Origin of the sequence: Actinocorallia sp. B10E7 (assembly GCF_039871655.1) — a bacterium.
GTDB lineage: Bacteria > Actinomycetota > Actinomycetes > Streptosporangiales > Streptosporangiaceae > Actinocorallia.
On record NZ_JBDPLZ010000013.1, the window covers coordinates 56,563 to 158,318 of the forward strand.

The 101,756-nt window shown below is 71.4% G+C and carries 90 protein-coding genes; 54 read left to right on the top strand and 36 right to left on the bottom strand.

Annotation, left to right across the window (positions count from 1 at the left end; genetic code table 11):
• The first annotated feature begins 11 nt into the window (after nucleotides 1-11).
• A complete protein-coding gene (gene galE, locus ABGB12_RS31245) occupies nucleotides 12-962 on the top strand; it encodes a UDP-glucose 4-epimerase GalE (RefSeq protein ID WP_347683477.1) in 951 nt (316 codons plus the stop codon).
• On the top strand, nucleotides 959-2,050 hold the full coding sequence (gene galK, locus ABGB12_RS31250) for a galactokinase (protein WP_347683479.1): 1,092 nt from the start codon (nucleotides 959-961) through the stop codon (nucleotides 2,048-2,050). Before galE ends, galK begins: the two co-directional genes overlap by 4 nt.
• 6 nt (nucleotides 2,051-2,056) lie before the next feature.
• Here the strand turns inward: galK and ABGB12_RS31255 are convergent, their stop codons facing one another.
• Nucleotides 2,057-3,001 carry a YhjD/YihY/BrkB family envelope integrity protein gene (locus ABGB12_RS31255; RefSeq protein WP_347683481.1) on the bottom strand — a complete coding sequence of 315 codons (945 nt, stop codon included), beginning with the start codon at nucleotides 2,999-3,001 and terminating at the stop codon, nucleotides 2,057-2,059.
• A 105-nt stretch (nucleotides 3,002-3,106) separates the two neighbouring features.
• Here ABGB12_RS31255 and ABGB12_RS31260 point away from each other — a divergent pair, with 105 nt between their 5' ends.
• On the top strand, nucleotides 3,107-4,390 hold the full coding sequence (locus ABGB12_RS31260) for a hypothetical protein (protein ID WP_347683483.1): 1,284 nt from the start codon (nucleotides 3,107-3,109) through the stop codon (nucleotides 4,388-4,390).
• Between the two features lie 81 nt (nucleotides 4,391-4,471).
• Nucleotides 4,472-4,948: a hypothetical protein gene (locus tag ABGB12_RS31265; protein ID WP_347683485.1), complete on the top strand. Its 477-nt coding sequence runs from the start codon at nucleotides 4,472-4,474 to the stop codon at nucleotides 4,946-4,948.
• 18 nt (nucleotides 4,949-4,966) lie between these two features.
• Here ABGB12_RS31265 and ABGB12_RS31270 read toward each other — a convergent pair whose 3' ends face one another.
• Nucleotides 4,967-6,067, bottom strand: coding sequence for a D-alanyl-D-alanine carboxypeptidase (locus tag ABGB12_RS31270; RefSeq protein WP_347683487.1), 1,101 nt, complete (start codon nucleotides 6,065-6,067; stop codon nucleotides 4,967-4,969).
• Between the two features lie 50 nt (nucleotides 6,068-6,117).
• On the opposite strand from ABGB12_RS31270, the gene ABGB12_RS31275 reads away from it, so the two are divergent.
• The 5 genes from ABGB12_RS31275 to ABGB12_RS31295 all read left to right on the top strand — a co-directional run bounded on the left by ABGB12_RS31275 (nucleotide 6,118) and on the right by ABGB12_RS31295 (nucleotide 12,538).
• Nucleotides 6,118-6,324 carry a hypothetical protein gene (locus ABGB12_RS31275; RefSeq protein ID WP_347683489.1) on the top strand — a complete coding sequence of 69 codons (207 nt, stop codon included), beginning with the start codon at nucleotides 6,118-6,120 and terminating at the stop codon, nucleotides 6,322-6,324.
• Between the two features lie 47 nt (nucleotides 6,325-6,371).
• A complete protein-coding gene (locus tag ABGB12_RS31280; RefSeq protein WP_347683491.1) occupies nucleotides 6,372-8,117 on the top strand; it encodes a methylmalonyl-CoA mutase family protein in 1,746 nt (581 codons plus the stop codon).
• The gene (gene scpA / locus ABGB12_RS31285; RefSeq protein WP_347683493.1) at nucleotides 8,114-10,291 is read left to right on the top strand and encodes a methylmalonyl-CoA mutase; all 2,178 of its coding nucleotides are present in this window, start codon (nucleotides 8,114-8,116) and stop codon (nucleotides 10,289-10,291) included. Before ABGB12_RS31280 ends, scpA begins: the two co-directional genes overlap by 4 nt.
• Nucleotides 10,284-11,255, top strand: coding sequence for a methylmalonyl Co-A mutase-associated GTPase MeaB (meaB, locus tag ABGB12_RS31290; RefSeq protein ID WP_347683645.1), 972 nt, complete (start codon nucleotides 10,284-10,286; stop codon nucleotides 11,253-11,255). The genes scpA and meaB overlap by 8 nt, the downstream gene beginning before the upstream one ends.
• A gap of 377 nt (nucleotides 11,256-11,632) precedes the next feature.
• Nucleotides 11,633-12,538, top strand: coding sequence for an alpha/beta hydrolase (locus ABGB12_RS31295; protein WP_347683495.1), 906 nt, complete (start codon nucleotides 11,633-11,635; stop codon nucleotides 12,536-12,538).
• Nucleotides 12,539-12,795: 257 nt separating this feature from the next.
• Here ABGB12_RS31295 and ABGB12_RS31300 read toward each other — a convergent pair whose 3' ends face one another.
• On the bottom strand, nucleotides 12,796-14,064 hold the full coding sequence (locus ABGB12_RS31300; RefSeq protein ID WP_347683497.1) for an MFS transporter: 1,269 nt from the start codon (nucleotides 14,062-14,064) through the stop codon (nucleotides 12,796-12,798).
• Nucleotides 14,065-14,198: 134 nt separating this feature from the next.
• On the opposite strand from ABGB12_RS31300, the gene ABGB12_RS31305 reads away from it, so the two are divergent.
• From ABGB12_RS31305 to ABGB12_RS31340, 8 genes are all read left to right on the top strand, one after another.
• Nucleotides 14,199-15,134 carry a LysR family transcriptional regulator gene (locus tag ABGB12_RS31305; RefSeq protein WP_347683499.1) on the top strand — a complete coding sequence of 312 codons (936 nt, stop codon included), beginning with the start codon at nucleotides 14,199-14,201 and terminating at the stop codon, nucleotides 15,132-15,134.
• A gap of 300 nt (nucleotides 15,135-15,434) precedes the next feature.
• On the top strand, nucleotides 15,435-15,566 hold the full coding sequence (locus ABGB12_RS31310) for a hypothetical protein (protein WP_347683501.1): 132 nt from the start codon (nucleotides 15,435-15,437) through the stop codon (nucleotides 15,564-15,566).
• A gap of 262 nt (nucleotides 15,567-15,828) precedes the next feature.
• Complete coding sequence (locus tag ABGB12_RS31315; RefSeq protein WP_347683503.1) at nucleotides 15,829-16,278, top strand: hypothetical protein; 450 nt, start codon at nucleotides 15,829-15,831, stop codon at nucleotides 16,276-16,278.
• Nucleotides 16,279-16,390: 112 nt separating this feature from the next.
• Nucleotides 16,391-17,632 carry an ABC transporter permease gene (locus tag ABGB12_RS31320; RefSeq protein ID WP_347683504.1) on the top strand — a complete coding sequence of 414 codons (1,242 nt, stop codon included), beginning with the start codon at nucleotides 16,391-16,393 and terminating at the stop codon, nucleotides 17,630-17,632.
• Nucleotides 17,633-17,641: 9 nt separating this feature from the next.
• On the top strand, nucleotides 17,642-18,598 hold the full coding sequence (locus tag ABGB12_RS31325; protein ID WP_347683505.1) for a hypothetical protein: 957 nt from the start codon (nucleotides 17,642-17,644) through the stop codon (nucleotides 18,596-18,598).
• On the top strand, nucleotides 18,595-19,335 hold the full coding sequence (locus ABGB12_RS31330; protein WP_347683506.1) for an ABC transporter ATP-binding protein: 741 nt from the start codon (nucleotides 18,595-18,597) through the stop codon (nucleotides 19,333-19,335). The genes ABGB12_RS31325 and ABGB12_RS31330 overlap by 4 nt, the downstream gene beginning before the upstream one ends.
• A gap of 272 nt (nucleotides 19,336-19,607) precedes the next feature.
• Complete coding sequence (locus tag ABGB12_RS31335) at nucleotides 19,608-20,774, top strand: glutamate--cysteine ligase (RefSeq protein ID WP_347683508.1); 1,167 nt, start codon at nucleotides 19,608-19,610, stop codon at nucleotides 20,772-20,774.
• Nucleotides 20,775-20,829: 55 nt separating this feature from the next.
• Nucleotides 20,830-22,110, top strand: coding sequence for an amidohydrolase (locus ABGB12_RS31340; RefSeq protein WP_347683509.1), 1,281 nt, complete (start codon nucleotides 20,830-20,832; stop codon nucleotides 22,108-22,110).
• 46 nt (nucleotides 22,111-22,156) lie between these two features.
• On the opposite strand, the gene ABGB12_RS31345 is transcribed toward ABGB12_RS31340, so the two are convergent.
• From ABGB12_RS31345 to ABGB12_RS31370, 6 genes are all read right to left on the bottom strand, one after another.
• The gene (locus tag ABGB12_RS31345) at nucleotides 22,157-24,052 is read right to left on the bottom strand and encodes a carbohydrate binding domain-containing protein (protein ID WP_347683510.1); all 1,896 of its coding nucleotides are present in this window, start codon (nucleotides 24,050-24,052) and stop codon (nucleotides 22,157-22,159) included.
• Between the two features lie 96 nt (nucleotides 24,053-24,148).
• Nucleotides 24,149-25,048 carry a glycoside hydrolase family 16 protein gene (locus ABGB12_RS31350; protein ID WP_347683512.1) on the bottom strand — a complete coding sequence of 300 codons (900 nt, stop codon included), beginning with the start codon at nucleotides 25,046-25,048 and terminating at the stop codon, nucleotides 24,149-24,151.
• Nucleotides 25,045-26,688 (bottom strand): glycosyltransferase, encoded by a 1,644-nt coding sequence (locus ABGB12_RS31355; protein ID WP_347683514.1) that lies wholly within the window; start codon nucleotides 26,686-26,688, stop codon nucleotides 25,045-25,047. Before ABGB12_RS31355 ends, ABGB12_RS31350 begins: the two co-directional genes overlap by 4 nt.
• 172 nt (nucleotides 26,689-26,860) lie before the next feature.
• Nucleotides 26,861-27,934, bottom strand: coding sequence for an adenosine deaminase (locus ABGB12_RS31360; protein ID WP_347683516.1), 1,074 nt, complete (start codon nucleotides 27,932-27,934; stop codon nucleotides 26,861-26,863).
• A complete protein-coding gene (locus ABGB12_RS31365; RefSeq protein WP_347683518.1) occupies nucleotides 27,934-29,211 on the bottom strand; it encodes a thymidine phosphorylase in 1,278 nt (425 codons plus the stop codon). The genes ABGB12_RS31360 and ABGB12_RS31365 overlap by 1 nt, the downstream gene beginning before the upstream one ends.
• A gap of 9 nt (nucleotides 29,212-29,220) precedes the next feature.
• Complete coding sequence (locus ABGB12_RS31370) at nucleotides 29,221-29,634, bottom strand: cytidine deaminase (protein WP_347683520.1); 414 nt, start codon at nucleotides 29,632-29,634, stop codon at nucleotides 29,221-29,223.
• Nucleotides 29,635-29,865: 231 nt separating this feature from the next.
• Between ABGB12_RS31370 and ABGB12_RS31375 the strand changes: the two genes are divergently transcribed.
• The 5 genes from ABGB12_RS31375 (at nucleotide 29,866) to ABGB12_RS31395 (ending at nucleotide 35,900) form a co-directional block, all read left to right on the top strand.
• Nucleotides 29,866-30,933: a BMP family ABC transporter substrate-binding protein gene (locus ABGB12_RS31375; protein ID WP_347683522.1), complete on the top strand. Its 1,068-nt coding sequence runs from the start codon at nucleotides 29,866-29,868 to the stop codon at nucleotides 30,931-30,933.
• Nucleotides 30,934-31,055: 122 nt separating this feature from the next.
• The gene (locus ABGB12_RS31380) at nucleotides 31,056-32,576 is read left to right on the top strand and encodes an ABC transporter ATP-binding protein (RefSeq protein WP_347683524.1); all 1,521 of its coding nucleotides are present in this window, start codon (nucleotides 31,056-31,058) and stop codon (nucleotides 32,574-32,576) included.
• Nucleotides 32,569-33,852, top strand: coding sequence for an ABC transporter permease (locus tag ABGB12_RS31385; protein ID WP_347683526.1), 1,284 nt, complete (start codon nucleotides 32,569-32,571; stop codon nucleotides 33,850-33,852). The genes ABGB12_RS31380 and ABGB12_RS31385 overlap by 8 nt, the downstream gene beginning before the upstream one ends.
• A complete protein-coding gene (locus ABGB12_RS31390; protein ID WP_347683528.1) occupies nucleotides 33,849-35,138 on the top strand; it encodes an ABC transporter permease in 1,290 nt (429 codons plus the stop codon). The genes ABGB12_RS31385 and ABGB12_RS31390 overlap by 4 nt, the downstream gene beginning before the upstream one ends.
• A gap of 108 nt (nucleotides 35,139-35,246) precedes the next feature.
• Nucleotides 35,247-35,900, top strand: coding sequence for a Uma2 family endonuclease (locus tag ABGB12_RS31395; protein WP_347683530.1), 654 nt, complete (start codon nucleotides 35,247-35,249; stop codon nucleotides 35,898-35,900).
• Between the two features lie 44 nt (nucleotides 35,901-35,944).
• Here ABGB12_RS31395 and ABGB12_RS31400 read toward each other — a convergent pair whose 3' ends face one another.
• The 4 genes from ABGB12_RS31400 to ABGB12_RS31415 form a co-directional block, all read right to left on the bottom strand.
• On the bottom strand, nucleotides 35,945-38,344 hold the full coding sequence (locus tag ABGB12_RS31400) for an excinuclease ABC subunit UvrA (protein WP_347683532.1): 2,400 nt from the start codon (nucleotides 38,342-38,344) through the stop codon (nucleotides 35,945-35,947).
• A 20-nt stretch (nucleotides 38,345-38,364) separates the two neighbouring features.
• Complete coding sequence (locus tag ABGB12_RS31405) at nucleotides 38,365-38,811, bottom strand: helix-turn-helix transcriptional regulator (RefSeq protein WP_347683534.1); 447 nt, start codon at nucleotides 38,809-38,811, stop codon at nucleotides 38,365-38,367.
• Between the two features lie 36 nt (nucleotides 38,812-38,847).
• The gene (locus tag ABGB12_RS31410) at nucleotides 38,848-40,281 is read right to left on the bottom strand and encodes an OmpA family protein (RefSeq protein WP_347683536.1); all 1,434 of its coding nucleotides are present in this window, start codon (nucleotides 40,279-40,281) and stop codon (nucleotides 38,848-38,850) included.
• A gap of 112 nt (nucleotides 40,282-40,393) precedes the next feature.
• On the bottom strand, nucleotides 40,394-41,755 hold the full coding sequence (locus tag ABGB12_RS31415; protein WP_347683538.1) for an FAD-binding protein: 1,362 nt from the start codon (nucleotides 41,753-41,755) through the stop codon (nucleotides 40,394-40,396).
• Nucleotides 41,756-41,853: 98 nt separating this feature from the next.
• Between ABGB12_RS31415 and ABGB12_RS31420 the strand changes: the two genes are divergently transcribed.
• Complete coding sequence (locus ABGB12_RS31420) at nucleotides 41,854-42,405, top strand: PH domain-containing protein (protein WP_347683540.1); 552 nt, start codon at nucleotides 41,854-41,856, stop codon at nucleotides 42,403-42,405.
• Nucleotides 42,406-42,409: 4 nt separating this feature from the next.
• Here ABGB12_RS31420 and ABGB12_RS31425 read toward each other — a convergent pair whose 3' ends face one another.
• Nucleotides 42,410-43,798, bottom strand: a complete 1,389-nt coding sequence (locus tag ABGB12_RS31425) for an NAD(P)H-quinone dehydrogenase (RefSeq protein ID WP_347683542.1) — start codon at nucleotides 43,796-43,798, stop codon at nucleotides 42,410-42,412.
• A gap of 54 nt (nucleotides 43,799-43,852) precedes the next feature.
• On the opposite strand from ABGB12_RS31425, the gene ABGB12_RS31430 reads away from it, so the two are divergent.
• The 3 genes from ABGB12_RS31430 (at nucleotide 43,853) to ABGB12_RS31440 (ending at nucleotide 46,883) form a co-directional block, all read left to right on the top strand.
• Complete coding sequence (locus tag ABGB12_RS31430; RefSeq protein ID WP_347683544.1) at nucleotides 43,853-44,311, top strand: gamma-glutamylcyclotransferase; 459 nt, start codon at nucleotides 43,853-43,855, stop codon at nucleotides 44,309-44,311.
• Between the two features lie 95 nt (nucleotides 44,312-44,406).
• Nucleotides 44,407-45,201 carry a purine-nucleoside phosphorylase gene (locus ABGB12_RS31435; RefSeq protein WP_347683546.1) on the top strand — a complete coding sequence of 265 codons (795 nt, stop codon included), beginning with the start codon at nucleotides 44,407-44,409 and terminating at the stop codon, nucleotides 45,199-45,201.
• A complete protein-coding gene (locus ABGB12_RS31440; RefSeq protein WP_347683548.1) occupies nucleotides 45,198-46,883 on the top strand; it encodes a phospho-sugar mutase in 1,686 nt (561 codons plus the stop codon). Before ABGB12_RS31435 ends, ABGB12_RS31440 begins: the two co-directional genes overlap by 4 nt.
• On the opposite strand, the gene ABGB12_RS31445 is transcribed toward ABGB12_RS31440, so the two are convergent.
• The 6 genes from ABGB12_RS31445 to ABGB12_RS31470 all read right to left on the bottom strand — a co-directional run bounded on the left by ABGB12_RS31445 (nucleotide 46,880) and on the right by ABGB12_RS31470 (nucleotide 54,009).
• Nucleotides 46,880-48,289: a DHA2 family efflux MFS transporter permease subunit gene (locus tag ABGB12_RS31445; protein WP_347683550.1), complete on the bottom strand. Its 1,410-nt coding sequence runs from the start codon at nucleotides 48,287-48,289 to the stop codon at nucleotides 46,880-46,882. The genes ABGB12_RS31440 and ABGB12_RS31445 overlap by 4 nt on opposite strands.
• 74 nt (nucleotides 48,290-48,363) lie before the next feature.
• On the bottom strand, nucleotides 48,364-48,918 hold the full coding sequence (locus ABGB12_RS31450) for a TetR/AcrR family transcriptional regulator (RefSeq protein WP_347683552.1): 555 nt from the start codon (nucleotides 48,916-48,918) through the stop codon (nucleotides 48,364-48,366).
• Nucleotides 48,919-48,961: 43 nt separating this feature from the next.
• On the bottom strand, nucleotides 48,962-50,278 hold the full coding sequence (locus ABGB12_RS31455) for a hypothetical protein (protein ID WP_347683554.1): 1,317 nt from the start codon (nucleotides 50,276-50,278) through the stop codon (nucleotides 48,962-48,964).
• Nucleotides 50,279-50,430: 152 nt separating this feature from the next.
• Nucleotides 50,431-51,681 (bottom strand): DUF6596 domain-containing protein, encoded by a 1,251-nt coding sequence (locus ABGB12_RS31460; protein WP_347683647.1) that lies wholly within the window; start codon nucleotides 51,679-51,681, stop codon nucleotides 50,431-50,433.
• 2 nt (nucleotides 51,682-51,683) lie between these two features.
• Complete coding sequence (locus ABGB12_RS31465) at nucleotides 51,684-52,046, bottom strand: YciI family protein (protein ID WP_347683556.1); 363 nt, start codon at nucleotides 52,044-52,046, stop codon at nucleotides 51,684-51,686.
• A gap of 217 nt (nucleotides 52,047-52,263) precedes the next feature.
• Nucleotides 52,264-54,009 carry a biotin carboxylase N-terminal domain-containing protein gene (locus tag ABGB12_RS31470; protein ID WP_347683558.1) on the bottom strand — a complete coding sequence of 582 codons (1,746 nt, stop codon included), beginning with the start codon at nucleotides 54,007-54,009 and terminating at the stop codon, nucleotides 52,264-52,266.
• Between the two features lie 246 nt (nucleotides 54,010-54,255).
• On the opposite strand from ABGB12_RS31470, the gene ABGB12_RS31475 reads away from it, so the two are divergent.
• Nucleotides 54,256-54,528, top strand: a complete 273-nt coding sequence (locus ABGB12_RS31475; RefSeq protein ID WP_347683560.1) for a WXG100 family type VII secretion target — start codon at nucleotides 54,256-54,258, stop codon at nucleotides 54,526-54,528.
• Between the two features lie 215 nt (nucleotides 54,529-54,743).
• Nucleotides 54,744-55,463, top strand: coding sequence for a phosphatase PAP2 family protein (locus ABGB12_RS31480; protein WP_347683562.1), 720 nt, complete (start codon nucleotides 54,744-54,746; stop codon nucleotides 55,461-55,463).
• A 54-nt stretch (nucleotides 55,464-55,517) separates the two neighbouring features.
• On the opposite strand, the gene ABGB12_RS31485 is transcribed toward ABGB12_RS31480, so the two are convergent.
• The 3 genes from ABGB12_RS31485 to ABGB12_RS31495 form a co-directional block, all read right to left on the bottom strand.
• A complete protein-coding gene (locus ABGB12_RS31485; RefSeq protein ID WP_347683564.1) occupies nucleotides 55,518-55,895 on the bottom strand; it encodes a hypothetical protein in 378 nt (125 codons plus the stop codon).
• Nucleotides 55,892-56,254: a hypothetical protein gene (locus ABGB12_RS31490; RefSeq protein ID WP_347683566.1), complete on the bottom strand. Its 363-nt coding sequence runs from the start codon at nucleotides 56,252-56,254 to the stop codon at nucleotides 55,892-55,894. Before ABGB12_RS31490 ends, ABGB12_RS31485 begins: the two co-directional genes overlap by 4 nt.
• Nucleotides 56,255-56,332: 78 nt before the next feature.
• Entirely contained in the window at nucleotides 56,333-60,799 is a 4,467-nt protein-coding gene (locus tag ABGB12_RS31495) for an FtsK/SpoIIIE domain-containing protein (protein WP_347683568.1), read from the bottom strand.
• Between the two features lie 430 nt (nucleotides 60,800-61,229).
• On the opposite strand from ABGB12_RS31495, the gene ABGB12_RS31500 reads away from it, so the two are divergent.
• The 10 genes from ABGB12_RS31500 to ABGB12_RS31545 all read left to right on the top strand — a co-directional run bounded on the left by ABGB12_RS31500 (nucleotide 61,230) and on the right by ABGB12_RS31545 (nucleotide 70,557).
• Nucleotides 61,230-62,036: a hypothetical protein gene (locus ABGB12_RS31500; protein WP_347683570.1), complete on the top strand. Its 807-nt coding sequence runs from the start codon at nucleotides 61,230-61,232 to the stop codon at nucleotides 62,034-62,036.
• 4 nt (nucleotides 62,037-62,040) lie between these two features.
• Nucleotides 62,041-62,952 carry a hypothetical protein gene (locus tag ABGB12_RS31505; RefSeq protein WP_347683572.1) on the top strand — a complete coding sequence of 304 codons (912 nt, stop codon included), beginning with the start codon at nucleotides 62,041-62,043 and terminating at the stop codon, nucleotides 62,950-62,952.
• Nucleotides 62,953-64,257: an ATPase, T2SS/T4P/T4SS family gene (locus ABGB12_RS31510; RefSeq protein WP_347683574.1), complete on the top strand. Its 1,305-nt coding sequence runs from the start codon at nucleotides 62,953-62,955 to the stop codon at nucleotides 64,255-64,257.
• The gene (locus tag ABGB12_RS31515) at nucleotides 64,254-65,177 is read left to right on the top strand and encodes a type II secretion system F family protein (protein ID WP_347683576.1); all 924 of its coding nucleotides are present in this window, start codon (nucleotides 64,254-64,256) and stop codon (nucleotides 65,175-65,177) included. The genes ABGB12_RS31510 and ABGB12_RS31515 overlap by 4 nt, the downstream gene beginning before the upstream one ends.
• Nucleotides 65,174-66,127 carry a type II secretion system F family protein gene (locus ABGB12_RS31520; RefSeq protein ID WP_347683578.1) on the top strand — a complete coding sequence of 318 codons (954 nt, stop codon included), beginning with the start codon at nucleotides 65,174-65,176 and terminating at the stop codon, nucleotides 66,125-66,127. Before ABGB12_RS31515 ends, ABGB12_RS31520 begins: the two co-directional genes overlap by 4 nt.
• Nucleotides 66,128-66,135: 8 nt before the next feature.
• A complete protein-coding gene (locus ABGB12_RS31525; RefSeq protein WP_347683580.1) occupies nucleotides 66,136-66,351 on the top strand; it encodes a hypothetical protein in 216 nt (71 codons plus the stop codon).
• A gap of 4 nt (nucleotides 66,352-66,355) precedes the next feature.
• Nucleotides 66,356-66,787: a TadE family protein gene (locus tag ABGB12_RS31530; RefSeq protein ID WP_347683582.1), complete on the top strand. Its 432-nt coding sequence runs from the start codon at nucleotides 66,356-66,358 to the stop codon at nucleotides 66,785-66,787.
• Nucleotides 66,784-67,233: a TadE/TadG family type IV pilus assembly protein gene (locus ABGB12_RS31535; RefSeq protein WP_347683584.1), complete on the top strand. Its 450-nt coding sequence runs from the start codon at nucleotides 66,784-66,786 to the stop codon at nucleotides 67,231-67,233. The genes ABGB12_RS31530 and ABGB12_RS31535 overlap by 4 nt, the downstream gene beginning before the upstream one ends.
• 77 nt (nucleotides 67,234-67,310) lie before the next feature.
• Nucleotides 67,311-67,688, top strand: a complete 378-nt coding sequence (locus ABGB12_RS31540) for a Tad domain-containing protein (RefSeq protein ID WP_347683586.1) — start codon at nucleotides 67,311-67,313, stop codon at nucleotides 67,686-67,688.
• 28 nt (nucleotides 67,689-67,716) lie between these two features.
• A complete protein-coding gene (locus tag ABGB12_RS31545) occupies nucleotides 67,717-70,557 on the top strand; it encodes a hypothetical protein (RefSeq protein ID WP_347683588.1) in 2,841 nt (946 codons plus the stop codon).
• 39 nt (nucleotides 70,558-70,596) lie between these two features.
• On the opposite strand, the gene ABGB12_RS31550 is transcribed toward ABGB12_RS31545, so the two are convergent.
• The 3 genes from ABGB12_RS31550 to ABGB12_RS31560 form a co-directional block, all read right to left on the bottom strand.
• Nucleotides 70,597-71,571 carry an NYN domain-containing protein gene (locus ABGB12_RS31550; RefSeq protein ID WP_347683590.1) on the bottom strand — a complete coding sequence of 325 codons (975 nt, stop codon included), beginning with the start codon at nucleotides 71,569-71,571 and terminating at the stop codon, nucleotides 70,597-70,599.
• A gap of 75 nt (nucleotides 71,572-71,646) precedes the next feature.
• Nucleotides 71,647-71,859, bottom strand: a complete 213-nt coding sequence (locus ABGB12_RS31555) for an acyl-CoA carboxylase subunit epsilon (protein WP_347683592.1) — start codon at nucleotides 71,857-71,859, stop codon at nucleotides 71,647-71,649.
• 37 nt (nucleotides 71,860-71,896) lie between these two features.
• Complete coding sequence (locus ABGB12_RS31560; protein WP_347683594.1) at nucleotides 71,897-73,489, bottom strand: acyl-CoA carboxylase subunit beta; 1,593 nt, start codon at nucleotides 73,487-73,489, stop codon at nucleotides 71,897-71,899.
• Nucleotides 73,490-73,581: 92 nt separating this feature from the next.
• Between ABGB12_RS31560 and ABGB12_RS31565 the strand changes: the two genes are divergently transcribed.
• The 5 genes from ABGB12_RS31565 (at nucleotide 73,582) to ABGB12_RS31585 (ending at nucleotide 81,214) form a co-directional block, all read left to right on the top strand.
• Nucleotides 73,582-76,197 carry a phosphoenolpyruvate carboxylase gene (locus ABGB12_RS31565; RefSeq protein ID WP_347683596.1) on the top strand — a complete coding sequence of 872 codons (2,616 nt, stop codon included), beginning with the start codon at nucleotides 73,582-73,584 and terminating at the stop codon, nucleotides 76,195-76,197.
• Nucleotides 76,198-76,231: 34 nt separating this feature from the next.
• On the top strand, nucleotides 76,232-77,131 hold the full coding sequence (locus ABGB12_RS31570) for a biotin--[acetyl-CoA-carboxylase] ligase (protein WP_347683598.1): 900 nt from the start codon (nucleotides 76,232-76,234) through the stop codon (nucleotides 77,129-77,131).
• Nucleotides 77,132-77,198: 67 nt separating this feature from the next.
• Nucleotides 77,199-78,152 carry an adenylate/guanylate cyclase domain-containing protein gene (locus tag ABGB12_RS31575; RefSeq protein ID WP_347683599.1) on the top strand — a complete coding sequence of 318 codons (954 nt, stop codon included), beginning with the start codon at nucleotides 77,199-77,201 and terminating at the stop codon, nucleotides 78,150-78,152.
• A 61-nt stretch (nucleotides 78,153-78,213) separates the two neighbouring features.
• A complete protein-coding gene (locus tag ABGB12_RS31580; protein WP_347683601.1) occupies nucleotides 78,214-80,298 on the top strand; it encodes an RNA degradosome polyphosphate kinase in 2,085 nt (694 codons plus the stop codon).
• Nucleotides 80,288-81,214 carry an NUDIX domain-containing protein gene (locus tag ABGB12_RS31585; protein ID WP_347683602.1) on the top strand — a complete coding sequence of 309 codons (927 nt, stop codon included), beginning with the start codon at nucleotides 80,288-80,290 and terminating at the stop codon, nucleotides 81,212-81,214. Before ABGB12_RS31580 ends, ABGB12_RS31585 begins: the two co-directional genes overlap by 11 nt.
• On the opposite strand, the gene ABGB12_RS31590 is transcribed toward ABGB12_RS31585, so the two are convergent.
• From ABGB12_RS31590 to ABGB12_RS31605, 4 genes are all read right to left on the bottom strand, one after another.
• Nucleotides 81,211-82,683, bottom strand: a complete 1,473-nt coding sequence (locus ABGB12_RS31590; protein WP_347683604.1) for a CYTH and CHAD domain-containing protein — start codon at nucleotides 82,681-82,683, stop codon at nucleotides 81,211-81,213. The two genes, ABGB12_RS31585 and ABGB12_RS31590, sit on opposite strands and share 4 nt — an antisense overlap.
• Nucleotides 82,684-82,757: 74 nt before the next feature.
• Nucleotides 82,758-83,231, bottom strand: coding sequence for a bacterioferritin (bfr, locus tag ABGB12_RS31595; protein ID WP_347683606.1), 474 nt, complete (start codon nucleotides 83,229-83,231; stop codon nucleotides 82,758-82,760).
• A gap of 105 nt (nucleotides 83,232-83,336) precedes the next feature.
• On the bottom strand, nucleotides 83,337-83,597 hold the full coding sequence (locus tag ABGB12_RS31600) for a (2Fe-2S)-binding protein (protein WP_347683608.1): 261 nt from the start codon (nucleotides 83,595-83,597) through the stop codon (nucleotides 83,337-83,339).
• Nucleotides 83,598-83,765: 168 nt separating this feature from the next.
• On the bottom strand, nucleotides 83,766-84,221 hold the full coding sequence (locus ABGB12_RS31605) for a hypothetical protein (protein WP_347683610.1): 456 nt from the start codon (nucleotides 84,219-84,221) through the stop codon (nucleotides 83,766-83,768).
• Nucleotides 84,222-84,343: 122 nt separating this feature from the next.
• On the opposite strand from ABGB12_RS31605, the gene ABGB12_RS31610 reads away from it, so the two are divergent.
• Both ABGB12_RS31610 and ABGB12_RS31615 read left to right on the top strand, forming a co-directional pair.
• A complete protein-coding gene (locus ABGB12_RS31610) occupies nucleotides 84,344-85,015 on the top strand; it encodes a response regulator transcription factor (protein ID WP_106403512.1) in 672 nt (223 codons plus the stop codon).
• 37 nt (nucleotides 85,016-85,052) lie between these two features.
• Complete coding sequence (locus tag ABGB12_RS31615) at nucleotides 85,053-86,324, top strand: ATP-binding protein (RefSeq protein ID WP_347683613.1); 1,272 nt, start codon at nucleotides 85,053-85,055, stop codon at nucleotides 86,322-86,324.
• Here ABGB12_RS31615 and ABGB12_RS31620 read toward each other — a convergent pair.
• From ABGB12_RS31620 to ABGB12_RS31630, 3 genes are all read right to left on the bottom strand, one after another.
• On the bottom strand, nucleotides 86,308-86,871 hold the full coding sequence (locus ABGB12_RS31620) for a GtrA family protein (RefSeq protein ID WP_347683615.1): 564 nt from the start codon (nucleotides 86,869-86,871) through the stop codon (nucleotides 86,308-86,310). The two genes, ABGB12_RS31615 and ABGB12_RS31620, sit on opposite strands and share 17 nt — an antisense overlap.
• A gap of 196 nt (nucleotides 86,872-87,067) precedes the next feature.
• Complete coding sequence (gene purE, locus ABGB12_RS31625; RefSeq protein ID WP_347683617.1) at nucleotides 87,068-87,559, bottom strand: 5-(carboxyamino)imidazole ribonucleotide mutase; 492 nt, start codon at nucleotides 87,557-87,559, stop codon at nucleotides 87,068-87,070.
• Nucleotides 87,559-88,719 (bottom strand): 5-(carboxyamino)imidazole ribonucleotide synthase, encoded by a 1,161-nt coding sequence (locus ABGB12_RS31630; protein WP_347683619.1) that lies wholly within the window; start codon nucleotides 88,717-88,719, stop codon nucleotides 87,559-87,561. Before ABGB12_RS31630 ends, purE begins: the two co-directional genes overlap by 1 nt.
• A 44-nt stretch (nucleotides 88,720-88,763) precedes the next feature.
• Between ABGB12_RS31630 and ABGB12_RS31635 the strand changes: the two genes are divergently transcribed.
• Nucleotides 88,764-89,471: a glycerophosphodiester phosphodiesterase gene (locus ABGB12_RS31635; protein WP_347683621.1), complete on the top strand. Its 708-nt coding sequence runs from the start codon at nucleotides 88,764-88,766 to the stop codon at nucleotides 89,469-89,471.
• 18 nt (nucleotides 89,472-89,489) lie between these two features.
• On the opposite strand, the gene ABGB12_RS31640 is transcribed toward ABGB12_RS31635, so the two are convergent.
• The gene (locus ABGB12_RS31640) at nucleotides 89,490-90,659 is read right to left on the bottom strand and encodes an acyl-CoA dehydrogenase (protein WP_347683623.1); all 1,170 of its coding nucleotides are present in this window, start codon (nucleotides 90,657-90,659) and stop codon (nucleotides 89,490-89,492) included.
• A gap of 41 nt (nucleotides 90,660-90,700) precedes the next feature.
• Between ABGB12_RS31640 and ABGB12_RS31645 the strand changes: the two genes are divergently transcribed.
• On the top strand, nucleotides 90,701-92,017 hold the full coding sequence (locus tag ABGB12_RS31645) for a UDP-glucose/GDP-mannose dehydrogenase family protein (protein ID WP_347683625.1): 1,317 nt from the start codon (nucleotides 90,701-90,703) through the stop codon (nucleotides 92,015-92,017).
• A gap of 16 nt (nucleotides 92,018-92,033) precedes the next feature.
• On the opposite strand, the gene ABGB12_RS31650 is transcribed toward ABGB12_RS31645, so the two are convergent.
• Nucleotides 92,034-93,053, bottom strand: a complete 1,020-nt coding sequence (locus ABGB12_RS31650) for a glycosyltransferase family 2 protein (RefSeq protein ID WP_347683627.1) — start codon at nucleotides 93,051-93,053, stop codon at nucleotides 92,034-92,036.
• 89 nt (nucleotides 93,054-93,142) lie between these two features.
• Here ABGB12_RS31650 and ABGB12_RS31655 point away from each other — a divergent pair, with 89 nt between their 5' ends.
• The gene (locus ABGB12_RS31655; RefSeq protein ID WP_347683629.1) at nucleotides 93,143-94,723 is read left to right on the top strand and encodes an LCP family protein; all 1,581 of its coding nucleotides are present in this window, start codon (nucleotides 93,143-93,145) and stop codon (nucleotides 94,721-94,723) included.
• On the opposite strand, the gene ispD is transcribed toward ABGB12_RS31655, so the two are convergent.
• Nucleotides 94,701-95,402, bottom strand: coding sequence for a 2-C-methyl-D-erythritol 4-phosphate cytidylyltransferase (ispD, locus tag ABGB12_RS31660; protein WP_347683631.1), 702 nt, complete (start codon nucleotides 95,400-95,402; stop codon nucleotides 94,701-94,703). The two genes, ABGB12_RS31655 and ispD, sit on opposite strands and share 23 nt — an antisense overlap.
• 80 nt (nucleotides 95,403-95,482) lie before the next feature.
• On the opposite strand from ispD, the gene ABGB12_RS31665 reads away from it, so the two are divergent.
• The 6 genes from ABGB12_RS31665 to ABGB12_RS31690 are packed head-to-tail and all read left to right on the top strand — an operon-like array spanning nucleotide 95,483 to nucleotide 101,255.
• Entirely contained in the window at nucleotides 95,483-97,066 is a 1,584-nt protein-coding gene (locus ABGB12_RS31665; protein ID WP_347683633.1) for a CDP-alcohol phosphatidyltransferase family protein, read from the top strand.
• Entirely contained in the window at nucleotides 97,063-97,704 is a 642-nt protein-coding gene (locus ABGB12_RS31670; protein WP_347683635.1) for a DUF5941 domain-containing protein, read from the top strand. Before ABGB12_RS31665 ends, ABGB12_RS31670 begins: the two co-directional genes overlap by 4 nt.
• Nucleotides 97,701-98,441 carry a phosphocholine cytidylyltransferase family protein gene (locus tag ABGB12_RS31675; protein WP_347683637.1) on the top strand — a complete coding sequence of 247 codons (741 nt, stop codon included), beginning with the start codon at nucleotides 97,701-97,703 and terminating at the stop codon, nucleotides 98,439-98,441. Before ABGB12_RS31670 ends, ABGB12_RS31675 begins: the two co-directional genes overlap by 4 nt.
• Before the next feature lie 5 nt (nucleotides 98,442-98,446).
• The gene (locus ABGB12_RS31680; RefSeq protein WP_347683649.1) at nucleotides 98,447-99,502 is read left to right on the top strand and encodes an iron-containing alcohol dehydrogenase family protein; all 1,056 of its coding nucleotides are present in this window, start codon (nucleotides 98,447-98,449) and stop codon (nucleotides 99,500-99,502) included.
• Between the two features lies 1 nt (nucleotide 99,503).
• Complete coding sequence (locus ABGB12_RS31685) at nucleotides 99,504-100,376, top strand: CDP-alcohol phosphatidyltransferase family protein (RefSeq protein ID WP_347683639.1); 873 nt, start codon at nucleotides 99,504-99,506, stop codon at nucleotides 100,374-100,376.
• Nucleotides 100,377-100,388: 12 nt separating this feature from the next.
• Nucleotides 100,389-101,255 (top strand): glycosyltransferase family 2 protein, encoded by an 867-nt coding sequence (locus ABGB12_RS31690; protein WP_347683641.1) that lies wholly within the window; start codon nucleotides 100,389-100,391, stop codon nucleotides 101,253-101,255.
• Nucleotides 101,256-101,756: the final 501 nt, after the last annotated feature.

Sequence of the window (101,756 nt, forward strand, 5' to 3'; positions counted from 1 at the left end):
GGGTCGGGAATGTGAAGCTGCTGGTCACCGGCGGAGCGGGATACGTCGGCAGCGTGGTCGCCGCGCTGCTGATCGAGGCGGGGCACGAGGTCGTCGTGCTGGACGACCTGTCGGTCGGGCACAGGGACGCGGTGCCGGACGGCGCCCGGTTCGTCCAGGGAAGTCTGCGGGAGGCGGCCCTGGAGACGCTGGGCGAGGGGGGCTTCGAGGCGGTGCTGCACTTCGCCGCCAAGTCCCAGGTGGGCGAGTCGGTCCGGCATCCGGAGCTGTACTGGGACCGCAACCTCGGGGAGTCCCTCGCGCTGTTCGACGCCATGCGCCGAAGCGGGGTGGGCAGGATCGTCTTCTCGTCCACGGCCGCCGTGTACGGGGAGCCGGAGTCCACGCCGATCCTGGAGACGGACCCCGCCCGGCCCACCAACCCGTACGGGGAGACGAAGCTCGCCATCGACGTGACGCTCACCGAGTACGCGCGGCTGTACGGGTTCGCCGGGGTGTCGCTGCGGTACTTCAACGTCGCGGGCTCCTACGGGCGTTACGGCGAGCGGCACCTGGTCGAGACGCACCTCGTCCCGAACGTGCTGAAGGTGCCGTCCGGGGAAGCCGAGCACGCCAGTGTCTTCGGCGAGGACTACCCCACGGCGGACGGCACCTGCGTCCGCGACTTCATCCACGTGGTCGACCTCGGCAAGGCGCACCTGCTGGCCCTGGAGGCCGCGACGCCCGGGGAGCACAAGATCTACAACCTGGGCAGCGGCAGCGGGTACTCCGTGCGGCAGGTCGTCGAGGTCTGCCGGGAGGTCACCGGCCACCCGATCCCCGCGGTGGCCGGACCGCGCCGGCCGGGCGACCCCGCGGTGCTCATCGCCTCCTCGGAGAAGATCCAGAAGGAGCTGGGCTGGCGGGTGGAGCGGGACCTCACCGAGATGGTCCGGGACGCATGGGAGTTCGCGCGGCGATGAACGGGACGACGCGGGGAACCTGGCACGCGCCCGGTCGGGTCAACCTGATCGGGGAGCACACCGACTACAACGAGGGCCTCGTCCTGCCCTTCGCGCTGGCCCAGGGCATCACGGTGGAGGGCGAGCGCAGGGACGACGGCCTGCTGGAGCTGCACTCGGGCGGGCAGCGGGAAGCGGTGGAGCTGGAAGGGCTGGCGCCGGGGAAGGTCAAGGGCTGGGCGGCCTACCCGGCGGGGGTCGCCGGCGCGCTGGCCGAGGCCGGGTACCTCGTCGGCGGCGCGACCCTGCGCTTCGCCTCCGACCTGCCGTCGGGCGCGGGCCTGTCGTCCTCGGCCGCGCTGGAGTGCGCGACGGCCCTGGCGCTGACCGACCTGTACGAGGTGAAGGCCGACCGCAGGGACCTCGTGCGGGTGGCGCAGCGGGCGGAGAACGCCTACGCGGGGGTGCCCTCGGGCATCCTCGACCAGTCGGCGTCCCTGCTGTGCGAGGCCGACCACGCGCTCTTGCTGGACTGCCGCTCCGGGATGTCCTCCCGGGTCCCGCTGAACCTGGGCGACCACCGCGTCCTCGTCATCGACACCGGCGTCCGGCACTCCCTGGACGACGGCCGCTACGCCGAACGCCGGGCGGAGTGCGAGGAGGCGGCGAGGCTGCTGGGCGTCCCGGCCCTGCGCGACGTCAAGGACCTGGCCGGTTCCCTGTCCCTGCTGGTCGATCCGGTGCTGCGCAGGCGCGTCCAGCACGTCGTCACCGAGAACCACCGGGTGGAGGCCACGGTCGGCCTGCTCAGGGCCGGCGCCGTCCCCGAGATGGGCGCGATGCTCACCGCCTCCCACCTGTCGCTGCGCGACCTCTACCAGGTCTCGTGGCCGCAGGCCGACGTGGCGGTGGAGGCCGCGGTCAAGGGCGGGGCGCGGGGCGGCCGGATGATCGGCGGTGGTTTCGGCGGCTCTGTCATCGTCCTGGCGCACCGGGAGCGGCTCCCCGCCGTCAGACAGGCCGTCGACGCCGCCTACGCCGCTCGTTCGTGGCGTCCGCCCGCCTACCTGGAGGCGGTGCCCTCGCCGGGGGCGTCCCGCCTGTCCTGAGCCCGCTCAGGCCGCGTCGGGCTCGGGGTTGAGGGGAGTGTCGGTGCGTTCGATGGGGCCGAGCGTGGCGGTCCAGGCCACGACGAGGAAGGTCATCCTGGACAGCAGGTTCATCCAGATGAGCACGCCGACGAGGACGGCGAACGAGGCGTAGATCGGGTTGCCGGCGACGTAGCCGAAGAGGAAGGCCGCAGCCGTCTTGAGGATCTCGAAGCCGACGGCGGCGACCAGGGCGCCCTTGCCGACGTGCTTGTGCGGGGCGTTGGTGCCCGACATGCGGGTGAACACCATCAGGAAGATCACCGTGTTGCACAGCAGGGCGACCGCCACGGAGGCGACGCGGAGGCTGAGCCAGGCCCAGACGGAGTCGGCCAGGCCCAGCTGCTCGACGGTGAAACTGGTCATGCGGACGGCGATCGTGGTGGCGGCGACCGAGACGATCAGCATGATGCCGAGGAAGCCCAGGACGGCCAGGTCGCGGAGCTTGAGCAGGAAGAAGTTGCCGGCGCTGCGCGGCGCGCGCCCCCACAGGACGCGGATCGACTCGCGCAGGTTGGCGGCCCAGCCCAGCCCGGCCCAGCTCAGGCCGATCAGGGCGATGACGCCCGCGCCGACCCTGGCCTTGGCGATCTGCTCGACGCCCAGCTGGGAGGCCAGGCCGGGCAGGTAGTCGTCCAGGGACTGGATCAGGTAGTCGCGGAAGGTCTCGCTGAAGTACACGACGTAGCCCAGGAGCGCGTAGCCGAGGGCGAGCATCGGGAAGAAGGCGAGGAACGCGTAGAAGGTCAGGGCCGCGGCGAGCTGATCCCCGTTCTCGCCGTCGTATCGCTGGACAGTCCGGACGAGATGGTCGAACCAAGGGCGTTTCGTGCGTAGGCTCCGTAGTCTGGTGGCGGTCTTCTGCTGGAGGGCCTCGAAACGCTGCACCACCGGTTCGGTCAGCCGGGTCACGAGTGGACTGTATCCGCCTGACCGGCCCGCCCGGTGACGTTCCGGGATCGGACACGGGACACGAAAGGGCGGTGGGGCATGGCGACGCCCTCCGGAGCGCCGGCCATGACGGCGCCCTCCGTCGTGCCCGCCCCCCTCCAGACGGTGCGGACGGGCACCGTGACGATGGCCGCGGGGCTGGTCCTGCTGGGACTGTCGGGCGGCGTCTACCTCGCCGTCTCCGCCCGGGCGGTGGGCCCGGTCGCCTTCGCCTCCCTCTCCACGCTCTGGACCCTGGTCTACACGTTCGGGATCGGCGCCTTCCTGCCGTTCGAGCAGGAGCTGGGACGGGCGTTCGCGGCCCGCTCGGCCCGGGGCGTCGGCACGGGTCCGCTGGTGGGCAAGGTCGCGCTGGCCTCCGCCGGGGTCCTGGCCGTGCTGCTGGCGGCGGGCCTCCTGCTGTCGCCCCTGCTGGTCTCCGGCCTCTTCTCCGGCGGCTGGACCCCGATGTGGGTGTTCGCCCTGGCCCTGGCCGTGATGGCCGCCGGGTACGTGACGCGCGGGGTCTACGCGGGCGCCTCGCGGTTCGGCTGGTACTCGGCGCAGATGGGCGTGGAAGGCGTCGTGCGCATGGCCGTCTGCGCCGCGCTGCTCGGGCTGGGCGTCCACGCCGCCGCGCCCTACCTGTGGCTGCTGGCGCTGGCCCCGCTGGCGGCGCTGCCGCTGACCCTGCCGGGACTGCGCGGGGCGCTGCGCCCCGGCCCGCCCGCCTCCTGGTCGGAGCTGTCGGCCAACCTCGGCTGGCTGCTGCTGGCCGGGGTGGCGGCCCAGGCGGTGGCCAACGCGGCGCTGGTCGTGCTCCAGCCTCTGTCCGGCCGCGACGGCACCGCCGGACGGTTCCTCGCCGCCTTCGTCATCGCCCGGATCCCGCTGTTCCTGTTCCAGGGGGTGCAGGCGGTGCTCCTTCCCGGCCTGGCGGGGGCGCTCGCCGCGGGTGACCACGAGGCGTTCCGCGCCAAGCTCCGCGGCGTGCTGGCCGCGACCGTCGCGGTCGCGTCCTGCGGGGTGCTGGCCGCGACCGTCGCCGGGCCACGGCTGGTGGGCCTGGCCTTCGGCGACGGGTTCGACCTGGGCCGCGGCCACCTGGTGGTGCTGGCCTCCGCGACCGGCCTCTACATGCTGGCCCAGGTCTTCCAAGCCGGGCTGGTCGCGCTGCGCAGGCACCGCGAGAACGCGTTGTGCTGGAGTGCCGCCTTCGGCGTCTTCGCGGCGGTGTGCCTGGTGCCGTTGCCCGCCCTCGTCCGGGTGGAGGCGGCGCTGACGCTCTCGTGCGCGGCGGCGGCCGTCCTGCTGGCGGCACGGCTGATGACGCACCGGATACGGGACCGCCTCGCCGACGGCGAGAGGTGAAGACGGATCCGGGATAAGGACCTCGCCTCCCTCCGGAACGCGCTAACGTCATGACGTAGCGAATCCGGGGGGATGCTCACAGTGACGAGGCCGCCGAAGGCGCCGAAGACGAAGAGGCAGGCGCTCCTACCGTTCGGAGCCGGAGTGGTGGCGGCGGCCGCGGTGTGTGCGCTGGTCGCGTCCCTGCCGGACCCGCGGCGGGAGGCGGTGCGCTCCGGCGTGTCCGAATCCCCGCGGAAGCCTTCGCCGGAGGCCTCCCCGGGCACGGCCGCGCGGCCCCCCGTCACCGACGTGCGCGTGACGGTCACCGGCCGCACCGTGCGCATCCACAACCGGGGCCCGCACGGCACCGGCCCCATCACCCTCGACCTGCGCCCCCGCGAAGGGCGCCTCCACGCCTCCTGCGACCGGACGGGCTGCTCCTGGCCCGACCTGCGGTCCGGCGAGAGCGTCGAGGTCAGGCTCCGGGGCAGGGGCCGGGGAAGGGTGGAGGTGCACACCACCGTCCCCGACCGCAGGCCCGGCGACAACGAGGTGCGGCTGCTGCTGCGCCGCTGACGGCGCGGGCCGTCCGCGTCACTCCGCGGGGGCGGGCCTGCGCCGGAACAGCAGCACCGCCACGCCCGCCAGGATGAAACCGCCGCCGATCGCGCCGAGCAGCAGGTCCTTGGAGTCCGACTCCTTCTCCTTCGAACCGGCCTGCGCGGCGCTCTGCGGGGAGGCCGACGGCTTCTGTGACGCGGAGGGGACGGGGGCCACGAGCGTTTCGACCGGCTCGACCTTCCCCGCGTTGGCGAAGCCCCAGTCGAAGAGCGTCTCGGCGTTGTCCCACAGGCTCTCGCCCTTCATCAGCGCGATGATCAGCCGCCGCCCGTCGCGTTCGGCCGCGCCCACGAACGTCTGCCGGGCCGCGTTGGTGTAGCCGTTCTTGCCGGCGATGAACCCCTTGTAGGGCCGTGACTCGCCGGGAAGCATCCGGATGTGGGAGTAGATCGGCATCATGTAGCGCTTGGCGGGGATCTTCTTCTTGGTCTTCTTGTCGACCTTCGCCGGACGCAGCGCCGGGAACTTCGCGTTGACCGTCGAGGCGTACTCGACGAACCCGGGGATCTTCAGCCCCTCCCTCAGGATCAGCGCCAGGTCGTAGGAGGTCGTGTACTGCGTCTTGACGTTCAGCCCCAGGTCGACGTCCAGGCCGTTGGGGGAGCCTGCGAGCGTGTCGGCCGCGCCGAGCCGCTCGGCCTCGGCGTTCATCAGCTTCAGGGTCGGCTCCATCCCGCCCTGCGGCAGGGTCAGGGTCATCGCCGCGTCGTTCGCCGAGACCATGAGCAGCGCCCGGAACAGGTCGCCCGAGCTGTAGGTCAGCTTCGGCGTCATGCCGACCTTGGTGCCCTCGGGCTCCACGCTCTCCCGGGTCGGCTGGATCATGGTCGTGTCGCCGAGCCGCGGGATGAGGGCGACCGCGGTGAGCACCTTCTGGGTGCTGGCGGGCAGGAGCCGCCGGTGCGGATTGTGCGCGGCCAGCACCTCACCGGTGTCGGCGTCCGCGATGATCCACGACCCCGCCTTGATCTTCTTCAACCGCGCGTCCGGCGCGGCGACGACGGTGCCGGGGGTGAGCGCGACGGTCAGCATGGCTGCGGCAGCCGCGGCGGCGGCTCTGTGCGGTGCTCCCATGAAGACGAGAGCCTAACCGTCCCGGTCCCGGTGCCGCCTACCCTGCAAGGATGACTTCTCGACGTTCCGCCGTGTTCCTGCTGGCCCTGGCCGCCTTCATGGCCTTTGAATGGATGATGCTCGCCAAGAACCTGGGCAGCGGTCCGCGGCGGGCGACGGCGTTCTACGTGATCCACTACATCCTGGCGGCAGTGAACGTGGTCTTCGCCGCGATCCTCGCGAGGATCGGGTGGAAGTCCTGGAAGAAGGCATCTTGACACCCCGGTCGCACTCCTCGAGTAAGGGCTCGCCTACCATCCCTTCCATGGAGTTGGCTGCTGCCTTCCCCCAAGCCGAGCGCGAGCGTTGGCGGGAGCTATTGAAGGGCGTACTCCGCAAGTCCGGAGCCGCCACCGAAGACACCCCTCTCGACGCCGTCGAGGAACTGCTCACAAGGCGGTCCTACGACGGGGTCCCTATCGCCCCCCTCTACACCGCGGACGAGGCACTCGCCTCCCGTCCGTTCGCCACCGCCCCGCGCGACGGTGACGAGAACCCGGCGGGCTGGGACGTGAGGCAGCGACACGCGGATCCGCTGCCGGAACGGACCAGAGAGGCGATCCTCACCGACCTGGAGAACGGCGCCACCTCGGTGTGGCTGACCCTCGGCAGCGCGGGCATCCCCGTCGCGGCGCTCGGCGAGGTGCTCAAGGGCGTGCACACCGAGCTCGCGCCGATCGTCCTGGACGCGGGCCCGCAGACCCGGCAGGCCGCCGAGGCGTTCCTCGCCCTGGCCGGGCCGGAGTCCCTGGGCAACCTGGGCGCCGACCCGCTGGGCCTGGCCGCGCGCACCGGCGTGACCATCCCGACCCCGGTCGACCTGGCGCAGCGCGTCGCCGCCGAGTTCCCCGGCATCCGCACCTTCGCGGTGGACGGCACCGCCTACCACGACGCGGGCGGCTCCGACGCCCAGGAGCTCGGCGCGGTCCTCGCCGCCGCCGTGGCCTACCTGCGGGAGCTGACCGAGGCCGGCCTGAGCGTCGAGGAGGCCGCCGGGCAGCTGGAGTTCCGCTACGCCGCGCACGCCGACCAGTTCCTCACCATCGCCAAGCTGCGCGCCGCGCGCCGCCTGTGGACGAGGGTGGCCTCGCTGTCGGGCGTGTCCGACACCACCGCGCGGATCCACGCGGTGACGTCCAGCGCGATGATGACCAGGCGCGACCCGTGGGTGAACATGCTGCGCACGACCGTCGCGTGCTTCGCCGCCGGAGTGGGCGGCGCGGACGCGGTGACCGTCCAGCCGTTCGACGCCCGGCTCGGACTGCCCGACGCCTTCTCGCGCCGCATCGCCCGCAACACCCAGACGCTGCTGCTGGAGGAGTCCTCCCTGGCCCGCGTCGTCGACCCGGCCGGCGGCTCCTGGTACGTCGAGCAGCTCACCGAGCAGCTCGCCCAGGCCGCCTGGACATGGTTCACCGACATCGAGAAGGCCGGCGGCCTGGCCGCGGCGCTGGAGTCCGGGCTGGTCGAGCGCGAACTCTCCGCCACCTGGGAGAAGCGCCGCAAGGACCTCGCCCGGCGCAAGGCGCCGCTGACGGGCGTCAGCGAGTTCCCGAACCTGAACGAGGAACTGCCCGAGCGCGAAGAGGCCCCGGCTCCGCTGAGCGGAGGGCTGCCGCAGCGCGCCTACGCGCAGGACTACGAGGCCCTGCGCGACCTGTCCGACGCCCAGCCCGTCCGGCCGAAGGTCTTCCTGGCCACGCTCGGCCCCATCGCCGTGCACACCGCGCGGGCGACGTTCGCCGCCAACCTGTTCCAGGCGGGCGGCATCGAGACGGTCACCGGCGCGCCCGAGGAGTTCGACGGCGGCGTGGCGGTCATCTGCTCCAGCGACAAGCTGTACGCCGAGCAGGCCGAGGCCGCCGCCGAGGCGCTGAAGGAGCGCGGCGCGGTCAAGGTCTGGCTGGCCGGTAAGGGCGAGTACACCGGGGTGGACGGCAACGTCTTCGCCGGGTGCAACGCGATCGAGATCCTGGAGGGGACCCTTCGGGACCTGGGAGTGACGGTATGAGCATCCCCGACTTCTCCGACGTCCCGCTGGGCGAGCCCGTAGCGCCGGACGTCCTCGAAAAGCAGTGGCGTGAGGCGGCCGGGGAGCGCCCGGCCTGGGACACGCCCGAAGGCATCGACGTCAAGCCGCTGTACGACGCCTCCGACCTGTCCGGGCTCGACTTCCTGGGCACGTTCCCGGGCATCAAGCCGTTCCTGCGCGGCCCGTACGCGCCGATGTACGCGACCCAGCCGTGGACGATCCGGCAGTACGCCGGGTTCTCCACCGCCGAGGAGTCCAACGCCTTCTACCGCCGCAACCTCGCGGCCGGGCAGAAGGGCCTGTCGGTCGCGTTCGACCTCGCCACCCACCGCGGCTACGACTCCGACCACCCGCGCGTGGCCGGCGACGTCGGCATGGCCGGTGTGGCGATCGACTCCATCTACGACATGCGGCAGCTGTTCGACGGGATCCCGCTGGACAAGATGTCGGTGTCGATGACCATGAACGGTGCCGTTCTGCCGATCCTGGCCCTGTACGTGGTGGCCGCCGAGGAGCAGGGGGTGGCGCCGGAGCAGCTCGCCGGGACCATCCAGAACGACATCCTCAAGGAGTTCATGGTCCGCAACACCTACATCTACCCGCCCACCCCCTCGATGCGGATCATCTCCGACATCTTCGCTTACACCTCGCAGAAGATGCCGAAGTACAACTCGATCTCCATCTCGGGCTACCACATCCAGGAGGCCGGAGCCACGGCCGACCTGGAGCTGGCGTACACCCTCGCCGACGGCGTGGAGTACATCCGGGCGGGACAGGCGGCGGGCCTGGACATCGACGCGTTCGCGCCGCGCCTGTCGTTCTTCTGGGCGATCGGCATGAACTTCTTCATGGAGGTCGCCAAGCTGCGGGCCGGACGCCTCCTGTGGGCCAAGCTCGTCAAGCAGTTCGACCCCAAGTCCGACAAGTCGCTGTCGCTGCGCACCCACTCCCAGACGTCCGGCTGGTCGCTGACCGCCCAGGACGTCTACAACAACGTGGCGCGCACCTGCATCGAGGCGATGGCCGCGACCCAGGGCCACACCCAGTCGCTGCACACCAACGCCCTCGACGAGGCCCTGGCGCTGCCGACGGACTTCTCCGCCCGCATCGCCCGCAACACCCAGCTGCTGCTCCAGCAGGAGTCCGGGACGACCCGCACCATCGACCCGTGGGGCGGCTCGTACTACCTGGAGAAGCTCACCCACGACCTCGCCGCCCGCGCCTGGGAGCACATCCAGGAGGTCGAGAAGTTCGGCGGCATGGCCAAGGCCATCGACGAGGGGCTGCCCAAGCTCCGCATCGAGGAGGCCGCGGCCCGCACCCAGGCCCGCATCGACTCCGGCCGCCAGCCGGTGATCGGCGTCAACAAGTACCGTCCCGACGTCGACGAGCTGATCGACGTCCTCAAGGTCGACAACGCCTCCGTCCGGGCCCAGCAGATCGCCAAGCTGGAGAGGCTGCGCGCCGAGCGCGACCCGCAGGCCGTCGCCCGCGCGCTGGACGCCCTCACGGCCGCCGCCGGGGCCGACCAGGTCGCCGACCTGGAGCACAACCTGCTCAAGCTCGCCATCGACGCCGCCCGCGCCAAGGCGACCGTCGGCGAGATCTCCGACGCGCTGGAGAAGGTCTACGGACGGCACTCCGCCACGATCCGTACCATCTCCGGTGTGTACCGGGAGGAGGCCGGAGCCGTGTCCACGATCGAGAACGCCCGTGAGGCCACCGACGAGTTCGCCGAGGCCGAGGGCCGCCGCCCCCGCATCCTGGTGGCCAAGATGGGCCAGGACGGCCACGACCGGGGCCAGAAGGTGATCGCCTCCGGCTTCGCCGACCTCGGTTTCGACGTCGACGTCGGCCCGCTGTTCCAGACCCCGGAGGAGGTGGCCCGCCAGGCCGTCGAGGCCGACGTGCACATCGTCGGCGTCAACTCCCTGGCCGCCGGTCACCTCACCCTGGTGCCCGCTCTGAAGGCCGCGCTGGCCGACCTCGGCCGCGACGACATCATGATCGTCGTGGGCGGCGTCATCCCGCCGCAGGACTTCGACGAGCTGCGCGCCGCCGGGGCGTCGGCCATCTTCCCGCCCGGCACGGTCCTCGCCGAGGCCGCCGTCGATCTGCTGAAGGAGCTGTCCGCCAGCCTTGGCCATGCCTGACGTCAAGGATTATGTGAAAGGGGTCCGGGAGGGCTCCCGAGCCTGGATCGCCCGCGCGATCACGCTCGTGGAGTCCACCCGGCCCGACCACCGGGAGCTCGCCCAGGCCGTCCTGGCCGAGCTCACCCCCTACGCCGGGAACGCCAGCCGTGTCGGCATCACGGGCGTCCCCGGCGTCGGCAAGTCGACGACGATCGACGCCCTCGGCACGTATCTGACGGGCAAGGGCCACAAGGTCGCCGTCCTGGCCGTCGACCCGTCGTCCACCCGGACCGGCGGCTCGATCCTGGGCGACAAGACCCGCATGGCCCGCCTGTCGGCCGACCCGAACGCGTTCATCCGCCCGTCCCCGACGGCCGGGACGCTCGGCGGCGTCGCCAAGGCCACCCGTGAGGCCATGGTCGTCATGGAGGCCGCCGGCTACGACGTGATCCTGGTGGAGACCGTCGGCGTGGGCCAGTCCGAGACCACGGTCGCCGAGATGACGGACTCCTTCCTGTTCCTGACGATCGCCCGCACCGGCGACCAGCTCCAGGGCATCAAGAAGGGCGTCCTGGAACTCGCCGACGTGATCGCGGTGAACAAGGCCGACGGCGACCACGCCCTGGAGGCCAAGAAGGCGGCCCGTGAACTCGCGGGCGCCCTCCGCCTCCTGCGCGGTTCCGGCCGGGCCGTCCCGGTCCTGACATGCAGTGCCCTGGAAGGCGCCGGCCTGGCCGACGTCTGGGACCACATCCTCGCCCACCAGGACGCCCTCCGGGAGTCCGGCGAACTGGAGCGCCGCCGCCGCGCCCAGCAGATCCGCTGGACCTGGGCGATGGTCGAAGACCGCCTCCTGCACGCCCTGCGCACCCACCCCGCCGTCCAGTCCCTGGCCCCGGAACTGGAACGCCGGGTCGCCGACGGCGAACTCCCCCCGTCCACCGCCGCCGACCAGATCCTCAAGGCCTTCTCCGGCGAGTGACCCTCACCGCAAGGAGCATGAGCCGCGCAGGCACCGGCCGAATGCGGCACACGCGGTACGCCGTGAGACGTCGCCCGGCCGTCGCGGTGGCCTCGTTCTCCGGGCATGCCCACCGCGGGCACGTAGATTTGGGTCCAGGTGCCACCGCTGCCGAGACCGCGAGGTGAGCTTCGATGACGGCGATGCCGGACGAGTCACCTGTCGTCCGTGACGATCTGCGTGCGGCGTTCGCAGCTCTTGAGGTGATGCCGGGCTTCCGCGCGGAGCTGGTGGATGGAGAGATCATCTTCCCGCCCCCCTCGAAGGCGCCCTGCCGACCCGCGAATTCTGACCCGTCCGGTCACGGCGTCTCCACGGGTTTCGGGCATGATCACGTTATGAGCGGTTTCAGTTCCGCCGACGGGACCCGGCTCGCCTATCACCTGGAAGGGGAGGGCGAACCGTTGGTGTGCCTGCCCGGCGGGCCGATGAGGGCGTCGGCCTATCTCGGTGACCTGGGAGGCCTGGCGGCCCACCGCCGCCTGGTGAAGCTCGACCTGCGGGGCACCGGAGGCTCCGCGGTCCCCGCCGACCGCACGACCTACCGCTGCGACCGGCAGGTCGACGACGTCGAGGGGCTCCGCCTGCATCTGGGCCTGGAGCGGATCGACCTGCTGGCGCACTCCGCAGCCGGGGACCTGGCGATCCTGTACGCGGCCCGCCACCCGGAGCGGGTCCGCAGCCTCGTCCTGCTGACGGCCCGAGGCAGGGCACTGGGCGTCGACTTCACCACCGGCCACCGGCTGGAAGCCGCCGGCCTCCGGACCGCCGAACCCTGGTACCCGCGGGCGCGGCCCGCGTTCGACGCCCTCTGGAGCGGAACGGCGGACGACGAGGACTTCGACGCGGCGGCCCCGTTCTTCTACGGCCGGTGGGACGACGCGGCCCGAGCGCACGCCGCCGTCGAAGCCGGGCAGACCAACGAGGAGGCCGCCGCCCTCTACGCCTCCCCGGCCGCCTTCGATCCCTCAGCGACCCGCGAGGCCATCGCCTCCCTCAACGCACCGGTCCTGGTCGTGGCGGGTGAACTCGACAGCGGCCCCCTGCCCCGGATCGCCGCCGAGATCGCCGCCCTCTTTCCCAACGCGAGACTCGACGTCGTCCCCGCCGCCGGCCACTTCCCCTGGCTCGACGCCCCGGCCCGTCTCCGCCGAAGCATCACCGACTTCCTGGCGCCCGCCGAGAGCGCGGTGCCGCCGCACGACCACGGGATCGCCCTCGATGGGCCTGGCGATGAGACGTAATACGTTGGTTCGGGTCAGCCGGCCTGGAGCAGGGTGCGCAGCCCGGCGGTGTCGATGATGCGGGCCCGTGAAGGGAAGACGCGATGGAGCAGGACGTCGTGGACTTCGGTGTCGGGGTCGGCGACGCCGTCGGACAGGACGTAGAGCCGGGCAGAAAGGCCAGGATCCCGGGCTGGTAGTCCATGACGAGAAGAGCGGTGTGCGCGGGGTCGAGCGCGGCGGCGGGGCTCATGCGGGTGTTCTCCTTGCTCGGTGTGTCATGTGCGGCTACGAGCCGGTTCCGGCTCGGGCTGTGGCGTGTGGTCTTGCCGGAGGAGCAGCAGCGGGGTCGCCAGCAGGAGCACGCCGGCCAGGCCGATGGCCGTACGCGGGCCGAGCAGGCTGCCCAGCACGCCCCAGACGGCTGTCAGGAGTGCGGTCGTGGCCTTGGTCGTCACCGACCACGCGGACAGGGTGCGGACGACCCGGTCGGTCGGGGTGCGCTCGAGGCGGCAGGTGGCGGAGACGGGGTTGAAGACCCCGCAGCAGAGGATGAGCCCGAACTCCACGCCCATCACCAGCAGCAGCCCTCCGGTGCCCGGGCCCAGGAAGGCCAGGCCGACGGGCCAGACGGCGCGCAGCGTCCCGGACACGACCAGGACCCGGTGCTGCCCGAACCGGGTGGCGAGCGGCCGGGCCAGCCGCGAACCGAGCAGGCCGCCGATCGCGGGCGCGGCGAAGGCGAGGCCGTACTGCCATGGTGCGAACCCGAGCGTGCCGAGCATCAGGACGGCCAGCAGCGGCTGGGTGGCCATCACCAGGCCGTTGAACAGGGCGGTGTTGAAGAACAGCGGGCGCAGCGTCGCGTCGGCGAGGATGTACCGCCAGCCGTCGAGCAGGTCCACGGCCCGCATGCGCGCGGCCTCCCGGCGCTCGGGCCGCGGCTCGTGCCCGCCCGTCGCGCGGATGCCCAGGGCTGAGAGCAGGTAGCTGACCGCGTCGGCCACCACCGTCGCCACCGGGCCCAAGAGCCCGATCGCCGCGCCGCCCAGCGGCGGTCCGATGATCGTGTTCGTCCAGGTCGTGGACTCGAATCGGGCGTTGGCGACGAGCAGGTCCTCGGCCGGCAGCAGCGTCTTCAGGTACGCGCCGGAGGCGGCGCGGAAGGTGATGTCGGCCGCCGCGACGACGACCGAGACCAGCAGGAGCTGGAGGAAGGTGAGCACGCCGAGCGCGAACGCGGCGGGGATCGTCAGCAGCGCCGCGAACCGCACCAGGTCCATCGCCATCAGCACCGGCCGCTTGCTGCGGAACTCCACCCACGGGCCGAGCGGCACCGCCACGGCCGCGCCCACCGCGGCCCCCGCGGAGGCGAGCGCGGCGACCTCGGCCGGGCCGGCGTGCAGCACCTGGACGGCGATCAGCGGGAACGCGCCGAAGGCGAGCCACGTGCCGAGCTCGCTGGTCCCGTACGCCGCCCAGAGCCACCCGAACCGCCGTCCCAGCCGCGGTCCGAGCAGACGTCCCGGCCAATGCCCGCTCTTCATGCCCGCCATCCCTCGTCACTCAGCTGTACAACCGATTCGCGATCAGAAGCATCAAAGCGAGCACTACTAACAGGGGTCAAACAACCACAGGGCCGCCCGGACACAACCAATGGTTGTGTCCATAGGGTGTCGGCATGGACCTCGACACCGTCCGGACCTTCGTCGCCGCAGCTGACGCGGGCCAGTTCCAGGAGGCCGCTGCCGAGCTGGCGGTCACCCAGCAGGCCGTCTCCAAGCGCATCGCCGCGCTGGAGCGCGACCTCGGCGTGCGGCTGTTCACCCGCACTGCGCGCGGCGCCCGGCTCACCATCGACGGGCAGGCGTTCCTGCCCCACGCGCGCGAGCTGCTGCGCGTCGCCGAGCGCGCGGTCGCGTCCGTACGCCCCGGCCGCCGTCCGCTGCGCGTCGACGTGCTCGCCTCACGCAGCGCGGCGTCGGGCCTGATGCGCGGTTTCCACCGCGCGTACCCCGAGATCGAGCTCGACGTGCTGATGCTGTTCGACATCGAGACGGCCGTCGCAGCCCTCCGGTCCGGTGCGATCGACGCGTCCTTCCGCGCCGTCGCCGTGCCCGGCCGTCCCCTTCCCGAGGACATCGAGACCGTCCGCGTACTCGACGAGCCGCTCCAGCTTCTCACCGGTCCCGCTCACGCGCTGGCGGGCGCCCGGTCGGTGACCGTCGCACAGCTCGCCGGGCACCGGATCTGGATGCCCGGCATCGTCCCCGGCACCGAGTGGGCCGCCTACTACGACGACCTCGTCGCCGAGTTCGGCCTCACCATCGAGGCGACCGGCCCCAACTTCGGCTCCGACGCGCTCCTCGACACCATCGCCGACACCCCGGCCCTGGCCACCTTCATGGGCGAGCACATGCGCCTCGTCTGGCCCGTCGGCCACGACCTGCGCCGCATCCCGGTGACCGACCCGACGCCCGTCTACCCGCACTCGCTCCTCTGGCACCGCGACAACCCCCACCCGGCGCTGGCCGCCCTCCGCGCCCACCTCGCCGCCGCAACGGCCGCCCACGACGCCGCCGGGACCTGGGCGCCGGACTGGGTGACCCCGCGCTGAACGGCTTCGCCTTAGAATTAGGCGTATACGTCTATATGTTGCGCCGGTGCCTTTGGACGCTTCACGGAACAGCCTGCTGCCGCTGCTCGGACTTCTGATCGAGCAGCCGTCGCACGCTTACGGACTCGCTTCGCATCTGCGCGAGGGGCAGGCCGCCTCCGCGGACTTCGTCATGGCCGTCGCCTATGCGGGGTCCTCCCGGCCGACCACGCCGCGTCCCTCCTGGAGAGCCGCGCCGACCGGCTCGACGGGGAACCGGCCGCCCTGCGGGACCGGCCCGACGGTGTGGCGGAGGCGCACATGCTCGAAACGGTCTACTGGCGCACCGTCGTCACCGCCGAGACCGCCTGGGTCAGGACGCTGGCCTCACGGATCCGATCACACGACATCGACTGGCCGGGCGCGCCGGCCGGCGGACGAGGAGAGGGGTGAACCTGAAGTCCGGCATTTATCCGGGCGGGCGCGCACCTGTCCGCCGGGCCGCGGCAGGATTTCGCCGGCCACGTCGGCCTGGGCCTGTGCCCCGACGCCGTTTGGACGGCGTTGAGCGCATGAACCACTCCGTTCCCTCCAGAATCACAGGGAGAACCGGGGCCTATCGGAAGGGGCGTTATGAGCCGATTCTGCGAGGCGTGCGTGAACCAGGCCGTCCGCCACGGAATCGCATAGAGAAAAGCGGCTCTGGGGGAATGTTATGCATCAGGGTGTTCTGCGGCGGAGGCGTCCGTGGACGGTGGTCGTCGCGGTGGTCACGGCGTTCGTTCATCTGCTGCTCGCGGGGTTCGGGGCCCTGGTGGCGAGCAGTCTGCTCGGGAACGTGTTCGTGTCCCTTGCGGCGTTGTTCGTGGCGGTAGCGGCCTTCTGGATGTTCGTCTCCTCGCTTCTCTTCAAGGCCGGTGAGGTCGGGACGCGCAGGAACGGGCTGGTCGGCACCGCGACGGCGCTCGGGCTGGAACTGCTGTGCCTCGGGGCGCTCTGGTACGGCACACTTTCCGCCGACTGCCCGCCCGAGGGGTGTACCCCGAGCAACGAGGAATGGGCTCTCGTCGAGCTGGTGTTCTTTTCGCCGCTGCTGTTCCTGGGATCGGTGACGTTCCTGCTCCTGTGCACGCCCTCGGCCACGGCCTATTTCCGTCAGCGGTGAGGGCGCGGTCTTTCATGAGACATCGGGTGTGATCTGCATCACCTGAGATTCTCCTTGTGGGGGGAATGGCCGATGGTCGATGATCTTTGGACTTCGACCTGAGGAGGCTGTGATGCCGATCAGGGGAATGTTCTTGTCCGCGCTCGCGGAGATCTGGGTCGGCAAGATCCGCGTCCTTCTCTCCGGATTCTGTGTGGCCTGCCTGGTGGCGACGGTGACGGTGGTCGCCGCGGTGGGCGGGGTCACCCAGCAGGTGGCGCGCGAGCTGTTCGAGCAGCAGATGGGACGCCCCGGCACGATGATGCTCTATCCCGGTTTCCGGGACATGGGGCCGGCCGGGGTGCCCGTGGAGTCGCTGCGGGAAATGCAGAAGTCGCTCCGGCGCTTCGGGATCGTGCACAGCCCCTACGTCGATCTTGGTGAGGCGCAGATCCGCGTCGGCGGGCGCAAGGTGCTCAAGTCGCAGCCGAGGAACGGCATGCCGGACTTCTTCCTGACCGGGACGGATTACCGGCTGCTGGAGATCCAGGACGTTCCGGTGGTGGCGGGACGGTGGTTCAACGCCGCGGACGACACGCGGCTGGAGCCGTCGATCGTGGTCAGCCGGGGGTTCGTGCGGCGGATCGGGATGAGCCCGGGGACGGCGATCGGCACGCGGATGGAGTTCGCGGTCGGTGACGTCTGGCAGAAGATCCGGATCGTGGGCGTCGTCGAGGGCGAGGACGGGGGAATGGGGGGAGGCGGGATGCCGCCGCGGATCTTCCTGCCCGCCGAGTCGGTGCTGCGGATGGGGCTCTCCTCCATGCAGCCGTCCTTCAAGGTGAGGGTGGCGCCGGAGCACAGCGCGGCCACCGCCGCGCGGCTCAAGAAGGAGGCGCCGAAGTGGGGCGCCGAGGGTGTCCACCTGGAGAAGAACTTCGGGAACTTCGTGGTGATCGGTGACAAGCTCAAGCTCCTGCTGCTGGGCGTCATGGCCGCGATGCTGATGCTCGGCTCCCTCCCGGTGGTGGTGCTCGGGATCTTCGCGGTCCGGCAGCGGCGCAGCGAGTTCGGCGTGCACCGCTGCTTCGGCGCGACCGGACCCGACCTCTTCCTGACCGTCCTGCTCGAAGGGCTGATCGTCTGCTTCGGCGCGGGGCTGGCCGGGGTGCTCGCCGGCTACCTCGTGCAGGGCAAGGCGCTGCACCTCCTGATGACGAGGTACTTCGGGGTGCAGCAGGGGATCGACACCTCCTTCCCCTGGGAGGCGGCCCTGCTGGGGCTGGGAGTGGCGGTCTGCGTGGGCGTCTTCACGGGGCTGATCCCGGCCTGGCGGGCGATGCAGCGATCCGTCATCCGGGCGATCCGGGCTTAAGGAGATCTGATGGCACTGGGAATCTGGGGAAACCGCGCGGGGAAGGCGACGATCCTGCTGTCGGTCGCCGCCGTGGTCTTCGGAACGGGCTACCTGGCGAACAACGGGGCCGCCGCGCCCGCACCGGCGGCCGAGCCGGTGCCGGTGCCGGACCTCGAGCCCAAGGTGATCAAGGTCGCGGAGGGGACGATCGTCTCGCGGCTGGTGCTCAAGGCGACCGTGGAGGCCGACCCGCCGACGCAGGCCCGGCCGGAGAAGCCGGGGACGGTCGTCCAGGTGCTGGCGAAGAACGGCCGGCGGGTGAACAAGGGCGAGACCGTCGTGGTGTTCGAGTACACGCCCGAGCCGAAGGCGCCGACGAAGCCGGACGCCGAGCCCAAGCCGGTCAAGCCCGTCAAGGTGTACCTGACGGCTCCCGCCGCGGGGAAGGTCAAGGACATGCAGGCGCATGTCGGCTCCCAGGTCAGCCCCGGCGAAGCGGCCTTCTCGGTGGACCGGGGCCGGTTCCGGGCGGTGGCGGCGGTCGAGACCAAGGACATCTACCGCCTCTACAACAAGCCGCGCGGCATCAAGCTGAAGATCGACCACGGCCCGGCTCCGTTCTCCTGCCCGCTCATCTCCTACGGCGCGGGAGGCGGTGAGAAGGCGGAGGTCCAGGTCGTCTGCCGGGTCCCCGAGTCCCGCAAGGTCTTCCCCGGCCTGCCCGCCGAGATGTCGGTCCTGACGGACCAGGCGAAGAACGTCCCGGTCGTCCCGCTCGCGGCGGTGCTCGGCCAGGCGGACTCCGGCTGGGTGACGGTCGTGGACGAGTCCGGCGCGCGCTCCCGCCGCGAGGTCGAGCTGGGCCTGAACGACGGCGAGAAGGTCGAGATCAAGTCCGGGCTGGAGGCGGGAGAGAAGATCCTCGACCTCGCTCCCGGGGACGAGGCCTTCTCCGGGCCCGAGAAGCCGAGGGAACGCCCGTGACGCCCGCCGTGGAACTGGCCGGGGTCACCAAGCGCTTCAAGCTCAGGGGAAGGAAGGAGCCGCTGACCGTCCTGGACGACATCTCGCTGACCGTCCCGAGCGGCGGCTCGATCGCGATCGTCGGCCTGTCGGGCGCGGGCAAGTCCACGCTGCTCAACGCCCTGGGCCTGCTGGAACGCCCGGATGAAGGGCGGATCTCCCTTTTCGGGAAGGAGACGACGACACTCCCGGAACGGGAGAGGGCCTCCCTGCGCGGGAAGGCGATCGGCTTCGTCTTCCAGCAGCTCAACCTGCTGACCGGCCGCTCCGCCCGCCAGCAGGTGGCCGTTCCGCTGCTCTACGAGGGAGGCCGGTCCCTGCGGCGCCGGTACGCGCTGGCCGACGCGGCCCTGCGCAGGGTCGGCCTGGCCGAGCGCCTGCACTCCAAGGTCTCGGAGCTGTCCGGCGGCGAGCAGCAGCGGGTGGCCATCGCCCGGGCCCTGATCCGCGACCCCCGCCTCATCCTCGCCGACGAGCCCACCGGCGCCCTGGACCCGGTGACCGCCGCCCAGGTCATGGACCTGCTGTTCGCCACCGCCCGCGAGGACGGAAGGGCCCTCATCCTGGTCACCCACGACCACGTCCTGGCCCGCCGCGCCGACCGGGTCTACACGCTGGACGCCGGCCGCCTGTACGCCGATCGCTCGGAGGCGGAAATAATCTCGCTTGACCAGCGCTTATACAGATATCTTGCGTGAACTTGGCTCTCCGCCGGTCGTCGACCGCGATTTCCTCCGGGGGACGGGGTCGATAGGCTGGGGAAGAGGTCGAAGCCGGTACGGGGGCGGCGCTGAGTGATCTCTGTCCTGCTGAGGACGGTGACCGAGTAGAAACCTCGTAGATCGGGCAGACAGTCTGGCGACGGTGCCGGGTGGGTCGGCTGGGTTCCGGGTCCGGGACCGCGGGCAGGCCGGCCGGATCGCGCCACGGGCTCCGCATCGACCTGCAAGGATTGTCTACGGAGGTTGCCGTGACCATTCGCTTCAACCCGTCTCGCGGCGCGACCCTGGGAGTGGAGTGGGAACTCCAGCTCATCGACACCGAGAGCAGGCTGCTCCGGCAGGACGCCGGGCAGGTGCTCGCCGACGTCCCTCAGCTCAGTGAGGGGAAGTTCACCAAGCTGCGGCACGAGCTGATGGAGTCGACCATCGAGGTCGTCACCGACCCCTGCTTCACGGTCTCGGAGATCGTCTCCGACCTGTCGGCCTCGGTCGCGCAGCTGCGCGAGGCCGCCTCGCCGCGCGGCATCCAGCTCGCCTGCACCGGCACCCACCCGGTCAGCGACTGGCGGGACGCGGTCATGGCCCCGATCCAGCGGTACGCCGAGCTCATCGAGGAGATGCAGTGGCTGGCCCGCCGGATCCAGACCTTCGGCGTGCACGTCCATGTGGGGGTCACCGACCAGGACAAGGCGATCCCGATCATCAACGCGCTCTCGGCCTACCTTCCGCACTTCCTGGCGCTGACCGCCTCCAGCCCGTTCTGGAAGGGGCATGACACCGGGCTGGCCTCCAGCCGCTCGATCGTGTTCGGCTCGCTGCCCACCGCGGGGCCCCCGCACTCCCTGGAGAACTGGGGCGAGTTCGAGGGTTACATGGACACTCTGCTGCGGGCCAAGACGATCCGGTCGATCAAGGAGGTCTGGTGGGACATCCGTCCGCATCCGGACTTCGGCACGGTTGAAGTGCGCATGTTCGACGGGATCCCGACAATACGGGAAGTCGGGATGGTTACTGCGTTGTGTCAGTCCCTCGTCACGCTTTTCGAGCAGCAAATCGATCGCGGATATGCGCTTCCGCGCCCGGCGACGTGGGTTGTCCGCGATAATAAATGGCGAGCGACCCGATACGGGCTCGACGCCATCATCATCACTGATGACTCCGGACGTACCGCGCCGCTCCGTGACGAGCTGTACGAACTCGCCTCCGAGCTCGCACCCGTGGCCGACCGCCTGGGGTGTGCCGAAGAGCTGAAGGTGATCGGCGAAGTCCTGGAACACGGCGCCCCTTACGAGCGCCAGCGCGCGATCCGCGCCGAGGGCGGCAGCCTGGAGGACGTCGTCTCCGCGACGATCATGGAGTTCGCGGAGAACAGGTTCGTCGGCCCACGGGAGGTGGTCCATGCAGGGACGACCTGAGGAGCCCCCCGAACAGACCGATACGACGAGAAGTGCCACGCCTGAGGGGGCGCACATGACGCAGACTCATCCAGGGGTGATGCCGTCCCTGGACCCACCGGTGGAAGAGGATCCAGACCTGCGCAAGCAACTGGCGGCCTTCCTCGACCAGCACACCGACGATTTGATCGGGTTCCGCCGTGATCTGCACATGCATCCCGAGCTCGGATTCACCGAGTTCCGTACCACGGAACGGCTGGTGGAGCGGCTGAAGGAGGCCGGCCTCGAACCGAGGGTGCTGCCCAAGGGGACCGGCGTCATCTGCGACATCGGGTCCGAGGGCGGCCCGACGGTGGCGCTGCGCGCCGACATCGACGCCCTGCCCCTGCCGGACGAGAAGGACGTGCCCTACGCCTCGACGATCCCCGGCCTGAGCCACGCCTGCGGGCACGACGTGCACACCACGGTCGTGCTGGGCGCCGGGCTGTTCCTGGCCCGCCAGGCGGCCCTCGGCCTGCTGCCGGGCCGGGTGCGGCTGCTGTTCCAGCCCGCGGAGGAGAACCCCGGCGGGGCGCTGGACATCCTGGCGGCGGGCGGCCTGGTCGGCGTGAACCGGATCTTCGGCCTGCACTGCGAGCCCAAGTTCGAGGTCGGCCAGCTCGGCGTGCGCACCGGTCCGATCACCGCGGCCTGCGACAAGGTCTACGTCAAGGTCAACGGGCCTGGCGGGCACACCGCCCGGCCGCATCTGACCGCGGACCTCGTCTACGCGCTGGCGAAGATCGTCACCGAGCTGCCCGCCGCGCTGTCCCGCCGGGTGGACCCCCGCTCCAGCCTCAGTCTGGTCTGGGGCCGGATGAACGCGGGCTCGGTCGCCAACGCCATCCCCGACCAGGGGCTGGCCGAGGGCACCGTGCGCTGCCTGGACGACGAGGCCTGGCACCGCGCCCCCGAGCTGATGCGGTCCCTGCTGCACTCCGTCGCGGGCGCCTACGACGTGGAGGCCTCCCTGGAGTACGTCCGGGGCGTGCCGCCGACCGTCAACGACCAGGTCAGCGTCCAGATGTTCAAGGACGCCGGGGACCTGGTGCTGGAGACCGACAAGGTGGTGACCGCGCCGCAGAGCCTCGGCGGCGACGACTTCGGCTACTACCTGGAGTCGATCCCCGGCGCCTACGGGCGGCTCGGCGTGCGCACCCCCGGCGGCCCCGAGTACGACCTGCACCGCGGTGACTTCGACGTGGACGAGTCCTGCATCCCGGTCGGAGTCAAGATCCTCGTCGCGACCGTGCTGACCGCGCTGTGCGAGCTGCCGGGATCGGGCGTCCCCACCGATCTGGAGGACTCCCGCGCCTGACGGGCGAGGAGGGCCCGGCGCCGAGGGCGCCGGGCTTCGTCCTTCCTCAGCGCCGGTAGAGGGCGAGGTCGTCGCAGGCGCCGGTGCCGGGCGTCTGCCGCCAGCAGTAGATGCGGGCGGTGGTGCTCTTGCCGGTCTTGAACTCGGCGCTCAGCCGGGTCCACTTCTTGGAGCCGGAACTGACGTATTTGGCGGCCGAGCCGAAGTCCTTGGCGCCGATGAAGGTGGCGCCGGCGTTGGAGGTCACCCAGCCGACCACCTGGTAGGTGGTGTTCGGCTTGAGGCCGGTCACCACGTACTCGACGGCCGAGTCGTAGCCGTTGCCGGGTTGCAGCAGGACCGCGTTCTTGCCCGAGTGGGCGTCCTTCGCGCCGAGGAGGGCCACCGCTCGGGGCAGCCACTTGCCGAATCCGCCCTCGAATCCGCCGTTGGCCAGCAGGTTCTGCGGCGGCTTGCGCTTCTTGGTCTTGGTGGGGCTCGGCGAGGGCTTCGGAGGCTTCGGTAGGGGGGAGCCGGCGTTCTTCTGCGACTTCACCGGGGCGGAGGGGGAGCCGGAGGGGGAACCGGAGGGCTGCTCGGTCGGGGGCGCCTGCTCAGTGGGGGGTACCTGCTCGGTGGGGGGCACCCCCGTCTTGGCGGCGACGGGCTGGGGGTCGCCCTCCCCGCCGCCCCTGGTCACCGCGAAGACGCCGACGAGCAGCAGGGCCACGGTCACCGAGGCGGCCACCACCAGCAGCGGGCGTTTGGCGCCGCGCCCGTCCGAGCCCTCTCCCGCCCACGGCGGGGGAGCGTCGAACGGGGAGCCGGCGGGAGGCGGCGGCATCGGCGGAGCCTCGGCGGCAGGGGAGCCCGGGGCGCCGGGCAGCTGCTCGACCCGGGTCTCCATCGCCCAGCCGGAGGCGGCGGGCGAGACGACGGGGTCGAGCATGGTCTGGTCGGCGGGCGCGGCGGGCTCCGCGACGAGGGGATTCGAGGTCTCTCCGCCCGCCGGAGAGCCGAGCGGGGAGTCGAAGGCGGTGACCATCAGCTCGATCTGAGGGGCCGGAGGCTCCTCCGGCTGCGGCGGGACGGTCTCGGCCCGCGGCTGCTCGGATTCCTGAGGGCCGGTTCCGAAGACGACCGGAGGTTCCTGAGGGCTGGTTCCGAAGACGGCCGGGGGCTCCTGCGGGCTGGTTCCGAAGACGACCGGAGGTTCCTGCGGGCCGGTCTCGGAGGTTTCCGGGGCCTCTTCCGCGGGGGCGGGCGCCGGGCGGCCGAAGGCCGCGGGCGGCGCGGCGAGTTCGGCGACGGTCACGCCCGGGTCGGAGGTGGGCGCGGTGAGCTGGCGCAGCAGTTCGGCGGCGGACGGCGGCACCGCGGACAGGCACGCCTCGGTGAGGGTGCGCAGCCGGGGCGGCAGTTCCTGTCCGCCCGCGGCGGCCTCGATGAGCCGCGCCCAGTCGGGGAGGTCGGCGGCGAGCGCCGACTCCCCGCCGGGGGCGATCCCGAAGTCGGTGAGGACGGCGCCCTGCGCGCTCATGATGACGTTGGACGGACGCAGCGCGCCGTGAGGGATCCCGACGGCGTGCAGCCCGGCCAGGGCGGTGGCGGTGCGCACCGCGAGCCGTTCGAGTTCAGCGGCGGAGAAGGGCTCGGGGATGTCGGGCAGGGGGATGCCCTCGACGTACTCCGACATGAGGAAGGGCCGGGCGCCGACCAGCCCGGTGGACAGGGCGCGGGCGGTGTGCGGGACGGAGAGGCGGGTGAGCGCCTCCATCGCCCGCTGGTAGGACTCCCAGACCGCGGGGTCCTCGGTCAGGTGGGCGTGCAGCAGCTTGACGGCGACCTTGGTCCCGTCGGTCTGCTGTCCGAGGAAGACCACGCCGAGCGGACCCTCTCCCAGCCGTCCGCTGAGCCAGAGCCCGCCGACGAGTCCGGGATCGCCGGGTTCGAAGGGTCGCATAGGGAGTCACCTCGGGGGTATGCGGAGACGATGAGCGTAACCAGCCGCGGCGTAATGCTAGCGACCCGAGGAGGTGCGGGTGGACGGAACCGGACGTTAAGGAAGTGAAGCCGCTTCCTTCTGCATATACACCCGTACCCAGTCCACGCTCATGACCGCGGGGAACACGGTGTTCCCGTCGGGCGGGCCCTGCCAGTCGCCGCCGATCTGGAGGTTGAGGATCATCTGCATCGGCTGGTCCAGCGACCAGTTCGGGTACTTCTTCATCTTCCCGAAGGTCTTCTGGTCATCGCCGGTCCACCAGCGGACGCCCTGCGGGGTCCAGTCGACGCCGACGGTGACGTACTGCTCGTGCAGCGGGGTGTCCAGGACGACCCGGGTGTCCTTCATCTTCTTCTTCTGGTGGGCGGCGCCGAGGATGTCGCGGTTGTGCAGGCCGTAGACCTCGGCGATGTCGATCTCGCCGTACCGCTCGCCGCCGTAGGAGGCGTTCATCGTCTGCAGCCAGAAGGCGGGGAAGACGCCCTTGCCGGTGGGGAACTTGACGCGGGCGGCGAACCGGCCGTAGGTGTGCGTGAACCGCCCGGACGTCTGCAGCCGTCCCGAACGGTACTGGCAGGGGCCGTACCAGCACTTCTGGCCGGAGCCGTCCTTGACGGCGGTGACGTCCAGCTGGCCCTGCCCGTTCATCTGGACCTGCTCGGGGTCGTAGTAGGCCAGGCCGCCGACGCCCCAGCCGTTGCGGTCGCCGGTCTGGACGAACCACTTGGAGGAGTGCGGCAGGCCCTTCCGGTTGAACTCGTCGGACCAGACGAGCTTCCAGTCGCCGTCCGCGGGCTGGACGGAGTCCGGGTCGACGGCCGGCTGCGGCTCGGCCTGCTGCCGCACGGTCTCCACGTCCCGCACGTGGACGACCGTGCCGGCGGCCAGCGCAGAACCGGCGAGGAGCGCCACGAGGAGCTGCGACTGCGAGCCCCGCTTCTTCTTCCTGCTCAACGGGACTCGCTCCAGGAACCGTTCCGCGGCTGCTCCGTGAGGCCTTCCGTCCTGGTCCTGAGCGGAGAGCCGGACGGCTGCGCGTACTGCGCGGGGGCGGCGGTGTACGGGGCCGGGGCCGGGACCGGGGGCCTGACGCTGGAGTCGGGCCGGGTGACCGTCGGTGAACCGGAGAGGGTCGCGGTGTGCTCCAGGGGCCGGCGCCGGTGGGAGTGGGGGCGGGGGGTCTGGCCGACCCGGACGTGCTGCTGCCTCTGGGGGAGCGGCGGGAGCGGCTGCTGCGGCTGTTGCGGCCGCGGACCGGGAATCGGGCCGGACGGTTCGGCGGCCACCTCGACAGTGGAGCGGGTGCCCCAGGAGGCGGTGCGCAGGGTGAGCAGGGAGAACACCCGGATGGGCAGCAGCAGCACGATGTGCATCAACCCGTACAGCGGGGCCATGAGGAAGATGCCGAGTTTCTCGAGGAAGCCGACGCCGGGCCGGGGCAGGTCCAGGTAGCGGACGGAGCGCAGGTAGCCGAAGCAGACGATCATCGCGCAGTACTCGGCGATCAGCAGTTCACCGGTCAGGATCGGGTGGAGGAGGAGCGAGTACAGCAGGGTGGCGGTGAACACCAGCCAGGTGGAGACCTCGATCCCCGACAGCAGGAAACCCATCGGGCGGCGGGTCGGGAAGGTCTTGAGGCACCAGAGGGTCTCGCGGAAGAACGAGCGGTTCCAGCGGGACTGCTGGCGCAGGTAGTGGTTCATCCGCTCGGGCACCGCGGTCTCGGCCAGGGCGCTGCTCTGCAGCAGGACCTCGCCCTCCAGGAGGCAGTAGTTGGTGAGCCTGCGGTCGTCTCCGACGACGGCGGGCTGGCCCAGGAACTTCTGGGTGCGGAAGTCGTCGAGGTACTTGTGCACGACCCAGCCCCGGTAGGCGGCGAGTGAGCCGCAGCAGCACAGGACCGTCTTGAGCATGGAGTACGCGGCCCGCTCGTACAGGAAGGCGTTGGCGTAACGCAGCTCGATCAGCCGGGTCAGGACGTTGGTCCTGTAGTTGGAGGCCAGCACCATGCCGGTCACCCCGGTCACCTTCTCGTCGGCCTCCATGGGGGCCAGGAGCTGGGCGAAGGCCTCCCGCTCCAGGACGGTGTCACTGTCGACGCCGATGTAGACGTCGGCCTGCGGCACGGTCTGGAAGCCGCGGGCGAGCGCCTCCCGCTTGCCCATGTTGCGGGGCTGGCGCAGCACCAGCAGCCGGATGCCGTGCCGTTGGAAGGGCTCGATCATCGACACGGCGACCCGGGCGGCGTCTTCGCTGGAGCTGCCGTCGTCGACGACCATCACGGTGCGCGCGGGCGCGGACTGGCGCATGAGGGTGTCGAGGCAGCGCCGGAGGATCTCGGGGTCCTCGTTGTAGATCGGCACGATCACGGCGGCGTCGAGCCGGGTCCGGTGGCCCTGGGGAAGCGGGACCGGGCGGTAGCACAGGGAGAGGACGAGCTTGAGGGAGAGCAGCCCGAGCAGGATGTAGCCGAGCACGGTGAGTTCCCGCGGCGTCGCGTACCGCAGGGCGGCGAACGCGAGCAGCAGGAAGGCCGCGAGGCTGATGAGCCGAGCGGGCACGGAGGGCGCGAGCTGGGGGCGGGGTGCGGTCAAGGGGAGACGGCTCTTCTGGTCCGGCGCGCCGGCGGCCGGGTAGGGACGGGTCCTAGCAGAAGAGCGTTCCAAAGGAGAGGCGTGTCACCGGTGGGAGCCGCCGACTCGAAGATCTTTGCCCGCTCACTGTCAGGGGTCTTTCCGGGGTAGCCGCACCCTACCCACGCTCATGTCATGGTCTGTCCGTTTCCAGGGAGGCGAAGCCCGGCTTGATCACGTCGTCGATGAGGGCCAGCCGCTCGTCGAAGTGCAGGAAGGCCGACTTCATGGCGTTGATGGTGAACCAGCGCAGGTCGTCCCATCCGTAGCCGAAGGCGTCGACGAGCCGGGCGAACTCCTCCGAGAGAGTGGTCCCGCTCATCAGCCGGTTGTCGGTGTTGACCGTCACCCGGAACCGCAGCCGGGTGAGCAGCCCGATCGGGTGGGCGGCGATGGACCGGGCCGCGCCCGTCTGCACGTTGGACGTGGGGCACATCTCCAGCGGGATGCGCTTGTCCCGGACGTAGTCGGCGAGCCTGCCCAGCTTCGCGCCGTCCTCGCTGATGTCGTCGATGATGCGGACGCCGTGGCCGAGCCGGTCGGCGCCGCACCACTGGATGGCCTGCCAGATGGAGGGAAGCCCGAACGCCTCGCCCGCGTGGATGGTGAAGTGCGCGTTCTCCCGCTGGAGGTACTCGAAGGCGTCGAGGTGGCGGGTCGGCGGGTTGCCCGCCTCGGCTCCGGCGATGTCGAACCCGGCCACCCCGTGGTCGCGGTAGCGGACGGCCAGTTCGGCGATCTCGCGGCTGCGGGCCTGGTGGCGCATGGCGGTCAGCAGGGAGCGGACGAGGACGCCGTGCTCGCGCCCGCCGTCGAGGAAGCCGGCGTTGACGGCCTCGACGACGGCCTCCAGGGACAGCCCCTCGGTCAGGTGCTGCTCGGGCGCGTACCGGACCTCCGCGTAGACGATGCCGTCGGCGGCGAGGTCCTCGGCGCACTCGTAGGCGACGCGGTAGAGCGCCTCGGCGGTCTGCATGACGGCCACCGTGTGGATGAACGTCTCCAGGTAGCGTTCCAGCGACCCGCTGTCGGAGGCGTCGCGGAACCACCGGCTCAGCGCTTCGGGCTCGGTCTGGGGGAGCCCGGTGTAGCCGTGGAGGTCGGCGAGCTCGGCGACCGTGGCGGGGCGCAGGCCGCCGTCCAGGTGGTCGTGGAGCAGGACCTTGGGCGCGCGCCGGATCTCCTCCGGCGTCGGTTTCCGGCTCATCACGCGTCGATCCTTTCGATGATGAGGGGCAGCAGGTCGGGCGTGCCGTTCTCCACCAGGTCGAAGGAGCCGTCCAGGGCGGCCAGGGCGCGCTCGAACCGGGCGGGGTCGTCGGCGTGCAGGGTGAACAGGGGCTGGCCGAAGGCGACGTGGTCGCCGGGCCTGGCGTGCCAGACGACGCCCGCGCCCGCGCTCACCGGGTCCTCCTTGCGGGCCCGTCCCGCGCCGAGTCGCCAGGCGGCGAGGCCGACGCGGTAGGCGTCGAGGCGGGTGAGCACTCCGGAGGCCGAGGCGGTGATGGTGTGGGTCTCGCGGGCGGTGGGGAGCGGGGCGTCCGGATCGCCGCCCTGGGCGCGGATCATCCGGCGCCAGCGGTCCATCGCCGAGCCGTCCCGCAGCGCGTCCGCCGGGTCCTTGCCGTTCAGGCCCGCGGCGTCGAGCATCTCCCGGGCGAGCGCGACCGTCAGCTCCACCACGTCACAGGGGCCGCCGCCCGCCAGGACCTCGACCGACTCGGCGACCTCCAGCGCGTTGCCGGCGGTGCTGCCGAGCGGGCGGTCCATCGCGGTGAGCAGGGCCACGGTGTTGACGCCGGCGTCCAGGCCGAGCTCGACCATGGTGCGGGCCAGCTCGTGGGCGTGGTCGGTGGTCTTCATGAACGCGCCCGAGCCGACCTTCACGTCCAGGACCAGCGCGGACGTCCCCTCGGCGATCTTCTTCGACATGATCGACGAGGCGATCAGCGGGATGGACTCCACGGTCCCGGTGACGTCCCGCAGCGCGTACAGCTTGCGGTCGGCGGGGGCCAGGCCCTCTCCGGCGGCGCAGATCACCGCGCCCGCCTCCTTCAGCACCTCCAGCATCTCCTCATTGGTGAGGTGTGCCCGCCAGCCGGGGATCGACTCCAGCTTGTCGAGGGTGCCGCCGGTGTGGCCGAGGCCGCGCCCCGACAACTGGGGCACCGCGCCGCCGCAGGCGGCGACCGTGGGCGCCAACGGGAGCGTGATCTTGTCGCCGACGCCGCCGGTGGAGTGCTTGTCGGTGGTGGGCCGGTCCAGCGCCGACCAGTCCATGCGCTCGCCGCTGCGGATCATCGCCCTGGTCCAGTCGACGATCTCGCGCCGGGACATGCCGTTGAGGAGGATGGCCATGTTCAGCGCGGCCATCTGCTCGTGCGCCACGGCTCCGGACGTGTAGTGCTCGATCACCCAGTCGATCTGGGGAGTGCTCAGCTCGGCGCCGTCACGCTTGGCGACGATCACCTCGATGGCGTCCATCGAACCTTCCTAGAGGTATTCGGGCCCGAACGCGTCGGGCAGGTAGTCGCGGAGTGGTCTGACTCCGGCGGACGTCTCGAGGAGCAGCGCGGGCCCGCCGTGCTCGTAGAGCAGCTGACGGCACCGGCCACAGGGGGTGAGAGGGGAGCCGTGGCGGTCGACCACCGAGACCGCGACGAGGCGCGGGGTCTCACCGAGAGCGGGTTCGCCGGGCGTCCCGGAGCCGTGGAGGGCCGAGACGAGACCGCATTCGGCGCACAGGGTGAGGCCGAACGAGGCGTTCTCGACGTTACAGCCGGTGACGATCCTGCCGTCGGAGGTCAGTCCGGCGGCACCCACGGGGAAGCGGGAGTAGGGGGCGTAGGCGCGCGTCATGGCGGCCTGGGCGGCGGCGCGGAGCGAAACCCAGTCGATCTCTTCCATGTGGTGAGCGTAATACGGCCTCCCAGGTCAGAGGGGGTCGCCTTTTCCGACGAACAGGGCGTAAGGTTATCGTCACACGTATGACGGTATCGATCGCCTAAACACGGCTATTGCGTAACGGTATGCCCACAACTTGATTCGGCGTATCGACGTTCGCGGCCACGGACGGTGAACCTGAATACCGCACTGGCTGGGCAAGAGTTGCCGTAGCTCGTCAAACATGGAGGCAAAGTGTCCAAGGGGATCCGGCTCGCTGCCGGGGTGGCCGGACTGGCGTTGCTGGTCGCCGCGTGCGGGGAGAAGCCGAGCGAAGAGAAGAACGCGACCGCGAACTCCGACTACTCGGCATGCATGGTCACCGACACCGGCGGCATCGACGACCGTTCCTTCAACGCCGCGTCCTGGGCCGGCGTGCAGGCGGGCATCAAGACGGTCGGAGGCAAGGAGGACTTCGTCGCCTCCGCCAGCGAGAACGACTACGTCCCCAACATCAACCAGCTGGTCAACAAGGGCTGCAAGCTCATCGTCACCGTCGGCGGCCTGATGGGCGAGGCCACCACCGCGGCGGCCGAGCAGCACCCGAACCAGCAGTTCGCGATCGTCGACTCCGCGTCCGTGGACGGCAAGAAGATCTACGGCATGGAGTTCAACACCGCCGAGAGCTCCTTCCTCGCCGGCTACCTCGCCGCGGGCATGAGCAAGAGCGGCAAGGTCGCCACCTTCGGCGGTCTGCCGATCGGCCCCGTCACCATCTTCATGGACGGCTTCTGGGAGGGCGTCCAGCACTACAACAAGACCAAGGGCAAGGACGTCCAGGTCCTCGGCTGGGACGAGACCAAGCCCAAGAGCGGCTCCATGGCCAACCACTTCAACGACCAGGCCAAGGGCAAGAGCATCACCAAGAACTTCATCGAGCAGGGCGCCGACGTCATCTTCCCGGTCGCGGGCGGCACCGGCCTGGGCGCCGCGGCCGCGGCCAAGGAGACCGGCGGCAAGGTCAGCGTGATCTGGGTGGACACCGACGGATGCGAGTCCGCCGACCAGTACTGCGACGTCTTCCTCACCTCGGTCCAGAAGAACATGAAGGGCGCCGTCGAGGAGGCCGTGGTCAAGGGCTCCAAGGGTGAGCTGACCGGCGGCTACCTGGGCGACCTGGAGAACGGCGGCACCGGCCTGGCCCCGTTCCACGAGTTCGACAGCAAGGTCCCGGCCGACCTGAAGTCCGAGCTGGAGAAGCTCAAGGCCGACATCATCGGCGGCACGATCAAGATCACCTCGCCTTCGCAGCCCAAGAGCTGACCCTCGGGGCGACGACGGGGCGGGAGCACGGGCTCCCGCCCCGTCCGTGAACGACACGGGCAAGGCAGGCCGGACCACCGGGCACGCCACTGCGCCCCACGGCTTTGCGGGGAGGACTCAGGGTGGCACTTGAACTTCGGGGCATCACCAAACGTTTCGGCTCACTGGTGGCCAACGACGCGATCGACCTGGAGATCGGTCCGGGGGAGATCCACTGCCTGGTCGGCGAGAACGGCGCGGGCAAATCGACGCTGATGAACATCCTCTACGGGCTCTACCAGCCCGACGAGGGCGAGATCCGGATCGACGGGAAGCCGCTGGTGCTCGACGGTCCGCGCTCGGCGATCAACGCCGGGATCGGGATGGTCCACCAGCACTTCATGCTCGTGCCCGTCTTCACCGTCGCCGAGAACGTCATGCTCGGCGACGAGCGGGTCAAGGGCCCCTTCCTGGACCACGCCGCGGCCCGCAGGCACGTCCGTGAGGTCTCCGAGCGGTACGGCCTGGCCGTCGACCCCGACGCGACGGTCGGTGAGCTGCCCGTCGGCGTGCAGCAGCGCGTCGAGATCGTCAAAGCGCTCACCCGGGACGCGAAGATCCTCATCCTGGACGAGCCCACCGCCGTCCTCACCCCGCAGGAGATCCAGGAGCTGTTCACCGTCATGCGCCGGCTGCGCGAGGCGGGGACGTCCATCGTCTTCATCACCCACAAGCTCAAGGAGGTCAAGGCGGTCGCCGACCGGATCACCGTGATCCGGCGCGGGGCGGTCGTCGGGACCGCGACCCCGGACGCCTCCGAGACCGAGCTGGCCTCGCTGATGGTCGGCCGCCAGGTCCGACTGCGGGTGGAGAAGACCCCCGCAGAGACCGCGGGTCTGGAGCCCGCCTTCTCCGTCCGCGACCTGACGGTGCGCAACCCGGCCGGGAAGGCCGTCGTGGACGGCATCGGCTTCGACATCATGCCCGGGGAGGTCCTGGGCGTCGCCGGCGTCCAGGGCAACGGGCAGACCGAGCTCGCCCAGGCGATCCTCGGACTCCTCACCCCCGAGAGCGGCTCGATCGTGCTGGACGGTGCCGAGCTGTCGGGCAGGAGCCCGCGGGAGCGGCTGCACGCCGGGCTCGGCTTCGTCCCCGAGGACCGCGGCAACGACGGGCTCATCGGCACCGAGAGCGTCGCCGAGAACCTCGTCCTCGACCTGTACGACCGGCCGCCGTTCGGGCGGCGGGGCACGATGGACGTCGAGGCGGTCCGGCGCAACGCCGCGCAGCGGGTCGAGGAGTTCGACATCCGCACCACCTCCATCGAGCAGCCCGTCGGCGAGCTCTCCGGCGGCAACCAGCAGAAGGTCGTGGTGGCCAGGGAGATGTCCCGGCCGCTGCGCATGCTGCTGATCTCCCAGCCGACCCGCGGCGTGGACGTCGGCGCGATGGAGTTCATCCACCAGCGGATCATCAGGGAACGGGACCAGGGCCGCCCGATCCTGCTGATCTCCACCGAACTCGACGAGGTCATGGCGATGTCCGACCGCGTCGCGGTGATGTACGGAGGCAGGATCGCGGCCATCGTGTCCGCGGACACCCCCACGGAGAAGATCGGTCTGCTCATGGCCGGAGCGAACCCCGAGGACGTCGTCGATGAGTGAACATCCCGAGAAGAAGCCGGCGCCCGAGGCGTCCGCGGACGAGAAGGCGCCGCGGCCCGGCGGCGCCAAGCGGGTGCTGGACGAGATCCTCGAGGGCTCCTGGCTGGTCACCGCGCTGGCCGTCGTCCTCGCGCTGTTCTTCGGCGCGATCCTCATCATCGTCTCGGACGAGGAGGTGCGCGGCACCTTCTCGTACTTCTTCGCCGCGCCGGGCGACGCGCTGTCCGCGTCGTGGACCGCGGTCAGCGAGGCCTACGGGGCCCTGTTCCGCGGCGCGATCTGGAACCCCGACAACTCCTGGAACGTGGCCACCGCGATCGGGCCGTTCAGCGAGACGCTCACCGAGGCCACCCCGCTGCTGCTCGGCGGCCTGGCCATCGGGCTGGCCTTCCGCGCCGGCCTGTTCAACATCGGCGGCCAGGGACAGCTGATCATGGGGGCGATCTGCGCGACCGTGGTCGGCTTCTCGCTGGAGGGACCGCCCGTCGTCGCGGCGGTGCTCGCGGTGCTGGCCGGCATCGCCGGCGGCGCCCTCTACGGCGCGCTGGTCGGGTTCCTCAAGGCCAGGACCGGCGCGCACGAGGTGATCGTCACGATCATGCTCAACTACACGGCCGTCTACTTCCTGGTCTGGCTGATCACCACGGACGCGGTCAAGAACCCCGACCGGTACGAGCCGCTGTCGAAGTCGGTGTCGGAGGCGGCCGAGCTGCCCAAGCTGCTCTCCTGGCTGCCGGAGGGCGGCGGGAGCCTGCGGCTCCACACGGGGCTGCTGATCGCGATCGCCGCCGTGTTCTTCTGCTGGTGGCTGCTGGGCCGCTCCACCCTGGGCTTCGAGTTGCGCGCGGTCGGCGCGAACCCGGCGGCCGCCCGCACCGCCGGCATGAGCGTGGGCAGGAGCCAGATCATGGCGATGCTCATCTCCGGCGGGCTGATGGGCATCGTCGGCGCGACCCAGGTGCTGGGCACCGCCAACGCCAACAACGCGCTCACCCCCTCCATCGACGCGGGCCTGGGCTTCACCGCCATCACCGTGGCGCTGCTGGGCCGCGCCTCTCCGGTCGGGACGGTCTTCGCCGCGATCCTGTTCGGCGCACTGCAGGCCGGAGGCCGCGCGATGCAGGCGTCGGCCGGGATCTCCATCGAGATCGTGACGGTCCTCCAGGCGCTCATCGTGCTGTTCGTGGCCGCGCCGCCGCTGGTCCGCGGCCTCTTCCGCCTCAAGGGCACCGGAGGGTCCCAGGCCGCACTCGCTTCGAAGGGATGGAACGGATGACGGCCACGGCTCTGCCGCAGGAGGGCCTCGCCCCGGCGGGGGCGGGAATGGCGCGCGGACGCCTCTACGGCGGCATCGCGATGATCGTCGTCGGGCTGTACGGGGCCTGGGCGTTCGGCCTGGGCAGCCGCACCGACGGGGTCGACACCCGGTTCGTGCTGAACCTCACCACGGCGACCGGCCTGACGCTGCCCGATCTGACGTTCCCCGCCGGTCCGGTCGCGCTGGCGCTGGCCGTCCTGGCCGTGCTGTGCGGGGCGGCGAAGCTGGCGGTCCCGTTGTCCGGGCGGCTCAACGCCACGGTGACGGGCGTGTTCCTGTTCTGCTACGTGCTGGCCTTCATGGTCTGGGCGGCGGCGGGCCGGAGCCTGAACCTCGCGGCGGTCATGGAGGCGACGCTCCTGGCGGCCGTGCCGCTGGTCCTGGGCGCGCTGGCGGGCGTCATGGGCGAACGCTCCGGCGTCATCAACGTGGGCATCGAAGGCCAGTTCCTCCTGGGGGCGTGCACCGCCGCCTTCACCGCGTCCGTGACGGACTCGCTGTGGGCGGCCTTGTTCGCGGGCAGCCTGGCCGGCGCCCTGTTCGGGCTGCTGCTGGCGGTCTTCGCCCAGCGCTACCTGGTGGAGCAGGTCGTCCTGGGCGTCGTCCTGACGATGCTGGCCACCGGCCTGACGGGCTTCTTCTACGAGCGCGTCATGCAGAGCGACACCGCCGCCTACAACGAGGCCCTGGCCTTCTCCAAGATCAGGATTCCGCTGCTGTCGGAGCTCCCGGTGATCGGCCCGGTGCTGTTCGCCCAGAACATCCTCGTCTACCTGACGATGGCGCTCCTGGTGGTCGTGCACGTCGCGCTGTTCCACACCCGCTGGGGCCTGCGCACCCGGGCCGTCGGCGAGCACCCCACCGCCGCCGACACCGTCGGCATCAACGTCATCCGCACCCGCTACGTGAACATGTTCCTGGGCGGCCTGATCGCGGGCCTGGGCGGTGTCTGGCTCACCATCGGCCTGAACATCAGCTTCAACAAGAACATGGCCGCGGGCCAGGGCTTCATCGCGCTGGCCGCCGTCATCTTCGGCCGCTGGTCTCCGGTGGGCGCCCTGTGGGCGGCACTCCTCTTCGGCTTCGCGGGAGGACTCTCCAACGCCGTCCAGCCGCTGCAGACCCCCGTCCCCACGTCCTTCCTGTCGATGCTCCCCTACCTGGCGACGATCTTCGCCGTGGCGGGCCTCGTCGGTTACGTCCGGGCCCCCGCCGCCGACGGCCAGCCCTACACCAAGGGCTGACCGCCGGGCGCGCCGCAACCCTTCTCTCGGATTCGGAGAACTGCGTACGCTGGCGGTGACGTTTCCCTACGATGCCGGGAGCAGAACGTGAACGAGGGGGCACCAAAGGTGATCACTGCTGTTCTCTCCCGCCTGATCGACCTCCCGGACACGCCACACGCCCTGTTCGTGCGCGGAGAGCTGGCCGACGCGGTCGGCGCGCGCGAAGGGGACCGCGTCGAGGTCATCGGGGGGGAGGTCGTCGTGTCGCCGGCACCGGCGGTGGATCATGGAGGGATCGTCGAAGACGTCTCCGAAGCGTTCGTCCTGGCCCGGCGGGAGGACGCCGACCATGTATGGAGATGCCAGCAGGGAGTGAACCTCACCCTGGTCTCCCCGGGGGAGGACTTCGACTTCATACCCGATCTGGTGGTGGGGGAGAGCACGACGATCAGGGCCGCGCGGCGGGCCCAAGTAGTCTGCCTCGCTTCGGACGAGGTCGAGCTGGTGCTGGAGGTGACGTCGCGGGGGAACGCCTGGCGGGACCGTCCGCCTCTGGACGGGCCCGCCACCAAGTGGACCGCTTACGCGCGCGCGGAGATCCCCTACTACCTGCTGGTCGACCGGGACCCGAAGGCCGCGCGGGCGGTGCTCTACACGATTCCGCACGCGGCCAACGGCGCCTACCTGGACGAACAGGTGTGGTCCTTCGGGGAGACGATCACCTTGCCCGACCCTTTCGGGGTGGAGATCCCCACCGGGGAATGGCTGCCCTGGACGTGAGGTGCTCGTCCAGGGCCAGGTGAGCGGGGCGCCGGAGGGCCGCGTCAGCGCGGGGCGCCGACGTAGGCCGCGAGGTGCTCGCCGGTGAGGGTGGAGCGGGCGGCGACGAGGTCGGCGGGGGTGCCCTCGAAGACGATCCGGCCGCCGTCGTGGCCGGCGCCGGGGCCGAGGTCGATGATCCAGTCGGCGTGCGCCATGACCGCCTGGTGGTGCTCGACGACGATGACCGACTTACCGGAGTCCACGAGCCGGTCGAGCAGGCCGAGCAGCTGCTCGACGTCGGCGAGGTGCAGACCGGCGGTCGGCTCGTCGAGGACGTAGACGCCGCCCTCCTCGGTCATCTGGGCGGCCAGCTTGAGCCGCTGCCGCTCGCCGCCGGACAGCGTGGTGAGCGGCTGGCCGAGGCTGAGGTAGCCGAGCCCGACGTCGGCGAGCCGGCCGAGGACGCGGTGCGCGGCCGGAGTGCGCGCCTCCCCGGCGCCGAAGAACTCCTCGGCCTCGGCCACCGGCATCGCGAGCACCTCGCTGATGTCGCGGCCGCCGAGGCGGTACTCCAGCACCGACGCCTGGAACCGCTTGCCCTCGCACTCCTCGCAGGGGGTGGCGACACCGGCCATCATCGCCAGGTCGGTGTAGATGACGCCGACGCCGGCGCAGGCGGGGCAGGCACCCTCGGAGTTGGCGCTGAACAGCGCCGGTTTCACGCCGTTGGCCTTCGCGAACGCCTTGCGGATCGGGTCGAGCAGCCCGGTGTACGTCGCCGGGCTGCTCCGTCGCGAGCCGCGGATCGCGCCCTGGTCGATCGACACCACACCCGAGCCGGCGGGGATCGAGCCGTGGATGAGCGAGCTCTTGCCGGATCCCGCGACGCCGGTGACGGCGACGAGCACGCCGAGCGGGATGTCGACGTCGACGTCGCGCAGGTTGTTCGCCGTCGCGCCGCGGATCTCCAGCTTGCCGGCGGGCGTCCGCACCTTCTCCTTGAGGGCGGCCCGGTTGTCGAGATGGCGGCCGGTGACGGTGTCACTGGCCCGCAGCTCCTCGACGGTGCCCTGGAAGCAGACGGCGCCGCCCGCCGTGCCGGCGCCGGGGCCGAGGTCGACGACGTGGTCGGCGATCACGATCGTCTCCGGCTTGTGCTCCACGACGAGCACCGTGTTGCCCTTGTCGCGCAGCCGCAGCAGCAGGTCGTTCATCCGCTGGATGTCATGGGGGTGCAGGCCCGCGGTGGGCTCGTCGAAGACGTAGGTGGTGTCGGTGAGCGAGGAGCCGAGGTGGCGGATCATCTTGACGCGCTGCGCCTCGCCGCCCGACAGGGTGCCCGACGACCGGTCGAGCGAGAGGTAGCCCAGCCCGATCTCCACGAACGAGTCGAGGATCTGCCGCAGCGTGGCGAGCAGCGGCGCCACCGAAGGCTCGTCGAGGCCGCGGACCCATGCGGCCAGGTCGCTGATCTGCATCGCGCAGGCGTCGGCGATGTTGATCCCGCCGATCCGCGACGAGCGGGCCTCCTCGCTGAGCCGGCTGCCGCCGCACTCGGGGCAGGCGGTGAAGGTGACCGCCCGGTCCACGAACGCCCGGATGTGCGGTTGCATCGCCTCCCGGTCCTTGGAGAGGAACGACTTCCGGATCTTCGGGATCAGCCCCTCGTAGGTGAGGTTGACGCCGTTGACCTTCACCTTGGTCGGCTCGCGGTGGAGGAAGTCGTGCAGCTCGGTCCCGGTGTAGTCGCGGATCGGCTTGTCCGGATCGAGGAAACCCGACTCGATGAAGATCCCCACCGTCCACCAGCTGTCCACCTTGTAGCCGGGGATGGTGATCGCGCCTTCGGCGATCGACTTGGAGTCGTCGTAGAGCTGGGTGAGGTCGATGTCGGAGACCGTGCCGCGGCCTTCGCAGCGCAGGCACATGCCGCCGGTGCGGGTGAAGGTCTGCTTCTCGGTCTTCTTGGCGCCGCGTTCGACCGTGATCACGCCGCTCGCCCGGACGGAGGGGACGTTGAAGGCGAACGCGGCGGGCGAGCCGATGTACGGCCGCCCGAGCCGGCTGAAGAGGACGCGCAGCATCGCGTTGGCGTCGGTGGCGGTGCCGACCGTGGAGCGGGGGTCGGCGCCCATCCGCTGCTGGTCGACGAGGATCGCGGTCGTCAGCCCTTCGAGGACGTCGACCTCGGGCCGCGCCAGCGTCGGCATGAAACCCTGCACGAAGGCGCTGTAGGTCTCGTTGATCAGCCGCTGGGACTCCGCCGCGATCGTGCCGAACACCAGCGAGGTCTTGCCCGAGCCGGAGACGCCGGTGAACACCGTCAGCCGGCGCTTGGGGATCTCGACGCTGACGTCCTTGAGGTTGTTCACGCGCGCGCCGTGCACGCGGATCAGATCGTGGCTGTCGGCGACGTGCGGCGCGGGCGACTGCGTGTCCGTCTTCTGAATGGTGGTTTCCACACCGGTCACGCTAGACGCGGTCAGAGGGGCGGCGCTTCTCGATTCCTGACAGGTCTGGTCACCTGTTTCGCCACACACGGTGGCACCCCTTCCGCCGGGTGGGCCGTCTGGTCGCGGTAGGCGCTGGGCGGCATGCCGACCAGTTCGGTGAAGCGGGTGCTGAAGGTGCCCAGGGATGAGCAGCCGACGGCGAAGCAGACTTCGGTGACGCTGAGGTCGCCGCGGCGCAGTAGTGCCATGGCGCGTTCGATGCGTCGTGTCATCAGGTAGGAGTAGGGGGATTCGCCGTAGGCGCGCCGGAATTCGCGGCTGAGGTGTCCGGCTGACATGTGGGCGCCGCGGGCGAGTGCCTCGACGTTCAGTGGCTGGGCGTATTCCCGGTCGATCCGGTCACGGACACGGCGCAACTGCGCGAGGTCGCTCAGACGCTGCGCCGCGGCGGGTCTGCTGGTCACCTGTGTGATCATGCCACGTCGTGCCGGATTTGCCCACGCCGCCCGCGGTCAGGTCGGGACGGGAGCGGGGAGGTCGGCTATCTCGGCGGTGACGGGGCCCGAGGGGGACTGGACCACGGCCCAGAAGTGCTTGGTCTGGGAGGGGGCGAACCGGTCGGCGCCCAGGGCGATGCCGGAGGTCTTGGTGCAGAGGCAGAGCTGGGCGAAGCCCTGGGTCGGGGTGCCCAGGATGTAGCGGGCCGGGGGGATGCGGCGGTCGCCGTCGATGAGTTCGGCGTTGGCCGCGGCCCAGAAGCGGAACTTCAGCCAGGTGCGTTCGGTGTCGTCGGTGAGGCGGCGGAGGGAGACCTGGCTCGGGCCCGTGTTCGTGAGGGAGTAGGTGAGCAGGGACAGGCCGCCGCCTACGGGACGGAGCGGGTCCACGGCCACGGTGAAGTCCTGCCGGGCGGCGGGGGGAGCGGCCGGGGCCGTCGCGGACGGACGGGGCTCGGGGCGCTCGGTCCTGGTGAAGGTGATGGTGACCCGGCGGTTGCGGCGGCGGCCCTCCGGGGTGGTGTTGGGGTAGAGGGGCCTGGCGGAGCCGAAGCCCTCGGTCTCGAAGGTCGCGCCGGGGACGAGGGTCTTCAGGCGCCGGGCGACGGACTCGGCCCGTCGCCGGGACAGCGGGCCGTTGATCCCGGCGTCGCCGGTGGAGTCGGCGTGGCCCTCGACCTTGACGGCGCCGCCGGAGACGCGTCCGGCGGTCTTCTCGATGAGGGCGTCGGCGGCCGGGGTCAGGGTGTGGGATCCGGTGGCGAACAGCACGTCGGCGGAGAGGCTGACCTCGATCTCCTCGCCGTCGTCGCGCAGTTCGCTCTCGTCGTCCTCGGAGTGGGCGTCCAGCGGGTAGGAGACGGTCTCGCCCACCGGTTCGGGGAAGCCCGGGCCCTCGGGCGGGGAGTCGCTGATCGGGACGTCCACCAGCGGCGGTGACATCGGGGTCAGCAGGGTGGCGGTCTTCGCGCCGCCGGACGGGGCGGGAAGGACGGCGAAGAACGTCTTCTGCTCGCCGGGCTCCAGGAAGGACCCGAGGGGGTCGGTCTCGGTGCTGCACACGCAGCCGCCGTCGGTCTGCAGGGGCTTCACCACGCGGCGGGCCGCCGTGTCCAGGAGGAAGACGCCGCCCGCGCGGTTCATGTCGGGGGTGGCGTCGGTGTCGTCGGCCAGGTGGTTCAGCGGGTCGAAGCTCGTGCTGTCGTTGTTCGTCACCCGGATCTGCGCGAGGACGTGGTCGCCCTTGTAGCGGTTGAGGCCGACGACCTCCAGCCGGGCCTTGACCTTCGTGTCGACGTCCACGGCCGCGAGCGCCCGGGGCCCCTGCGGGCCGGACGAGGCGGGGGGCGGCGGCGCGCCGTCTTCGGACGGACGGCCGGCCGGCGGGTCTTCGGAGCTGCTGCAGCCGACGGCCAGGACGAGAAGGGCGGCGATCGGAAGCACGCGCATCGCGGTCTCCAGCGGGTGGGGAGGGCTGGCGGTATCTGCTATTCGATCACTTTTGCCCGTCCCAGGTCCATGGAAAGAGGGACGGCCCCCGGTTTCCGGGGGCCGTCAGGCGTCAGTCCGACACGGGGAAGTTGCTGCGGAAGACGCCGTTCGGGTCGCGGCGCCGCTTGACGTCGCGCAGGCGGGCCAGCGTCTCGGCCGGGAAGGCGTCCGCCGCCGCCCCGTCGCTGCGCAGGAACGTGAAGGGCTTGCGTCCGCTGAGGTGGGGTTCGAGCGCCGTGGCGATCTCTTCCTGGCGGGCGCGGACCGCCTCCTCCAGTTCGGGGGCGAACGTGACGCCGAGCATGCCGAGCAGGTAGGGCTCGGCCATGGCGCCGCACGCGCCGTCGACGGGACGTGCCAGCGCGCCGCCCAGGTGCCGGACCTGGAGCATCGCCAGCGGGGCGATGCCCTCATGCCCGGCGGCATCCAGCAGCTTGCCGGCCGCCTCCTCGGTGAACTCGCCGAACAGTTCGCTGCGGTACAGGATCGGCGTCGGGTTCTCCGGCTCGGCGCAGATCCCGCCCACCTCTGCGGGGGAGAGCGGGCCGCGGCCGTCGGAGAGCACGCCGGGGACCGAGTCGAGGATCCGGGTGAGCTCCCGGCCCTTGTCCGGGTCACCCAGGTAGGTGACGTCGATCGTGGCCAGCGGGCCCCGCAGCGCCTCCGGGACGTCCGGGGAGGGCGGCGGGTTGAGCAGGGTGAACCAGGCGGTCAGCTCGTCGGGCGCGTCCGCGGTCAGCCGCCTGAAGGCCGCCATGACCTCGGAGGCGCGGGCGGCCGGCCAGATGACGCGCCCGCCGTACAGTTCGGAAGCCGGGTACAGGTCGATCTCCAGCGCGGTGACCAGGGCGAAGTCTCCGCCGCCGCCGCGCAGCGCCCACAGGAGCTCCGGGTCGTCCGCCTGGGTGACGCGGCGCAGCACGCCCTCGGCGTCGACGATCTCGGCGGCGCGGACGGATCCGGCGGCGAGCCCGTGCTTGCGGCCGAACCAGCTCAGCCCGCCGCCCAGCAGGTAGCCGGTCGCGGAGACCACGGGCGCGCTGCCGCAGAGCCCGGTCAGCCCGTGCCGGGCGGCCTGGGCCTGGATCTCTCCCCAGCGCGCGCCGGCCTCGATCCGGGCGACGGACCGGTCGGCGTCGATCTCGATCCCGCGCATCGCCCCGGTGCGCACCAGGATCGTGCCGTTCAGCGCCGTGGTGGCGCCGTGGCCGGACGCCTGCGCCGCCACGCCGAGCCCGGCCCGCCGGGCGTGGGCGACGACGGCGGCCGCGTCGTGCGCGTCCGCGATCTCCGCCACCGCGCGCACCTCCTGCCGTACCGACAGGTCCCAGGACGCGGCGGCGGCTTCGAATCCGGGTTCGCCGGGCAGCAGCACCTGCCCCTTCAGTATGTTGCGCAGATCCTCAACCGATGCCCCGTTTTGCTCGTTCACTATGCCCCTTCATGATTGACGCGGTCGTGGGTGGCGGGGGTTTGGTACAGCTGGTTGGACAGCGGGAAAGTGAGGAAAGTTCGCACTATCTTGGGAGGATGAAGCCGTTCCGCTCCGTTCTCGGGTGGGTCGCCGGCTGGATCTGGCTGGTCTTCGCCGCCGCGAACCTGGTGGACGTGGCGGTCCGGGGCCGGGACCAGGCAGCCGCGATCGCCGCCGCGTCCCTGCTGCTGAGCTGCGGCCTGGCCTACGCGCTGGGGCTGCGGCCCCGGGTGGCGGCGGAGGAGGCGGCGCTGGCCGTTCACAATCCCTTCCGGACCACGAGGCTGCCCTGGAACACGATCACCGGGATCGAGCCGGGGCGGGCGCTGACCGTGCGCTACGAGGGCGGCGAGGTCGCGGCGTGGGCGGTGCAGGCCTCCGCGCGCTCCGAGGCGCGGGCCCGGCGGGCGAAACCCGACCCGAAGTTGCCGGGGGACCTGGCGGACCGGATCGCCGGACGCACGCCCGTCGACTTCGCGGCGGAGCGGCTCGAGGAGGTGCGCGCCAGGTCGCGGGGGGAGGGCGAGGTGACCGTCGCCTGGTCCTGGCCCGCGCTGCTGGCCGTGGCGGTCCCGCTGGCCGCGCTGGCCGTCCTGCTGGTGCTCTGACCGGTCAGTAGGCGGAGTCGACCGTGAGGCGGTTGGCGGCCTCCTGGATGCTGCCCGACAGCGACGGGTAGACGGTGAAGGTGTGCGCCAGCTGGTCGACGGTCAGGTGCTGCTGCACCGCCACGGCGAGGGTCATGATCAGCTCGCTGGCGCGCGGCGCGACGATCACGCCGCCCAGCACGATGCCGGTGGAACGGCGGCAGAACAGCTTGATGAAGCCGTCCTCGAAGCCCTGCATCTTGGCCCGCGCGTTGGTGTCCAGCGGGAGCATGACCGTCCGGGCGTCGACCTCGCAGTTGTCGACCATCTGCTGGGTCACGCCGACCGAGGCGACCTCCGGGTCGGTGAAGATGTTGGAGCTGACCCAGCCGAGCTTCAGTGGCTGGACCGCCTCGCCCAGCGCGTGCCACACCGCGATCCGGCCCTGCATCGCCGCCACCGAGGCCAGCGCGAAGACCCCGGTGCAGTCGCCCGCCGCGTAGATGTTGGCCACGGACGTGCGCGAGACCTTGTCGGTCTCGACGTAGCCGCCGGGGCCCAGCTTCACCCCGGCCCGCTCCAGGCCGATGCCGCGGGTGTTGGGGACCATGCCGACGGTCATCAGGCAGTGCGAGCCGTGGACCTTGCGGCCGTCCTCCAGCGTCACCACGACGCCGTCGCCCGACCGCTCCACGGCGCCCGCGCGGGAGCGGCTCAGCAGGTTCATGCCGCGCCGCCGGTAGACGTCCTCCAGGACGGAGGCGGCCTCGGCGTCCTGGGAGGGCAGGATCCGGTCGCGAGAGGAGACGAGCGTCACCTTCGAGCCCAGGCTCAGGTAGGCCCCGGCGAACTCGGCGCCGGTGACGCCGGACCCGACGACGATCAGCTCCTCGGGCAGCTCGTCCATGTCGTACAGCTGCCGCCAGGTGAGGATGCGCTCACCGTCCGGCTCGGCCCCGGGCAGCACGCGGGGGGTCGCGCCGGTGGCGACGATGATCACGTCGGCCTCGATCCGGCGGTCGCCGACCACCACGGTGCTCGGGCCGTCGAGCCGCCCCTCACCCCGGACGATCTTGACCTCCTCGTAGCCGAGCCGGTCGGCCACGTCGAAGGACTGGGCGCGGGCCAGGTCCTTCACCCGCTTGTTGATGCGGGGGAGGTCCGCGGTGAGCCCGCCGACCTCGCCGTCGGGCCCGCCGTCGAACTGCACGCCCAGCCGGGACGACTCGCTGAGCACCGACATCCGGACGGAGGTCGCGATCAGGGTCTTGGAGGGGACGCAGTCGTACAGGACGCTCGCGCCGCCCGGACCGTCGCGCTCCACCACCGTGACGTCCGCGCCCAGCCGCGCGGCCACGAGGGCGGCCTCGTAGCCGCCAGGTCCTCCACCCAGAATTACGATACGCGTGCTCACAACGCCCATTCTTTCGCACGGAGGCCGATGGATGGGCCGGTACGCTAGGTCAGCGTGGCTCTGTATGCGGCGTACGCCTCCAACATGGACCCCGAGCAGATGGCTGAGCGGGCTCCCCACTCGCCCCTGCGCGACACCGGCTGGCTGAAGGGCTGGCGGCTGACCTTCGGCGGTGAGGAGATCGGCTGGGACGGCGCGCTGGCCACCGTCGTCGAGGACGCCGGCTCGGAGGTCTTCGTCGCCCTCTACGACGTCCCCGAACGGGACGAGCAGGCCCTGGACGCCTGGGAGGGGCACGAACTCGGCCTCTACACCAAGATCAGGGTGCGGGTGCAGACCCTCTTCGGCGAGGAACTCGCCTGGATCTACGTCCTCAACGCCTACGAGGGCGGCCTCCCCTCCGCCAGGTTCCTCGGCATCATCGCCGACGCCGCGGAGAAGGCCGGCGCGCCCGAGCCCTACGTCAAGGAGTTGCGGGCCCGTCCCTGCGACACCCTCGGCACCGAGTCCTGAGCTTGGAGGACTCTCCAAACACCGGCCGGGCGGCGGCGGAGAGTTTGGTAGAGATTCGGCGTGTGTCCATTTCAGCGTCCCCTTAGCCTGGGGGAGTGCAGAACCCCTATGAGCTGGCCCGTGAGGCCGCAGCCGCGCTGACCGAGCGAACGTTCGAGAAATTCGATGTGGCCCTCGTCATGGGCTCCGGATGGGTCCCGGCCGCCGACGTCATCGGCGAACCGCAGTTCGAACTGCCTTTCACCGACCTCCCGGGGTTCGCCGCCCCGGCCGTCCAGGGGCACGGCGGGAAGGTCCGCGCGGTGCGGGTCGGGGAGAAGAACGCGCTGATCTTCCTCGGCCGCACCCACCTGTACGAGGGCCGGGGAGTGGACCCGGTGGTCCACGGAGTCCGCACCGCCCTGGCCGCCGGGGTGAAGACCGTCGTCCTGACCAACGCCGCCGGAGGCCTGCGTCCGGAGCTGCAGAAGGTCGGCGACCCGGTGCTGATCAGCGACCACCTGAACCTGAGCGGGGCCAACCCGCTGACCGGCACGTCGTTCCTCGACCTCACCGAGGTCTACTCCAAGCGGCTGCGGGCGCTGGCCCGGAGCGTCGAGCCGGAGCTGGCCGAGGGCGTCTACGCCGCCTTCCGCGGCCCGACGTACGAGACCCCGGCCGAGATCCGGATGCTGCAGACGCTGGGCGCCGACCTCATCGGCATGTCCACGGTCCTGGAGGCGATCGCGGCGCGCGAGGGCGGCGCGGAGGTCCTGGGCATCTCCCTGGTGACGAACATCGCGGCCGGCCTGTCGGACTCCCTGCTGGACCACGAGGAGGTGCTGGCGGCCGGGCTGGCGGCCGCCGAGCGCATGGGGCGCCTGCTGGTGACGGTGGTGGAGCGGCTGTGAACCTGCGCGAGCGCGCGGAGCTCTGGCTCGCCCAGGACCCCGACCCGGTCACCCAGGCGGAGCTCAGCCTGATCCTGGAGAGCGGGGACACCGCGGCGCTGGCCGCCAGGTTCGGCTCCGCCCTGGAGTTCGGGACCGCCGGGCTGCGCGGCGAGCTGGGCGCGGGCCCCAACCGGATGAACCGGGTGACGGTCATGCGGGCCGCGGCCGGGCTGGGCCGCAGGCTGCTGGGCGGGCGGGAGGCGCGGGGCCAGGCCGTCATGATCGGCTACGACGCGCGCCACGGGTCCCGCCGGTTCGCGCTGGACACCGCGGCGGTGCTGTCGGGCATGGGCATCCGCGCCTGGCTGCTGCCGGGCCCGCTGCCCACGCCCGTCCTGGCGTACGCGGTACGGCACGTGTCGGCCGACGCCGGGGTGATGGTGACCGCGAGCCACAACCCGCCTGGCGACAACGGCTACAAGGTCTACTGGAGCGACGGATCCCAGATCGTCCCGCCGCTGGACGAGGAGATCTCCGCCGAGATCGAGGCGGTCGGCCCGGTGAACGAGCTGCCGCTGGGCATCGCGCCCGGCGGTTCCCGCGGCCCGGACGACCAGACCTGGAAGGTGCTCGGGGACGAGATCGTCCAGGCGTACCTGGACGCCCTGCGCCAGATCCCGCTGGGGGACGCGCGGGACGTCCGGGTGGCCTACACCCCGCTGCACGGGGTCGGGGCCGGCACGGCGCTGCGGGCGTTCATGGAGTTCGGGTTCGCCGCGCCGCTGGTGGTGCCCGAGCAGTGCCTGCCGGACCCGGCCTTCCCCACGGTCGCCTTCCCCAACCCGGAGGAGCCGGGGGCGATGGACCTGGTGCTGGAGCTGGCCGGACGGGTCGGCGCGGACCTGGCGCTGGCCAACGACCCGGACGCCGACCGGTGCGCGGTGGCGGTCCCGCTGCCCGGCGGCGGCTGGCGCATGCTCACCGGGGACGAGGTCGGCTGCCTGCTGGCCGAGTACGTGCTGGGCGGCACCGAGGGAGACGACCGGCTGGTCGCGACCACGATCGTCTCGTCGTCGCTGCTCGGCAAGATCGCCCGCGAGCACGGGGCGCACTACAGCGAGACCCTCACCGGCTTCAAGTGGATCATGCGGGCGGGCTCGCCCACCCACCGGCTCGTCTTCGGCTACGAGGAGGCCCTCGGCTACAGCCTGGGCGGTGACCGGGGCGTCCCGGTGCACGACAAGGACGGGATCGGCGCGGCCCTGGCGGTGGCGGCGCTGGCCGCCGAGGCCAAGCGAGACGGCCGGACGCTGCTGGACCTGCTGGACGACCAGGCGCGGCGCTTCGGCGTGCACGCCACCGGGCAGCTGTCGGTGCGGGTGGCCGACCGGTCCCTGATCGACGGGGCGGTCGCGGCGCTGCGCCAGGCCCCGCCCCCCGAACTGGCGGGCCGGGCGGTGCTGAAGGTGGACGACCTGGCCGAGGGAGTCGACAACCTCCCGCCCACCGAGGGGCTGCGGTTCCGGTTGGAGGGCGGCGCCCGGGTGGTGGTCCGCCCGTCGGGGACCGAGCCCAAGCTCAAGTCCTACCTTGAGGTCGTCGTGCCCGTGGAAGGCGAGGACGTCCCGGCGGCGCGGGCGAAGGCCGCCGCGGAGCTGGACGCCCTGCGCACGGCCCTCGCCGTCCATCTGCCCACCTAGGCGGCGGTGACGAGCTCCTCCTTCGGGTCCGCGGCCTTCCCGCGGGCCCGGGGGATGAGCAGGGCGGAGACGGCGGCGACCGCGAGCACCGCGGCTCCCGTCCACAGGGCCGGGGTCAGCCCGTCCACGAAGGACCGCGGGGTCTCGTAGCCGCCGCGGGAGGCGAAGAGCGCGGCCAGGGCCGCGATGCCCAGGACCCCGCCCAGCTCCCGCAGGGCGTTGTTGGCGCCGGAGGCGATGCCCTGCTCCTCGGGCCGCACGCTGGCCATGATGATCCCGGCCGCGGGGGCGAAGCACAGGGACATGCCGACCCCGCTGACGATCAGCGCGGGCAGCTGCACGGAGTAGGCGACGTCCGTGGCGACGACCAGGGCGAACAGGCCGAGCCCGAGTGCCTGCAGTGCCAGCCCGGCGGTGATGACCGGCCGCCCGCCGAAACGGTCGGACAGCAGGCCCGCGATCGGGGCGACGAGCATCGGCATGCCGGTCCAGGGCAGCATCCTCAGGCCCGCCTCGGTCGGGGAGTAGCCGAGCGCCGTCTGCAGGAACTGGGTCAGCAGGAAGATCGAGCCGAACATTCCGGCGAACATCAGCAGACTGGCGGCGTTCGCGGCGCTGAAGGCGCGGCTGCGGAACAGCCGCATCGGCAGCATCGGCTGCTCGGCGCGCAGTTCCCAGACGACGAAGACGCCGAGCAGGACGGCGCCGCCGGCCAGGCCGGTCAGCACCGTCGGGCTGGTCCAGCCGTCGGCGTTGCCGCGGATCAGCCCGTAGACGATGCCGAACAGGGCGGTGCTGGCCAGCAGGGTGCCGGGTACGTCCAGCCGGGAGTGGGGGCCGTGGGATTCGGCGATCCGCAGCCGGATGAGCGGCAGGAGCAGCAGTCCGATCGGCACGTTCAGCCAGAAGATCCAGTGCCAGGAGAGGTGCTCGGTGAGGGCTCCGCCGATCAGCGGGCCGGTCGCGACGGCCAGCCCGTTGATCGCGCCCCAGATCCCGTACACCATGCCGCGCTGTTCCCGGGGGGTCACGGCGGTGAGCAGGGTGAGGGTCAGCGGCATCATGACGGCCGAGCCCACGCCCTGGACGGCCCGGGCGGCGATGAGCTGCTCGATGTCGGAGGACAGGGCCGCGGCGGCCGAGGCCGCGGTGAAGACCGCCACGCCCACGCCGAACATCCGCCGGCGTCCGAACCGGTCGCCGAGCGCGGAGCCGAGCAGCAGCAGCACCGCGAAGGGCAGGGTGTAGGCGCTGACCGTCCACTCCAGCTCCTCCAGGCCGCCGCCGAGGTCGGTGCGGATGGAGGGGAGGGCGGTGGTGACGACGAGGTTGTCGAGGTTGGCCATGAAGCCGGCCAGGCCGGTGATGACGAGCGTCCAGACGAGGGCGCCGCGGGGGGTGTTCATCCCACTCCTCAGGTAGTGATTGGTCACTAACTTTCTTGGACAGGTAAAGCCCGGGCCCGCGCGGGACCCGCGGTTCAGGGGCCGCAGGGAAGGAATTTCATGCAGCCCCAGAGGCGGTCCTCGGGGGCGTAGTCCAGGGCCACCATGGTGTTGATCAGCATGCCGCTCGCCATGAACCTCGTGCTGGTCTCGTGGTCGCCGCCGAGGAGCAGGCAGACGGTGTCGTACAGGTCCGTCCAGCCGCGGCGGATGATCTTCCCGAACTCCTCGTCGCCGCTCTGCTTGGCCTGGAAGACCGCGACCTGGACCTGCATCTGCATCATCAGCAACTCGTGGTCGGCGATCAGGTCCATGTAGGCGACGGCGAGGGCCTCGTAGACCTCGCCCGGGGGCACTCCGTCGGCGGCCTGGACGAAGGTGTCGCGGGTCATCTCGATGCAGCGCAGCGCCGCGGCGAGGAAGATCGCCCGCTTGTTGGGGAAGAGCCGGAACAGGTAGGGCTGGGAGACGCCCACCCCCTTGGCGATGGACTCGGTGGAGGTGCCCTCGTAACCGCCGCGGGCGAATTCGCTCATCGCCACGGCGACGACGCAGGTGCGCCGCTCCTCCGCGCTCATCCTCGGGCTCATGGAAATGAGGTTAGTGACTGATAACTAACCACGCAACCCCGTCTCAGAAGTCGCCGCCGCCGAAACCTCCGCCGCCGAAGTCGCCGAATCCCCCGAAGTCGCCTCCGCCTCCGAAATCGCCCCCGCCTCCGAAGTCGCCGAATCCGTCGGATTGGTCGGCCGCTCCGTAGCCCATGCCGAACCCGCCGCCCCACATCGAGCCGATCGCGGTGCCCAGGAGGATCGAGTTGAGCATGCCGAAACCGCCGTAGCCGGCGTAGTAGCCGCCCGCGTAGGGGGCCCACTGCGGTCCGGCCTCCCAGTAGGGGCGGCGCTGCCCGGAGACCTCCACCATCCGGGCCTCGGGGTCGTGGCCGTTCTCGACCCGCTCGGCGTCGGCGGCGCAGGCCGGCACCTCGCGGGGCTGACCCGCGGCCGGAGCCCACACCACGTCCCGGACGGACGGGCCGTGCTGGGGGTTGAAGAAGCAGGGCGGGCGGCGTTCGGGCACCGGCTCTCCCGCCTGCCTCGCCCGGACGGCGACCATGGCGTAGCGGCCGTCCTCCAGGGCCTGGGTGACCCCCTCCATGTCCTGGGACGTGCGGGCGTTCTCGGTCGCCGCCTTGGCCCGGTCATAGGCGTCCAGGGCGTGGACGTAGTCGTCCTTCGCCGCCTGGTCGACCTTCGGATCGCCGAGGTCGAGGTCGAGGGCGGCGATGTCCTCGCCGAGGCGGGTGACGTCCTCCTGGACGCCCTGCTTCAGTTCCTGGAGCTGCCGCTGCTCCTCCCTGGCCCGGCGGCGCCTGCCCGCCCGGACGTAGAAGAAGCCGCCGACCACCAGGAGCAGCAGCACCCCGAGGAATCCGTAGGTGAGGGCGCTGCTGGCGGTGGACGGCTTCCGGCCGCTGGCGACGTTCACCGAGTCGACGAAGGAGACCAGCCCGTCGGCGGGCCTTCCCTGGTGCTCGTTGGCGGCCTCCGCGGCGAGCTTGCCTGCTTCGCCGCGGTTCAGCCCGGTCTGCCCGAGCGATCCGGCGACGAAGTGCCGTCCGGACAGCAGCCCGTAGACGCCGGTGCTGCCCACCGCGTTCGCCACGTCGGACAGGTACTGACTGGATCTCTGGTCGGTGCCCAGGTCGCCGGTGACCACGAGGTACACCGGCGACTCGGACTCCTTGAGCGCCCGCTTGACCCGGGCGATGCCCGCCGGGTCCAGCGTCGTCTGGTCGGGCGAGGCGTAGAACCGCTCGCTGCGCAGCGCGGAGACCACCTGCGGATCCGGCGCCTTCACGGCGTTCGTCGTGTGTGCCCGTGCGCCTGCGGCCGGTAGGCCCGCCGCGAGCAGGACGAGGAGCAGGAAGAGCACACGCAGTGATCTCATATGTCCATACTGCGCAGTTTGTGGCTCTTTAATCGCAAAAGGCCGCTAAAGACTGCTCGGTCGGCGACGAGCGTGTGCGGGTCGCCGCCGGTCGCGCCGCGCAGCAGCCCGATGTGACATGGATTGTTGGCTTTATGTCACCCTCTGGCGGCTCAGGACGCCTCGGGGGTGAGGCGGGCCGCCCGGGAGAGGAGATGGCGGCGCTCCGGGACGCTGGGAGCCCGGTGGGCGGCGGCACGGTAGGCGGCCGCCGCGCCGGAACGCTCGCCCTGGAGTTCCAGGAGGTGGGCGCGGGTCGCCAGGAGGCGGTGGTGGCGGGCCAGCCGGGAATCGGATTCCAGCACCGAGAGCAGTTCCAGCGCGGCGGCGGGACCGTGGACCATGGCCACGGCGACCGCCCGGTTGAGGGAGGTCACGGGGTTCGGGGCGATCCTCTCCAGCAAGTCGTACAGGGCGAGGATCTGGAGCCAGTCGGTGGCCTCCACCTCCTCGGCCTCGGCGTGGACGGCGGCGATGGCGGCCTGGAGCTGGTACGGGCCCAGGGGGCTCGGATCGCCCAGGGCACGGGTGAGCAGGGCGGTTCCCTCGTCGATGAGGGCCCTGTCCCACAGGGCGCGGTCCTGCTCGTCCAGGGGCACGAGCGCCCCGTCCGCGGTGGCGCGAGCCGGGCGGCGGGCGTCGGTGAGCAGCATCAGGGCCAGCAGCCCCGCGGCCTCGGATTCGCCGGGAAGGGCGCGGTGGAGCAGGCGGGCGAGCCTGATGGCCTCCCCGGACAGCGCGGGGGCGGTCAGACGGTCGCCGCCGGAGGAGGTGTAGCCCTCATTGAAGATCAGGTAGAGCACGTGCAGCACCTCGCCGAGCCGTTCGGCCAGCTCGGCGGCCCCGGGAGGCCGGAAGGGCAGTCCGGATGCCTTGATGCCCTGCTTGGCCCGGCTGATCCGCTGGGCCATCGTCGCCTCCGGGACGAGGAAGGCCGCGGCGATCTGCGCGGTGGTCAGGCCGCCCACGGCCCGCAGGGTCAGGGCGATCCGGCTCGGCGTGGACAGGGCCGGATGGCAGCACAGGAAGAGCAGTGTCAGGGAGTCGTCCCGGTCGGCCTCCGGGTCGGCGTCGGCGGGCCTGCCGAGCAGCTCCGACTGCGGGATCGCCAGCATGACGCGGTCCTCGCGGGACCTGCGGGACCGCTCGGCCCGCACCTGGTCCACCAGCCTGCGCGAGGCGACGGCGACCAGCCAGCCCCGGGGATTGTCCGGAACGCCCTCGGCGGGCCACTGCAGGGCCGCGGCCAGAAGCGCCTCCTGGACGGCGTCCTCGCACAGGTCGAACTGCCCGTACCGCCGGACGAGGGCCCCGAGGACCTGCGGCGCGAGCTCGCGCAGCAGGTCCTCGGGGCGGGAGGGCACGCTCACGCGTCCGCCGAGCCGTCGTGCAGGATCGGCCACAGCTCCACCGGGTCCTGGTCGGCGAAGGGAATGTCCGCCGCGATCTGCAGCGCCCGCTCCTCGCTCTCGCAGTCCAGCAGGTAGAAGCTGGCCATGTACTCCTTGGTCTCCAGGTAGGGCCCGTCGGTGATCGCGGGAACTCCGTTCCGCCGCCGCACCAGCCTGGCGTTCGCCGCGTCCGCCAGCCCGTACGCCCCCAGCAGTTCCCCGCTCTCGGTGTACTTCTTGTTGAACGCGTCCTGCCTGGCGACGGCCTCGGGCCACTCCTCCGCCGGGAACGAGTTCCACTTCTCCTGGTTCCCGTAGATCATCAGCAGGTACTTCATCGCGGTGCCCCTTCGTTTCGGTGTGCTGTCACCCCTCGGTCGGAGCCGGGGCCACCCCCTCGACATCCCCGCCGATTTTTCTTCGACTTTTTTTAACAGGGTCTCGGGGCGTCGGGGAAAGGGCCGGTCAGGGCCCGCGGCGCCCGGGAACGGCCGAAGGCCGGTGCCCCCGCTCGGAGAGCGCGGGCACCGGCCTTCGGGACGGGAATCGGGGCGGTCAGTCCTTGATCTCGCAGATGGCGGCGCCGCTGGTGACGGTCTGGCCCACCTCGGCGGACAGGCCGGTGATGGTGCCGGCCTTGTGCGCGGTGAGGGGCTGCTCCATCTTCATGGCCTCCAGGACCACGACGGTGTCGCCGGCGGCGACGGCAGCGCCCTCCTCGACGAGGATCTTGACGATGGTGCCCTGCATGGGGGAGACCAGGGAGTCGCCGCTGGCAGCGGCGGCGGCGCCCTTCTTCTTGCCGCGCTTGGGAGCCGCCTTGCCCGCGGCGGCCGGAGCCGCGCCCGCGCCGAGCCCGGCGGGCAGCACGACCTCCAGGCGCTTGCCGCCGACCTCGACGACGACCTTCTGCCGCTCGGCCGGCTCCTCCACCTCGGTGGCGGCGGCGTACGGCTCGATCTTGTTGTCGTACTCGGTCTCGATCCACCGGGTGTGGACGGAGAACGGAGCCGAGATGTAGGCGTCCTGGGTGAGGATGTCGCGGTGGAAGGGGATCACCGTGGGCATGCCCTCGATGACGAACTCCGCCAGGGCCCGGCGGGAGCGCTCGATGGCCTGCTCGCGGGTGGCGCCCGTGACGATCAGCTTGGCGACCAGGGAGTCGAACGACTGCGGCACCGTCTGGCCCGCGACGTAACCGGAGTCCAGGCGCACGCCGGGGCCGGTCGGGGCCTGCAGGTCCGTGATGGTGCCGGGCGCCGGGAGGAAGCCGCGGCCGGCGTCCTCGGCGTTGATGCGGAACTCGATGGAGTGGCCGCGCACCACCGGGTCGCCGTAGCCGAGCTCCTCGCCGTCGGCGATGCGGAACATCTCACGGACCAGGTCGATGCCGGTGACCTCCTCGGTGACCGGGTGCTCGACCTGAAGGCGGGTGTTGACCTCCAGGAAGGAGATCGTGCCGTCCTGGCCGACGAGGAACTCGCAGGTGCCCGCGCCGACGTAGCCGGCCTCCTTCAGGATCGCCTTGGAGGAGGAGTACAGCAGCTCCAGCTGCTGCTCGTTCAGGAACGGCGCGGGGGCCTCCTCCACCAGCTTCTGGTGGCGGCGCTGCAGCGAGCAGTCACGGGTGGAGACGACGACCACGTTGCCGTGCCGGTCGGCCAGGCACTGGGTCTCCACGTGCCGGGGCTTGTCCAGGTAGCGCTCCACGAAGCACTCGCCGCGGCCGAACGCGCCGACGGCCTCGCGCACCGCCGAGTCGTACAGCTCGGGCACCTCTTCGAGGGTGCGGGCGACCTTCAGGCCGCGGCCGCCGCCGCCGAACGCCGCCTTGATCGCGATCGGAAGGCCGTGCTCCTTGGCGAACTCCACGACCTCCTCGGCGCCCGACACCGGGTCCGCGGTGCCGGCGACCAGCGGAGCGCCGACCTTCTGCGCGATGTGGCGGGCCTGGACCTTGTCGCCCAGCGCGGTGATCGCCGCGGGCGGCGGGCCGATCCAGATCAGGCCGGCGTCGAGCACGGCCTGGGCGAAGTCGGCGTTCTCCGCCAGGAACCCGTAGCCGGGGTGCACCGCGTCAGCGCCGCTGTCGGCAGCGATCTTCAGCAGCTTGTCCACGCTCAGATAGGACTCGGCCGCGCTCTGCCCGCCCAGCGCGTAGGCCTCGTCGGCCACGCGTACGTGCAGGGCGTCGAGATCCTGCTCGCTGTAGACCGCCACGCTGCCCAGCCCCGCGTCCCGGCAGGCGCGTGCGATCCGCACCGCGATCTCGCCCCGGTTGGCGATGAGAACTTTCCGCAACGTACGTCTCCGTCCCTGAGAACCGTCGAGAGGGATCACCCCTGACCTGACCCGTCGGAACGCGAGTTTAGGGAATCGGGATTTCTGCTGCGTAATCGCCTCCTTATTTGGGCGCTTTCGCAGCTGGGGCGGCGGCTGTGAGCGGTTTTGGCCGGATGCGGTCGCCTCCCGGACGCGCGGGGTCGAAGTGGTGTGAGCTGTGGAAGGTACGCCGGTAACCGGCTCGACAAGCGGAAGGACCAGCCCATGGGAGCGGACCGCAGAGGCGGCAACATCGCCCAGATGGAAGAACTCGCCCGCCTGTTCTCCCGGCACTCCAAGAACCTCGACGCCCTCATCAAGGACCTCAACGGCCGCACCGTCGGCTCCACCGAGATCTGGTGGGGCCCCGGAGCCGACCGCTTCCGCGCCGCCTGGGCCGAGGCCAAGTCCGCCTTCGACAAGATGGCCGTCGCCCTCGAGGAGGGCTCCGCCGACGTCCGCCGCTCCCAGCAGAACATCGAGGCCGCCACCCGCTGACCGGCCCCGGAGTGAACGGAGACGGGCCCCCGTCCCCGCCGGACCCCCTCGTCCCGGACCCCGGTCCGGACGGAACCTCACCTTCGGCATCCCCCATCCCGGATCGCGGGAGGGGCGGTGCGGCGTCTCGAGGCCCTTCCGGCCCGGATCGCGGGGCGGATGGAGGAGCGTCTTCGGTCTCGCGTGGATCATCGCGTCGGCGGAGGAGCGCGGCGGTGTTCTTCGGCCGGTTTCCTCCGGCGGCGCGGGAGCTCGTGCTGCTCACCGTCCTCTACACCGCCTACCGGCTGGGGCGGCTGGTCTCGGCCGGCCGGGTCGGCGAGGCGCGGGAGAACGCGCGGGAGCTGTGGCGGCTCGAACGCGCTCTGGGCCTGCCCGGGGAGGACGCGCTCCAGCGGCTGGTACTGGACCACGACCTGATCGTCCGGGCCGCCAACGCCTACTACGCCACCGTGCACTTCCCGGCGATCATCGTCTTCCTGCTGTGGATGTACCTGCGGCGTCCCGTCCACTACCTGTGGATCCGACGGGTCTTGACCGTCCTCACCGCCGCCGGGCTCCTGCTGCACGTGACGGTCCCCCTGGCCCCGCCCCGCCTGGTCGAGGACTTCGGGATGACGGACACCGGGGTCCTGCACGGGCAGAGCCCCTACGGGGGCTCCGCGGTCGACGCGTTCTCCAACCAGTACGCCGCGATGCCGTCCCTGCACGTCGGCTGGGCCCTGCTCATCGCGATCGGCCTCATCGCCGCGACCCGCGCCCGCCTGCGCCTCCTGTGGCTCCTGCACCCCCTGGCCACCCTGCTCGTGGTGGTCGTCACCGCCCACCACTACTGGCTGGACGCCCTTGTCGCCGTCCTCCTCTTGGCCCTGGCCCTGGTCCTCCTGCGCCCGCCCCGTCCCGTTCACCCGTCCGCGGGCACCGGGGACGGGTGAAGACCCGCCGAACGCGGCTTCCGGACCGCCTCGGGGCAGGCGTCCGCCGAGGGCTCAGGGGACGATCTTGAGGGTGGTCACGCCCATGCCCCGGTACTCGGCGGGGAAGACGGTGCAGATCGGCCGCCCCTCGAGGGAGTCCGCCTTGGGGCGGGCCTCGAAGGCGGCATGAGCGAAGGCCCAGTCGGTGCCGCTCCTGACGAGTTCGCCCAGGGAGTAGCCCTCCACTCCACCCAGAGGCAGGAACTGGAGCTTGTCCAGGGTCAGCAGGAACTCGCCGAGACCGGGCCGGTGCGCGGCCGCGGCGGCCAGGCAGAGCGCGGGGACCAGGAGCGGTCGCCCCGGCTCCTTGGCGGCCTCGACCATGATCTGCGCCATGTGGCGGCTGCCTATCGCGGCCAGCGCGGTGTGGTCCAGGATGTGCGGGATCACCGAGACCTCGCGTCGGAGGGGATCTCCTCCGCCGGAGCGCCCTCGGCGAGCCATCGCTCCCAGTCGGTGCGGGTCCCCCGGGGGTTGACGTTCGCGCGGTACTCGGCGAGCAGGAAGTCGTACAGGCGTCGCCGCTGCTCCTCGAGCTCGGCCAGCTCGGGTTCGCGGGGCCTGCCGAAGGCGCTTTCCAGGAGTTCCTGCACGGAGACGCCCTGCTCCGCCGCGAGCGCGACGAGATGCCGCCGCATACGGTCGTCGACCTGGAAGGAAGGTGCTTCGAGACGCTCCATCCGCCGAGCGCGGGCAGAGGACTCCGCCGCCCCCGGCACGTCTCGCTCCTCCCCGAAGCTGAGTGTCATGACCGGATCCTGACACGAACGGCCATCGCGATGTGTGCTCTTCGCGTTACTCGAAGTGGCGGTCGGTCTTCGGCGGGGTCAGCCTTCGGTGAGGGCCGGAGGCAGGGCGGCCTGGACGGGGGTGGGGGTGCCGGCGAGGATGAGGAGGCCGCGGCCGAGGGGGCCGGTGTAGGTGGCGTTGCGGGGGAGGCGGAGGCCGAAGAGCTCGCCGTCGTCAGGGGACTGGATGCCCAGGAGGAGGCCGGTGCGGGTCTTGCGGGCGTCGGCGATGAAGCCCCGGTAGCCGCGGCCCAGGTCCTCGGTGGCGCCGGCGATGACGACGGCGTGCTCGCCGTCGCGGGCGCTGCGCAGCAGGGACTGGACGGCGTCGCCCAGCTCGGTCTCGTCGATGAGTTCGGCGTCGTCGACGAGGACGACGAAACGGTGCTCGGGGGCGACGATCGCCTCCACCTCTGCCTCCTCGGCGGTGGAGTCGAGCACGGCCAGCACGCCGGGGACGTCGCGCAGCTCCCGCAGGGGGGAGCGGCGGGGGGTGACGGCCAGCAGGGGGACGCCCCGCTCGAGGAGCGAACGCGCCATCGTCATCAGGGTGGTGGAGCGGCCCGAGCGCGGCGGGCCCGCCACGATGAAGGACGGGCCGTCCTCCAGCAGGTCGATGCCGACGGGGGAGAGGGTGTCGCCGCCCGCGCCGACCAGGCACCACAGCGCCGACGGAGCACGGAGATCGGGGGCGAGGGCGAGTGCCTCCTCGGTGGTGATGCGGGCGGGCAGCTCGTCCACCCGCAGCGGGCCGGGCCGCACCCTGCCGTAGCGGGCGGAGGCGGCGGAGGCGATCGCGTGGAGGGCCGCGACCTGAGCGGTTCCGGACGGGTCCTGGCCGAGGAGGCCGATCTGGGACTCCAGGGTCGGGGCGTTGGGGGTGACGCGCAGGGCGCGTCCCGCCGGCATGCGGGCGGGGATGCGCGCGTCGGGCAGGCCCGCGTATCCGTAGTCGGACGGGTCGGCCATGCGCAGGATCAGCCGCCGGTCGAAGGCCATCGCGGCCTGGCCCATCAGGCCCGTCCGGTCGCCGGTGAAGACGGCGCGCAGCCCGACCGCGGCGCCCTCCTGCAGCAGCCGCAGCAGGGCGGTGACGAGCCGCCCGTAGTCGTAGTGCTCGAAGGACGCGGTGAAGCCCTCCCAGCGGTCCAGCAGGAGCACCATCCAGGGCAGCCGCTCGCCCGCCGAGACGGTGGCGCGCTGCTCGGCCAGCGAGGCGAACCCCGCCTCGGCGAGCAGCTGCTGGCGGCGCCCGACCTCGGCGCCCAGCGCGTTCAGCAGCCGCTCGACCCGGTCGTAGGAGTCGCGGGAGACGACGGCGCCGCAGTGCGGGAGGGCGGCCAGCGGGGCCAGCCCGTTGCCGCCGCAGTCGACGGCGTACAGGTGCACGTCGTAGGGGGTGCAGGAGGCGGCCAGCGCCCCGGCGAGGGAGCGCAGCGCCGTCGTGCGCCCCGACTGGGCGGACCCGGCGAGGTAGAGGTGCCCGTCGTTCTCCAGGTCCAGCGTGAGCGGCGCGCGGCCCTGCTCCGCGGGCAGGTCGGTGACGCCGAACTCCACGGGCGGGACCCGCACCACCGAGCCCCCGGCGGCGGGCCGCGGGGACAGGACGACGGCGTCGGGCAGCGGGGCGAGCCACGGGCTCGGCTGGGGCGGGACGCCGGCCTTGCGCGCGGCCTCGGCGATCGCCCGCACCAGCACCGCCAGGTCGGTGACCTGCTCGTCCTGCTCTTCCTCGGGGACGGGCAGGGGGTGGCCGAGCTGGGCCCAGCCCAGCGTCCGCGCCTCGGTGGGCCGGTTGCCGCCGCCGCGCCGTCCGCCGATCCGCGCCGACTGCACGGCCGACGGGCTGCCCGCCCCCGACCGCACGTAGCACCGGCCGGGCGTCGCCTTGGAGATGCGGGCCGCGTCGGGGACCTCCAGCACGTCGGTGGAGTCCTCGGCGTCGGTGACCCGCAGCGCGATCCGCAGGTTGGTGTTGGCCCGGATCTCGGCGGTCACCACCCCGGCGGGCCGCTGCGTGGCCAGGATCAGGTGCACGCCCAGCGAGCGGCCCCTGCGGCCGATGTCCACCAGCCCGTCGACGAACCCGGGCAGCTCCGCGGCCATCGCCGCGAACTCGTCGATGACCAGAACCAGCCGGGGCAGCGGCGGCAACCCGCTCTCCGGCCCCCGCCCGTCCTGCGCCGCGTGGCCGGCGCGCGGGGGCGGCACGCTTTGCGGGAGCCGCCCGGCCGGGGCGGCCTGCGCCGAACGGGCCGCCTGGTAGTCCTCGATGTCCTTGGCTCCGGCCTTCAGCAGCAGGTGCTCGCGGCGGCGCAGCTCGGCGGCGAGCGACTCCAGCGCCCGTTCGGTGAGGCGGCCGTCGAGGTCGGTGACCATCCCGACGGTGTGGGGGAGCGCCGCGCAGTCCTTGAAGGCGGCGCCGCCCTTGTAGTCGATGAGGACGAACGTCATCTCGTCCGGCCGGTTGTGCACCGCCAGCGAGGCGATGAGCGTCTGCAGCAGCTCGGACTTGCCCGCGCCGGTGGTGCCGGCGATGAGCCCGTGGGGGCCGTCGGCGCTCAGGTCGACCTCGAACGGGCCGCCTCCGCCCACGCCGATCGGCACCCGGGTGCCGCGCCCGCCGCGCTTCCAGCCGTCGAGGATGTGCGCGGGGGTGGGGTCGGGCAGGCCGAGCAGGTCCAGCAGCCGGGCCGCGGCGGGCAGCGCCTCGGCGGTGTCCTCGCGGGAGACGTCCTTGACGGGGGCCAGCGCCCGGCCGAGCCGTCCCGCCCACAGGGCGCTCACCCGGTCGGCGAGCACCGGCCCGAGCGACTCCAGGGCGTGGCCGCGCAGCCGCAGGTGGTCGTCGTCGGCCCAGGAGGCGACGACGGTGCACTCCTCGGGCAGGAGCCGCTCCTCGTCGTCCAGGCAGATGACGTGGACGCCGTGTTCGGGCCCGTGCTTGAGCACCTGCGGCATGCCGGGCACCCGCCGCAGGCTCCGCGCGCCGTCCAGGACGAGCAGGATGTTGTAGGGGACCTCGGCCTTCGGCCGGGACGAGGCGTCGAAGAACCCCTGCTGCCGCCCCCGCCGCCGCTCGGTGATCTTGATGGCGAGCTCGGTGACCCGCGCGGCGGCGCCCGCCGGGTCCGCGCCGACCAGCGCCACGCACTCCTCGCCCTCGCGCGGCGCGCAGTGCGGGAGCCAGCGCACCCAGTTCCAGTCCTCGTCGGCTGCGGGCGCGGAGTCCGCCGCCAGCACGACGACCGACAGGTCGCGGGGGCTGTGCAGCGCCGCCGCCTGCGCGACCAGCCAGCGCGCGACCTCGCGGGACCGTTCGCGCGGCCCGGTGAGGCCCAGCACGCCGTACTCGGTGAGCGGCAGCGCCACCGGGACGCTCCGCGCGATCGGCGGCAGCGGCTGGTCGCCGCGGGCGAGGGCCTCGCGGACGTCCTCCTCGCTCCCCTGCAACTCGACGTCGGCGGGCAGGTCGGCGAGCCCGAGGCGGAGGTGCAGGGTGTCGGGGTCGTTCAGGCGGCGCTCCCACAGGCGCCGCCGCGGCCCGGTGGCGGTGAGCAGGATCTCGGCCGGGTCGGGGTGGGCGGCCCGCCGGTCCCGCTCGTCGGCCCGCCGCAGCGCCTCCAGATCCCTGGCAAAGTAGGCGGATTTAAGCTGGTATTCCTGGTATGCCTTTTTGTAGGACTTCCTGCCGTACATGCGGTCGCCGATCCATTCGGCGACCATCATCAGGGGCCAGGCCAGCGCGAAGAGCGCCCAATACCACTGCCCCAGGACCCAGGCCATGACCAGCCCGAACACCGAGAAGAGAAGCGCGCCGAACAGCCGGAGCCGTTCTTTTCCCTGTTTTTCCGGAAGGTGGGGGACCTTCATTCTCTTCGGTTCCCGCCGCGGCGCTATCCGGGGCGGCCGGTTGAACGCCAGACCCTGGGGAAGCGGCTCCAGATGGGTGTCCGGAGAAGTGTTCGGCATGAGAGAGAGCACCGTGTTCCCGCAGGAGAGCACCGCGCCCTCGGGCCACGGCCTTTCCTCGAGGAGCTCCTCGCCGTCCAGGACCGCCGGCCGGGAGGCGCGCACCGTGGTGCCCGAGCGACCCACCGTCACCGTGACCCCCGGTGAGATGTGCGCGGTGCCCGGCCCCAGGCGGTGCACCCGCCCGGCGTCCGGCCCGCCGACGACGCGGACCTCGACGAGCCCGTCGGGTTCGGACGTCATGGTGGCCGGGACGGTGGAGGCGTCCAGCGTGACGATCGCCCCGTCGCGCAGCTCCCGCGCGGCCCGCGCCGTGGGGTCGAGCATGCGCCCGTCCGTGTAGATCGCCTGCTGCAGCGAGACGATCTTCTGGCCGACCTGGTCGTCGTGTCCGTTCTGGCCGGGTTCTCGGTCCTGCTGCGCGAGCAGTCCCGCCAGCGTCCGCGCGACGGCGGCCACCGACGCGTCCGCGTCGCCGCTGACCAGGACGTCACGAGGGCCGGAGCCGCCCAGGGCCGTCAACGAGATCCGCACGCACCACTCCCGCTTCGCCGGGGACGGAAGGTCGGCACAAGAGTCCCACAGGAGCCCGGCGCGCGGGAGCCGTCGAATGACGTCCTGTGGACGAGGCCCCGTTCCGGACGGCGGCGTTCAGCACTCATGACGAATCTGCGGTCAGGTACCAGTCAGATCCATCGGATCGGCGGTGATTTCCCGGCACGGAGACTATGTTTGCGCCTTCGAGGAAAAGGGTAGCGGAGCTGCCGTTCCGCATGATCATGCGCCTTGCGCGAATGTGCGGGGATGGCACAGAACAACTTCCGAAAAACGGTTGATTTCTTACGCCGGGTTACGAGAGTGCGTCAGCTACCGGAATCCATTGACGAGAGGTTGTCAAGACCGCGAGCATGGTCGCTCCGGCCGTTTGCAGAGTGCTCGGATACCCCCCGGAGTGGCCAGAGCGATGAGGACCAGTCAGCCCAGTCAGCCGACGACCGGCACCGACAACACCGGCCCCCGCGGCCTCGGCACGGGCCTCGCGGCCTCCGCCGGACAGCGGCTGCCGGTGCCGCCGCGGGAGCGCAAACCCGCCCTGGCTGCCCTCGCGGTGCTGCTCATCCTGGGCGGGGCGCTGATCAGCGCCTACCTCGTCATCCAGAGCGGCCAACGGGTCTCGGCGATCGCCATCGACAAGCCGGTCGCCGCCGGTGAACTGATCCCCAAGACTGCGCTCAAGCAGGTGTCGATCGGCGACACCGGCATCCAGTACGTGAGCTGGAGTGAGCTCGACAAGGTGACGAGGTCGTACGCCCAGGTGCCGCTGACCCCAGGCGCGCTGCTCGTCAACAGCATGACGACCCAGGCGCAGGACACCGCCAAGGGGCGGGTCCTCGTCGGCCTGTCACTGAAGGCCGGCCAGCTGCCGAGCGAGGGCCTGAAGGTGGGGCAGAGGCTCGCCCTCTACGCGGTCGGCGGGCGCAGCGAGTCGGGCGTCAAGCCGGGGACGATGCTGTCGGCCGACGCCTTGGTGTACAAGGTCCCCTCCACGCAGGCCGACGATTCCCTGGTGCCGTCGCGGACGAGCACCGGCACCACCGTCCGCGTCTCGGTCGAGGTGCTGCCCGAGCAGGCGCCGGCCATCACCATGGCGGCCTCGGCTGGGGACGTCGCGGCCGTGGTCGTCCCGCCGGGCACCACGGTGACGATGCCGCAGGCCCCGCAGACCAAGCCCCAGTCCAAGCCGCAGCCGACGAACAAGCCGGGCGGGTGACCCGTTGGCACTGATCGCACTGGCCGCCGACAAGGGCGCGCCCGGAGTCACCACCGCGGCGGTGGCGCTCGGCGCCGTCTGGCCCCGTCCCGTCCTGGTCGCCGAATGCGACCCGGCCGGCGGGGACCTCGTCTACCGGCTGCCCGGCGAGCACGGCATGCTCGACCCGGCCAAGGGCATGCTCTCGCTGGCCACCGAGGCCAGGCGGGGCCTGCGCCCCGAGCAGATCGCCCCGCACACCCAGCGCCTGGTCGGCGGCCTCGACGTGCTGGTCGGGCTGACCAACGCCGAGCAGTCCAAGGGCCTGGACTGGCTGTGGAGCCCGCTGGGCCGCTCGTTCGCGATCCTGCCGGGCGTGGACGTGCTGGCCGACTGCGGCAGGCTCGGGCCCGGCGCGGGGCTGCTGGAGCTGCTGCGCGAGGCCGACCTGGTCGTCCTGGTCACCCACGCCACCCTGGAGCACGTCGCCCACCTGCGCGAGCGCATCTCCCAGCTGTCGGCCGACCTGCCCCAGCAGCGCGCCCAGCTGGGCGTGATCGTCGTCGCGGACCCGCGCGGCTACCGCAGCTCGCTGACCGAGGTCGAGCGGGTGCTGGCCCAGTCGAAGCTGCCCGCCCAGGTGCTCGGCGGGCTGGCCTACGACCCCAAGGGCGCGCAGATGCTGCGCGGCGAGTGGGGAGGCAGACTCGACAAGTCCCTGCTCATCCGCTCCGCGCGCGAGCTGGCCGGGAACCTGATGCAGCGGCCCGCGCTGGAGCGCGTGGCGCAGTCCGCCCAGAACCGTCCGGCGGTGACGTCCGAGCCGTACCGGGGGCACACCACAGGCCCCCAGCAGGCCTTCCAGCGCCCGGGCGGGCAGCCCGGCTCCCACCAGTCCGGATCGCACCGGATCCTGGGAGACGGAAGGGGCCGCTAGATGGATCACGTCCTGGTCAAACGGCTCCGGCAGGAGGTCGGCGACCGGCTGGCCCACCAGCGCAGGCTGGACGCCGCTTCGGGCCTGCCGCCCATGTCCCCCGAGGACGAACGGCAGTTCGCCCGCGCCCTCATCTCCCAGGTGCTGGAGGAGCACGCCCGCTCGGAGATCGGCTACGGGCGCCGCCCGCCGACCCCCGACGAGGAGGAGGAGTACGCGGCGGGCATCCACGCCGCGCTGTTCGGCGTCGGCCGGCTCCAGCCGCTCCTGGAGGACCAGGAGATAGAGAACATCGACATCAACGGCTGCGACCGGGTGTTCCTGTCCTACTCCGACGGCCGCGAGGTGATGGGCGAGCCGGTCGCCGACTCCGACGAGGAGCTCGTCGAGCTCATCCAGATCCTCGCCGCCTACTCCGGCCTGTCGTCGCGCCCGTTCGACACCGCCAACCCGCAGCTGGACCTGCGGCTGCCCGACGGGTCCCGGCTCTCGGCGGTCATGGACGTCACCCAGCGGCCCGCGCTGTCCATCCGGCGCGCCCGCCTGGGCAAGGTGTTCCTGGACGACCTGATCGGCACCGGCACCCTCTCGCCGGAGCTGGCGGTGTTCTTCCGCGCCGCGGTCGGCGCCCGCAAGAACATCATGATCTCCGGGGCGACCAACGCGGGGAAGACGACGCTGCTGCGCGCCGTCGCCAACGAGATCCCGCCGCACGAGCGGCTCATCACGGTCGAGCGCGCGCTGGAGCTCGGCCTGGAGCAGTTCCCCGAGCTCCACCCCAACGTCGTGGCGTTCGAGCAGCGGCTGCCCAACTCCGAGGGGCACGGCGAGATCTCGATGGCCGAACTGGTGCGCCGCTCGCTGCGCATGAACCCGTCCCGGGTGATCGTCGGCGAGGTCCTGGGCGACGAGATCGTCACCATGCTGAACGCGATGACCCAGGGCAACGACGGTTCGCTGTCGACGATCCACGCCAACTCCTCGATGGAGGTCTTCAACCGCATCGCGACGTATGCGATCCAGTCGGAGGAGCGGCTGCCGATCGAGGCGACCCACATGCTCATCGCGGGCGCCATCGACTTCGTCGTCTTCATCGACAAGCGCAACGACTACCACCGGGGCGGCAGGCTGCGCCGGTTCGTCTCCAGCGTCCGCGAGGTGACCGGCTGCGACGGCCGGGTGCTCTCCTCCGAGATCTTCGCGCCGGGCCCCGACGGCGCCGCCAGGGTCCACGCGCCCATCGCCTGCGCCGAGGAGCTCGCCGAGTTCGGCTACGACCAGCGGACGGCGGTGGTGTGGCGGTGACGCTCGACCTGGACGTCCTCCTCGCCCTCTTCACCGGAGGGACGGCGGCGGCCGGCCTCCTCCTGCTGGTGCTGGCGCTGCGCGGCCTGCCCGCCCGCCCCGGCAGGCGCGCCCCGCGCTCCCGCGAGGAGCTGATCAAGGCGATCACCACCCGGACGGGCATCGCGATCATCGTCGGGGTGGTGGCGCTGATCGTCACCCGGTGGGTGGTCGTCGCGGGCGGCATGGCGCTGCTGGTGCTGGGCTGGGAGAGCGTGGCGGGCGGCGCGGCCGAGGAGCGCCGCGCCATGGCGAGGCTGGAGGGCCTGGCCTCCTGGGCGGAGTCGCTGCGCGACACCATCGCCGGGGCGGTCGGCCTGGAGCAGGCCATCCCCGCCTCGGTCAGGGCCGCCGCGCCCGCGCTGCAACCGCCGCTGCGCGCGCTGGTCGACCGGATGCACACCCGGGTCCCGCTGCCCGAGGCGCTGCGCCGGTTCGCCGACGACCTCGACGACTCCTCCGCCGACCTCATCGTCGCGGCGCTGATCCTCAACGCCCGGCTGCGCGGGCCGGGCCTGCGCGAGATGCTCGGCGCGCTGGCGACCTCGGCCCGCACCGAACTGGAGATGCGCCGCCGGGTGGCGGCCTACCGCGCGTCCACCCGGCGCAGCGTCCAGATCGTCGTGACGTTCTCGGTCGGGTTCGCGCTCGTGCTGACCGTCCTCAACCCCGGGTATGTGGCGCCCTACAGCACGTTCGTCGGCCAGATCGTGCTCGCGGCGGTGGTCGCCCTGTACGCGCTCGGCTTCTTCTGGCTGCGCCGTCTGGCCAGGTTCCAGCTGCCGCAGAGGCTGCTGGGAGACAACGATCCGGCCGCGGCCGCCGAGACGGCCCAGCCGTTGCGCGGCAGGGCCGCGATGGACGCGGGGGTGGGCCGGTGACCGGGGCGATGCTCGCCGGGGCGGTCGTCGGGCTGGGGCTGTTCGTCCTGCTCCGAGCGCTCTTCCCGGCCCGCAGGGGACTGCGGTCCAGGTTGTCGGAGTACGACGAGGTCGCCAGGCGCGCCCAGCCCGGCAAGGCCGGGACGCGTCCTGTGCTGTCGGCCAAGCCGGACCGGCAGGCCGAGACGGAGGACAAGCCGGAGCGGCGCAGGGACAGGGTCCAGACGGAGCTGGGCCGGGAACTGGCGAAGTTCTGCGAGGACCGGGGCTGGGAGTTGCGCAGCACCCGCGCCGACCTGGCGATCCTGGGCCGCGACTACGAGACGTACCTGGCGAGCAAGGTGCTGGCGCCGCTCGCGGCGTTCGCCTTCACCCCGGTGTTCGTGGTGCTGGTGATGTTCGCCGGCGGGATCTCGCTGAGCATCCCGCTGTGGGCGGGCCTGGCCTTCGCCGGGGTGGCGTTCTTCTTCCCCGACCTCCAGCTGAGGCAGGCCGCCGCCGAGGCCCGCGACGATTTCCGGCACGTGGTCGGCGCGTTCCTCGACCTGGTGGCGATGAACCTGGCCGGGGGGCGGGGGGTGCCCGAGGCGCTGATGACCGCCTCCCAGGTCGGCTCCGGCTGGCCGATGCTGCGCATCCGCGAGGCGCTGGCCAACGCGCGGATCGCCGGCATGACGCCCTGGCAGGCCCTGGGCGTGCTGGGGGAGGAGATCGACGTCGCGGAGCTGGCCGACCTGGCCGCCGCGCTGGCCCTGGTCGCCGACGACGGGGCCAAGGTGAGGCAGTCCCTCTCGGCGCGGGCCGGCTCGATGCGCAGCCGGGAGATCTCCACCATCGAGGGCAGGGCCGGACAGAACTCCCAGACCATGCTCATCGCCCAGCTGTCCTTCTGCCTGGGCTTTCTCGTCTTCCTGATCTACCCGTCGGCCGTGCAGGTCATCAGTTTCTAGGAGGTCCCATGAACCCGCTTCAGCACCCCGCCGTCGCCTATCTCAGGACGATGCTCGCGGTCCGGATGGACCGCCTGCGCGAGGAGGAGGAGGAGCGCTCCGCCGGAGCGTCCGCCATCGAGTGGGCCATCATCACCGGCCTGATCGCGGCGATCACCCTGGCCATCGCGGTGACCATCCGCAACGCCATCGAGGGCGCCGCCAACAACATCCAGACCCAGTAGTCCGATGGCAGTCCCCGCCAGGAAGGACCGGGGCGCCACGGCCATGGAGTGGGCGCTGCTCACGCCGGTGATCCTGCTCGTCATCCTGCTGTGCATCCAGTTCGTGATGGTGTACCACGCCAACCACATCGCGCTGGCCGCGGCGCAGTCGGGTTCCCGTGCCGCACGCGAGGCCGGGCCGGGAGGCGGATGGGAGGGCGTCGGCGACGACGCGGCCCGCAACACCGTGGCGCAGCTCGGCCCCGGAGCGCTTCTGCTGACGAACGTCACACCTTACGGAGACGGCGTCTACGACCGCGGTTTCGAGGTGACGGGCACGGCCAAGGCGGTCATCCCCTGGATGACCTTCACGGTGACCAAGCGCGCCGTCGGCCCGGTGGAGTGCTTCCGTCCGGACGTCGGCGAGGCCAAGGTCTGCGAGGAGGACGCCGGATGAGCCGCAGACGCGATGACCGCGGCGGCATGACGCTGGAACTGGTGCTGCTCACTCCCGTGCTGGTCCTGCTGTTCCTCTTCCTGGCGCTGGTCGGGCGGCTGGTGAACGTGCAGAGCCAGCTCGACGGCGCCGCGCGGGACGGCGCGCGGGCCGCCTCCGTCGCCCGCGACGAGGGCGACGCCCAGGCGTTCGCCGTCGAAGCCGTCGACCAGTCCCTGGGCGACGCGAACTTCTGCCTCGGCGACGCCGCCCAGACCGAGGTCGACCTCGGCGGCTGGGGCCCCGGCGGCCAGGTCACCGTGACGGTCACCTGCCAGACCGACCTCACCGGTCTGGACCTGGTGCCGTTCGCGGGAAACCCCGAGAAGACCGGGACGGCCTCCGCCCCGATCGACACCTACCGGCGCATGGACTGCGGCGGAGAACCCTGCGAGGTCCCCGAATGACGGGAGAGGCGAGGACGAAGGCGCCGCGGGACGCGGATCCTCGTGGGGGGCGCCGCGAGGACCGCGGCACGTTCAGCATGTTCACCGTGCTGTTCGCGCCGATGGTGCTGCTGTTCGCCGGGCTGCTGTTCGACGGCGGGCTGGCCATCCACGCCCGGCAGCGCGCCCTGGACATCGCCGAGCAGGCGGCCCGCGCCGGTGCCGACGAGATCGACGTCGAGGTGCTGCGCGACACCGGCGAGCCGGTCCTGGAAGGGGACGCGTGCGGCCGCGCGCTGGAGTTCGTCGCGGCCTTCGACGCCAACGGCTACGCCGGCGGATGCGCCTTGACCGGCGTGGACGAGGTCACCGTCCAGGTGAACAAGCAGGTGGACACGATTTTCCTTGGCCTCATCGGCGTGAACGCGTTTACCATCGAGATCGAGGCCTCGGCACATCCGGAAGACGGGGCGTGACTGACTGATGCGTAGGCAGCCCGTGGCTGTGAGGGAACGCCGGAGCGCGGCGGAGGTGACGGCGGGACTCCTGTCCCTGCTGGCGCTGCTCGCGCTCGTGATCGGCGTGCCGTTGGCCCTGGTGCGCTTCACCGGTTCGCCGATCCCCTCGCGGATGCCCGACGCCTCGGTGTTCACCGATCCGCTCGACGTCGAGACCGTCCTCTACGTCATCACGCTCGGCGTCTGGCTGGCCTGGCTGCAGCTTCTCCTGTGCCTGGTGGTCGAGCTCCACGCGGGGGTGCGCGGTGTCGGGGTCCCGGCGCGGGTGCCGCTGGCCGGGACGACCCAGGCGGTCGTGCACAAGCTGGTGGTGGCGGTGCTGCTGCTGTTCACCGCGACGACGGCCATCATGCCCGCGTTCACCCAGCTCCAGCCCCAGACCCAGCCGTACCGGATGACGCAGGTCTCCGCGCATGAGGAGCTCGCGCAGCAGGACCGGCAGCCGTCGGGCCATCTGGAGCGGCAGAAGGTCACCTCGGCCCCGGAGGAGCGGGACGGCACCACCGCCAAGATCTACACCGTCCAGCCGCCGCACGGCCGCCACCACGAAAGCCTCTGGGAGATCGCCGAGAAGTGCCTGGGCGACGGGCGGCGCTATCACGAGATCTTCGAGCTCAACAAGAGCCACGTCCAGCCGGACGGCTCGCGCCTGCAGAAGGCGAGCCTGATCCGTCCCGGCTGGGTGATGGAGATGCCCTCGGACGCCCGCCACACCCAGATCATCCCCAAGTCCCAGCTGCAGGACTACTTCCGAGAGGGCCACGCCGACCCGCAGAAGCCCGAGCCGAAGCCCGCGCCCGGGCCGGAGCGGCAGGAGAAGAAGGACGAGAAGAAGCCCGCCGAGGCCGCTCCGCCCTCGGCGAAGGAGGAGACGAAGACCGACACGCGGGCGCCCCGTCCGGAGACGCCCGGCCAGGTGCACGCAGACCAGCGGCCCCAGCAGTCGCCCGCGCCGACCCCCGTCCTGGAGGTCCAGCCGCAGGCGCGGTCGTTCCCCTGGCCGGAGGCGCTGGCCGGGACGTCGCTGCTGGCGGCGGGGGTGCTCACCAGCCTGGGCATGCGCCGCAGGGCCCAGCTGGCACGGCGCCGGGCCGGGCACATGATCGCGCGCCCGGAGGACGAGAGCGCGCTGGCCGAGCAGGCGCTGCGGATCGGCGCGGACACCGAGGGCGTGCGGGTGCTGAACCTGGGCCTGCGCCAGCTCTCCCAGGGGCTGGCCGCCCAGAAGCGCACCCCGCCGACCGTCTACGGCGTGCACCTGGGCACGAGCACCCTCGACCTGTGGATAGCCCCCGCCGACGAGAACCCGCCGAGCCCGTGGGAGGCGCACGACGGCGGCCAGGTGTGGCGGCTGCACTCCTCCGCGCTCGACTCGCTGGAGGCCTCGGACTTCGCCGAGGTGCTCGCCCCCTACCCGGGCCTGATCTCGCTGGGCGTCAACGAGAGCGGCAGGGTGCTGGCCGACCTGGAGGCGGCGCACGGGCTGATCGCCGTGGACGGCCCGCCCGAGCAGCGCAAGGCCGCGCTCGCCGCGATGGTGGTGGAGCTGGCCACCAACAGCTGGTCGGACCACATGCGGCTGACCCTGGTCGGCTTCGGCGACGAGCTCCGGCAGATCGCCCCCGACCGCATCCGCTGCGTGCCCTCGCTGGCCGAGGCGCTGCCCGAGCTGGAGGCGCGGACGGCCGAGGTGCGCCGGGCGCTGCAGGCGGCGGGCGCCGACTCGGTGCTCACCGGACGGTGCCGCGGGGTGTTCGGCGAAGCGTGGATGCCGCACTACCTGGTGATGGCCGACCAGCCGTCGAAGGCCGACGCGGCCCGGCTGGTCGCGCTGGCCAGGACGGGGCAGCGGCTGTCGGCCGGCTACCTGGTCGCCGGGCATGTCGAGGACGCCACCTGGCACTGGACGATCGACACCGAGGGTGTGCTGGACGCCGGGGTCCTGGGGTTCCAGGTGCGGGCGCAGCGTGTCTCGGAGTCGGAGTACCGCGCGGTCGCCGGCCTGTTCCGCACCGCCGCGCGCCAGGAAGGGGTCCCGCTGCCCGCGGTGCGTCCGGAGCAGCCCGTCGGCGCCGCCGGGGACCGTCCGGCCGCCGAGATCAAGGTGCTGGGCCGGATCTCCGTGGACGCCTCCGGCACGGTCGACCCGGCCCGCCGCGACCTCTGCGCCGAGGTGCTGGTGTATCTGGCGACGCATCCCGGCGGGGTGCATCCGACGGTGCTGAGCGGCGCGGTGTGGCCGCGGGGCGTCACCGCGGGCGTGCGTGACAGCACCATCGCGATGGCCTCGGACTGGCTGGGCCGCGACTCGCGGGGCCGACCGAACCTGTACCAGGACGAGCGGGGCAGGCTCCGGCTCGGCTCCGAGGTCCGGGTGGACCTCCAGCACTTCCGGTTCCTGCTGTGGCGTTCGGCGGCGGAGTCCGCCTCGGAGGCGGCGTACCTGTCGCACGCGCTCGAACTCGTCCGCGGTCCGTTGCTGGCGGGCCGTCCGAAGGGCCGCTACTCCTGGCTGGCCACCGACGAGCTGGAGTACGAGACCGTCGCCCGGGTGGTGGACGCCGCCCACCGGCTGTCGGAGCTGCGCCTGGCCGAACGGGATCCGGGGGGCGCGGCGCGGGCGGCGCGGGCCGGGCTGCGGCTGGCCTCCGACGACGAGCTGCTGTGGCGCGACCTCCTGCGCGCCACCGAGGAGACCGGCGACCGGACGGCGGTCCACGCCGTCCTCGACGAGCTGCGCGGCAAGGCCGACTTCGACCTGCTCCAGCCGGAGACCGAGGCCCTCATCGAAGAGCTGGCTCCCCGCGTCCACGCCCGCGGCGCGTGATCCCGGTCCTCACGGGCCTCACGGGGAAAGCGGCCGGGCTCAGGAGTCGGACTTGCCGATGCCTATGCCGAACTCCCGGTAGATCCGTTCCCAGAAGCCGTCGCGCAGCCAGGTGCGGGCCTCCTGGTAGGGGCGCAGCGAGCGGCCGAGCACCTTCTCGGCGTCGATGAGGAGTTCCTTGTCGATGACCGGGGGGAGGATCGGCCCCGGCAGCAGGTCGCGGATGTTGTCGCGGCCGCGCTCGAACACCCACTTCTGCGCCACGTGCTCGCCGACCTCCAGCATCTGGTTGCGGTCGGGCCCGAGCTTGCTCTCGGCGGGCACCTTGACGGCGGGCCGGGCCTGGACCTGCGGCGCGACCTTCCCCGCGAAGACCTGGGCGGGGGAGGGGACCGGCGGCTTGGGGCCGTTGATCGCGGCGGGCGCGGGGGCGGCGGGCACGGCGATCATCCCGGCCTTGACGAAATAGGGGCGCAGGAAGTCGGCGGGCAGCACCTCGACCGTGTCGGACTCCCAGACCAGCCATTCGGCCTGGTTGGATCCGTGGGTGGGCTCGACGCCCCACAGGTGCACCCGCACCCCGTAGCGCTGGGCCGCCTCGACGGCGGGCAGCATGTCCTCGTCGCCGGCGAGCAGCACCGCGTCGGTGATCGCGCGGTGCCGGGCCAGCGCCTCCAGGTCGGCGCGCAGCTGGGCGTCCACGCCCTTCTGCTGGCCCTGGGCGTTGAGGTTGCCCAGGCGCAGCTTCACCAGGGGCAGATTGGCGATGACCCGCTGTTCGACGGTCGGCTGCTTGCGGGGCGCGGCGTCGAACCAGTACAGACGGAGGAGTTCGCCATTGATCTTCGCGTCGGCGTGTGCGGTCAGCGCTTTGATCAGCTTTTCCGCGAATACCCGATATTCCCGCCTGGAACTGGCTTCCAGGAGCAGTGCTCCCGAGGCAGCGTAAAGATAGCCCGCGTCGACGAAAACGGCATAACGGGCAGGTTGCGGTAGGAACTCCGAGGCAGCCATTAGTACACCACCCTATGTGTACCGAGGCTTTCCCCGCCGCTACTTGCACCCCGCGTTTCCGTCGATCACGCAGCGTCAGCCCGGCAGGGCGCTCGCCCGCCACGCCCCGGGACCGGGGTGGAGCGGACGACGCGCCAGGCGGGAGCGGTCGGCCCAGGCCGACGGGCGGCGCGCCGGAGGGGCGGCGGCCCCGCCCGCGGCACGGGCGGAGACGACCGCGATCAGCGCGGCGATCTCCTCGGGAGTCGCATCACCCTTGACGACCTGAAGGAACGGCCGCTCACTCATCTTCAACCTCCGGCGAAGTGCCACCGAACCGATCGGACTACAGCGGGATATTGCCGTGCTTCTTCGGCGGAAGGGTCTTGCGCTTGTCCTTGAGGGCGCGCAGAGCCTTGATCACCTGAATGCGGGTCTCGGACGGCTTGATGACCGCGTCGACATATCCGCGCTCGGCGGCGATGTACGGGTTGGCGAGCGTGTCCTCGTATTCGGTGATCAATTCCGCGCGCCGGACATCGGGGTCCTCGGCCGCGGCCAGCTCGCGCCGGTAGAGGATGTTGACCGCGCCCTGCGCGCCCATGACCGCGATCTGCGCGGTCGGCCACGCCAGGTTGACGTCGGCGCCCAGGTGCTTGGAGCCCATGACGTCGTACGCGCCGCCGTAGGCCTTGCGGGTGATGACCGTGACCAGCGGGACGGTCGCCTCGGCGTAGGCGTACAGCAGCTTGGCGCCGCGCCGGATGATGCCGTCCCACTCCTGGTCGGTGCCGGGCAGGAAGCCCGGGACGTCCACGAAGGTCAGGACCGGCACGTTGAAGGCGTCGCAGGTCCGGATGAACCGGGCGGCCTTCTCCGAGGCGTCGATGTCCAGGCAGCCGGCGAACTGCATCGGCTGGTTGGCCACCACGCCGACGCTGCGGCCGTCCACCCGGCCGAAGCCGACGACGATGTTCGGCGCGAACAGCGGCTGGACCTCCAGGAAGTCGCCCTCGTCCAGCACAGCCTCGATGACCTTGTGCATGTCGTAGGGCTGGTTGGCCGAGTCCGGGATCAGCGTGTCCAGCTCGGCGACCGGGTCCAGGTCGTCGGCCGGCTCGAACTCCGGCGCCTCGGACATGTTGTTCGAGGGCAGGTAGGACAGCAGCGCCTTGACGTAGTCGATCGCGTCCGTCTCGTCCGGGGCCAGGTAGTGGGCCACGCCGGACTTGCTGTTGTGCGTGTGGGCGCCGCCCAGTTCCTCGAACGTCACCTCTTCGCCGGTGACGGTCTTGATGACGTCCGGGCCGGTGATGAACATGTGCGAGGTCTTGTCGACCATGACGATGAAGTCGGTCAGCGCGGGGGAGTACACGTGCCCGCCCGCGTTCGCGCCCATGATCAGGGAGATCTGCGGGATGACGCCGCTGGCGTGCACGTTCCGCTTGAAGATCTCGGCGTAGAGGCCCAGGGCCACCACGCCCTCCTGGATCCGGGCGCCGCCGCCCTCGTTGATGCCGATGATCGGGCAGCCGGTCTTCAGCGCCATGTCGAGCATCTTGACGATCTTCTCGCCGTAGACCTCGCCCAGGGAGCCGCCGAAGGCCATGACGTCCTGGGAGAACACGCAGACCTGGCGGCCGTCGACCGTGCCGTAGCCGATCACGACGCCGTCGCTGTAAGGCCGCTTCTTCTCCAGCCCGAACATGGTCGAGCGGTGCCGCGCGAACTCGTCGAACTCAACGAAGGAGCCCTCGTCGAGCAGCGCGTCGACCCGCTCGCGGGCGGTCATCTTGCCCTTGGCATGCTGCTTCTCCACGGCCGCCGCCGAGCCCGCGTGCACGGCTTCGTACCTGCGCCGCTCAAGGTCGGCGATTTTTCCCGCCGTGGTGTGGATGTCGATCTTTTCGACCGGGGGTTCAACCGCTTCCATCGCCATGGGCGCAAGAGTAACGGGACGCTTTCTCCACCTTTCGCACCGGGGGGCGGGTTAGTGGTATAGACCAATTATTTCGTAGGTAGGATGCCCACGTGACCAAGAGCCTTGCCACTCAAATCCGCCTTGACCTGCCCGAAGAGCTGCGCGCGGATGTGCGGCTGCTGGGCTCCCTGCTGGGCCGGGCACTCGTGGAGTACGGCGGTCAGGGGCTGCTGGACGACGTCGAGAACCTCCGCCGCTCGGTGATCGCCGCCCGCAAGGGGGAGCTGTCCGGAGACCGGGTCGCCGAACTGGTGGCCGGCTGGTCGCTGGAACGCGCCGAGCTGGTCGCCCGGGCCTTCTCCGTCTACTTCCACCTGACCAACCTCGCCGAGGAGCACCACCGCATCCGCACCCTGAGCCAGCGGGACGTGGCGGGCGGCGAGCCGCAGCGGGCCTCCTTCGCCGCCGCGGCGGCGAAGCTGGACGATCCGGCCGGGGCCGTCGCCGGGCTGGAGTTCCGGCCGGTCTTCACCGCCCACCCCACCGAGGCGCGGCGCCGGGCGGTGGTCACCTCCATCAGCCGCGTCAGCGACCTGCTGCACGCCTACAACGACTCCGCCGCCCACAGCGAGCGCGCCGACCTGCGCCGCAGGATGCGCGAGGAGATCGACCTGCTGTGGCGCACCGCCCAGCGCAGGCAGCAGCAGATGGACCCGCTGGACGAGGTGCGGGTGGCGCTCGCGGCCTTCGACGAGACCATCTTCCGGGTGGTCCCGCGGATCTACCGGTCGCTGGACACCGTGCTCAAGGGCGACGAGGAGTACGACGGCGGCGCCGCCCGGCCCCCGCTGGCCCCCGCCTACCTGCGCTTCGGCAGCTGGATCGGCGGCGACCGCGACGGAAACCCTTACGTGACGGCCCAGGTCACCCGCCAGGCGTTCAAGATCCAGTCGCAGCACGTGCTCATCGCGCTGGAGAACGCCGCGACCCGGATCGGGCGGCGGCTGACCGCCCACCAGGACACCACGCCGCCGTCCCCCGCGCTGCGGGGCGCGCTCGGCGCGGCCCGCACCGCCCATCCCGAACTGCTCGACGAGATCGCCGCGCGTTCGCCCGGGGAGCCGCACCGCCAGTACCTGCTGTACGCCGCCGAACGCGTCAGGGCGACCCGGGTGCGCAACGCCGACCTCGGCTACGGCGGGCCCGAGGAACTGCTGGACGACCTGGTCCTGCTGCAGGACTCGCTGGCCGCGGCCGGAGCCGTCCGGCAGGCCTACGGCGAGCTGCAGCACCTGGTCTGGCAGGTGGAGACCTTCGGCTTCCACCTGGCCGAGCTGGAGATCCGCCAGCACTCCGCCGTCCACGAGAAGGCGCTGGCCGAGGTGCGGGCGGGCGGCGCGCTCTCGCCGCAGACCGAAGAGGTCCTCGACACGATGCGGGTGGTCGCCTGGGCGCAGAAGCGCTTCGGCGAGCAGGCCTGCAGCCGCTACATCGTCTCCTTCTCCCGTTCCGCCGGCGACATCGCCGCCGTCTACGAGCTGGCGGCCTCCCTGGACGCGGAGGCGCCGACCCTGGACGTCGTCCCGCTGTTCGAGACGGGCGAGGACCTGGAGCGCGCCGTCTCGGTGCTGGAGGAGGCGATCGAGCTGCCGCCGGTGCGGCGGCGGCTGGCCCAGACGGGACGGCGCCTGGAGGTCATGCTCGGCTACTCCGACTCGGCCAAGATCCTCGGCCCGGCCAGCGCGACCCTGCTGCTGTACGACACCCAGGAGGCGCTGGCCTCCTGGGCCGAGGCCAACGACATCACGCTGACGCTCTTCCACGGGCGCGGCGGCTCGCTGGGCCGCGGCGGCGGCCCCGCGGGCCGGGCGATCCTGGCCCAGGCCCCCGGCTCGGTGGCGGGCCGGTTCAAGGTGACCGAGCAGGGCGAGGTGATCTTCGCCAGGTACGGGCATCCCGAGATCGCGCGACGGCACGTCGAGCAGGTGACCCACGCGGTCCTGCTGGCCTCCACCCCGCAGGTCGAGCGGACGGCGCGGGACGCCGCCGCGCGGTTCCGCCCGCTGGCCGACCGGTTGAGCGAGGCGGCGCACCGGGCGTTCCGCGGCCTGGTGGAGGCCGAGGGCTTCGCCGAGTGGTTCTCCCGGGTCTCCCCGCTGGCCGAGATCGGCGAGCTGCGCATCGGCTCCCGCCCGTCCCGCCGCACGGGCGCCAGCACCCTGGACGACCTGCGCGCCATCCCGTGGGTGTTCGCCTGGACCCAGACCAGGGTCAACCTGCCGGCCTGGTTCGGGCTCGGCTCCGGCCTGGCCGCGGTGGCGGGCGACCCGGACCTGCCCGAGGCGTACGCGTCCTGGCCGTTGTTCGCCGCGATGATCGACAACGCCGAGATGTCCTTGGCCAAGACCGACCGGGACATCGCCGAGCGCTACCTGGCCCTGGGCGACCGCCCCGATCTGAGCGCCGTCGTCATGGCCGAGTACGACCGGACGCTGGAGCTGGTGCTGTCGGTCACCGGGCACACCCGCCTGCTGGAGAACCGCCGTGTGCTCTCCCGCGCGGTGGAGCTGCGCAACCCCTACGTGGACGCGCTCAGCCACCTCCAGCTGCGGGCGCTCCAGGCGCTGCGGGCGGGGGACGTCCCGCAGGACGAGCTGGCCCAGCTGGAGAACCTCCTGCTGCTGTCGGTGAACGGCGTGGCGGCCGGCCTGCAGAACACCGGCTGAGCGCACGCCGCGGCGGGTGAGGTTGGATGGGTTCATGGGTGCCTACTCCGATCTCGACCGGCCGCCGCTGAACGAGCGGTCGCTGAACCGCGCGCTGGTGCGTGAGGGCTCGTTCTGGCGGGACATCCGGGTGCTGCAGGAGACCGGCTCGACCAACGCCGACCTGGCCGAGCACGCCAGGTCGGCGGCGGCGACGACCGGGCGCGGCGCCGCGGAGGGGACCGTCCTGGTGGCCGAGGCGCAGACGGCGGGCCGGGGGCGGCTGGGCCGCGCCTGGAACGCCCCGCCGCGCTCGGGCCTGATGTTCTCGGTGCTGCTGCGGCCGGGCGCCGGGGTGTCCCCGACGCGGCTGGGCTGGCTGCCGCTGCTGACCGGGGTGGCGGTGGCCGCCGCGATCAGGTCGGTGACCGCGCGGGCGGGCGAGGGCGACTTCGGCGACGAGCCCGGCAGGTCCACGGTGGAGGCGGGTCTGAAGTGGCCGAACGACTTGATGGTGGGGGAGCGGAAGCTGGCCGGGATCCTGGCCGAGCGCGTCGACGACGCCGTCGTCGTCGGGGTGGGGCTGAACGTCTCGCTGCACGAGCACGAGCTGCCCGTCCCGACGGCGACCTCGCTGCTGCTGGAGGACGCCTCGGTCAGCGACCGCGAGATCGTCTTGAGGGCGGTGCTGCGGGAGCTGGCGCTGCGGTACACCGAGTGGAAGGCCGCGGACGGCGATCCGGACGGCAGCGGGCTGCGTTCGGCGTACCGGGAGCACTCCCTCACCCTGGGCAGGGAGATCAGGATCGAGCTCCCCGGCGGGAACGTCGAGACGGGTACGGCCGTTGACGTGGACGTCGAGGGCAGGCTGGTGGTCCGGACGGACGCCGTGGAGCAGGCGTTCAGCGCCGGTGACGTAGTACATGTCCGGAATGCGAGACAAGCGGGACAGTAGTGACAACCATCACATAACCTTTGTCGCGCGGCCGCGACGATCAGCCGCGGAATCGGGGAGTCGAAGGATGTCCGGGCGGGTGCAAGGGTCCCAGGAGCTGGAAGAGCTCCTGCTGGGCGGTGAGCTGCGCTACACCAGGGTGGACGCCGCGGAGCTGACCGGGGTCTCCAAGGAGTTCTCCGCGAGGCTGTGGCGCTCGTTCGGCTTCGCCAGCCCGGCGGACGACGTCCCCGCCTTCTCCGACGGCGACCTGGAGGCGCTGCGACGGATCAAGGCGCTGCTCGACCGGGGCGGGACGTCGGAGGAGATCGTCCTGCGCCAGGCCAGGGCCCTGGGCCAGACCATGGCGCGACTCGCCGAGTGGCAGACCGGCATCATGCTCAGCGGCGACGGCGAGGGCGGCCGGCTGAGCGAGGGCTACCTGGCCGAGATGGAGCCGCTGGTGGTGCACGCCTGGCGGCGGCAGCTGGCGGCCTCGGCCGCGCGGGCGCTGGCCGAGGCCTCGGACGGCGACCTGCCGGGCCGCGGCCCGGTGGCGGTGGGCTTCGCGGACATGGTGTCCTTCACCGCGATGAGCCGGGAGCTCAGCGAGCTGGAGCTGGGCCGGGTGGTCGAGCGGTTCGAGGAGACCGCCGCCGACATCGTGGCCGCGCACGGCGCGAGGCTGGTGAAGACCCTCGGGGACGAGGTTCTCTACGCCGCCGCCGACGCCAGGGTCGGGGTGGAGATCGGGATGGCGATCTCCGAGGCGGTCCGGGAGGAGACCGAGGTCCCCGACGTGCGGGTGGGCATGGCCTACGGGCCGGTCCTCCCGCTGATGGGGGACATCTTCGGCACGACGGTGAACATGGCCTCGCGGCTGACCTCGATCGCCCGTCCGGGTACCCTGGTGGCCGATCCCGCCCTCGCCGCCGAGCTGGAGGGCGATCCCGCCTACGAACTCGTCCGGATCGTGCGTAGACCGGTGCGCGGCCTGGGCATCATCCAGCCGTACGTGGTGCGGCGCTCCTCACAGCAATGAAACAATCTTGGACATACGGGGTAAATCAATAGTTCACCTTCAAGGGGGACCATTAACCATCATGAGTGTCAATCCAGGACAGATTCCTCGCGACGATTCCCTGCCCGAAGATCGGTTCCTGGATCGTGAGGAGAGCTGGCTCCAGTTCAACCAGCGGGTCCTGGAACTGGCCGAGGACCAGACCCTCCCGCTGCTGGAGAGGGTGCGCTTCCTGGCCATCTTCGCCACCAACCTGGACGAGTTCTTCATGGTCCGGGTCGCCGGGCTCCTCCGCCGGATGGCCACCGGCCTGGCCGTCCGCTCCGCCAGCGGCCGCCAGCCCCGCGAGGTGCTCGAACGCACCGCCGTCGTCGCGCACGAGCTGATGCTCCGCCACGCCGCGTGCTTCCGCGACGACGTCCTGCCCGCCCTGGCCAAGCAGGACATCGAGCTCCTGCGCTGGGAGGAGCTGGCCGAGACCGAGCGCGAGCACCTGCGCCGCCTCTTCCGCGAGCGGATCTACCCGGTGCTCACCCCCCTCGTCGTGGACTCCGCCCACCCGTTCCCCTACATCTCCGGCCTGTCGCTGAACCTGGCGATCGTCGTCCGCGACCCCGACACCGAGGCCCGCCTGTTCGCCCGGGTCAAGGTCCCCGAGGTCCTGCCGCGGTTCATGGAGGCCTCGCCCAACCGCTTCACGCCGCTCGAAGACGTCATCGCCGCCCACCTCACCCAGCTGTTCAACGGGATGGAGATCCTGGAGCACCACGCCTTCCGGGTCACCCGCAACCAGGACCTGGAGGTCGACGAGGACATCACCGAGGACCTGCTGCAGGCCCTGGAGAAGGAGCTGCTGCGCCGCCGCTTCGGCCCGGTGGTCCGCCTGGAGGTCGAGGAGTCGATCTCCCCCGAGGTGCTCGACCTGCTCACCGAGGAACTCGGCGTGGAGGAACGCCAGATCTACCGCGTCCCCGGCCCGCTGAACCTGGGCGGCCTGCACCAGATCGCCGACCTGGACCGCAGCGAGCTGAAGTACCCGCCGTTCGTGCCCTCCAAGACGGCGCTGCCCAGCGAGCTCAGCGTCTTCGCCGCGCTGCGCGAGCGCGACGTCGTCGTCCACCACCCCTACGACTCCTTCGCCACCAGCGTGCAGCGCATGGTCGAGGAGGCCGCCGCCGACCCCAGGGTGCTGGCGATCAAGCAGACCCTCTACCGGACCAGCGGCGACTCCCCGATCGTGGACGCGCTCATCGACGCCGCGGACGCCGGCAAGCAGGTCGTGGTGGTCGTCGAGATCAAGGCGCGGTTCGACGAGAGCGCCAACATCGAGTGGGCGCGCAAGCTGGAGCAGGCCGGCTGCCACGTGGTGTACGGCTTCGTCGGCCTGAAGACCCACTGCAAGCTGCTGCTGGTCGTCCGGCGGGAGCCCGACGGCAGCCTGCGGCGCTACTGCCACATCGGCACCGGCAACTACCATCCCAAGACCGCCCGGCTGTACGAGGACTTCGGCCTGCTGACCGCCGACCGCGAGATCGCCGAGGACGTCACCGAGCTGTTCAACCACCTGACCGGCTACTCCCGCCAGGTCAGCTACCGGCAGCTGCTGGTGGCCCCCAACACCCTGCGCAGCGGCCTCGTCCTGCGCATCGAGCGGGAGATCGGGCACCACCGCGCAGGCCGCCCGGCGCACATCCGCTTCAAGTGCAACAGCCTGGTGGACGAGGTCGTCATCGACGCCCTCTACCGCGCCTCCCAGGCGGGCGTCCCGGTGGACGTCTGGGTGCGCGGCATCTGCGCGCTGCGGCCGGGCGTCCCCGGCCTGTCGGAGAACATCCGGGTGCGCAGCGTCCTGGGCCGCTTCCTGGAGCACTCCCGGATCTTCGCCTACGAGTGCGGCGGCAACCCCGAGGTGTGGTTCGGCAGCGCCGACCTCATGCACCGCAACCTCGACCGGCGCATCGAGGCGCTGGTGCGGGTCAACGACGTGGGCCACCGCGACGAGCTGCTCCGGCTGCTCGACAAGGGCGTGTCCGCCGACACCTCGTCCTGGTGGCTGGACGGCGACGGGGTCTGGACCCGCCACCACGGCGACGCCGACGCCCCCGCGCTGGACATCCAGACCCATCTGATGCGCTCGCGACGCTGGAGAACCGTGGATGGCGGCTGACCCCCCGATCCGTGCCGCCGGCGCCGTGCTGGGCCGGTGGAACGGCATGGTCCGCGAGGTGGCGCTGGTCCACCGCCCCAGGTACGACGACTGGAGCCTCCCCAAGGGCAAGCCGGATCCGGGAGAACACCCGCTGCGCACCGCGGTGCGCGAGGTGACCGAGGAGACCGGGGTGGTCCCGCGGCTGGGCCCCCGGCTCCCGACCGTCTCCTACCTGACGGCCAAGGGGCCCAAACGGGTCGACTACTGGGCCGCCGAGATCGCCGAGGAGGGCCGGTTCCGTCCGGACGACGAGGTGGACGAGCTGGTGTGGGCGCCGGTCCCCGAGGCGCTCGGCACGCTCAGCTACCCCCACGACGTCGAGGTCCTGCGCGCCTACACGGCGCTGCCCGAACGCACCCGGCCGGTGATCGTCCTGCGGCACGCCTCGGCGGGGGAGAAGCGCTACTGGCAGGACCGGGACCTCGTCCGGCCGCTGGACGACAGGGGACGCTGGGAGGCCGCCGAGCTGTCCCGCCTGCTGCGCGCCTACGCGCCCCGCCGGCTGGTCAGCTCGGCCACCGCCCGGTGCGTCGAGAGCCTGCTGGACTACGCGTCCGCGATGGGCGTGCCGTTCGTCGCCGAGCAGGACTTCACCCTGAACTCCACCACTCCCGAGCGCGCCGCCGCCCGGTTCCGCGAGCTGCTCGGCTCCCGCGACGGGACCGACGGGAACAGCGGGCTCGACGGACTGGTCGTGTGCACGCACGGTGAACTGATCCCCGCCCTCGCCCGGGCCGCCTGCCCCGGCGAGCGGCTCCCCGAGGACCCGTCGCTGCGCAAGGCGTCCTTCTGGGTCTTCCACCGGGAACCGGGCCCGGACGGCGCCGCGGTCTCGGTGGAACGCCACGCCGTCCGGGAACGCCCGGGAGGTTAGCCCAGCCGCGGGACGGCCCTGGCGCGGGCCTCCTCCCAGGCCGCCTCGATCTCGTCCCGGGCGCGCTCGGCCTCGCAGTGCTCCAGCCCGTACAGGGCGCCGAGCCCGAACGCCTCCTTCGCCGAGGCGGGCTTCACGGCCCTGAGCTGCTCCTGGGCGATCACGCCGTCCTGGAACCTGCCCAGCACCTCCTGCAGGCCCTTGGCGGCCTTGGAGACGGTCCTGGCGTCCTTGCCGAGCACCTCGGAGGCGGCGTCGGCGTTGTAGCGCACCCGCTTGGCCGCCTTGCGCGTCTCGTGGCGGGCCGTGTCGGCGGCCCGCAGGCCCTCGGCCGCCTCGGCCTCGGCGATCGCGGCGTGGGCCCGGTCGAGCCGCTTCCAGCTCCGCCGGACGAGCCTGCGCAGCTCCTTCCCGGCGTCCCGGCGCGCGCGCTCGGTGAACGGCGGAGCGGCCAGCAGTCCGTCCAGGGCGTCGAGCAGGGCGAAGTACCGCTCGCCGGAGAGCTCCCGGCGGACCGTCGCGTATCCCTTCCGCTCCCGCTTCTTGATCCGGCGGAGCCAGGCGGGGTTCGCCTGGCCGAGCTCGGGCAGCGCGGCCAGGCGTCCGCTGAAGCGCTCGTGCAGCACCTCGGCGTCCCTGACCTCGCCCAGCACCCCGGCCAGCCAGCGCAGTTCGGGCTGCAGCGGGTCGGTGACCCCGCGGTCCAGCAGGGGGCGGCCGCCGGCCAGGACGCTGCGCAGCCGCCGCACCGCCACCCGCATCCTGTGGACGGCGTCGAACTCCTCCAGCCGGACCTTCGGGTCGAAGGCCAGCAGCTCGTCCACCTGCGCGGCGATGTGCCGCATCAGCGCGTCCCCGGCGCGGGAGCCGCCGAAGGAGGGCGGCGAGGAGACCCGTGAGGCGAGCAGCCGGCCCAGTTTCGAGGAGCCGGCGGCGCGCTCCGCCCCGGCCTCGCGCAGCCGGGCGCCGACCTTCTTCAGGAGCCCGGGGTCGCCGGAGACCAGCTCGACCTCGATCTCGCGCCAGGAAGAGCCGTCCGGGGCCCCGGCGATCGTTCCGGTGACCAGGTCGTCGGCGAGTTCGGCCAGCACCTCGCCGGAGGGGGAGCGCAGCTCCCGCACGGTCCGGACGGTGCGGAGCGTGGCGACCGGCCGTACCTCCCGTCCCCGGACGTGGGCGTGCAGGAGCCCGGCCAGCTCGGGGGGAAGGGCGTCGGAGAGGGGGGCCCGATACTCGCGCTTGGAGTCGGGCCCCGCGGGGATCTTCAGATGCCACCCCGCGTCCGTGCCTCCGGTGCGGCGGCGCAGGGTGAGTTTGCGGAAGGCGAGCCTGAGGTCCTCGGTGTCGTGGTAGACCGCCTCCAGTTCGTGGGTGACGGGCCCGCCGACCATCGCCAGGTCGCTCAGGTCCGGCAGAACGAATCCGGCGTCCGCGTCGAACTTGAGCTCGACCTCCAAGTGCTCGGTCATGCCTGGCGACCCCTTCCCTCGTCCTCGATCAGGACATCCAGGGTGTCACGCGGAGATAACGGATGAGAACCCGCTCAACTGGGGTCGGTGAAACGCTGGATGTAGAGCGGCTCTCCCAGCTTCTCCAGGAGCTCCAGTTCCGTCTCCAGGTAGTCCACGTGCTCCTCCTCGTCCTCGAGGATGTGCTCGAAGATGCGGGCGGAGGTGACGTCGCCCTTGCGGCGCATGATCTCGATGCCGTGCCGCAGCCGGACGATCGCCTCCAGCTCGACGGTCAGGTCGGCCTCGAGCTGCTCCTTGACCGTCTGCCCGATGCGCAGCGGGTTGAGCTTCTGGTAGTTCGGCAGAGCCTCCAGGAAGAGCAGCCGGTCGGTGAGGGTCTCGGCGTGCTTCATCTCGTCGAAGGACTCACGGCGGGTGTGCTCGGCCAGCTTCACCAGGCCCCAGTTCTCCTGCATCTTGGCGTGCAGGAAGTACTGGTTGATGGCCGTCAGTTCAGCGGTGAGCTGCTCGTTCAGCAGCGCGAGGATTTCCTTGTCGCCTTCCATGGATCCATCCAAGCACGCGCCCGCGTCAGCACGACAAGCCCGGCGGCGTGTCGCCACCAGGCTCTTCGGCCGCTCCCTGCGGCCGTGCCGCGAAGGGAAAGGGGGTCAGGCCGCGGGCTGCTTCACCACCTTGCGGGCGCGGTGCTGCTGCTTCGGCCGGGCGTGGAGGGGCTCGTCCGTGATGGAGTCCATCGGCTCCGAGGCGGTCCGCCACTCGCTCACCATGGTGCGGATCCGCCTGGTGCAGGTGCCGCAGGCCGGCTTCATGCCGCAGCTCTCCTTCACTTCGCGCGTGTTCCGCGCCCCCGACGCGAGGCACTCGTGCACGGCGTCCTCGGTGACGGCGTTACAGATGCACACGTACATCGCGAATCCTTAGGGGCGGTGATTAGGTTAGGCACCCCTAAGTTACATGAGCCTTGCCTTGCCTGACCAGACCTCTTCTCGCGCCGGCGCGGGAGGTGGAGGCGGAGAAGTCGCAAAAGTCCTGCGGTCAAGGCGTTCCGGGCCTTGAGCGGTCCGGGGTGACCTGGATCACCCCATGTATCGAGATCTCCTGCGGATCCTGTCCGCGGCGGAGGCGACCGGTGACCCCGCACTCACCTGGCGGCTCCTCAGCACCCAGGTGGAGAGCAGCGCGAGGTTGACCGAGAAGAACAGCAGGATCAGCCCGTGCCGGTCGAGCCAGTGCCCCTCCACGGGCGAGTGGAGCACCGGCAGCCCGAACAGCTGGGTGAAGAGCCAGGAGAAGATCGTCCCGATCCCGTAGGCCAGTGTGTACCACCAGACGGGACTCCCGTTCTCGGCCAGGAGTCCGACGGCTCCGGCCCAGGCGAGCACGGAGGAAAAGATCATGATGACGCCGAGGTAGCTCTCCAGTTCGAACCCGCGGGGCAGCCCGAGGGACTGGGTCAACAGGACGCCGCCGAACAGGACGACCCCGGTCGCCCGCGCCACCTCGGGATGGGGTCGCATCGGCGTCCTGGACATAGGGGATTTCCTCCATAACAGTGTGATCAGTCGTATTTGAGTTTGTACTATGAGTGGCAAATCGCAGGTCAAGCCTCTGTGCTTGGCCAGGAAACGTTCATGAATGGTCCTACGATCGGTGCATGACCTCAGTACTGCTCGCCGAGGACGACACGTCCATCTCCGAGCCCCTCGCGCGCGCCCTGCGACGGGAGGGCTACAACGTCGAAGTGAGTCCCGACGGGCCACAGGCCCTGGAAAGGGCCCTCGGAGGCGGCGTCGATCTCATAGTGCTGGACCTCGGGCTGCCCGAGCTGGACGGGTTGGAGGTGGCACGCCGGGTCCGCTCCGAAGGACACGGGGTCCCCATCCTGATCCTCACGGCCCGGGCCGACGAGGTCGACACGGTGGTCGGCCTGGACGCCGGGGCCGACGACTACGTGACCAAGCCCTTCCGCCTGGCCGAACTGCTGGCACGGGTCCGGGCGCTGCTCCGCAGGGGCAGCACCGAGACGCCGATAGTGCAGGGGGTCAGGATCGACGCCGAGTCGCGCAGGGCGTGGATGGGAGAGAACGAACTGCAGCTCACCACCAAGGAGTTCGACCTCCTGCGGGTGCTGGTGCGCGACGCGGGCAAGGTGGTCACCCGTGAGCAGATCATGCGCGAGGTGTGGGACACCAACTGGTGGGGTTCGACCAAGACCCTCGACATGCACATCTCCTGGCTGCGCCGCAAGCTCGGGGACGACGCCGCCAGCCCCAGGTACATCACCACCGTGAGGGGCGTCGGCTTCAGGTTCGAACGCGGAGACTGAGACGAGCCCGGCCGCCTCCGTCGGCCATGGGGGATGAATGAGACGCCGACTCGTACTGTCCACCCTGGGGGTGGCGGTCACGGCGATCCTCCTGCTCGGCATCCCGCTGGCCTACGTGGTCAGCAAACTCATCTACGACGATGCCAAGCAGGGCCTGGACACCGCGGCCGCCAGCCTGGTCAAGGAAGTGGAGGTACCGCTGGGGCAGGGCCGCAGACCCGACCCGGCGCAGATCTCCGGCGCTTATCCGAATCTCTACGTCGAGATCAAACTGCCCGACAACACGGTGGAGACGGCGGGCCGGCCGCTCAGCGGGCCGGTCATGTCGGCGACCAGCAGCCGGGGCAACGTCACGGTCACCGTCCACCGGCAGTACTCCGAGGTCAGGGACGACGTGCTGCGGCAACTGCTGCTGATCGCCAGCCTGGTCCTGCTGGGCGTGGCGATCGCCACCGGGATGGCGATCCTGCTGGCCCGCAGGCTGACCCTGCCGCTGGTCGACCTCGCCGAGACCGCCGCGGGGCTGGGCACGGGCAACGCCCGGCCCCGGCGCCGCCGCTACGGGATCCCCGAGGTCGACACCGTGGCGGAGGTCCTGGACAGCAGCGCGGTCCGGATCGCCGACCTGCTGGCGGCCAGCCGGGAGTTCGCCTCGGACGCCAGCCACCAGCTGCGCACCCCGCTCACCGCGCTGACCATGCGCCTGGAGGAGATGATCGAGGCCGCCGAATACCCCGACGTGGTGCGCGAGGAGGGGCAGGCGGCGCTGGCCCAGGCCGAACGGCTGGTCGCGGTGGTGGAGCAGCTGCTGGCCAGGGCGCGGCACGACCGCACCGGCCAGGCGGTGCCGACCTCGATCGACCTGGTGATCGAACAGCAGGTCGAGGAATGGCGGCCGATCTTCGCCAAGGACGGCAGGCAGATCAAGATCGAGGGCGAGCCCGGCCTGGTGGCGGTGGTGACGCCCAGCTGCCTGTCGCAGATCCTCGCCACCCTGCTGGACAACTCCCTGATGCACGGAGAGGGCACGATCACCATCCACACCCTGATGACCCGGCAGAACGTGATCGTCGAGGTGGGGGACGAGGGGCCGGGAGTGCCGCCGGAGCTGGCCAGGAAGATCTTCGAACGGAACGTCAGCGGAGGCGGGGGCACGGGGCTCGGCCTCTACCTGGCCCGCTCGCTGGCGGCGGTGGACGGCGGCAGGCTGGAGCTGGTGCAGCCCAAGCCCGCGCTGTTCGCCTACCTCATGCGGCGCAAGGAGGACGCCCTGCTGGCCTCCGAACGGGTCGTCAGCGGCCCTGCCTGATCCCGCCGGAGGCGGAGGCCCCGGCCTGCGGACGGCGGCGCTGCCGCGCGGGCATCACCGGGGCGGGCACGGCCGGCTGCACGGGCTGAGCCGCCGTCGCCTGCGGAGACACGACCTGGATGACCGGGGCCGGCGGCAGGAACACCCACTTTCGGTAGGCCCAGAACCGGAAGACCGTGGCGGCCCCGGTGCCGACGATCATCGCCAGGTTGGTGCCGATCGCCGAGGTCTGGTCCAGGACGTAGTAGCCGAACCAGATGAAGACCTGGCTGATCACCAGGCCGACTCCGTTGAGGGCGAAGAACAGCGTGTACTCCCGCCGCAGGCCACTGCGCTCGCGATGCCGGAACGTCCAGTATCGGTTGGCGAAGTAAGCGAACGTGGTGGCGATCACGGTGGCGATGGTGTACGAGGTCATCGGCCCGACACCCATGCCGACCTTGAACAGGTTGAACGCCGCGAAGGTGATCACGAACGCGATGGCGCCCACGCTGCCGAACTTGGCCAGCTCACGGGCGATGCGACGCACCCGCGTGCGGAGGTTCACGAGGAGGCTCACAGCAGAACGACCAGCCCTTCGATCACGGAGTACCCGCACACAAGGCGTGTGACGAGAACAGAACGCCGCCCCGGCTCACGAACATTCCCGTCACGGCAGTGCGCCTGTTCCGCTGGGGGGGTGCCACCCGGGGCGGGCACCCCGGGTCCAGGCTCCGGGAGATTCGAGGGAAACGAGATCCGTCTTACGAAGTCTCCCGCAATCTCTCTCCCTTGGCCTTCGCCTGACGATACAAGTCTTGCTGGAACTCCAGCATCTTGGTCTGGAGTTCGGGGTTCTCCGCGGCGAGGATGCGCACCGCCAGCAGGCCCGCGTTGCGCGCCGCCCCCACCGCGACCGTGGCGACCGGCACGCCGGCCGGCATCTGGACGATCGACAGGAGGGAGTCCATCCCGTCCAGGTACTTCAACGGGACCGGGACCCCGATCACCGGGAGGGGGGTGACGCTCGCCAGCATTCCGGGCAGGTGGGCCGCGCCCCCGGCCCCCGCGATGATCACCTTGAGCCCGCGTCCGGCCGCCCCCGAGCCGTATTCGATCATGTCGTGCGGCATCCGGTGCGCCGAGACCACGTCGGCCTCGTACTCCACCCCGAATTCCGCGAGGGCCTCGGCCGCGGCCTTCATCACCGGCCAGTCCGAATCGCTGCCCATGACCACGCCGACCTGCGGAGCCATCACTTCTCCCTTTCCTCGGGGTAGACCGAACCCGGGTCGCGCAGGTAGTCGACGGCGTGCGCCGCGCGTGCCCGCATGCGCGGAAGGTCGTCTCCCGTCACGTTCACATGACCGATCTTGCGGCCGGGCCGTACGCCCTTGCCGTAGAAGTGGATCTTCGCCCCGGGGTCGTGCGCCATCACGTGCTCGTAGCGGGGGTAGAGGTCCGGGTCCTCGCCGCCGAGCAGGTTGCCCATGACCGTCCAGGGGGCGCTGGTGGAGGTGTCGCCCAGCGGCAGGTCCAGGACGGCCCGGAGGTGCTGCTCGAACTGGGAGGTGCGGCTGCCGTCCATCGTCCAGTGGCCGGAGTTGTGCGGCCGCATGGCCAGCTCGTTGACGACCACGCCGCCGTCGGTCTCGAACAGCTCGACCGCCAGCAGCCCGACCACGCCGAGCTCCTCGGCCAGCCGCAGAGCCAGCTCCTGGGCGCGCGCGGCGGTCCGGGGATCCAGCCCCTCGGCGGGGGCGACCACCTCGACGCAGATGCCGTCCCGCTGGACGGTCTCCACCACCGGGTAGGCGGCGCCCTGGCCGTGCGGGGAGCGGGCGACCAGCGCCGCCAGCTCGCGCCGGAAGGACACGCGCTCCTCGGCCATCAGCCGGGTCCCCGAGGGCAGCACCTCGGCGAGCACCGAGGCGGCCTCGTCGGCGGAGCCCACGACCCACACGCCCTTGCCGTCGTAGCCGCCGCGTGTGGCCTTCAGCACCACCGGCCATCCGTGATTTTCGGCGAAGGCCGTGACATCGTCTTTGCCGTGTACCGGGGCGAACGCGGGACAGGGGGCGCCGAGCGCGGACAGCCGCTCGCGCATCACCAGCTTGTCCTGGGCGTGCAGCAGGGCGGCGGACCCGGGACGGCAGACCACCCCGGCCTCCTCCAGCGCCCGGATGTGCTCGCCCGGAACGTGCTCGTGGTCCCAGGTGACCACGTCGCAGCCCTCGGCGAAGGCGAGCAGGTCTTCCAGGGACTCGTGCGAGCCCAACCGGACGTCGGCGCACACCAGCGCGGCGGACTCGTCGGGGGCGCCGGCCAGTACCCGCAGCCGCACGCCCAGCGCGATCGCCGCCTGCTGGGTCATCCGGGCGAGCTGACCGCCACCCACCATTCCGACAACCGGCATCTGACCAGGACTTCTCACACCGAGCAGCTTAGTGGGGGCGCACCATGATGTTTGACGGCACACCGACGATCATCGGGCACCGGGGCTGTGGCTCGGGTCCGGGGGAGAACACGCTGGAGTCCCTCCTGGGCGCGGTGGACCTGGGCCTGTCCTGGGTCGAGATCGACGTCCAGCGCACCGCGGACGACGACCTGGTGCTGGGGCACGACTTCACGTCCGAGGACGGATCCTTCCTCATCGACGGGCCGGGGGAGGGCCTCCTGCGGATCGAGGAGGTGTTCGAGGCGCTGCCCGAGCACGTCGGCGTCGACGTGGACGTCAAGACGGTGCTGGAGGACGCGCTGGACCCGCGCACCGGCCCCCTGCTGGAGAAGGTGCTCAGGGCGGAGGCCCGGCGGCGCCCCCTGATGGTCACCTCGTTCGACCCGGCGCTGCTGCTGGGCCTGGCCGGGACCGGCATCCCGCGGGGCCTGCTCACCTGGCTCTGGTTCCCCATCGGCCACGCCGTCGCCGCGGCCGCCGGCCTGGACCTGCAGGCCGTGGCCCTGCACACCGGCTCCTGCGATCCCAGCCCCAAGCAGCGCCCGTTCGCCGAGTGCGCGGACACCGCGCACAAGGCGGGCCTGGAGGTCATGGTCTGGTGCCCCAAGCCCGAGGACCTGCACAGGTACGCGGCCGCCGACGCGGTGATCGTCGACGACGTCCCGGCCACGCTCACCGCGTTGGAGGCGCCGGTGGCCGGGACGGACTGACCCGCGGCAGGTCCGCGGCTACTTGAGGATCTGGCGGGCCATGACGACGCGCTGGATCTGGTTGGTGCCTTCGTAGATCTGGGTGATCTTGGCGTCGCGCATCATGCGCTCGACCGGGAAGTCCTGGGTGTAGCCGTAGCCGCCGAGGAGCTGGACGGCGTCGGTGGTGACGTCCATGGCGACGTCGGAGGCCAGGCACTTGCAGGCCGAGGACACGAAGGTCAGGTCCGGGATCTCCTCGCCGTGGAAGGCGCGCTCGGACTTGATCGCCGCGTGGTAGGTCAGCTGGCGGGCGCCCTCGAGCTTCATGGCCATGTCGGCGAGCATGAACTGCACGCCCTGGAAGTCGCTGATGGGCTTGCCGAACTGCTTGCGCTCCTTGACGTAGCCGATGGCGTAGTCCAGGGCGCCCTGGGCGATGCCGAGGGCCTGGGCCGCGATGGTGATGCGGGTGTGGTCCAGGGTGGCCAGCGCGGTCTTGAAGCCGGTGCCCTCCTCGCCGATGATCCTGTCGGCGGGGATGCGCACGTCCTCCAGGATGACCTGGCGGGTCGGGGAGCCCTTGATGCCGAGCTTGCGCTCCTTGGGCCCGAAGGACACGCCCGGGTCGGACTTCTCGACGACGAAGGCGGAGATCCCGCGGGCGCCCTTGCCGGGGTCGGTCACGGCCATCACGGTGTAGTACTCCGACACGCCCGCGTTGGTGATCCACATCTTGGCGCCGTTGAGCACCCAGTGGTCGCCGTCGCGCACCGCGCGGGTCTTCATGCCGGCGGCGTCGGATCCGGCTTCGGCCTCCGACAACGCGTAGGAGAACATGGCCTCACCGCGTGCCACGGGCGCCAGGTACTTCTTCTTGAGTTCCTCGCCGCCCGACAGCAGGACGGGCACGGTGCCGAGCTTGTTCACCGCGGGGATGAGCGAGGAGGAGGCGCAGGCTCGGGCCACCTCCTCGATCACGATCACGGTCGCCAGCGCGTCGGCCCCGTTGCCGCCGTAGGCTTCGGGGATGTGGACGGCGTGCAGGTCGCCTGCGACGAGCGCGTCGAGGGCCTCCTGCGGGAAACGGGCGTTCTCGTCCACGTCGGCGGCGTGTGGTGTGATCTTGGTGTCGGCGAGTTCGCGGATCGTCTGACGGAGCAGCTCGTGCTCCTCGGACGGGGCGTAGGCGGGAAAGTCAGAGCTCATGGTAGGCATGCTACCCGCCAGTAGAATTTGAGGAGATTGCGGTGGTTCAACGGCTCACGGTCATCGGGACCGGATATCTCGGCGCGACCCACGCGGCGTGTATGGCCGAGCTCGGTTTCGAAGTGCTCGGCTTGGACGTCCTACCCGATCGTATCGAACGTTTGGCCGCGGGAGACCTTCCCTTCTATGAGCCGGGTCTGCCGGAGGTGCTTCGGCGCAACCTGGAGAACGGCCGCCTGCGTTTCACCACCTCCTACCAGGAGATCGCCGAGTTCGGCGAGGTGCACTTCGTGTGCGTGGGCACCCCGCAGAAGCCCGGCGAGTACGCCGCCGACGTCTCCTTCGTGGACTCGGCGATCACCTCGCTCGCGCCGCTGCTGACCCGCGAGTGCCTGGTCGTCGGCAAGTCGACGGTCCCGGTGGGCACCGCGGCCCGGGTCTCGGAGCTGCTGCGCCGACTGGCCCCCTCGCCCGAGGTGGAGCTGGTCTGGAACCCCGAGTTCCTGCGCGAGGGCTTCGCCGTCCAGGACACCCTGCACCCCGACCGGCTGGTGCTCGGCGTGCGCTCGGAGAAGGCCGAGCGGATCATGCGCGAGGTCTACGCCCGGCAGCTCGACGAGGGAGTCCCGCTGGTGGTCAGCGACTTTCCCACCGCGGAGCTGGTCAAGGTGTCGGCGAACGCCTTCCTGGCCACGAAGATCTCCTTCATCAACGCCATGGCCGAGGTCTGCGAGGCCACAGGCGCCGACGTCACCAAGCTCTCGCAGGCCCTGTCCTACGACGACCGGATCGGCGGCAAGTTCCTCGGCCCCGGCCTGGGCTTCGGCGGCGGCTGCCTGCCCAAGGACATCCGGGCGTTCATGGCCCGCGCCGGCGAGCTCGGCGTCGACCAGGCACTGTCGTTCCTGCGCGAGGTGGACGCCATCAACATCCGCCGCCGGATCCGCATGGTCGACCTGGCCCGCGACCTGCTGGGTGGATCGTTCCGCGGACGGAAGGTCTGCGTGCTGGGCGCGGCCTTCAAACCGAACTCCGACGACGTGCGGGACTCGCCGGCCCTCGACGTGGCCGCCGAGATCAGGAGGCAGGGCGGCGACGTGACCGTCTACGACCCGCAGGCCCTGGACAACGCCCGCAAGGCGCAGCCGGCCCTCGGCTTCGGCGAGTCCGCCCTGGAGGCGGCCGACGCCGCCGACGTCGTCCTGCTCCTCACCGAATGGAAGGAGTTCCGCGACCTCGATCCGGAGGTCCTGGGCGCCCGGGTCCGCGAACGCAACATCGTGGACGGCCGGAACGCCCTGGACCCCGAGCGCTGGCGCGCGGCGAGCTGGACGTACAAGGCACTGGGCCGCCCCTGAGGGCGGCCCGGCCGCCTCAGCGGTCCCTGGTCAGCCCGAGGCCGGGCGGGCTGGTCAGGAAGCCCAGACCCCAGGAGAGGTGCATCGTCGCGTAGACGAACGGCAGGAGGAGCTTGGCCTTCCACGGCAGGCCCTCGGAGGTCAGCAGGGTGCCGCCGACCGGGATGGCGAGGAAGTAGCCCACCGGCAGGATCCAGCCCGGCCAGAAGCCGACCAGCCCGGCCAGGGTGCCCACCAGGATCCCGACGACCGCCAGCGGCGGGGCCAGATACCGCAGGTTCAGGGTGCCCTGGTGCTCGCGGCCGACCACCCGGCGCCAGCGGCCGGTGTAGAAGAACTGCTTGGCCAGCTGCTTGAGGTCGGGCCGGGGCCGGTAGGTGACGCGCATGGCCGGGGTGAACCAGATCTTCCCGCCGCTCTGGCGGATCCGGTGGTTCATCTCCCAGTCCTGGGCGCGCACGAACGTCTCGTCGTAGCCGCCGACCCGCTCCAGCGCGCTGCGCCGGAACGTGCCCAGGTAGACCGTCTCGACCTCGCCGGGCTCCCCGCCGGTGTGGAAGCGGGCGTTGCCGACGCCGAACTTCGACGTCATGGCCCGTGCCACGGCCTTCTCGAACGGGGTGACGCCCTCGGCGGCCATGAGGCCGCCGACGTTGTCGGCGCCGTACCGGTCCATGGTCTCCACGGCGATGCGGATGTAGTCGTCGGGCAGCAGGGAGTGCCCGTCGACCCGGACGATGATGGAGTACTGCGAAGCCTTGATCGCGATGTTCAGCCCGTTGGGGGTCCGCCCCGTCGGATTGCGCGTCAGGACGATCCGGGGATCCTTCGCGGCCAACCGTTTGGCGATCTCGTCGGTGCGGTCCCTGGACGGCCCGATGGACAGGACGAGCTCCAGCTCACCGGGGTAATCCTGCGCCATGATGTGGTTCACGGCGTCCTCGAGGTGGCGTTCCTCGTTGAGGACCGGCATGACGACGGAGACGGCCGGCCAAGTGGTGCGCGGCTCGCCGTCAGCGTGGAGAGACTGATTCATGACGGCGCCACGGTAACGTATCCAGCCAGGTCCGCAGGCCACGATCGGAGGGTTTTCCGTCCGGCGGGGTGAAGCGAAGGGGGCTGGGCATGGCCGGGGACGACGACCCGATCGAGCAGTATTTCCGCCCCAGACCAGCCGGGGCGGAGGGTCCGGGAGGGCCCGTGGCGGACGACAGCGGGAGCTGGGACGCCGTCGCCCTCGACAACGAACGCGCGCCGAAAGTGGTGCTCGACCCGCCGCGCGGACGCCGCAGGGCGGGCGGGCCGGGCTCGGCCCGAGAGGCGGTGCGCCGCCGCCGCAACCTCATGGTCACCGCCGCGGTCTCGTCCGTGGTCCTGCTCGCCTCCGGCACGGCCTGGGGCTTCCAGGAGTTCCTCCAGGGCAGGATCAAGACCATCGAAATCGACCTGCCCGAGGGCTCGGGGCCCAAGGGGTCGATGAACATCCTGCTCGCCGGGGTCGACAAGCGCGACGGCATGAGCACCGCCGACATCAAGCGCCTGCACCTGGGCCGCGAGAAGGGCGCGCGCTCGGACACGATGATGCTGATGCACATCTCCGAGGACCACGACAAGGTGACGGTGGTCAGCCTCCCGCGCGACACCCTGGTGACCATCCCCTCGTACAAGAACTCCGCGGGCGAGCGGGTCCCCGCCCAGAAGGGGAAGCTCACCTGGGCCTACGCCTACGGCGGCCCCCAGCTGATGAAGGACGCCATCGAGGACCACACGGGACTGACCGTCGACCACTACGTCGAGGTCAACTTCCTGGGCTTCCTCAAGGTCGTCGACGCCGTCGGCGGGGTGGAGGTCTGCACCGAGCAGGCCATCGACGACCGCGCCAGCGGGCTGAAGCTCGCCCCCGGCACCCACCACGTGGACGGCGCCACCGCCCTGGCCTTCGCCCGGGTCCGGCACGGCCTCGGCGAGGACATCGGGCGCATGCAGCGCCAGCAGGTGTTCCTGTCCTCCCTGCTGAAGCAGTCGCTGAGCAAGGTCAAGGACCCGGTGCGGGGCACGAAGGTGCTCAACGCGATGCTCGAGGCCGTCCGGGTCGACAGCGGGCTGAAGAAGGACGCCGCCGAGCTGGCCGACCAGTTCAAGGACCTGTCGCTCGACGACGTCGAGTTCGCGAAGGTCCCCATCGCCGACCAGGCGGGCAGCGCCCTGATCGGCGGGATCAACCAGTCCGTCGTGCTGTGGGACGAGTCCGAGGCCCGCAAGATGTTCCGCAGGATCGACGGGGACGAGCCGCTGATCGAGCCGAAGCCCACCGCGACACCCACCGCCACGGGCGAGCCGCTGACCGTCGCGCCGGAGCAGATCTCCGTGCAGGTGCGCAACGGCACCGGTGTCACCGGCGTGGCCAAGAAGGCCAGCGCCGGACTGTCCGCCGCAGGGTTCCGCTCCTCCTGGCTCATCGGGGTCGTGCAGCGCCGGAATACCAAGTCCACGGTCATCCGCTACGGTCCGGCCCGCGCCGACTCCGCCCGGACCCTGGCCGCCTCGATCCCGTTCGCCGAGCTGCAGAAGGTCGACGCGCTCGGCACCCGCATCGAGGTCGTGGTGGGCGGCGACTGGGCCAAGCCCAAGACCGTCAAGACGGCCTCCGAGGCGGCCGCCCCCGATTACGAGACCAGGACGGCTACGCAGAACCTGTGCGGGTAGCGGCCAGGTGCTCGGCCACGACCAGGTCGAGCGGGGTGGTGACCTTGAGCAGACGCTCGTCGCCCTCCACCACCCGGATCGGGACGTCCGGGAGGTACCGGTGCACCACGCCGCAGTCGTCGGTGGCGACGAACTCCGGGTCCCGCAGCGCCAGTCCGTAGGCGGCGCGCAGGGTTCCGAGCCGGAACCCCTGCGGCGTCTGGAACCGCGCCAGGCTCGGCCGGGGCGGCATGTCGCGGACCAGCCCGCCGGAGACCGCCACGACGGTGTCGGTGACGGGCAGCGCCACCGCGACGGACTCGTGGGTCTCCAGGCCGGCCAGGCAGCGGTCCAGCACGTCGTGCCCGACGAAGGCGCGGGCGGCGTCGTGGAACAGGACGCGGGTGTCGTCCGGCTCGTCCTTCATCGCCTCCATCGCCTTCAGCGTGGAGGCGGTGCGGGTCTCGCCGCCCTCGATGACCTCCACCCTGCCCCCGTAGGGGGCGGCGAGCTTCTCGGCCGCCGCCACGTGGCCCGACGCCATGACGACGATGACCCGGTCGAGGCGTTCCGCGCTCGCGAACGTCTCCATCGGATAGGCCAGCAGCGGACGCCCTCCGACCTCGATCAACTGCTTGGGCCTGCCCGCGCCGACGCGCAGGCCGAGGCCCCCGGCGAGGATCACACCGGCTGTTTTCACCTGGTACTCCTCAGTTTCCCGCCCGTACACCCACTAGGCTGAGGGCTTTGTGATCTGACCTGCTGTGTTGGAGGCCGCGGGTGACGTTCGTGGTGCTGGCCACCGAGCCAGACGACCCGACAGCCGAGCTCGCGTATGACGACCGGGTGACCGTGCTCGACCGGCTGCTGGAGCAGCTGGCGGCAAACAACGTATCGGACGTGCGGATCGTCGCCCGGCCCGAGGCGGCCCCGGTGCTGCGCAAGAACGGGCGTGAGGTGATCGAGTCGCCGGACCTGGCGGGCGATCTGTTCGAGATCGGGAGGCTGGCACGGTCCGCTGGAGAGCTCTACCTCGCGCACGCGGATCTGGTGATCAGCGATGAGCTGTTGATCCGTCTGCTGCGCGACAAGACCACCACCGCGATCACCGCCAAGCAGCCGGTGACCGGGAAGCGGCCCGCCGTCCGCATCGCCCGCCGGCGGGTGGTCTCGGCGGGATCGCCCTTCCACCAGGTCACCGACCCCGACGGCGTCTTCCGCGGCGCCCTGAAGATCGGCGAGCCGGAGCGGCTCGCCGACCTGTGCGACCGGCTGACCATGCTGGTGGACCTGCTGCCCAGGGTGGACGTCCCGGTCCGCAGGCTCGGCCGCCGCGCGGCGGAGGGCCCCGAGGTCTTCGTCGACAACGACGCGCGCGACGAGTTCGACCGGCGCGTCGAGCAGCACCCCGTGCTGGGCGCCACCGCTCCGCGCGGAGACGACGCCGCCGGGCTCCTGCTGGTCGCCCTGGTCCGCACCGGCGTGCGGGTCGCCGCCCGCAACGTCGACGTCCTGGTCTGCGAGCGGGTGCTCACCCCCGAGCAGGCCGCCGCGGCCCGGCAGGCCGTCGAGGCGGTCGACGAGGACGGGGTCAGGCTCGACGCGGCGGTGAAGTCCAACGACGGCTTCTTCACCACCTACTTCGTCAGCAGCTACTCCAAGTACATCGCCCGCTGGGCGGCGCGGATGCGGCTCACCCCCAACATGGTGACCTGCATCTCGATGGCGATCGCCGCGATCGCCGCCCTGTGGTTCGCCGAGGGCACCCGGACGGGTCTGGTCACCGGCGGGATCCTGCTCTACTTCGCCTTCGTCTTCGACTGCGTGGACGGCCAGGTCGCCCGCTACACCCGCCAGTTCTCCACGCTGGGCGCCTGGCTGGACGCCACCTTCGACCGGGCCAAGGAGTACCTGGCCTACGCGGGACTGGCCGTCGGCTACAGCGTGGCCCATCCCGGCGACGTCTGGGGCCTGGCCTGCGCCGTGATCATCCTGCAGACCTGCCGCCACATGGTCGACTTCAGCTTCGCCGTCCACAAGGGCGCCGCACCCCCGGCCCCGATCAAGGAGATCCCGCTGGACGTCCCCGACGACAGCCTGCTCGACCCGCCCGCCCGGCCCGCCCCCGCCCGTCGGGGCGGCGCGGGCATGCTGGCGGTCCGGGTCAGCGCCGCGCTGGAGCGCGTCCCCGGCGCCCGCTGGGCGAAGAAGATCGTGATCCTCCCGATCGGCGAGCGGTTCGCGCTCATCGCCCTGACCGCCGCGTTCTTCGACGCCAGGGTCACCTTCCTCGCCCTGCTCGCCTGGGGCGGCCTGGCGGCCGCCTACACCTTGTCCGGACGGATCCTGAGGTCGCTGGCATGACCGTCGAAACCGACCCGCGCGCCGCGGCGCGCACCGCACAACAGCGCGCCTACCGCGACGACGGGATCCTCTCCCGCTCGCTGGGGGAGATGGCCGGCGGGAGGCTGGGGCCGCTGCTGCCGACCCTGGTCGTCGGCGCGCTGACGGTCCTCGTGCTGGTCCTGGGCTCCTCCTCCGGCGACCTGCCGGCGCTGCTGGCGCCCGCCGTGCTGCTCACGCTGCTGGTCGGGCCCACCTCGACGCACCCGCACGACGGGAGGCTCGACTGGCTCGTACCCCCGGCCATCAGGGCCATCGAGTATGGTTACCTGGCTGTGCTCGGGTTCACCCAGGGGGTTCCCCGCCCGCTGGTGTACACGCTGCTCGCGGTGCTGGTCTACCACCACTACGACACCGTCTACCGGACCCGCCAGGGACTGTGGCCGCCCGACTGGGTGTACCAGGCCGGACTCGGCTGGGACGGCCGGATGCTGATCACCGCGGCCGCCGCGATGATCGGGATCGCCACCCCCGCCTACGCCGTCCTCGCCCTTTATCTGGGCGTGCTGTTCGGGTGGGAGAGTGTCCGCACCTGGCTGGAGACGGAGCGCGGCAGTACAGGTGCCGAAGTTGATTTGGAAGAGGAGGCCGGCGCATGATCGGCATGATTCTGGCAGCGGGCGCGGGACGCCGTCTCCGCCCGTACACCGACACCCTGCCGAAGGCGCTGGTGCCGGTCGATGGTGAGACCACCATCATGGACATCTCGCTGAGGAACCTCGCCGAGGTCGGTCTGAACGAGATCGTCATCGTCGTGGGCTACTGCGCGAACGCCGTCGAGGAGCGCAAGGCCGCCCTCGAGGAGAAGTACGGCGTGAAGATCACGCTGGTGTACAACGACAAGGCCGAGGAGTGGAACAACGCCTACTCCATGTGGCTGGCCCGCGAGCACTTCTCCCGGGGCGTCCTCATGGTGAACGGCGACACCGTCCACCCGGTCTCCGTCGAGAAGACGCTGCTGGCGGCCCGCCGGGAGGACGGCCCGGACATCCTCCTGGCCGTCGACGACGTCAAGAAGCTCGCCGACGAGGAGATGAAGGTCATCCTCTCTCCCGAGGGCACCCTGGAGCGCATCACCAAGCTGATGGACCCCTCCGAGGCCGCCGGCGAGTACATCGGCGCGACCCTGCTGGAGCCGGCCGCCGCCGAGGCCCTCGCCGACGCGCTCAAGGCCACCTTCGAGAAGGACACCGACCTCTACTACGAGGACGGCTACCAGGAGTACGTCAACCGGGGCGGCACCATCGCCGTCGCCCCGATCGGCGACGTCTCCTGGGTCGAGGTGGACAACCACGACGACCTCGCGAAGGCCAGGGAGATCGCGTGCCACTACTGACGCGGATGCTGACCGCGCCGCTGTCCATCGACGTGCGGCGCGGCGCCATCGCGTCCCTCGGGGAGCTGCTGGCCGACCGGCGGATCGCCACCGAGGGCCGTGTCGCCGTCGCGGTCGGGCCCGGGCAGGGCGACGCCATCGCCGAGCACATCCGGCCCACGCTCGCCGAGTGCGAGGTCTTCCGGGTGCCGGGCGGCACCGTCGACGCCGCCGTCCAGCTGGGCAGCCGGCTGCGCGGCGGCTCCTACGAGGCGATCGTCGCCATCGGCGGCGGCAAGACCATCGACGCCACCAAGTACGCGGCGACCCTCGCGGGCATCCCGATGGTGTCGGTCGCCACGAACCTGTCGCACGACGGCATCTGCTCCCCGGTCGCCTCCCTGGAGCACGACGAGGGCAAGGGCTCCTTCGGCGTCGTCATGCCGATCGCGATGATCGTCGACCTGGACTACGTGCGGGCCGCCCCCGAGGGGCTGGTGCGCTCGGGCGTCGGCGACGTCATCAGCAACCTGTCGGCGGTCTCCGACTGGGAGCTGGCGCACGCCGAGACCGGCGAGCCCATCGACCGGCTCGCGCTGACCGTCGCGCGCACCGCCGCCGAGGCGCTGATCTACCAGCCCGCCTCGATCGAGTCCGACGCCTTCCTGACCGTGCTGGCCGAGGGGCTGGTGCTGTCGGGCATGGCGATGTCGTTCGCGGGCTCCTCCCAGCCGGCCAGCGGCGGCGACCACGAGATCCTGCACGCCATCGACCGGCTCTTCCCCGGCACCGGCAACCACGGCGAGCTCGCCGGGCTCGGCGCGCTGTTCTGCCACTTCCTGCGCCGGGAGTACCTCGGCGAGGACCAGCAGCGGGAACGGATCGTCGCGGAGTGCCTGAGCCGGCACCGGCTGCCGCTCGTCCCCGGGGACGTCGGCCTCACCGCCGAGCAGTTCGCCGAGGCCGTCGCCTTCGCGCCGTCCACCCGGCCGGGCCGCTACACCGTCCTGGAGTACCTCAACCTGGACGAGGCGAAGATCCGGACCGCGGTGGGCAAGTACATACAGGAGTTCGGTAGCTGAGATGCCACCCAGGAGCTACACCCTCAAGGAGATCCGGGAGAAGGGGCAGCCCCCGGGCCTGAAGGAACGACGCAACGAGGAGCACTGGGCCGGACGGCTCTACGCCCGCTCGCTCTCGCCGTTCCTCACCTGGATCTCGCTGCGGATCGGGTTCTCGCCCAATCAGCTCACCTACCTGATGATCCTGTCCGGGATCGGGGCCGGAGTCGCCTTCGGCGTCGGCACCGGCCTGGTCAGCGCGATCGTCGGGGCGCTGCTGGTGCAGCTCTACCTGGTGCTGGACTGCACGGACGGCGAGGTCGCCCGGATCACCGGGCGGACGTCCATCACCGGCGTCTACCTGGACCGGCTGGGGCACTACTTCTCTGAAGTAGCCGTCGTCATCGGGCTCGGCTTCCGCGCCGAGGCCCAGTTCGACCTGCCGTGGGGGCAGGGCGGCTGGATCATGCTCGGTCTGGCCGGCGCGCTCGGCGTGGCTCTGATCAAGGCCGAGACCGACAACGTCGTGGTGGCCCGGGCCAAGTCAGGCCTCCCAGCCGACCCGCCCGGAGGCGACCGGGCGCTGCGGCCCACCTCGCCCTGGCTGGCGCTGGCCCGCCAGGCCGCGTCCCTGCTGAAGTTCCACCGCATCATCGGCGCCGTCGAACTGTCGTTGCTGATCCTCGTGGCCGCGGTGCTGGACCAGGTGCTCGGCCTGCCGGATCTGCCCAACGGCTTGTTCGCGGAATACGTGGAGCCGGGACCTCTGTCCTATTTCGGTTCTCCGGTCGAGTGGACGGTGACGCGAGGGCTGCTGGTGGCGGTCGCGGCGGTCGCGGTGCTGCAGACGGTGCTGCATTTCGTGAGCATCGTCGCCTCGCGGCGGCTGAAGTAGAAGGATGGTGTGATGCTCTCCGTCGTGGTGCTGACCATGGGAAACCGTCCCGTCGAGTTGGATCGCGCGCTGCGCAGCGCGCTGAACCAGAAGGACGTCGATGTCGAGATCGTCATCGTCGGCAACGGCGTGCGCGGCGACTGGACGCCCCCCGTGGACGATCCCCGGATCAAGACGCTGCTGCTGCCGGAGAACATCGGCGTCCCCGCCGGACGCAACCGGGGCGTGCTGGAGACGACCGGCGACATCGTCGTCTTCCTGGACGACGACGGCTACTACCCGTCTCTGGAGCTGGGCAAGAGGCTCCAGGCGATGTTCGACACCGATCCGACGCTCGGCATCGTCTCCTTCCAGATCAAGGATCCGGACGGCGGCCCCGGACAGCGGCGCCATGTCCCCCGGCTGAGGGCGGGGGACCCGAACAGGTCCTCCGCCGTCACGACGTTCCTGGGCGGGGCGAGCGCCATGCGCCGTTCCGCCTTCGACGCGGGCGGGGGACTACCGGAGAACTTCTTCTTCGCGCACGAGGAGACGGACCTCGCGTGGCAGGCGATGAACGCCGGCTACCGCATCGTCTATGACGCCGAGTCGGTGATGTGCCACCCGCCGACGCTGGCGACCAGGCACGCGGCGTTCTACCGGTACAACGCCCGCAACCGGGTGTGGCTGGCCAAGCGGAACCTCCCCTGGCCGATCGCGGTGGTGTACCTCGCCGTCTGGGTGACGCTCACGGTCCTGCGGGAACGCAAGCCCGCCGCCTTGAAGCCCTGGTTCAAGGGTTTCCTGGAAGGCTGCCGCAACGACGCGGGGCCGCGCCGGCCCATCAGCTGGCGCACGGCCTGGCGGATGACCCGCACGGGTCGTCCCCCCATCGTCTGAGAAAAATCTTGTGCTTTCGGTTGACTCCCCCCGGGGCGCGGGGTAAGTTTCTCTCTTGTGCCCGACCGGGGCGCGGGACGCCTGGGCGGTCTGAGACCGCGGCGGCCGGCCGGTGGGCAAAAAGCCAGGAAAACAAAGGTGTGCTACTGCATTACCTTTTTTGGAATGGCTTGGCAGAAACAAGCCGAATTTGACAGCCGGCGCGGATCTGCTAAATTAGAAACATCGCAGCGAGGGAAACGCCGAAAGGCGCGAAACGAACTGCGGGGGCTGGTCCGGGAGAATCAACTCGAAAGAGCGGATTTGACAGGAAGAAACAGCCTGATAAGTTAGAAGAGTCGCAGCGAGGGAAACGCCGGAAGGCGCGGAACACTGCGAGTCCGTTTCTTGAGAACTCAACAGCGTGCTAAAAGTCAGTGCCGAAATAACGGCCAGGACCTGTGGTTCTGGTCATCCTCGTCAAGAGGAACCTTTGAGGCAGATGCAAGGTCAGCCAAGACC

Excerpts from the sequence above, each read along its gene's own strand:
- galK (WP_347683479.1), top strand. The coding sequence starts at position 959 with ATGAACGGGACGACGCGGGGAACCTGGCACGCGCCCGGTCGGGTCAAC.
- ABGB12_RS31260 (WP_347683483.1), top strand. The coding sequence starts at position 3,107 with ATGACGGCGCCCTCCGTCGTGCCCGCCCCCCTCCAGACGGTGCGGACG.
- ABGB12_RS31270 (WP_347683487.1), bottom strand. The coding sequence starts at position 6,067 with ATGGGAGCACCGCACAGAGCCGCCGCCGCGGCTGCCGCAGCCATGCTG.
- ABGB12_RS31275 (WP_347683489.1), top strand. The coding sequence starts at position 6,118 with ATGACTTCTCGACGTTCCGCCGTGTTCCTGCTGGCCCTGGCCGCCTTC.
- ABGB12_RS31280 (WP_347683491.1), top strand. The coding sequence starts at position 6,372 with ATGGAGTTGGCTGCTGCCTTCCCCCAAGCCGAGCGCGAGCGTTGGCGG.
- scpA (WP_347683493.1), top strand. The coding sequence starts at position 8,114 with ATGAGCATCCCCGACTTCTCCGACGTCCCGCTGGGCGAGCCCGTAGCG.
- meaB (WP_347683645.1), top strand. The coding sequence starts at position 10,284 with ATGCCTGACGTCAAGGATTATGTGAAAGGGGTCCGGGAGGGCTCCCGA.
- ABGB12_RS31295 (WP_347683495.1), top strand. The coding sequence starts at position 11,633 with ATGAGCGGTTTCAGTTCCGCCGACGGGACCCGGCTCGCCTATCACCTG.
- ABGB12_RS31300 (WP_347683497.1), bottom strand. The coding sequence starts at position 14,064 with ATGAAGAGCGGGCATTGGCCGGGACGTCTGCTCGGACCGCGGCTGGGA.
- ABGB12_RS31305 (WP_347683499.1), top strand. The coding sequence starts at position 14,199 with ATGGACCTCGACACCGTCCGGACCTTCGTCGCCGCAGCTGACGCGGGC.
- ABGB12_RS31310 (WP_347683501.1), top strand. The coding sequence starts at position 15,435 with ATGCTCGAAACGGTCTACTGGCGCACCGTCGTCACCGCCGAGACCGCC.
- ABGB12_RS31315 (WP_347683503.1), top strand. The coding sequence starts at position 15,829 with ATGCATCAGGGTGTTCTGCGGCGGAGGCGTCCGTGGACGGTGGTCGTC.
- ABGB12_RS31320 (WP_347683504.1), top strand. The coding sequence starts at position 16,391 with ATGCCGATCAGGGGAATGTTCTTGTCCGCGCTCGCGGAGATCTGGGTC.
- ABGB12_RS31325 (WP_347683505.1), top strand. The coding sequence starts at position 17,642 with ATGGCACTGGGAATCTGGGGAAACCGCGCGGGGAAGGCGACGATCCTG.
- ABGB12_RS31340 (WP_347683509.1), top strand. The coding sequence starts at position 20,830 with ATGACGCAGACTCATCCAGGGGTGATGCCGTCCCTGGACCCACCGGTG.
- ABGB12_RS31345 (WP_347683510.1), bottom strand. The coding sequence starts at position 24,052 with ATGCGACCCTTCGAACCCGGCGATCCCGGACTCGTCGGCGGGCTCTGG.
- ABGB12_RS31360 (WP_347683516.1), bottom strand. The coding sequence starts at position 27,934 with ATGAGCCGGAAACCGACGCCGGAGGAGATCCGGCGCGCGCCCAAGGTC.
- ABGB12_RS31365 (WP_347683518.1), bottom strand. The coding sequence starts at position 29,211 with ATGGACGCCATCGAGGTGATCGTCGCCAAGCGTGACGGCGCCGAGCTG.
- ABGB12_RS31370 (WP_347683520.1), bottom strand. The coding sequence starts at position 29,634 with ATGGAAGAGATCGACTGGGTTTCGCTCCGCGCCGCCGCCCAGGCCGCC.
- ABGB12_RS31385 (WP_347683526.1), top strand. The coding sequence starts at position 32,569 with ATGAGTGAACATCCCGAGAAGAAGCCGGCGCCCGAGGCGTCCGCGGAC.
- ABGB12_RS31390 (WP_347683528.1), top strand. The coding sequence starts at position 33,849 with ATGACGGCCACGGCTCTGCCGCAGGAGGGCCTCGCCCCGGCGGGGGCG.
- ABGB12_RS31405 (WP_347683534.1), bottom strand. The coding sequence starts at position 38,811 with ATGATCACACAGGTGACCAGCAGACCCGCCGCGGCGCAGCGTCTGAGC.
- ABGB12_RS31410 (WP_347683536.1), bottom strand. The coding sequence starts at position 40,281 with ATGCGCGTGCTTCCGATCGCCGCCCTTCTCGTCCTGGCCGTCGGCTGC.
- ABGB12_RS31420 (WP_347683540.1), top strand. The coding sequence starts at position 41,854 with ATGAAGCCGTTCCGCTCCGTTCTCGGGTGGGTCGCCGGCTGGATCTGG.
- ABGB12_RS31445 (WP_347683550.1), bottom strand. The coding sequence starts at position 48,289 with ATGAACACCCCCCGCGGCGCCCTCGTCTGGACGCTCGTCATCACCGGC.
- ABGB12_RS31450 (WP_347683552.1), bottom strand. The coding sequence starts at position 48,918 with ATGAGCCCGAGGATGAGCGCGGAGGAGCGGCGCACCTGCGTCGTCGCC.
- ABGB12_RS31455 (WP_347683554.1), bottom strand. The coding sequence starts at position 50,278 with ATGAGATCACTGCGTGTGCTCTTCCTGCTCCTCGTCCTGCTCGCGGCG.
- ABGB12_RS31465 (WP_347683556.1), bottom strand. The coding sequence starts at position 52,046 with ATGAAGTACCTGCTGATGATCTACGGGAACCAGGAGAAGTGGAACTCG.
- ABGB12_RS31475 (WP_347683560.1), top strand. The coding sequence starts at position 54,256 with ATGGGAGCGGACCGCAGAGGCGGCAACATCGCCCAGATGGAAGAACTC.
- ABGB12_RS31490 (WP_347683566.1), bottom strand. The coding sequence starts at position 56,254 with ATGACACTCAGCTTCGGGGAGGAGCGAGACGTGCCGGGGGCGGCGGAG.
- ABGB12_RS31500 (WP_347683570.1), top strand. The coding sequence starts at position 61,230 with ATGAGGACCAGTCAGCCCAGTCAGCCGACGACCGGCACCGACAACACC.
- ABGB12_RS31510 (WP_347683574.1), top strand. The coding sequence starts at position 62,953 with ATGGATCACGTCCTGGTCAAACGGCTCCGGCAGGAGGTCGGCGACCGG.
- ABGB12_RS31525 (WP_347683580.1), top strand. The coding sequence starts at position 66,136 with ATGAACCCGCTTCAGCACCCCGCCGTCGCCTATCTCAGGACGATGCTC.
- ABGB12_RS31530 (WP_347683582.1), top strand. The coding sequence starts at position 66,356 with ATGGCAGTCCCCGCCAGGAAGGACCGGGGCGCCACGGCCATGGAGTGG.
- ABGB12_RS31535 (WP_347683584.1), top strand. The coding sequence starts at position 66,784 with ATGAGCCGCAGACGCGATGACCGCGGCGGCATGACGCTGGAACTGGTG.
- ABGB12_RS31540 (WP_347683586.1), top strand. The coding sequence starts at position 67,311 with ATGTTCACCGTGCTGTTCGCGCCGATGGTGCTGCTGTTCGCCGGGCTG.
- ABGB12_RS31550 (WP_347683590.1), bottom strand. The coding sequence starts at position 71,571 with ATGGCTGCCTCGGAGTTCCTACCGCAACCTGCCCGTTATGCCGTTTTC.
- ABGB12_RS31555 (WP_347683592.1), bottom strand. The coding sequence starts at position 71,859 with ATGAGTGAGCGGCCGTTCCTTCAGGTCGTCAAGGGTGATGCGACTCCC.
- ABGB12_RS31560 (WP_347683594.1), bottom strand. The coding sequence starts at position 73,489 with ATGGCGATGGAAGCGGTTGAACCCCCGGTCGAAAAGATCGACATCCAC.
- ABGB12_RS31570 (WP_347683598.1), top strand. The coding sequence starts at position 76,232 with ATGGGTGCCTACTCCGATCTCGACCGGCCGCCGCTGAACGAGCGGTCG.
- ABGB12_RS31575 (WP_347683599.1), top strand. The coding sequence starts at position 77,199 with ATGTCCGGGCGGGTGCAAGGGTCCCAGGAGCTGGAAGAGCTCCTGCTG.
- ABGB12_RS31580 (WP_347683601.1), top strand. The coding sequence starts at position 78,214 with ATGAGTGTCAATCCAGGACAGATTCCTCGCGACGATTCCCTGCCCGAA.
- ABGB12_RS31585 (WP_347683602.1), top strand. The coding sequence starts at position 80,288 with ATGGCGGCTGACCCCCCGATCCGTGCCGCCGGCGCCGTGCTGGGCCGG.
- ABGB12_RS31590 (WP_347683604.1), bottom strand. The coding sequence starts at position 82,683 with ATGACCGAGCACTTGGAGGTCGAGCTCAAGTTCGACGCGGACGCCGGA.
- bfr (WP_347683606.1), bottom strand. The coding sequence starts at position 83,231 with ATGGAAGGCGACAAGGAAATCCTCGCGCTGCTGAACGAGCAGCTCACC.
- ABGB12_RS31600 (WP_347683608.1), bottom strand. The coding sequence starts at position 83,597 with ATGTACGTGTGCATCTGTAACGCCGTCACCGAGGACGCCGTGCACGAG.
- ABGB12_RS31605 (WP_347683610.1), bottom strand. The coding sequence starts at position 84,221 with ATGTCCAGGACGCCGATGCGACCCCATCCCGAGGTGGCGCGGGCGACC.
- ABGB12_RS31610 (WP_106403512.1), top strand. The coding sequence starts at position 84,344 with ATGACCTCAGTACTGCTCGCCGAGGACGACACGTCCATCTCCGAGCCC.
- ABGB12_RS31615 (WP_347683613.1), top strand. The coding sequence starts at position 85,053 with ATGAGACGCCGACTCGTACTGTCCACCCTGGGGGTGGCGGTCACGGCG.
- purE (WP_347683617.1), bottom strand. The coding sequence starts at position 87,559 with ATGGCTCCGCAGGTCGGCGTGGTCATGGGCAGCGATTCGGACTGGCCG.
- ABGB12_RS31630 (WP_347683619.1), bottom strand. The coding sequence starts at position 88,719 with ATGCCGGTTGTCGGAATGGTGGGTGGCGGTCAGCTCGCCCGGATGACC.
- ABGB12_RS31635 (WP_347683621.1), top strand. The coding sequence starts at position 88,764 with ATGATGTTTGACGGCACACCGACGATCATCGGGCACCGGGGCTGTGGC.
- ABGB12_RS31640 (WP_347683623.1), bottom strand. The coding sequence starts at position 90,659 with ATGAGCTCTGACTTTCCCGCCTACGCCCCGTCCGAGGAGCACGAGCTG.
- ABGB12_RS31650 (WP_347683627.1), bottom strand. The coding sequence starts at position 93,053 with ATGAATCAGTCTCTCCACGCTGACGGCGAGCCGCGCACCACTTGGCCG.
- ABGB12_RS31655 (WP_347683629.1), top strand. The coding sequence starts at position 93,143 with ATGGCCGGGGACGACGACCCGATCGAGCAGTATTTCCGCCCCAGACCA.
- ABGB12_RS31670 (WP_347683635.1), top strand. The coding sequence starts at position 97,063 with ATGACCGTCGAAACCGACCCGCGCGCCGCGGCGCGCACCGCACAACAG.
- ABGB12_RS31675 (WP_347683637.1), top strand. The coding sequence starts at position 97,701 with ATGATCGGCATGATTCTGGCAGCGGGCGCGGGACGCCGTCTCCGCCCG.
- ABGB12_RS31680 (WP_347683649.1), top strand. The coding sequence starts at position 98,447 with ATGCTGACCGCGCCGCTGTCCATCGACGTGCGGCGCGGCGCCATCGCG.
- ABGB12_RS31685 (WP_347683639.1), top strand. The coding sequence starts at position 99,504 with ATGCCACCCAGGAGCTACACCCTCAAGGAGATCCGGGAGAAGGGGCAG.
- ABGB12_RS31690 (WP_347683641.1), top strand. The coding sequence starts at position 100,389 with ATGCTCTCCGTCGTGGTGCTGACCATGGGAAACCGTCCCGTCGAGTTG.